The following is a 114,743-nucleotide window of genomic DNA, read 5'->3' on the forward strand; positions in this document are numbered from 1 at the left end:
TCGTCGCGTTCGTCGCGCGGCAGAACCCGTGGGCCGTGATTCCCGTCGCGATCCTGTTCGGCGGCTTCGGCGCGGCGGGCAGCCTGCTGCAGCGGCGCATGGACGTGCCCGACGCGTCGGTGATGGTGCTGCAGGGCTTCGCGTTCCTGCTGATCCTCGCGAGCGAGGCGCTCCGTGGCCGTTCGTGGTTCCCGAAGCGGCCTGTCGTGCCCAAGGTGGCGCCCAACACCGTGATCAAGGCCAACGCATGACCGCCGACCTCGTCTTCAATGTCTTGATCGCCGTGCTCGGCGGCGCGATCCGGGTGGGCACGCCGTTCCTGATGGTGAGCCTCGGCGAGTGCCTCACCGAAAAGGCCGGGCGCATCAACCTGGGCCTCGAAGGGGTGCTGGTGCTGTCGGCCATGGCCGGCTTCGGCGGTGCGTACCTCACCGGCAACGTGTGGGCCGGCGTGCTGATCGCCGGCTGCAGCGGTGCGCTGCTCGCGCTGCTGCACGGGCTCGTGTGTTCGCTGCCGCGCGTGAATGACGTGGCCACCGGCATCGCGCTGATGCTGCTCGGCAGCGGCCTCGCGTTCTACCTCGGCAAGCCGCTGATCCAGCCGCAGGCGCCGCAGATCCCGCCGCTGCCGCTCGGCGACTGGAGTTCGTCCGCCCAGGTGCGCTCGGCGCTGCAGGTCAACGCGCTGTTCCCGATCGGCGTGGCCATCGCCGCGCTGATGGCGTGGGGCTTCCGCTCGACCCGCATCGGCCTCGTGCTGCGCATGGCGGGCGACTCCACCGACGCCACGCGGGCGCTCGGGTATTCCGTCAACACGATCCGCACGGCCGCCACGGTGGCCGGCGGGTTCATCGCGGGGCTGGGCGGCGCCTCGCTGTCGCTGTACTACCCCGGCAGCTGGAACGAGGGCCTGTCGAGTGGGCAGGGCCTGATCGCGGTGGCCCTCGTGATCTTCGCGCGCTGGAACCCGTGGCGCTGCCTGTGGGCCGCGCTGCTGTTCGGCGGCGCCGGTGCACTCGGACCGGCGCTGCAGTCGGTCGGGATCAGCAGCGGCTACTACCTTTTCAATGCGGTGCCGTACGTGCTGACGCTGGCGATCCTGGTGTGGACCTGCTCCCCCTCGCGCAGCGTCAAGGGCATGCCGGCCGAACTGGGCGTGACACGGTGACAAGGAGCAGTGCATGAGTGGCCTCGGGGGATTGAACAAGTCGAAGCAGGGCGTGGTGGTGGGCCTCGTGCAGCTGCAGCTGCCGTCGGTGAAGACGAAGGCCGACCTCACGGCGCAGACGGCGCGCGTGTGCGAACTCGTGGGCAAGGCCCGGCGCAACCAGGGCACGATGGACCTCGTCGTGTTCCCCGAGTACGCGCTGCACGGCCTGTCGATGGACACTTCGCCGGAGATCATGTGCGCGCTCGACGGCCCCGAGGTGACCGCGCTGCGCGACGCCTGCCGCGAGTACCGCATCTGGGGCTGTTTCTCGATCATGGAGGCGAACCCGCACGGCAACCCGTACAACAGCGGTCTGATCGTCGACGACACCGGCCACATCCGCCTGTACTACCGCAAGCTGCACCCATGGGTGCCGGTGGAGCCGTGGGAGCCCGGCAACGTGGGCGTGCCGGTGTGCGACGGCCCGAACGGCAGCAAGCTCGCGCTGATCATCTGCCACGACGGCATGTTCCCCGAGATGGCGCGCGAGGCCGCCTACAAGGGCGCCGAGATCATCCTGCGCACCGCCGGCTACACCGCGCCCATCCGCCACGCGTGGAAGGTGACGAACCAGGCCAACGCGTTCTGCAACCTCGCGTACACCGCCAGCGTGTGCCTGTGCGGCAGCGACGGCACCTTCGACTCGATGGGCGAGGGCATGTTCTGCAGCTTCGACGGCACCGTGATGGTCGAGGGCGGCGGCCGACCCGACGAGATCATCACGTGCGAGCTGCGGCCCGACCTCGTGCGCGAGGCTCGCCAGGGCTGGGGCGTCGAGAACAACATCTACCAGCTCTACCACCGCGGCTACGTCGCCGTGAAAGGTGGCGCCCAGGACTGCCCGTACACCTTCATGAAGGACATGGCCGCCGGCCGCTACCGCCTGCCATGGTCCGTCGACGTGACCGACGGCACCTCGTGCGGCTTCGATGCGCCCACGCGCGCGTACGCCGGTCCGCAGGCCCACCCCCTCGTCCCCGACTCGCGCAAGGCCGACTGACATGGAACGCTACATCGCCGCCGAACCGTACCGCTGGCCGTTCGACGGCCGGATGTCCCCGCAGGACACGGCCCTGGTCATCATCGACATGCAGGTCGACTTCTGCGGCCCGGGAGGGTACGTCGACAAGATGGGCTACGACATCTCGCTGACCCGTGCGCCCATCGAGCCGCTGAAGCGCCTGCTCGCCGCGATGCGCGCGAAGGGCTACCCCGTCATCCACACGCGCGAAGGCCACAAGCCCGACCTCTCGGACCTGCCGGCCAACAAGCGCTGGCGCTCGCGACAGATCGGCACGAACGGCATCGGCATCGGTGACGTGGGGCCGTGCGGCCGCATCCTGACGATCGGCGAGCCGGGCTGGGAGATCATCCCGGAACTGGCCCCGCTGCCCGGCGAACCGGTGATCGACAAACCCGGCAAGGGCTCGTTCTACGCGACCAACTTCGAGTTGGTGCTGAAGACGCTGGGCATCCGCAACCTGATCCTCACCGGCATCACGACGGACGTGTGCGTGCACACGACGATGCGCGACGCGAACGACCGCGGCTACGAATGCCTGATCGTCTCCGACTGCACCGCCGCCACCGACGCGGGCAACCACGCGGCGGCGCTGAAGATGGTGACGATGCAGGGCGGGGTGTTCGGCGCGGTGTCGGATGCCGCCTCGATCATCGAGGGTCTCGCATGACGGCCCCGCTCGACCCGGTGCCGCGCCCCACCGGTGCGCTGGCGCTCGACACGTTCGAGCTGACCAAACGCTTCGGTGCGTTCACCGCGCTCGACGGCGTCTCGCTGCACGTGCGGCCGGGCACGGTGCACGCGCTGCTGGGTGAAAACGGCGCCGGCAAGAGCACGCTGGTGAAGTGTGTGGTGGGCTACCAGCGCGCCGAACACGGCGCCGTGCTGATCGACGGCCGCGAGCGCGACATCTCGACGCCCGTGGTCGCGCGCGAGCTGGGCATCGGCATGGTGTACCAGCACTTCACCGTGGTGCCCGGCATGACCGTGGCCGAGAACCTGCTGCTCGCGCGCGGCAAGCTGCCCGCGGTGATCGACTGGAAGGCGGTGCGTGCCGAACTCACGGCCTTCCTCGCCACCACGCCGTTCCGCCTCGACCTCGACGCCACCCCGCAGGACCTGTCGGCCGGGCAGAAGCAGAAGCTCGAGATCCTGAAGCAGCTGCTGCTGAAGCCGCGCCTGCTGATCCTCGACGAACCCACGTCGGTGCTGACGCCGCAGGAGGCCGACGAGGTGCTGGGCCTGCTGCGCGACCGCGCGCACGCGGGCGAGTGCAGCATCGTGATGATCACGCACAAGTTCCGCGAGGTCAGCGCCTACGCCGACGACGTGAGCGTGTTGCGCAAGGGCCGGCTCGTGGCCGCGCATCGCGTGGCCGAGACCGATCCGCAGCAGCTGGCCGTCGAGATGGTGGGCGGGGCCGACGAGGCCCGCACCGAGTTCGCGCCCCCCGAGCGATCGGGCAAGCCCCGCGGCGCGCCGCGCCTGCGGGTGACGTCGCTCGTGGTCGACGGCGACCGGGGCGAACGGGCCGTCGACGGTCTCGACATCGCGGTGCACGCCGGCGAGATCGTCGGCATCGCCGGCGTGTCCGGCAACGGGCAGCGCGAGTTCGCCGAATCGCTCGTGGGCCAGCGCCGGCGCGTGTCGGGCGAGGTGTGGGTGGGCGAGGAGCGCTTCCGCGCCACCCGCGCCCAGAACCAGCGCCTGAAGGTGCGCAGCCTGCCCGAGGAGCCGCTGCGCAACGCGTGCGTGGGCGAGATGAGCGTGGCCGCGAACATCGGCCTGCGGCGCTTCGACGAGGCGCCGGTGGTGCGCGCGGGCTGGCTGCGCGGCCGCTTCCTGCGCGAGCGCGCCCGCGCGCTGATCCACACCTTCGGCGTCAAGACGCAGGGCGAGCAGGCCCCCATCCGGTCGTTGAGCGGCGGCAACGTGCAGCGCGCGGTGCTGGCGCGTGAGCTGAGCGACGATGCCGACGTGCTGATCGTCTCGAACCCGGTGTTCGGCCTCGACTTCGCTGCCGTCGCCGAGATCCACCAGCGGCTGATGGACGTGCGCAACCGTGGCGGGGCCGTGCTGCTGATCAGCGAGGACCTCGACGAGCTGATGACCCTGTCCGACCGCATCGCCGTGATGAGCGAGGGGCGCGTGGTGCACGAGACCGATGCCGTGACGGCCGACCGCAACGCGCTGGGCGCGTTCATGGGTGGCACGGCGCATTGAACAACGACTGGAACGACCCGATGATCACGATCCCCGCGCAGCCGGACCCCTTCCGCTTCGACCCGCGCCGCACCGCGCTCGTGATGATCGACATGCAGCGCGACTTCATCGAACCCGGCGGCTTCGGCGCCACGCTGGGCAACGACGTGTCGCTGCTGGCGCCCGTGGTGGACGCCGCGGCCGCCCTCGTGGCGTGGTGCCGCGCGTTGGGCATCTGGGTCATCCACACGAAGGAATGCCACCGCCCCGACCTGTCGGACTGCCCGCCCGCCAAGCTGCGCCGTGGCAAGCCGTCGCTGCGCATCGGCGACCCGGGTGTGATGGGCCGCATCCTGATCGACGGGGAACCGGGCGCGGACTTCGTGCCGGCGCTGGCCCCCGCACCAGGGGACCTCGTGATCGCGAAACCGGGCAAGGGCGCCTTCTACGCGACGGTGCTGGAGGACGAGTTGAAGGCCCGCCACATCACGCACCTGATCTTCGGTGGCGTGACCACCGAGGTGTGCGTGCAGACGACGATGCGCGAGGCCAACGATCGGGGCTTCGAGTGCGCGATCGTCGAGGAGGCCACGGGCTCCTACTTCCCCGAGTTCAAGGACTCGGCGTTGGCGATGATCCGGGCGCAGGGCGGCATCGTGGGGTGGACGATGAAGCTGGCGGACATGCCGTGACGGCGGTCACCCCGGCAGACGCCGGGGCCCACCGTCACGCCGGTGCGTCACGGCCGCAGTGGATCCCGGCGTTCGCCGGGATGACCGCGCTCCCGGGCGGTCACTTGTAGTACCCGACCGCACACACCTGGTCACCCACCTTGGTGACGTAGCTCACCTTCGGCGACGGCGCCGAAGCGCCCGGCTTCGGCCACACGTATTCCACCTCGCTGATCTCGCCTTCCTTGGCCGAGTCGTACAGGCGCGTGCCGACGGGTTCGCCGTCGCTGCCCTTCAGGTCCTTCATGCTCTTGCCCGTGAGCGTGGGGTGGGCGGTGAACGTGCCGTCGGCGCCGCCGCAGAACGGGTACAGGTCGCGGTCGCGGAAGCCGTTCTCGCCCTTGGTGAACTGGCTGAGGGCCTTGGCCTTGTCGGCCTTCAGGGCGACGACGGCCTTCTGGAGCATCGACTTCGCCTCGGCGGCGGAGCCCTGTGCCGCCGCGAAGGCGGCACTGGAACCCAGCGTGACGGCGGCGGCGGCAAATGCGGAAACCATCCAGGTATTCTTCATGGGATATTCCTTGTCTCGATTTATTGATAGGGATTCGGCAGCCGTGTTTCGGAAATGATCGTGTCGGGAAATTTCCTTTGAATTCAGTGACTTGCAGGCTCGTGACCCTCACCGAACGGCGCTGCGGATCCTACGGGTGAAACTCGCGCTGCGGCGCAGCATTTGCCCTGGGAAACAACTGAAACCCTGCGACACCAAACCCCGTCCGCTAGGGGTTGTCATTCCCCGATGAGGGACTTGGCCACAGGCATGCGGCATGATCGGCCGCATCCGACAACCGACCCGGGAGCACCCCACGATGGCCTCAGGCTGGAATGCCGTCACCGACACGCTGGTGGCCGAGTTCTCCGACATCCCCGACCTCGAAGGGCTCACGCGCCTCGTGGTGCGGCTGCTGCTGGCCGCGTTGCTGGGGGCGCTGCTGGGCTACGAGCGCGGGCAGAAGGGCAAGTCGGCGGGCGTGCGCACGCACATGCTCGTGGCGAGTGGCTCGGCGCTGTTCGTGCTGGTGCCGTTCCAGTCCGGCGTGCAGCCGGCCGACATGACCCGGGTGATCCAGGGCCTCGTGGCCGGCATCGGTTTCCTCGGTGCAGGCACGATCTGGAAGGGCGACAGCACGTCGCACGTGAAGGGACTCACCACGGCGGCCGGCATCTGGTTCACCGCGGCGATCGGCGTGGCGGCCGGGCTCGGGCGCGAGGTGACCGCCATCCTGGCGACGCTGCTCGCGCTGTTCATCCTGTTCCTGCTGCCGCTGATCTTCCCGAACCTCGAGCGCCCGTCGGAGAACGGGTCGACGCACGAACCCTAGGCGGTCTTGCGCCGCAGGGCCTTGAGCAGCTGGTCCCGCTCTGCGCCCTCGCTCGCGTGTTCGGCGAGCATCTGGAAGAACTGTTCCTGCGTGGGCGCCTTGGCCGAGGCCTTCTTGACCACGATGGCCGCGATGGGGCCGATGTGGCTCGTGAGCACCTTCAAGCCGTGGGCCACGTCGTCCGGGGCCACGGGCTGGCCCTGCGTGCCGCCCACGGTGGCGGGCTTCGGGGTGGGCGTGGGGCCCGTGCGCACGGTGGCTCCGCCGGTGGAGGCGTGCGTGCGCTGCACACCCGACGTGGCGATCTTCGTCAGGAAGGTCTGCCGGTCGCGTTCGTCGGGCAGGTGGGTGGTGAGGGCGCTGGTCAGCGCGTTCAGGTCGCCCGCGGTCTTGGCGGCCATGCGCACCAGCACCTTGGCGACCGGGCCGACGAAACCGGCGAGGGTCTGCTCGACGCGGGCCAGCTCGTCGGCGTTCCAGCCGGGCGGCACGGTGGCGGAATGCAGCGCCGGCACGGGCATCGTGGCCATCTCGCCGGACGACGGGCTGCCGGCGTAGGCCGACGAGGCCTGGCCGTGCACGACGATGACCGTGGTCTGCGCCTCGGCCTCGGGAATGGCCTGCACGCGCTTCTCGAGCGCGGAGCGGAACTGCGCGGCGCTCTCGAAGCGGGCGAGCTTGTCCTTCGCGAGGGCCTTGGCGACGATGGTGTCGTAGAACACCGGCCGCATCGTGCCGAGCATCTGGCTGGGCGGCGTGGGGTCCTTGTGGAGGATCTGGTACATCACCGATTCGACCGACCCGCGGAAGGGCTGCTCGCCGGCGAGCATGCGGTACAGCAGCACGCCGGCGGCGAAGAGGTCGACGCGGTGGTCCACCTGGTCGCCGCGGTACTGCTCGGGCGCCATGTAGCCCGGCGTGCCGATGGTGGAGGTGACCTGGGTCAGCGCCACCGACTCGATGCGCGCGATGCCGAAGTCGGTGATCTTCAGCTGGCCGGTGGAGGTGATCAGGATGTTGGCGGGCTTGATGTCGCGGTGCCACACGCCATGGTGGTGGGCGACGTCCAGCGCGGCCAGCAGCTGGTCCATGATGCGCAGCACGTCGGGCTCGGGCAGCACCGGGTTCGCATCGAGGATCTGCGACAGCGTGCGGCCCTGCACCAGCTCCATCGCGATGAAGGCGGTGTTGTCGTCCTCGCCGTATTCGTAGATGGCGACGATGCCGGGGTGCAGCAGGCGGCCCACGGCCTGGGCTTCGTTGCGGAAGCGTGCCGTGGCCGAGGTGCCCGACGGGTCGTCGCCGATCAGCTGCTTGTGGATCGTCTTGATGGCCACCGGCCGCTGGATGATCGGGTCGTAGCCCTTGTAGACGACGCCCATGGCCCCTTCGCCGAGCACGCCGGTGATCGGGTACTTGCCGAGTTTTTCGGGGTGTTTCATCGACGCCGTCTAGCCAGGGGGTTGTGCCAAGGATCAGGTGTCCAGCATTTTCATCGCATGGACGAGGCTCTTGCGCATGCGGGCGAACGATTCGGACAACACGCCAATTTCATCACGCGAGCGTGCCTTGAACTCGGGGGCGTCGAGTTCGCCCAGGCTCACGCGGTCGGCGAGCTTCGACAGGTGGCTCACCGGCCGGATCACGAGCTGCCACAGCATCAGGTTGAGCGCCACGCCGATGGCGAGGAACACCGCGGCCAGCAGGCCCATCACCACGACGAAGGCGCGGTCGGCGCGCTGCAGCGGCACGGACATCGGCACGGACACCACCTGCGCGCCGAGCGGCTCGTTGAGCACCCAGCCGAAGCCGTTGGCCGGGCCGTACTTCTCGACCAGTGGGGCCGGGGCGGCGTCCACCGTGCTGTGGCAGCGCAGGCAGTTCGGGTTCGTCAGCTTGATGGGGCGGGCGATGTAGAGCGAGCGGCCGGACGGCGTGTCGCGCTGGCCGATGAACTCGGTGCGCTCCGGGTCCTGCTTGAACTGCATGATCACGTCCTCTTCCCAGTCCTGGGCGCGGTCGCGCGGGTTCGTGGGGTTCAGCATGGCCGCCTTGTACGCGTACTCGGGGTGGGCCTTGCGCAGCGCGTTGAGCACCTCGGTGGACGAGTAGGCCGGCACCGACTGCGGCAGGAACGTGTACTTCATCTGCGTCTCGAGCAGCGGGGCCACCTGGTTGGCCGTGTACGAGCTGACGGCCATCGCGTTTTCCATCAGCAGCCGGGCGCGGTCGAGCACTTCCTCGTGGGCGCCGTCCTGCAGCAGCTTGCGCGCGATGGTGCCGGACGCGGCCAGGCCGAGCACGAACACGAGCAGGAACACCAGGTTGAATTTGAGGAGCAGTTTCATGGGGCTTGGGCGGCTGGCAGGCGATGGAGGAGCGGCAGTCAGCGGACTGCCGATGCTGGCGGCTTGGGACGGTACTTCTCGGGGAACAGCGTGCGGTCCCACTCGGGGTGGGCGGCCATGTCGGCGACGAGGCCGGCACGGATGTCGGGCCGCTTGGCGAGGGTGCGCCAGCGGGTCACGAAGAGGGGGCGCAGCACCGGCTCGGCGTCGATCCACGGCTGCAGGTCGGCATAGGACGGTTCGGCCGCGGGCTTCGGGGCCGTGTCGCGGCCCTTGAACATGTCGAGGCGCGCGGGCAGCGTGTCGAGGAAGGCCTTCGGCAGCGACTGGATGAAGGCGCCGGTGGGCCGGCCCGTGACCTGCGCCTTCGCGTTGCCGGTGCGGGCGTAGAACTGGCCGGCCTTGAGCGTCAGCGGCTGCTGCGGCTTGAAGTCCTGGCGCTCGACGACGGTGGCGGCGCCCGATTCGGTGAACAGCGCCGTCTGCTCGCCCGATGTGGACAGCACGACGCCCTTGGCCACGGCCGAGAGTTCGAGCGACGGGGCGGCGAGCACGGTGTCACCGGCGGGGAAGGTGGACGGCACGGTGAGCTTGACCGCACCGGTGAGCAGGTAGATCTGGGGCGTGGACTTGCCCGCCTTCGGCGACAGCATCAGCCGGGTGTCCGGCGCCAGGTCGGCGACGATGCCGTTGGCGAACTCGAGGCGCACGAAACGGCCCTTCGCGCCGGTGTGCACGATGTCGTCCTTCTGCAGGCGCACGCCTTCGGCGAGGCCGAACGCCGCCGTGTCGCGGAGCAGCGCCGCATCACCGTCGACGATGGTGACGGTCGCAACGGGCGACGCGGCGAACACCACGCCGGGCAGGGCCGCGAGCGCCAGGGCGCGCAGCGCAAGTTTCCACATCGAGTTCTCCAGGAGACGTGTCGTACCGGGTGGAGCGCGGGCTCCTGGGGACGCGGCAGGGCGCGACTTTCCGGCGAAGTCGGTGAAGCATATCGCCGCGCGGGTGAAATATCGATGGCCGAAGGTCACCGGAGGCGGGCGGAAACGGTTCCTCTCCGTGACACATCGCACGGTTCCCGCCATGCTGTCGTTACCGGACCCGGCCGATGCGGCGGCTCAGAGGGTGCCCTCGGCCGGACGGGCGCTGTGCAGCTTGTGGATGGTGATCTTGCGCACCTCGGCCTTGCTGGCCTCGATGTGGGTGCGCAGCAGCAGTTTCGCGGGGTCGGCGCGGCGGGCGAGCACGGCCTTCAGCACCTTCGCGTGTTCGTCATAGGTGGCGGCGATGCGGGGGGGCTGCGTGAAGTCGAGCCGGCGCACGATGCGGATGCCGTCGGTCACGTCGGCATGCACCCGGGCCATCTCGGCGTTGCCGGCCGCGCGCACCAGTGCGGCGTGGAAGGCCTCGTCGAGGGTGGCGACCTCGGTGGTGTCGGTCAGGCGGTCGCGTTCGGGCACCAGCCACACGGCCTTCAGCTCGGACAGGTCGGGCATCGGGTCGGCGGCGCAGAGCCGGTCGATGGCGCTGCATTCGAGCACCACGCGCAGGTCGTACAGGTCTTCCAGCTTGCGGAAGTCGAACGGGGCCACGCTCCAGCCGCTGCGGAACGCCACCTTCACGTACGACTCGAGTTCGAGGCGGAACAGCGCCTCGCGCACCGGCGTGCGCGACATGCCCAGCCGTTCGGCCATGTCGCTTTCGGTGAAACCCTCGCCGGGCAGCAGCACGAAGTCGAAGATGGCGGTCTTGATGCGGCGGTACGCCACCTCGGACCGGGTGAGGTCGCGAGGATTGGGTTCGGGCGGACGCTTGGCCTGGACCGGCGGTTTCATCCCATCAAGCTTACATGCGCGGAGACCACGCGCCAGCCCTCCGGCGTGCGTACCCACGCTTGCGACTGCCGGCCGATGCGCGTGGAGCCCGCGCGTTCGAACTCGACGTTGGCCATCGCGAAGTCGGTGCCGTAGGTGGTGATCTGCCGGCGCAGCAGCGTGCGCTCGAGGCCGGCCGACGGCCGCCCGGCGCGGAAGGCCTGGATGGCCTCGTAGCCGTAGAGGTTCTCGCCCACGCCGTAGCGCAGCGTGTGGGGGCTGTTCCAGAAGAGTTCGTCGAGCACGGCGACGTCGTTGGTGACGAGGGCGGTCTCGTAGCGGTCGAAGGCGGCGTTGACCTCGGCCAGCACCTGGGGATCGTTGATGGGTTGCATCGGGAGAAGAGGGAATTCAGAAGGTGGCGATGGGCGAATGGGCGAGGCCGCTGGCCTCGAGCACGCGGGCCGCGCGCAGGGCGAGGTCCTCGCGCCACGGGGCGGCGATCACCTGCACGCCCATCGGCAGGCCGCGCACACCCTCGGGCCACAGGGGCGCCGCGACGACGGGGCAGCCGGCGAAGGAGATGGGTTGGGTCAGCAGGCCCATCGACGGCCGCGCGGGCAGCCAGCGGCCGTTCAGTTCGAACTGCTCGGCACCGATGGGCGTGGCCGGCACCGGCGTGGCGGGGGCCAGCAGCACGTCCCAGTCGCGGAAGAGGTCCAGCACCTCGTCGCGGTAGCGGCGGCGGAAGCGCTGCGCCCGCACGTACCACTCGGCGGGCTGCAGCGCGCCCGCGATGAAGCGGTCGACCGACAGCGGCTCGAATTCGGCGGCGCGGTCGCGCAGCTGGGGCAGGTGCAGTGCGCCGCCTTCGCTCGCGCTCACCACGAAGGCGGCGACGCGGGCGAGCGCGGCGTCCGGCCAGGTCACGCCTGGCGTGGCACCCAGCACGCGCGCGGCGTCCTGCACGGCGCGCATCGCGAGCGGGCCCGCGTTGTCCTCGAAGTAGCCGCCCAGCACGCCGATGCGCAGGTCCTGCACGCCGGCGTCGAGGTGGCCGAAGGTGCTCTGCACGTGGCGCGCATGGCAGGCCGGGTCTTCCGGATCGGGGCCCTGCAGCGCGTCGTACGTGGCCGAGAGGTCCTCCACCGTGCGGGTGAACGGGCCCAGGTGGTCGAGGCTCGCGACGAACGGGAAGCTGCCGCGTCGCGAGAGGCGCCCGAACGTGGGCTTCAGGCCCCACACGCCGCACAGCGACGAGGGCACGCGGATGGAGCCGTTGGTGTCCGATCCGAGGGACATGGGCACCTGGCCCGCGGCCACGGCCGCGCCGCAGCCGCCCGACGAGCCGCCCGCGATGCGGCGCAGGTCGCGCGGGTTGTGGCACGCGCCGTAGTGGCTGTTCTCGGTGGTGAAGCCGTAGGCGAACTCGTCCATGTTGAGCGCGCCCACCAGCACGGCACCGGCCGCCTTCAGCCGCTGCACCAGCACCGCGTCGGCGGAGGCCGGCGGTTCGCCGTTGCGCACCCGGCTGCCGGCGCGGGTGGTGACACCCTCCACGTCGAACAGGTTCTTCACGGCGTAGGGCATGCCGGCCAGCGGCGGCATGGGTTCGCCGCGCGCGCGCCGGGTGTCGATGGCCTTCGCCTCGCGCAGCGCGCGCTCGAAGGTGCCGTCGGTGAAGGCGTTGACGCGGGCGTCCGTCACCTCGATGCGGGCGATGCAGTGTTCCAGGGCTTCCTCGGCCAGCATCGCACCCGAATGGATGCCGCGCACGATGTCGAGTCCGGTCTGCATGTCGATGGTCCGTCCGAGGGTCATGAGTCCGATCCGGGAGGGAACGGTGCCGGCTTGTAGATCTCGGCCGGTTCCACGTCGACGTCCAGCGGCAGGGCCTGAAGGTCGGCCACCATGTGGCGCGTGCGCTCGAGGTGCACGGCCACGCGGGCGATGCGCTCCTCGTCGAGCGGCAGGTTCAGGAATCGCGCCGAGGCCCGGACATAGTCCAGGGTCTCGGGCGGGGGCAGGTCGGGCATCGCGGGTCCTCGTTCTCGTACCGGGGTCATCGGCGCGCCCTTCATCGGCGAACTTCCCGCTGGAAGATCTCCAGGCTCTTCTTCTTCGCCGCGATGAACGCGGGTTCGGACAGCGTGGACACCGTTCTGGGGCGCGCATCCTCGTAGTGCAAGATCTCTGCCACCTTCGTGGGGCGCTTGGTCAGCAGGAGCACCTGGTCGGCGAGGTACACGGCCTCCTCCAGATCGTGCGAAACCAGCACCATCGTGGTGCCGGTCTGCATGAACACCTCCTGCAGCTTCTCGCGGATGAACAGAGTCATCTCGAAGTCGAGCGCCGAGAACGGTTCGTCGAGGAACAGCACCTCGGGCCCGGGGGCCAGCGCCCGCATGATCGACGCGGTCTGCTGCTGGCCGCCCGACAGCTCGTACGGGTAGCGGTTCAGGTCGAACTTGACGTCGAAGGACGCCACCAGCTCGGCCATGCGCCGGTCCACCTCGGCCTTGGAGCGGCCCTCCAGCTTGAGCGGGTAGGCGATGTTGTCGATGGTGCGCATCCACGGGAACATCGCCTCGCGGTAGTTCTGGAACACGTAGCCGATCTTCGTGTCCTTCAGCGACTTGCCGTCGAACAGGATCTCGCCCGCGTCGATCGGGATCAGGCCGGAGATCATGTTGATCAGCGTCGACTTGCCGCAGCCGTTCGGCCCGAACACCGAGACGATCTTGCCCTTCGGGATGTCGAGGTCGAAGTTCTCGTAGAGCGGCCAGCCGGCGAAGTACTTCGTCAGGCCGCGGATGGTGATGTGCGTGCCGGCGGGGCCGGGCACGAAGGGGCGTTGCGGCACGTCGGCCACGACGGGGGCGTTGAGCACTTCCATGGCTGCTTACCTTCCGCTCCAGTGGACGATGCGCCGTTCGATCACGAGGAACAGCACGTTGAGGGCGTAGCCGAGTGCGCCGGCCGACAGGATGGCCGCGTACATGCTCTTCACGTTGAGCACCTGCTGCGCGTCGATGATGCGGTGGCCGAGGCCGTTGTCGGAGCCGATGAACATCTCGGCCACGATGACGATCACGAGGGCCATCGACACCGCCGAGCGCAGGCCCACGAAGGTGGCCTGCAGGCTTTCCCAGATCAGCACGTCCTTGAAGATCTGCCAGTTCGACGCGCCCATCACCTTGGCCGCCATCACCCGCTGCTTGCGCGCGTTCATCACGCCGTAGGCGCTGTTGAAGACGACGATCAGCAGCGCGCCGAAGGCCGCGATGGCGATCTTGTTGATGTCGGTCACGCCGAAGATCAGCAGGAACAGCGGGATCAGCGCCGACGACGGCGTGGAGCGGAAGAAGTCGATCAGGAACTCCACGCTGCGGTACGCGCGTTCGTTGCTGCCGAGCACCACCCCGAGCGGCACGCCGACGATCGCCGCGAACGCGAAGGCCTGCAGCGTGCGGCTGACCGTGACGAGGAAGTCGGTCAGCAGCGGGCCGCCGGCCATGCCGGTGACCAGCGCCTCGAGCGTGGCCAGCGGGGCCGGCAGCAGGATGGCCTTGATGAAGCCGGCCCGCACGACGAGGTCCCAGATCACGAACAGCACGAGCGGCCCGATGACCGGGAGGAACTTCGACCAGGCGATGCGCTTCGGCGCCACCGAGGCGGTGGACGCGGGCGGCGTCCAGGGGAGGGGAGTGCTCTCGGCCATGGCGTTCAGCCCTTGTAGAGGAGGGGTTCGACCAGCAGGCGCTTCTCGAAGATGCCCTTGTCCGAGAACAGGTCGTAGAACTTCTGGAAGTACGCGATGTCGCTCGCCTTGAACTCGTTGTGGAGCATGTACGAGGACATCGGCACCTCGGCGGTGAGCGGGCCGTCGATGGCGGTGTAGCCCTTGAGGAACGGGCGGGCCTCGTCCGGCTTCGTGCGCACGAGCTCCACGCCGCGCGTGTAGGCGGCGATGTACTTCTTCGCGACGTCCGGGTTCTTCTTGATGAACTCGGTCGTGAGGCTGGCCGCGCCGCCGTGCCACGGCGCCATCGGGTCGCCGAGGATGTACTTCGCGACCACACCCACCTCGAGCGTGCGGGTGGTGCCGTTCAGGCGCCCCACCGTGCCGCTCGGTTCGAGGGAGTACACCGCGTCGACCTGGCCGGCCGCGAGCGCGGCGACGTGCTGGCCGATGGGGAGTTCGGTCACGCTCATCGCGCCGGCGCCGGCGCGTTCCAGCATCGTCTTCGCGAGCGTGACGTTCTGGATCCCGGGACCCGACGCCACCCGCTTGCCCTTCAGCTCGGCGATGGACTTGATGGGGCTGTCCTTCGCGACGAGGAACTCGTCGAGCACGTACTTCGCGTTCGTCGGGTTCGTGCAGAAGATCTTCAGCAGGCCCGGCTGGGCGAGTTCGCCGATGGCGAGCGCGGCGGACGCGGTGCCGTTGGCGCTGCCCTCGGCGCGGCCCGCCAGCATGGCCTCCATCACCTGCTGTGCGCTCGCGAACTTGAGCGGCTCGACGTCGAGACCCGCCTCCTTGAAGTAGCCCTTTTCGATGGCGGCGAAGAACGGCAGCCCCGAGGCCACCGGCCAGAAGCCGATGCGGATCTTCGGATTGCCCTGGGCGCGCACGAGGGCGGGGGCGGCGAGGGCGCCGACACCGGCCGCGGTGGCGGCGAGCAGTTGGCGGCGGCGGGTGGAGATCGTGTCGGTCATGCGCGGGTCCTGCGGGCGGGTGGGGTGGAAGGGAGAGAAGCGATCAACGGGAAGCGAGGTAGGCGCGCCAGCCGCCGAAGCGGCTGATGTCGGTGGCGCCGGCCAGGGCGTGGGCTTCGGAGACGAAGCCGTGCACCCAGCGGCCGCCATCGAGCTGCACGCTGCCCAGGCCGAGCGGCGGGGGAATCAACGCAAGGAACGAGCCGACCTGGTCCATCGGCATGTCCCACACCTCGACGGCGATGGCGGTGCCGCCGTCGGTCACGCGCTGCAGCCCGGGCTTGGGCGGCACGGTGCCGGGGAGGGCGTACAGGCGGTAGTCGGGTGTGGTGAAGGTGGCTTCGACGAAGGTCGCCCCCCGTTCGGTCAGCTGCCCGTTGAGCGGCAGGCCGGTCAGGTGCGCGCCCACCACGACGAGCGGCAGGCCGGGTGTCGCCGCGGGGCGGCGTGCCGGCGCGGCCGGCGGCAGCGGGTGGCCGACGGCACCCAGGTCGAGTGCGAGGCTGCGCTGCCAGTCGTCGCCGAAGCGGGCGAGCGCCGCGTCGGCGTTCGCGGGGGCGATGAAGGTCACGCCGAAGGGCAGGCCCGCGGGCGTGAACGCGAACGGCATGGCGAGCGCGCACCAGCCCAGCAGGTTCACGAAGTTGGTGTACGTGCCGAGCACCGCGTTGGCGCCGATCGGGTCGGCGGCGAGGTCGGCCATGCCGGGATGGCCCGGCGCGGTGGGGGTCATCAGCAGGTCCACGCCGGTCCACGTGGTGGCGGTGGCCTGCCGCGCGGCTTGCAGCGTGTAGAGGCCGCGGAAGGTGTCGGTGGCCGAGAACGCGGTGGCCCCTTCGATCACCCGACGCACGGCGGGGTCGAAGGCGTCGGGGTTCGCGGCGAGTTCGGCCTGCACCGCGGCGTGGCGCTCGGCCACCCAGGGGCCGCCGTACAGCAGCTCGGCGGTGCGGTGCAGGGGCGAGAAGTCGATCGGCACCACGGTGTGGCCCAGCGCCTTCAGGTGGGCGATGGCTTCCTCGAAGCGCGCGGCGTAGGCCGGGTCGCCCGTGAACACCGGCGCGGCGGGGACGCCCACGCGCAGCGCGGCACCGAAGCGGGCCGGCCCCGGTTCGAAGCGGCTGTAGCTGTCCAGTGCGTCGGGGCCTTCCATGACGGCCAGCACCTCGGCGGCGTCGTCCGCCGTCAGCGCGAACACCGAGACACAGTCGATCGAGCGGCACGCCGGGATCACGCCCCCGGTGCCCACGCGGCCGGGCGTGGGCTTCAGGCCCACGATGTGGTTGAAGCCGGCAGGCACGCGGCCCGAGCCGGCCGTGTCCGTGCCGAGCGAAAACGGCACCTGGCCCGTGGCCACCACGTAGGCGGAGCCGGAGCTCGAGCCGCCGCTGACCCTCGATGCATCGAACGCGTTGGGCACAGCGCCGAACGGCGAGCGGGTGCCGACGAGGCCGGTGGCGAACTGGTCGAGGTTGGTCTTGCCGATGGGAAGGGCACCGGCGTCGGCGAGCCGCTGCACGGTCGTGGCGTGGGTGGTGGCGGGGGCCGGGTCCCAGCCGCGGTAGGCCGCGGTGGTGGGCAGGCCGGCGACGTCGATGTTGTCCTTGACGGCGAACGGCACGCCGAAGAGGGGCAGTCGGTCGAGCAGTGCGGAACCTTCGGCGGCGAGGCGGGTGTCGCACGCGTCGGCGAGGGCGAACAGCTCGTCGTCGCACTTGCGGGAGATCCAGGCCTGCGGGGCGCCGTCGCGGCTGGCCGCGAGCGCGCGGGCCATGAGCGTCCGCACGGTGATGGTGCCGGTGCGCAGGGCTTGGCGGATCTCGGGAAGGGTTCTGGGTTCGTGACTCATCGGGGTGCCCTGAATGTGTGCGTGCATTCTTGTATGCAAGACGACATGCAGATTGCGTGCCACCGGACGGAATGCCCGACGTGCTGTCAGCCGAGTCCTACACGGGATGGGCACGGCCACCGACGGCCCGAAGGCATCGCGCCCGCTGCCCGGGTCGCGCGGCCGTTCGTATCGTTCGTCACCCACTTCCTGAACCGGAGCCGCCATGCCACTTGTCGCCCCGAACCTCGAGTCCGCCCCGATCCCTCCCGCCGTGCTGGCGCGAGGTGCCTCGCGATCCGCGGGCGATGCCGACAGCGATCGGCAGTTCGTGGCGATGCTGAGGTCCTTCCGGGAAACGGGCGGCCTGGCGCGTGGCGACGAGGTGGCCGAACTGCTCGCGCAGCGTGGCAGCGGCGACGTCTCGCGGCTGGCGCGCTGGATCGTGTCGCGCGAGGCCATCGGCTTCGACTGGCGCGGCGAGGTGTGGGTGCCGCTGTTCCAGTTCGAACTGGGTTCGATGACGCTGCGGCCCGAGGCCCGCCAGGTGGCGGCCGAACTGCACGCCGTGTGCGACCCCTGGGCGCTGGCCGAATGGTTCTCGACGCCCAACGTGTGGCTCGGCGAACGCACCCCGGCCGACGCGCTGCTGACCGACCTGCCCACGGTGCTCGAGGCCGCGCGGGCCGACCGCTTCGCCCTCGCGGGCTGACCGTCCCGCGCGCCGGACGGGCGCGTACAACAAATGAAACAAGGCGGCCGCTCCCGGAAACCCCGGTGAAACCCCCTGTCGGGACACTGCTTCGTCGACGAAGACGTTCCGAACAACAGAAGGGGAAACCGCCATGACCATCCGTTCGTCCCTCCGCCCTCGCGCGTGCGCGTGAGCACGGAGCCCTCGATGGGTCTCGAGTTCGTCCGGGAGGACGCCGGAGGTGCCGGTGCGCCGCCGGCCGCGCGCCGTCCTGCCCCGTTCCGCCAGCACCTCGCCCATTGCCGCACCGCCGACGGCGTGCGCATCGCCCACGCGGTCGCCGGCCACGGCCCGGCGCTGGTGAAGGCGTCGAACGGTCTCAGCCACCTCGACCTCGACGCCGCCAGCGCAATCTGGGGCCACACCATCGCCGAGCTGTCGAGCGACCACATGCTCGTGCGCCACGACCGGCGGGGCTGCGGCCTTTCGGCCTGGGACGTGACCGCGCCCACACTCGCCGACTGGGTCACCGATCTCGAGGCGGTGGTCGAGGCCCACGGCCTGGAGCGCTTCGCGATGCTCGGGATCTCCGATGGCGCCGCCGTGGCGCTCGCGTTCGCCGCGCGCCATCCACAGCGAGTGAGCCGCCTCGTGCTCCATGGCGCGTGGGTGCGTCCGGGCGTGCGTTCGCCATGGATGGCGGAGACGGACGGCCTGGCCGACCTGCGCGAGGCCGCGACGTCCGCACCGATGGCCGAACGCATGCGCAAGATCGAGGACGCGATCGACCTGGCCGCGTTGCTCGACCGCGTGCGCTGCCCCACGCTGCTGCTGCACGCGGCGGGCGATCCCGAGGTGCCGCTCGCCGAGGCCGAATGGCTGGTCTCGCACCTGTTCGATGCCAGGCTCGTGCCGCTCGGCAGCTCGCACCACCTGCCGCAGGCGAGCGAAGCCGCCTGGCCGCAGTGGCTGCGCGAGGTGCGCGGCTTCCTGCCCCACGAACCCGACGCGTCCTCGCCGCTCGCGACGCTCACCGAGCGCGAGACCGCGGTGGTGGACCTGCTGACCCAGGGCCGCGACAACACCGCCATCGCCCAGGCGCTCGGCCTCGGCATGAAGACCGTGCGCAACCACGTCAGCAACATCTACCGCAAGCTGGGCACGGGCAACCGCGAACGCACCGCGCTGCTGGCCTACGACGCGGGCCTCGGCCGCACGTTCCGGCCCGGGCCCCAAGGGTGAGGTACAAACGCGGACCATGTCCGACGAGTACCAGATCGAAGTCCCCCCGTCCTTCTACGCGCTCTACACCGATGCGCGCCAGCGGCTGACGGAACCCCTGCGCGTCGTGCGCGACCGCTACGAGGCCTGCGAGGACCTCGCCAACCACCTCGTCGACCACGCCCGCACGCTGCTGTTCCAGCTGGGCGTGACCGAGGACGACGTGCTCGAGCGCTGCCTGCGCGGCCTCGACACCCCGGAGTCCGGCGTCAGCGGTCCGGAGGCGCGCTGGGTGGTTCATCGCCTGGCCGAGCTGCTGGGCTGGCCGTTCCTGCCGGACCCCCCGCCCGCACCGGACGCGGAGGGTTGAGCCCGAAGAGAGAGGCGCGTGTCACCGAAACGCGCGAAGATCACGGTCTGAATTCCCCCGGAGCCCCCTCGTGTCGCTGCTGCTCGACCTGATCACCCAATACGGTGTGCTGTTCGTCTTCGGTTGCGTGCTGGTGGAGCAGGCCGGCGTGCCGGTGCCCGCCTACCCCGTGTTCCTCGTGGCCGGGGCCGCCGCGGCCCGGGGCGAACAGTCCATCGTCGCGCTGGTGGCCACCGCCGTGTTCGCCTGCCTGATCGCCGACGGGCTCTGGTACGCGGCGGGCAAGCGCTTCGGCACGCAGGTGCTGCGCGGCCTGTGCAAGCTGTCGCTGTCCCAGGACGGCTGCGTGCGCCAGACCGAATCCATCTTCGCGCGCTTCGGCGCGCCGTCGCTCGTGGTGGCGAAGTTCGTGCCGGGTTTCGCGAGCGTGGCCACGGCGATGGCCGGGTCCACCGGCGTGCGCCGCGTGCCGTTCATCGTGTTCGACGGCATCGGCGCGGCGCTGTGGTCCGGCGTCGGGCTCGCGCTCGGCTGGCTGTTCGCCAGCGCCATCGAGGACGTGATGACGGTGCTGGGCGAGATGGGCCGGTGGGGGCTGGTGCTGGTCGCCGTCTTCCTCGCCGCCTTCATCGCGTCGAAGGCCTGGCGCCGCCATCAGTTCCACGCCCAGCTGCGCATGGACCGCATCTCGGTCGAGACCCTGTCCGACATGCTTGCGAAGGGCGAGACCCCGCTCGTCGTCGACGTGCGCTCGGCCATCACGCGCAACGACGGACGCATCCCGGGAGCCATCGTCTTCAACCACGATGCCTGGCCGGAGAACCTGCGGGCCCCCGCGGACGACTCGATGGTGATCGTCTACTGCGCCTGCCCGAACGAGGCCTCGGCCGCGCTGGTGGCGCGCAAGCTGATGGAGCGCGGCTTCAAGCGCGTGCGCCCGCTGCAGGGGGGGATCGACGCGTGGCGCGCCGCGGGCCTGGCCATCGAGGCCGAAGCGGGGCCATGAACCTGCACGACGTTCCCTCGCCGCGGGTGGCCGAGCTGGCCGGGCTGCTGCATCGCCGGGCGCCTGCCGACGGCACCTTCGCCACGGAGGTGCCGCGCCTCTCGGTGATCCGCCAGTCGTTCTCGGGCGACGAGATGACCCATGCCGTGCACCAGCCGGCGCTGTGCATCGTCGCGCAGGGGGCCAAGCGCGTGCTGCTGCGCGACGAGGTGTACTCGTACGACGCGTCGCGCTACCTCGTGATTTCCGCCGACCTGCCCGTGAGCGGCCACGTCACGGATGCGACCGCGGCCGAGCCGTACCTGTGCTTCCGCGTGGACTTCGATCCGGCCGAGGTGTCGGCGGTGGTGATGGCGATGCCGCAGACGCCGTCCCGGCGCCCGCCGGCGACCGCCCGCGGCCTGTTCACGAGCCCGGCCACCGACGGCATGCTCGACGCGGCGATCCGGCTGATGCGCCTGCTCGACACGCCCGACGACATCCCGATGCTGGCGCCGCTCGCCATGCAGGAGCTGGTGTACCGCCTGCTGCGCGGCGAGCAGGGCGGTCGCCTCGCCGAGATCGCGCGGGTGGGCAGCCATGCGCACCGCATCGCCAAGGTGATTCAGTCGCTCAAGGCCCGGTTCGCCGAACCGCTGCGCATCGACGACCTCGCGCGCGACGTCCACATGAGCCCGTCGTCGCTGCACCACCACTTCCGCGCGGTGACGTCGATGAGTCCGCTGCAGTTCCAGAAGCAGCTGCGCCTGCAGGAAGCGCGCCGGCTGCTGCTGTCCTCCGGCGCGGACGTGGCGAGCGCCGGGCACCGGGTGGGCTACGAGAGCCCGTCCCAGTTCAGCCGCGAGTACAGCCGGCTGTTCGGCGTGGCGCCGTCGCGCGACGCCCGGCACTGAGCCTCAGAACTGCCCGTCCACCGACTGCGACAGCGCCCGGTCGGCGGTCAGCTCGCGCTGGCGCTTCTCGACGGCGGTGCTGGCGATCTCCACCGCGTCGGACCCCGCGAGGAAGTGCACCGGCGGCTGCTCGCGCGCCACCAGGCTCAGCACGGCCGCGGCCAGGCGCACCGGGTCGCCCGGCTGCTCGCCGTTGTACTGCGAGTACGACCGCTCGGTCGACACCCCGTCCGGCGTGTCGCGGGTGCCGTAGCGCACCGAGCTGCCGTCGAGGAAGTCGGTGCGGATGAACCCCGGCTCGACCACCGTGACGGCGATGCCCGCCGGGGCCAGCTCCAGCGCGAGCGACTCCGAGAACCCGGTCACCGCGAACTTGGTGGCGCAGTACACCGACGAGCCTTCGAAGCCGGTCACGCCGCCGATCGAGGACACGTTGACGACGTGGCCCGATCGCCGCGCCCGCATCCCGGGCAGCGCCGCGCGGGTGACGTGCATCAGCCCGAAGACATTGGTGGTGAACTGCGCCTCGATGTCGGCCGCGGCGAGCGTCTCGAACGCACCGAGCAGGCCGTAGCCCGCGTTGTTGACCAGCACGTCGATGCGGCCGAAACGTTCGAACGCCGCGGCCACGGCGGCTTCGGCCTGCGCCTCGTCGGCCACGTCGAGGGCCAGCGGCAGCACCGTGTCGCCGAACTCGCGGTACACCTGCTGCAGCGGCTCCAGACTCCGCCCCGTCGCGACGACCGTGTGGCCGGCCGCGAGCGCGGCCCGTGCGATCTCGGCGCCGATGCCGCGTGCCGCCCCCGTGATGAACCAGACCTTTCCGTTGTCCATGTGCATTGTTCCTTGTCGATGGATGCCGCGTCGTCGCGGCGGAAGGCCATCGTAGGAACGGGGGGCCGGGCGCGGATGCCGGATCCGCCGGGGGATCTGCCTGTTCCTGCAGCCAGGGGAGGGCCGGACGAACGAAGGGGGCACCCGCCTTCGCGGGTGCCCCCTTCTTCACGCTTCAGCCGGTCAGAGGCGCGACGGCGTGGCGCCGTTGGCCACCGCTTCATCGACGCTGCGCGTGACGAGACCCTGCGCCGTGGCGGCCGGGTTCACCTCGTTCCACTGCACGGTGCGGCCGGCGCGGGCCATGCGGTCCTTGTAGCTGGTGATGGCTTCGTCCACGCTGCGGGGCGCCACGTCGGCGGAGACCGGCGCCGGGGCCACGTCGCCCCACTGCACGGTGCGGCCGGCGCGCTGGGCGCGTTCCACATAGGCCTGCTGGCGGGCGGCTTCGTTGGCCGGCACGGTGTCGAAGGTCGGGGCGGCGGCCACTTCATCGTAGCGCGGGGTGCGGCCGATCAGGGCCATGCGCTCGGCGTGTTCCGCGCGGGCGGCGACGGTCGAGGCGTCCGGCTGGGCCGCCAGGGCGGGCACGGCGGTGAGGAAGGCGCTCAACGACGCGATGGCGACGGTGGCGGTGAAGAGGGCGGTGCGGTTCAGCTTGCTCATCGTGTGCTCCTGGGGGTTGTTCCTGCGCGTTGGCATGGAACGAACTTTAGGGTTTACCCCGATCCGGATAAAGACGGTTTCCCGGAACACGTTGTTGCACGGAAGAGAGCCAATGGCCGCATCGGCCGTCACCCTGCTGAAAATCGGGGCCCGAGGCCGGCCGTCGCCCTCCGGCCACCACGGCGCGGAGGGCGACGGAGCCGGCGATCCCGGTCATCGGTGGGGTCGTCCGCCACCGGAAGGCTGCAAAACGGGTCGTCGGTGGGGGAAGGCATCGGAACGGGGTGCCGCGCAGGTCGGTGAACGGCGGGTTTCGGCGGCGATTCGGGACCTTCTTCACGGTTCGAAGGGGGTGAATCAAGAAATGCGCCATCCCCTGTTTCTAACCCAACACTTTCAGAGCCCATTGCAAGTCGTTGATTTTGCGGATCAAGTGTTTCAAAGACGTTTGTAAGTTCTTGATTTCATTGATTTTTTCTTACAAATCGCGTTGACGTGGGGGAAACCGTCAGATAAAGTGCCTGAAAGTGCACTTTAGTGGGTCTCCGTGGCAAATTTTAGGTTTCAGGGACAGTCAGCGTTGACGCTGGACGCCAAGGGACGGATTACCGTTCCCGCGCGCCAGCGCGATGTGCTGCTCGCCGAAGCCGGCCCGCAACTCACCATCACGAAGGGCACCGGCGGCTGCCTGTTCGTCTTTCCCCGCCCCGTGTGGAACACCTTCCGCGACAAGCTGATGGACCTGCCCATGAAGGCCGACGGCTGGAAGCGCGTGTTCATGGGCAGCGCCATGGACGTCGACATCGACGCCTCCTCCCGCGTGCTGATCTCGCCCGAGCTCCGCGCCGCCGCCAACCTGACCAAGGACGTCGTGCTCATCGGCATGGGTTCGCGGCTGGAGTTGTGGAACGCTGCCGCCTACGCTGAACAGGAAGCGAAGGTCCTCGAATCCGAGATGCCCGACGCGCTGGAAGACTTCACGGGCTGAACGCTCCATGGCCCCCGCCGATCCGCTCATCCACCACACCGTCCTTCTCGAGGAAGCGGTGAACGCCCTCGTCACGCGTCCCGACGGCATCTATGTCGACGGCACGTTCGGGCGCGGCGGCCACTCGCGGCTGCTGCTGTCACGGCTCGGGCCGGGAGGTCGCCTGCTGGCGATCGACCGGGACCTCGATGCGGTGGCGGCGGCGGGTGCGGGTACCACGCGGGTCGATGACCCGCGTTTTTCCATTCATCACGCCCCGTTCGCCCGCATGGCCGACGTCGTCGCCAGCGCCGGTGTGGAACGTGTCGACGGCATCCTGCTCGACATCGGGGTCTCGTCCCCGCAGATCGACAACCCCGAACGCGGTTTCAGCTTCCGTTTCGACGGGCCGCTGGACATGCGCATGGACACGTCGCGGGGCGAAAGCGCCGCGGATTTCCTGGCCCGCGCCGATGAGCGCCAGATCGCGGAGGTGATAAAAAACTATGGGGAAGAACGGTTTGCTGTTTCGGTTGCAAAGGCGATTGTTGCTCGGCGCGAAGGCGGGAGTCCTGTTCGCACCACCACAGACCTTTCCAACCTCGTGGCTGGTGCGGTCAAGACCCGAGAAGCGGGCCAGAACCCTGCAACGCGCACATTTCAAGCTCTTCGGATTTTCGTCAACGCCGAGCTTGAGGAGCTCGAACAGGGACTGAACGCCGCGATGAACCTGCTGGCGCCCGGCGGGCGCCTGGTCGTCATCAGCTTCCACTCGCTCGAAGACCGCATCGTCAAGACCTTCATCGCGAACGAGAGCAAATCGGTCTACGACCGCCGCGCCCCGTTCGCCGAACCCAAGCCCAGCCGCCTGAAGGCGCTGGGCCGGGTGAAGCCGTCCGAGGCCGAGGTGGACGCCAACCCGCGTTCCCGCTCGGCCGTGATGCGCGTGGCCGAACGCACCGACGTCGGGGTGGCGCCATGACGCGGCTGAACCTCGTGCTGCTCGTCGCGCTCATTGGCAGCTGCCTGTACCTCGTGCGGGTGTCGTACGACGCGCGCCGCCTCTACACGGCGCTCGACATCGCCCAGAGCGACGCGCGCAAGCTCGACATCGAGCACGAGCGGCTCAAGTCCGAGAAGCAGTCGCAGGCCACGCCGCTGCGCGTGGAGCGGGTCGCGCGCGACAAGCTCGCGATGCGCACGGCCACGCCGGCCGTCACCGAATACGTCACGTACGCCGCGGTGCCGGCCTCGGGGGTGTCGCGATGAGCCGCGGCAACACCACGTCCCGCCAGGCGCAGCCGAGCGTGCGCAGCGTCATGTACACGACGAGCCCGCTGCTCGCCTCGAAGACGCCGCCGTGGCGCTCGCGTTTCCTGGTCGGCCTCGTGGGCCTCGGCTTCGTCGCGCTCGTGGGCCGCGCGGCCTACGTGCAGATCATCAACAACGACTTCTTCCTGAAGCAGGGCGAGATGCGGTATGCGGCCACGCTGCCGCTCGCCGCCAGCCGCGGGCGCATCATCGACCGCAACGGGCAGCTGCTGGCCGCCAGCGTGCCGTCGAAGTCGCTGGCCGTGCTGCCGAAGGCGTTCTCGGCCGACCGCGACCAGCGCCGCCAGCTCGCGAAGCTGCTGGGCATGACCGTGTCCGAGCTGGAAGGCCGCCTCGACGACAACCCGAACTACGTCTGGCTGCGCCGCAACCTCGACGAGCAGGTCGCGAAGGACGTGATGGCGCTCGGCATCAAGGGCCTGTCGATGCAGTCGGAGTTCCGCCGCGACTACCCGTACAGCGAGGCCGCCGCGCACATCGTCGGCTTCACCAACAGCGAGGAGCGCGGCCAGGAAGGCATCGAGCTCGCGTTCCAGGACGAGCTGCAGGGCCGCAAGGGCTCGCGCCGCGTCGTGCGCAACCGCCTGGGCGGGGTCGTGGAAGACATGGTCGAGCCGGTGGCCCCGGTGGACGGCCGCGACATCGAGTTGTCGATCGACGCCACGTTCCAGTCCTTCGCGTACCAGCGCATCCGCGACGCCGTGGTGATGCACAAGGCCAAGGCGGGCAGCGTGGTGATGCTCGACGCCCAGACCGGCCAGGTGCTGGCGCTGGCGAACTACCCGAGCTACCAGCCCGACGACCGCCGCAACCTCACCGGCGCGCAGCTGCGCAACCGGGCGGTGACCGACGTGTTCGAACCCGGCTCCACGATGAAGCCGTTCACGGTGGCGCTGGCCATGGACACCGGCCGCATCAACCGCAACACCGTGATCCAGACGGCCCCGGGCCGCATGACGATCCACGGCTCCACCATCTCCGACTCGCACGCGCACGGCAACCTGACGGTGGCCGAGGTGATCCAGAAGTCCAGCAACATCGGCACCGCGAAGATCGCGCTGACGATGCAGCCGCGCGAGATGTGGGAGATCTTCACGCAGGCCGGCTTCGGCCAGCGCCCTCAGGTGCAGTTCCCCGGCGTGGTGACGGGCCGCCTGCGTCCGTACAAGACGTGGCGCCCCATCGAGCAAGCCACCATGAGCTACGGCTACGGCCTGTCGGCGAGCCTGCTGCAGATCGCGCGGTCGTACACCGTGTTCGCCCACGACGGCGAGATCCTGCCCATCTCGCTGCTGAAGAACCCCGACATCGGCCCGGACGGCCGCGTGCCCGGCGTGCGCGTGATCTCGAAGGACACCGCCGCGCAGATGCGCGAGATGCTGCAGACCGCGGCCGCACCGGGTGGCACCGCGCCGAAGGCGCAGGTGCTCGGCTACTCGGTCGGCGGCAAGTCCGGCACGGCGCACAAGCAGGAAGGCAAGGGCTACGCCGAGAAGAAGTACCGCTCGTGGTTCGTGGGCCTGTCGCCCATCAAGAACCCGCGCATCATCGTCGCGGTGATGGTCGACGAACCCTCCGACGGCAAGTACTTCGGCGGCGACGTGGCCGCGCCGGTGTTCAGCGAGGTCGTCGGCAAGACGCTGCGTTCGATGGGCGTGCAGCCCGACCTGGACGTGCGGCCGCAGATCGTCGCGCAGACGCTGCCGGCCGTGGAGGAGAGCTTCTGATGACGAGCCTCACCCTGCTCCGCGACCTCGATGCCACCGTGGCCTGGCTGCGCGACCGCGGCGCGCTGGCACTGGCCACCGACAGCCGCCGCGTGCAGCGCGGCGACGCGTTCATCGCGTGGCCCGGCTACGGCGTCGATGCCCGCCAGTTCGTGCCGTCCGCACTGAAAAACGGTGCCGTGGCGTGCCTCGTCGAGGCGGACGGCGCCGATGCGTTCGCGCTCGATGGCGCCGTGTGCGCCGCGGTACCCGACCTGAAGTCCGTCACCGGCGAACTGGCCCACCGCTTCCATGGCCGGCCCAGCGAACACCTGGAAGTGTTCGCGGTGACCGGCACCAACGGCAAGACCTCCTGCGCGTGGTGGGTGGCCCAGGCGATGAGCCTGCTCGGCCGCCGCTGCGGGGTCATCGGCACGCTGGGCGTCGGCGAACCGCCGTCGGCCGCGGCGCCCCAGGCCGTGGTGGTCTCCACCGGCCTCACCACGCCGGACCCGGTGACGCTGCAGGCGTCGTTCCGCCGCTTCGTCGACGCCGGCTTCGAGGCCTGCGCGATGGAGGCGTCGTCCATCGGCATCGTCGAGCAGCGCCTCGCCGGCGCCCGCATCGACGTCGCGATGTTCACGAACTTCACGCGCGACCACCTCGACTTCCACGGCGGCATGGCTGCGTACTGGGAAGCGAAGGCGCGCCTGTTCGCCTGGCCGGGGCTGCGCGCGGCGGTCATCAACGTCGACGACGAGCAGGGCGCCACGCTCGCGCGCCAGCTCGACGACCGCGGCCTCGACCTGTGGACCTTCAGCGCGCAGGCGCACCACGCGGCGCGGCTGCAGGCGCGCCACATCCACTACCAGGCCGGCGGCCTGTCGTTCACGCTGAACGAAGGTCCCCACACGGTGGCCGTGCACACGGGCCTGATCGGCGACTACAACGCGGCGAACGTGCTGGCCGTGATCGGTGCGTTGCGCGCGGCTGGCGTGCCGCTCGCCGACGCGGCCGCGGTGTGCGCATCGCTGACGCCGGTGCCGGGCCGCATGCAGCGGGTGCCGGGCGACGACGGCCCCGAGGTGGTGGTCGACTACGCCCACACGCCCGACGCGCTCGAGAAGGCCATCGGCGCGCTGCGCCCGCTGGCCGAGGCCCGCGGCGGCCAGCTGTGGACCGTGTTCGGCTGCGGCGGCGACCGCGACGCCACCAAGCGTCCGCTGATGGGCGCCATCGCCGCTGAACGATCCGACCACGTCGTGGTCACGAGCGACAACCCGCGCAGCGAGAACCCGGCCGAGATCCTGCGGCAGATCGCTGCCGGCATGGGCGCGCAGGCCCCGGTCATGCTGATCGAGGACCGCCGCGCCGCCATCGCCCACGCCGTGAACGGCGCGAAGGCCCACGACGTCGTGCTGGTGGCCGGGAAGGGCCACGAGGCCGAGCAGGAGATCGCCGGCGTGAAGCACCCGTTCTCCGACGTGGCCGAGGCGCAGGCCGCACTGGCCCGGAGGGCCGCACGATGATGATGACACTCGCCCAGGCGCACGCGCTGCTGCCCGGTTCCACCCTCGTCGGTGACGGCGCGGTGGCGCTCGCCCGCGTGCACTCCGACACCCGCACGCTGCAGGCGGGCGACTTCTTCGTCGCACTGCGCGGCGAACGGTTCGACGCGAACGACTTCCTCGCGCAGGCCAAGGCCGCCGGCGCCGTCGCGGCGCTGGCCGAACGCGGGCTCGCCGAGGCGGGCCTGCCGGGCCTGCTCGTGCCCGACAGCAAGCGCGCCCTCGGCGAACTCGCGAAGGCGTGGCGTGCGCAGAAGCACCTGCCGCTCGTGGCCGTCACCGGCAGCAACGGCAAGACCACCGTCACGCAGATGCTCGCGAGCGTGCTGAAGGCGTGGGTGGGCGAGGGGGCCTTCTCCACCGTCGGCAACTTCAACAACGACATCGGCGTGCCGCTCACGCTGCTGCGCCTGCGCCAGGACACGCTCACGTGGCACCGCGCCGGCGTGGTCGAGCTCGGCATGAACCACCCGGGCGAGATCGCCGGCCTGGCCGAGATGGCCGCGCCCACCGTCGCGCTCGTCAACAACGCGCAGCGCGAGCACCAGGAGTTCATGGCGACGGTCGAGGCCGTGGCCCGCGAGAACGGCACCGTGATCGAGGCCCTGGGCCCGGCGGGGGTCGCGGTCTACCCGGCCGACGACACCTACGCGCCCATCTGGCACGACCTCGCCGGCACCCGCCCGAGCGTCACCTTCGCGCTGCAGGGGCCGGCCGACGTCACGGCGGATGCCGAATGGGTCGACGACCACTGGTCGCTGATGCTGCACACGCCGGCCGGCTTCCACGCCGTGCAGCTGCGCATCGCCGGCCTGCACAACGTCAAGAACGCGCTGGCCGTCACGGCCTGCGCGCTCGCCGCGGGCGCGCCGCTCGACGCCGTCGTGCGCGGCCTCGAGGCCTTCGAGCCGGTCAAGGGCCGCTCGCAGCTCAAGACCGCGGTGCTGCACGGCCAGCCGGTCACGGTGGTCGACGACACGTACAACGCGAACCCCGACTCGGCCCGCGCGGCCGTCGACGTGCTCGCGCAGATGACGGGCCCGCGCTGGCTCGTGCTGGGCGACATGGGTGAAGTGGGCGACCAGGGCCCCGCCTTCCACGAGGAGGTGGGCGCCTATGCGAAGGCGCAGGGGGTCGATCACTTCTGGACGGTGGGCGAGCTGTGCCGCCATGCCGCCGGCGCGTACGCCGGCAGCCGACATTTCGACAGCGTGGCCGACCTGGTCGCCGCATTGCCGCAGGCGCCCGCCGCCCGCGCCGTGCTGGTCAAGGGGTCGCGCTTCATGAAGATGGAACAGGTCGTGGCGGCACTGCTGTCGCCCACGGCCGGTTCTTCCCAGATCCAAGGAAAACCGAATGCTGCTTAGCCTGGCTCAATGGCTGCAGAACACCTACCCCGAACAACTCGGGTTCCTGCGCGTGTTCCAGTACCTCACGTTCCGTGCGGTGCTCGCGGCGATGACGTCGCTGCTGATCGGTCTCGCCATGGGCCCGTGGGTGATCCGCCGCCTGACGGCGCTGAAGATCGGCCAGCCGATCCGTGAATACGGCGTGCAGGAGCACCTCGTGAAGAGTGGCACGCCCACGATGGGGGGCGTGCTGATCCTGCTCGGCATCGCCGTCAGCACGCTGCTGTGGTTCGACTGGAGCAACCGCTTCGTCTGGATCGTGATGCTCGTGACGCTGGGCTTCGGTGCCATCGGCTGGGTCGACGACTGGCGCAAGGTCGTGCACAAGAACCCGGAGGGCATGGCCTCGCGCGAGAAGTACTTCTGGCAGTCGCTGATCGGGCTCGTGGCGGCTCTGTACCTCGCCTTCAGCGTGTCGGAGACGTCGAACCTGCGCGTGCTGGAGCTGTTCCTGCGCTGGGTGCAGAGCGGCTTCTCGAACGACCTGCCGCCGAAGGCCGACCTGATGATCCCGTTCGTCAAGAGCATCAGCTACCCGCTGGGCGTGTTCGGCTTCATCATCCTGACCTACATCGTGATCGTGGGCAGCAGCAACGCGGTCAACCTGACCGACGGCCTCGACGGCCTCGCCATCATGCCGGTCGTGATGGTGGGCTCGGCCCTCGGCGTGTTCGCGTACGTGGTGGGCAGTTCGGTGTACTCGAAGTACCTGCTGTTCCCGTACATCCCGGGCGCCGGCGAACTGCTGATCTTCTGCGCGGCCATGGCCGGTGCGGGCCTGGCGTTCCTGTGGTTCAACACCCACCCCGCGCAGGTGTTCATGGGCGACGTGGGCGCGCTGTCGCTCGGCGGCGCACTGGGCACCATCGCCGTGATCACCCGCCAGGAGATCGTGCTGTCCGTGATGGGCGGCATCTTCGTGGTCGAAGCCCTGTCGGTGATGCTGCAGGTGTCGTGGTTCAAGTTCACGAAGAAGCGCTACGGCACGGGGCGCCGCATCTTCAAGATGGCGCCGCTGCACCACCACTTCGAGAAATCGGGCTGGCGCGAGACCCAGGTGGTCGTGCGCTTCTGGATCATCACCATGCTGCTGTGCCTGGTGGGACTCGCGAGCCTCAAGCTGCGGTAGGACCATGAAGTACCTGAAGGACGTTTCGGTGCTGGTGCTCGGGCTCGGAGATTCCGGGCTCGCGATGGCGCGCTGGTGCGCGCGCTTCGGCGCGGCCGTGACCGTCTGGGATTCGCGCGAGAACCCGCCGCACGCGGCGGCGCTGGCCGAGCAGGTGCCCGAGGCGCGCCGCATCGCCGGCGAGTTCGACGACCGCTCGCTCAACGGCGTGCAGATGGTCTTCAAGAGCCCGGGGCTTGCGCCGAACGACCCGCGCGTCGCGCCGATGCTCGCGCAGGCCCGTGCCACCGGCATCCCGGTCGGCGGCGAACTCGACCTGTTCGCCTCGGCGCTGGCCGACCTGAAGGCCGACCGGCAGTACGCGCCGAAGGTGCTGGCGATCACCGGCACGAACGGCAAGACCACCACCACGTCGATGACGGCGCAGCTCGTCGAGCGCACCGGCCAACGCGTGGCCGTGGCCGGCAACATCGGGCCCACGATGCTCGACACGCTGTCGTCGTTCCTGGACCTGGAGCCGGAACCCGAGGTCGTGGCCGATGAACCCGCGGAAGCGGAAGCCGCGGTCGAGGTGACCGAGGCGGTGGCGGAGGTTCCCGTCGAAGCACCGGCGGAGGTCCCGGCCGACGACGCGCCGGCCGATGCGCCTGTCGACGAAACCGCCGAGGACGCTCCGGACGAGGAGCCCGCCGCGGCCGCCCTGCCGCCGGAAGAGTCCGACGCCGAAGTCACCGGTGGCGGCCCGCCGCCGCACCTGATCCCGCCGCCCCCGCCGGGCCCGGTGTTCGAACACCTGCCCGACGTGTGGGTGCTCGAACTCTCCAGCTTCCAGCTCGACGGCGTGAAGAATTTCGAGCCGTCGGCCGCCGCCGTGCTCAACGTCACGCAGGACCACCTCGATTGGCACGGCTCGATGGACGCCTATGCCGAGGCCAAGGCGCGTTCGTTCGGGCGGGCCGCCGTGATGGTGATCAACCGCGACGATCCGCTGGTGGTCGCGATGATCCCGAAGCCGGTGCCGGGCAAGGGCCGCTTCGCCAAGCCGATCGAACGCGAGGTGGTGCGCTTCGGGCTCGACGCCCCGCAACGCCCGGGCGACTACGGCCTGCTCACGCAGAACGGCATCACGTGGCTCGTGCGCGCCCTCGTCAGCGACGAGCCGCAGGTGCGCCGCAAGCGCGGTGCCGTGGTCGAGGAAGAAGAGCTGGTGATTCAGCGCCTGATGCCGGCCGACGCGCTGCGCGTGCGCGGCCGCCACAACGCGGCCAATGCACTCGCGGCGCTGGCGCTCGCCACCGCGGTGGGCTGCCCCATCGCGCCGATGCTGCATGGCCTGCGCGAGTACACCGGCGAGCCGCACCGCGTGGAGTTCGTCGCGAGCATCGACGGCGTCGAGGCTTACGACGACAGCAAGGGCACGAACGTGGGCGCCACCGTGGCCGCGCTGACCGGCCTCGGGGCCGACAAGGCGCCGTCGCGCCTGGTCGTGATCCTCGGCGGCGACGGCAAGGGCCAGGACTTCACGCCGCTGCGCGACCCGGTGCGCCACCACGCGCGCGCCGTGGCCACCATCGGCCGCGACGCGGCTGACATCGAGGCCGCGCTGCAGGGCACCGACGTCACCGTGCAGCGCCACGAGACGCTGGAGGCCGCCACGCGCTGGGCCTTCGACCGCGCCGTCGAGGGCGACGCCGTGCTGCTGAGCCCGGCCTGCGCGAGCCTCGACATGTTCCGCAACTACGCGCACCGCGCCGAGGTCTTCGTGGCCGAGGTGCAGGCGATCGCGGCCGACCGCGGAGGGTCCCTCGCATGACGACGCTGACCCAGCGGCTCGGACTCGACAAGCTGAAGGAGCGCGTGCAGGCGCTCTTCCAGCGCGACACCAGCGTGCCCATCCGGGACTGGAGCGGCCCGACGGGCCAGCCCGTGCGCCTGCAGAACTTCGACCAGCCGCTCGTGTGGATGGTGGTGGCGCTGCTCGCGCTGGGCGCGGTGATGGTGTATTCGGCGTCCGTCGCGATGCCCGACAACCCGAAGTTCACGCTCTACAAGTCCACGCACTTCCTGACCCGCCACTTCCTGGCGATCGGCATCGCGTTCATCGCCGCGCTGGTGGTGGTGCAGCTGCCGCTCACGCTGTGGGAGAAGTACGCGCCGTGGATCTTCGTGGCCACGCTGCTCGGGCTGATCGCCGTGCTGATCCCGCACGTGGGCCGCGAGGTCAACGGCGCACGCCGCTGGATCCCGCTCGGCATCATGAACTTCCAGCCGTCCGAACTCGCGAAGCTCGCGATGGCCCTCTACGCCGCCGACTACATGGTGCGCAAGATGGAGGTGAAGGAGAACTTCTTCCGCGCGGTGTTCCCGATGGCCATCGCCGTGGGCGTGGTGGGCCTGCTGCTGCTGGCCGAACCCGACATGGGCGCGTTCCTCGTGATCGCGGCCATCGCGATGGGCATCCTGTTCCTCGGCGGCGTGAACGGCCGCATGTTCTTCATCATCACGCTCGTGCTGGTGGGCGCCTTCGTGCTGATGATCTCGACCAGCCCGTGGCGCCGCGAGCGCATCTTCGCGTACCTCGACCCGTGGGACGTGAAGTACACGCTCGGCAAGGCCTACCAGCTGTCGCACTCGCTGATCGCGTTCGGCCGTGGCGAGATCTTCGGCCAGGGCCTGGGCTCGAGCGTCGAGAAGCTGCACTACCTGCCCGAGGCCCACACCGACTTCCTGCTCGCCGTGATCGGCGAGGAACTGGGTTTCGTGGGCGTGGCCTGCGTGATCGTCGCGTTCTTCTGGCTCTCGCGCCGCCTCTTCCACATCGGCCGCCAGGCCATCGCGCTCGACCGCGTGTTCGCGGGCCTGTTCGCGCAGGGCATCGGCATCTGGATGGGTGGCCAGGCCTTCATCAACATGGGCGTGAACCTCGGGCTGCTGCCCACGAAGGGGCTGACGCTGCCGCTGATGAGCTTCGGCGGGTCGGCGATCCTGCTCAACCTCGTCGCGCTCGCCATCGTGGTGCGGGTGGACATCGAGAACCGGCAGATGATGAGAGGGGGCAGGGCATGAGTTCACGCCACCTCGTCATCATGGCCGCCGGCACGGGCGGTCACGTCATTCCCGGCCTCGCCGTCGCGCGCGAGATGCAGCAGCGCGGCTGGACCGTGAGCTGGCTCGGCACCACGCAAGGCATGGAGAACAAGCTCGTGCCGCCGTCGGGCATCCCGATGGACACGATCACGTTCAGCGGCCTGCGCGGCAAGGGCCTCCTGCACACGATGACCGGCGGGCTGCGGATGCTCGCGGCGTTCTGGAGCTGCCTGAAGATCCTGCGCCGCCGCGGCACGTCCGCCGTGCTGGGCATGGGTGGGTACGTCTGCTTCCCCGGCGGGCTGATGGCCTCCCTGATCGGCAAGCCGCTGATGCTCGTCAACGCCGATGCCGCATTGCTGATGAGCAACAAGGCGCTGCTGCCGGTGGCCGACCGCGTGGGCTTCGGCTTCGAGGGCAAGGCCGCCCAGCGCACGAAGGGCGCGCTCGTCACGGGCAACCCGGTGCGGGCCGAGATCGAGGCCATCGCCGAGCCGGCGCAGCGTTTCGCCGGCCGCACCGGCCCGCTGAAACTGCTGGTGGTGGGCGGCAGCCTGGGCGCGCGCGTGTTGAACGACACGGTGCCGCAGGCCCTCGCGCTGCTGGCGCCCGACCAGCGTCCGCGCATCGTCCACCAGACGGGGCAGGCCAACCTCGCCGCGGCCCAGGCCGCGTACGCGTCGATGGGGCTCGACGCCGAGGTGGTGCCCTTCATCGACAACATGGCCGAACGCCTCGCGGCGTGCGACCTCATTCTTTGCCGCGCCGGCGCGGTCACCGTCAGCGAGCTGTGTGCCGCGGGCGTTCCTGGAGTTCTCGTGCCTTTGATCGTCAGCACCACCAGCCACCAGCGCGACAACGCCGAGTGGCTCGCCTCGCATGGCGCCGGTGTCCACCTCCCCCAGGCCGACTTCAGCCCGCGCGCGCTGGCCGACCTGCTGGCCCAGCTCAATCGCGAGGCGCTGCTCGCGATGGCCGGCAAGGCCCGCGCGCTGGCCCGGCCGCACGCCGCCGCGCGCGTGGCCGACGAACTTGAGAAGCTGGTGTCATGAAACACGCCGTCAAACACATCCACTTCGTGGGCATCGGGGGCGCCGGCATGAGCGGCATCGCCGAGATCCTGCACAACCTCGGCTACGCGGTGTCCGGCTCCGACCAGGGTGACAACTCGGTCACGCAGCGCCTCGCGTCGCTCGGCATCAAGGTCTTCGTGGGCCACGACGCGGCGCACATCCAGGGCGCCGAGGCGGTCGTCACGTCCACGGCGGTGAAGGGCGACAACCCCGAGGTGATCGCCGCGCGCGCGAAGCGCGTGCCGGTGGTGCCGCGCGCGGTCATGCTCGCCGAACTGATGCGCCTGAAGCAGGGCATCGCGATCGCCGGCACCCACGGCAAGACCACCACCACGTCGCTCGTGACCAGCGTGCTGGCCGAGGCCGGGCTCGACCCCACGTTCGTGATCGGCGGGCGCCTGAACGCCGCCGGTGCGAACTCGCGCCTCGGCTCGGGCGACTACATCGTCGTGGAAGCCGACGAGTCCGACGCGTCGTTCCTGAACCTGCTGCCGGTGCTGTCGGTCGTGACGAACATCGACGCCGACCACATGGACACGTACGGCCACGACCTGAGCAAGCTCAAGGGCGCGTTCGTCGAGTTCCTGCACCGCATGCCGTTCTACGGTGCGGCGGTGCTGTGCGGCGACGACGCCGGCGTGCGGTCCATCATTCCGATGGTCTCGCGTCCGGTCGTCACCTACGGCTTTGGCGAGGACGTGCAGGTGCGCGCCGTGAACGTGCAGGCGCTCGAGGGCGGCCAGATGCGCTTCACGGTGCAGCGGCGCAACGGCGTGGTGATGCCCGACCTCGAGGTCACGCTGAACTTGCCGGGCGAACACAACGTGCTGAACGCACTGGCCGTGGTGGCGGTGGCCACCGAGCTGGAGCTGCCGGACGGCCCGATCGTCAAGGCCCTCGGCGAGTTCCGCGGCGTGGGCCGCCGCTTCCAGCGCTACGGCGAACAGCCGGCGCGGTCGGGCGGCACGTTCACGCTGATCGACGACTACGGCCACCACCCGGTGGAGATGGCCGCGGTGATCTCGGCGGCGCGCGGCGCGTTCCCGGGCCGCCGCCTCGTGATCGCGTTCCAGCCGCACCGCTACACCCGCACGCGCGACTGCTTCGAGGACTTCGTCAAGGTGATGGGCTCGGCCGACGCCGTGCTGCTGGGCGAGGTGTACGCCGCCGGCGAGGCGCCGGTGGTCGCGGCCGATGGCCGTTCGCTCGCCCGCGCGCTGCGCGTGGCGGGCAAGGTGGACCCGATCTTCGTCGACGACATCGCGCAGATGCCGGCGGCCATCGTGGAACACGCCCGCGACGGCGACGTCGTGATCTCGATGGGGGCCGGCACGATCGGCGCCGTCCCGGGGCAGGTCCTCGAATTGCTGAAGGAGGGGGCATGAGCACCTCGATCGATGTGAAGGCGCTGGGCAAGGTCGCCGTGCTGATGGGCGGTGAATCCGCCGAACGTAACATCTCGCTGATGTCGGGCAACGGCGTGCTGGCCGCGCTGCAGTCGCAGGGCGTGGATGCGCACGCGTTCGATCCCGCGCAGCACGAACTCGGCGAACTGAAGAAGCAGGGCTTCTCGCGTTGCTTCATCGCGCTGCACGGCCGCCACGGCGAGGACGGCACGGTGCAGGGCGCGCTCGAACTGCTCGGCATCCCGTACACCGGCTCCGGCGTGATGGCCTCGAGCATCGCGATGGACAAGGTGATGACCAAGCGGGTGTGGATCGCCGAAGGGCTGCCCACGCCGAAGTATGTTCGCCTCGCGCCCGAGGAACAGGACGCGGCGCGTGTGTCCGCGGTGCCGGGCAGCCTGGGCCTGCCGCTGATCGTCAAGCCGCCGCGCGAGGGTTCGTCCATCGGCGTGACCAAGGTGACGACTGCCACCGAGATGGCCGCGGCGGTGACGCTGTCCGCGAAGTACGACCCCGACGTGCTGTGCGAGGAGTTCATCGACGGCGAGGAAGTCACGTGCCCGGTGTTCGGCGCGGGCCCCACGGCGCGCGCGCTGCCGGTGATCCGCATCGCCGCGCCCGACGGTGCGTACGACTACCAGAACAAGTACTTCACCGACGTCGTGCAGTACCACTGCCCGAGCGGCCTGCCCGCGGCGGAGGAGGCGGAGATCCAGCGCGTCGTGGTGGCGGCGTACCGCACGCTCGGCTGCCGCGGCTGGGGCCGGGCCGACCTGATGATCCGCAAGTCCGACCGCAAGCCGTTCCTGCTCGAGATCAACACGTCGCCGGGGATGACCTCCCATTCGCTCGTGCCGATGTCCGCGAAGGCGGCCGGCATCAGCTACGAACAACTTTGCCTGCAGCTGATCGCGGGCGCCACGCTGGACAGCCGCGCCTGACCGTCCGATGAACCGCCGCGCCAACTTCGCCAACTCCGACGCACGCGCCGACGTGCGCGAGCGGCCGCTCGACGTGCGCCTGATGAACATCACCGCCTCGGTGCTGTTCAGCCTGGCCGCGTTGATCGTGCTCGTCGGGCTGGTGGTGTGGCTGGTGCGGCAACCGATGTTCGACGTGCGGCGCATCCGCGTGGAAGGCGACGTGACACGCAACAGCGTCTCGACGATCCGCGCGAACGCGCTGCCGCGCATCACCGGCAACTACTTCACGCTCGACCTGGGGCAGGGCCAGCGCGCGTTCGAGGCGGTGCCGTGGGTGCGCCACGCGGTCGTGAGCCGGGTGTGGCCCAACCGGCTGAACGTGCTGCTGGAGGAGCACCGCGCCGCGGCGCTGTGGTCGATGGAAGAGGGCAGCGACCAGCTGGTGAACACGTTCGGCGAGGTGTTCCAGGCGAACGTCGGCGACGTCGAGGACGATTCGCTGCCCACGCTGCAGGGCCCGGAGGGCTCGGCGCCGCTCGTGCTGTCGGCCTACCGCCGCCTCAGCCCGGTCTTCGAGCGCATGGACATGAACATGGAGGCGCTGACCCTGAGCGGCCGCGGCTCGTGGCACGCGGTGTTCGACAACGGCGCGGAGGTCGAGCTGGGCCGCGGCACCGAGGACGAACTCGTGGCGCGCAGCGAACGCTTCACCGGCACGGTGGCGCAGGTGATCGCGCGCTACCAGCGCCCGCTGCTGTTCGCGGACCTGCGCCACAACGAAGGGTACGCACTGCGGCTCAAGGGCATCACGACCACGCAGGCCGCCGCGGCGGGTGTGGCGGCAGCAAGAAACTGAGAGAGAACATGGCCAAAGAATACAAAGACCTCGTGGTGGGACTCGACATCGGCACGGCCAAGGTGATGGCCGTGGTGGCCGAAGTCCTGCCCGGCGGCGAGCTGCGCGTGGCCGGCCTCGGCATCGCGGCGGCACACGGCCTCAAGCGCGGCGTGGTGGTCAACATCGACGCGACGGTGCAGTCCATCCAGCAGGCGCTGAAGGAGGCCGAGATGATGGCCGACTGCAAGATCACGCGCGTCTACACCGGCATCACCGGCAGCCACATCCGCGGCCAGAACAGCACGGGCATGGTGATCGTGCGCGACAAGGAGGTCACGCCGGTCGACGTGTCGCGCGTGGTCGAGACCGCCAAGGCCATCAACATCCCGAACGACCAGCGGCTGCTGCTCGTCGAGCCGCAGGAGTTCGTGATCGACGGCCACGAGGTCAAGGAACCCATCGGCATGAGCGGCGGGCGCCTCGAGGTCAAGGTGCACATCGTGACGGGCGCGCAGAGCGCGGCCGAGAACATCATCAAGTGCGTGCGCCGCTGCGGCCTCGAGGTGGACCAGCTCGTGCTGAACCCGAGCGCGTCGAGCCACGCGGTGCTCACCGACGACGAGAAGGACCTGGGTGTCGCGCTCGTCGACATCGGCGCGGGCACCACCGACGTCGCCATCTTCACCGACGGTGCGATCCGCCACACCGCGGTGATCCCGATCGCGGGTGACCTGATCACGAGCGACATCGCGATGGCGCTGCGCACGCCCACGAAGGACGCGGAAGAGATCAAGGTGGAGTACGGCGTGGCCAAGCAGCTGCTGGCCGATCCGTCGGAGCAGCTGGAAGTGCCGGGCCTCGGCGACCGCGCGCCGCGCATGCTCAGCCGCCAGGCGCTGGCCGGTGTGATCGAGCCGCGCGTGGAGGAGATCTTCTCGCTCGTGCACCAGGTGATCCGCGAGAGCGGCTACGAGGAGCTGCTCTCGTCCGGCATCGTGCTGACCGGCGGCGCGGCGGTGATGCCGGGCATGGTCGAACTCGCGGAGGACATCTTCCTGAAGCCGGTGCGCAAGGGCATCCCGACGTACCACGGCGCGCTGCACGACATGGTCGCGAGCCCGCGCTCGGCCACCGTGATGGGCCTGCTCGACGAAGCGCGCCTCGGCCGCTCGCGCGGCATGAAGGCGGCGCAGCAGGCCGGTTCCGTCAAGACATGGTTTGGTCGCCTCAAGGACTGGTTCCTGGGCAACTTCTGAAATCAACCCGGACGTCAACAACATGAGCACGAAGCACGTTTGTGAATGCCTGGGTTGTCACCTGCTGGAGAGCCGGGGGCCGCCAGCAATCCGACGACAGAAGACCGCGGGGTCCGGCTAGCGCCGGCCCGAACACCGCGGCAAGAAGAAACGTGAATACAGACCGACTCGGTCAATGGCAACTGCAACCCCGAATGGAGTGAACAACATGGCAATCGAAATGATCGAAGAATTCGACCTCGGCACGAAGATCAAGGTGATCGGCGTGGGTGGCGGCGGCGGCAACGCGGTCGACCACATGATTTCCCAAGGTGTTCAGGGCGTGGAATTCATCTGCGCGAACACCGACGCGCAGGCGCTCAACCGCTCCACCGCACACCACCTGATCCAGCTGGGCAACACCGGCCTGGGCGCCGGCGCGAAGCCGGAAGCCGGCCGCGCCGCCGGCGAAGAAGCCGTCGACCGCATCCGCGAATCGATCGCCGGCTCGAACATGCTCTTCATCACCGCCGGCATGGGCGGCGGCACGGGCACGGGCGCCGCGCCGGTGATCGCGCGCGTGGCGAAGGAGATGGGCATCCTGACCGTGGGCGTGGTCACGAAGCCGTTCGACTTCGAAGGCAACCGCCGCATGAAGGCCGCCGACGCGGGCCTCGCCGAACTCGAAGCCAACGTCGACTCGCTGATCGTCATCCTGAACGACAAGCTGCTCGACGTGCTGGGCGACGACGTGACGCAGGACCAGGCCTTCGCACACGCCAACGACGTGCTGCGCAACGCCGTGGGCGGCATCAGCGACATCATCCACATCCCGGGCCTGGTGAACGTCGACTTCGAGGACGTGAAGACGGTGATGAGCGAGCCGGGCAAGGCGATGATGGGCACGGCCGTGGCCAGCGGTCCGGACCGCGCCGCCAAGGCCGCCGAAGGCGCCGTGGCCTGCCCGCTGCTGGAAGGCATCGACCTGTCGGGCGCGCGTGGCGTGCTCGTGCTGATCGCCGCCGGTCGCAGCACGTTCAAGCTGAGCGAGTCCCGCAACGCGATGAACTGCATCCGCCGCTACGCCGCCGACGACGCGCACGTGATCTACGGCACCGCCTACGACGAATCGCTGGGCGACCAGCTGCGCGTCACGGTGATCGCCACCGGCCTGAGCCCGGCCAAGCGCCAGCAGGCCCCGATCAGCGTGGTCCACAGCCAGGTCGTGCAGCGCACGGGCACGGACAACCTGCCGGTGCTGAACCAGCCGGTGCACGCCGGCAGCGGCGGCGGTGCCTCGCACGACTACAGCAGCCTGTCGGTGCCGAGCGTGTGGCGCAACGGCCGCACGGCCGCGGCGAAGGTCGATGCGCTGGCCAGCCATGGCATGGACGAGATCGAGATTCCCGCTTTCCTCCGGAAGCAGGCGGACTGATCTTCCTCTCCAAGGGGTCATCCCGGCGAAGGCCGGGACCTTCGGCATGCGCCCAGGGCCCCGGCATCCGCCGGGGTGACGTGTGGTGGGAGTGGGGCGGGTTTTAGTCACCGCCTATTGCAACCGTAGGTACCGCGTTCGGGCGGTGAGCGCACGCTCGCCTTAAAATCATGACCATGCTCGCCCAACGTACCCTCAAATCCATCACCCGCGCGGTTGGCGTGGGGGTGCACGGCGGCCAGCGCGTCGAGCTGACGCTGCGGCCGGCCGCGCCCGACACCGGCATCGTGTTCCGCCGCATCGACCTGCCCGTGCCGGTCGACATCCCCGTGCGCGCGGAAACGGTGTGCGACACGCGCATGGCCACCACCATCTCGCCCGGGGGCGATCCCGGCGCGCCGAAGGTCAACACCATCGAGCACTTGCTGTCGGCCTGCGCCGGCCTGGGTCTCGACAACCTGATCGTCGACATCACCGCCGAGGAAGTGCCCATCCTCGACGGCTCCGCCGCGTCGTTCGTGTTCCTGCTGCAGAGCGCCGGCATCGAACTGCAGAACGCGCCGAAGCGTTTCCTGCGCATCGTCAAGCCGGTGGAGATCCGCGAGGGCGAGGGCCGCAGCCTCAAGTGGGCGCGCCTGTCCCCCTTCAACGGCTACACCCTCACGTTCGAGATCGACTTCGACCACCCGGCCGTCAACCAGACGGGCCAGCAGGTCACGTTCGACATGGGCTCGGGCTTCTACAAGCGCGACATCGCCCGCGCCCGCACGTTCGGCTTCACCAAGGACGTGGAGCTCATGCGCTCGCGCGGGCTGGGCCTCGGCGGCAGCATGGACAACGCCATCGTCGTGGACGACTACCGCGTGCTGAACGCCGGCGGCCTCCGCTACGACGACGAGTTCGTCAAGCACAAGATCCTCGACGCCATCGGCGACCTGCACGTGTGCGGCCACCCGCTGCTGGCGGCTTACACGGCGTTCAAGTCGGGCCACGCCCTCAACAACAAGCTGATGCGCGCCGTGCTGGCCGACCGCAGCGCCTACGAGATCGTGACCTTCGACGACGAACGCGACGCGCCGGCCGGGCTGGCCGCGCTGGCCCCGGCCTGGTGACGGCCCGGCCATGCTGATCGCACGCTGGATCTTCCTGCTGCTGGGGGTGGCGGCCGTCGTCTCTTTTGCGATGTACATTGGCACGGGGCAGGTCCGCTTCCGCCACTACGGTCTGGTCATCGTCAAGTGGGCGGTTTTCGCGGGCCTGGCGTTCTTCGCGGTGCTGATTCTCGAGCGGCTGGCCATCCTGGTCTGACCAAAACAACGACAAACCGTCCTTCAATCGCATGGTCATCTTCAGCTGGGTTGTTCTCGGCCTCGCCGGCTTTCTCCTGCTCTGCAGCGGGGTCAGCTGGGGCGTTTACGTCGCCATCGAGGACTCGGACTGGCGGCGCCTGTCCGTCAAGCTCTTCCGGTTCTCGATGGTGCTGCTGCTGTTGTTCGTCAACGTGCTGATCTACGCCCACATCGTCAGCGGCCTGACCGGCGGCTGACGGGCTGCCGAGGGGCGTCCGGGCAGCGGGCCCGGGGATTGCTTGAAAGGGACATCTCCCATGTCCCGGATCTTTCCCCGAACGCCCATGAACAAGCTGCATCTTTCTTCATCATCGTTCACCCGGCGCTTTTTTGCGCTGATCATGTCGTTCCTGCTGGCCGCCGCGGCCCATGCGCAGATCGACACCCTCCGCGAGTACGTCCTGGGCCCCGGCGACGTCCTGAAGGTCACCGTCTACCAGAATGCCGACCTCACCCTCGAGACCCGTGTGTCCGAGGCCGGCACCATCAGCTACCCGCTGCTCGGGTCGGTGAAGGTGGGTGGCCTGAGCGTCCAGGCTGCCGAGAAGGTCATCGCCGACGGGCTGCTGAAGGGCAACTTCCTGAAGGCGCCCCAGGTCAACATCGCCGTCTCGCAGGTGCGCGGCCACCAGGCCTCGGTGCTGGGCCTCGTCAACAAGCCCGGCCGCTACCCCATCGAACAGGCCGGCCTGAAGCTGAGCGACCTGATCGCGCTGGCCGGCGGCGTGGCCACCGGCGGCAGTGAAACGGTGACATTGGTCGGCACACGCGACGGCAAAGCTTTCCGGCAGGAGGTCGATCTGCCGTCCCTGTTCGGCGGTGCCGCGAAGTCCGACGACCCCATGGTCCTCAACGGCGACGTCATCTACGTGGACCGTGTCCCGTCCTTCTACATCTACGGCGAAGTGATGCGCGGCGGGCAGCTGCGCCTCGAGCGCGGCATGACCGTGATGCAGGCCCTCGCTGCAGGGGGCGGCCTCACGCAGCGGGGCACGCAGAAGGGCATGAAACTGCATCGCAAGGACGCCGACGGCAACGTGAAGATCATCGAGCCGACGATGGACACGCAGCTCAAGCCGAACGACGTGATCTACGTTCGCGAGAGCCTGTTCTGACCCTGGTAGAGAGGGCTTCGGCGCCGTGGCCCGAAGTTTGCAGAAGGGGGCTCAGGAAAAACCCTGAGCCACCCGCCGACCCATCCGGTCGGCCGGGTCCCTGAACCTTCTACCGCCCGAGGTTGCCGATGTCCCCCTCTCTTTCCGTGTTGCCCGTGGTGATGGCCGGCGGCAGCGGCACGCGCCTGTGGCCGCTGTCCCGCGCCGGCTACCCCAAGCAGTTCCTCGTGCTGTCGGGCGACCACAGCCTCTTCCAGCAGGCCGTGGCCCGCCTCGGAGCCCTCGGCGGCCCCGGGATCACCGTGGGCGCCCCGCTGATCGTCGGCAACGACGAACACCGCTTCCTCGTGCTCGACCAGCTCCGCGAGGCGAAGATCACCCCGCAGGCGCTGCTGCTGGAGCCCACCGGGCGCAACACCGCCCCGGCCCTCACGCTCGCGGCCCTGCAGGCCCGCGAGGGCGGCGCCGACCCCGTGCTGGTCGTGAGCCCCGCTGACCAGACCGTCACCGACGGCGACGCCTTCACCGCGGCGCTGCAGCAGGCGATCCGCATCGCCGGCAACGGCGCCATCGCCATCCTGGGAATCCAGCCCGACCGACCCGAGACCGGCTACGGCTACATCCGCAGCACACCCGGCGAGGGCGCCGACATGGTGGCGCAGTTCGTCGAGAAGCCTGACGAGGCCACGGCCCTGCGCTACATCGCCGAAGGCGACTACAGCTGGAACAGCGGCATGTTCGTGCTGAAGGCCTCGGTGTGGCTTGACGCGCTGCGCGCGTTCCGCCCCGACATCCTGCAGGCCACCGAGGCGGCATGGCGCGCCCGGTCCACGGATGCCCCGTTCATCCGACCCGGCAAGGCAGAATTTGCCGCCGTGCCCGCGGAATCCGTCGACTACGCGGTCATGGAGAAGTGCCCGGGCAGTAAATTCGACATTCGCATGGTCAGTCTTGCGGCAGGCTGGAGCGATCTGGGCGCGTGGGACGCCGTGTGGCAAGTCGCCGGCAAGGACGCCGACGGCAACGCCCAGGTGGGCGACGTGATGCTGCAGGACTCGCGCAACACGCTGGTCCACGCCAGCAGCCGCCTCGTGAGCGTGGTGGGCCTCGACGACGTCGTGGTGGTCGAGACCGCCGACGCGGTGATGGTGGCCGACCGCGGCCGCAGCCAGGACGTCAAGAAGATCGTCAGCCAGCTCGGCGCGTGCGAGCGCCACGAGCACACGCTGCACCGCAAGGTCCACCGGCCCTGGGGCTGGTACGACAGCATCGACGCGGGCCCGCGCTTCCAGGTCAAGCGCATCATGGTCAAGCCCGGCGCCACGCTGAGCCTGCAAATGCATCACCACCGCGCCGAACACTGGATCGTGGTCACCGGCACGGCCGAGGTCACCTGCGGCGACAAGAAGGTGCTGCTGACCGAGAACCAGAGCACCTACATCCCGCTCGGCCAGACGCACCGCCTGGCCAATCCGGGCAAGGTGGACCTCGAGATCATCGAGGTCCAGTCCGGCAGCTACCTGGGCGAGGACGACATCGTCCGGTTCGAGGACACCTACGGCCGCACCGGCTGACCGGCCACCACCGCGCAACACCCCCCGCGACACGATCCGCGGTGCCCTCGGAGCACCCCGGGCCGGGCCGCGGCATTCCGAAGATCGAAGGAGAACGCCCTCATGACGAAAGCGATGATTCTGGCCGCGGGCCAGGGAACGCGGGTCCGCCCCCTGACGAAACAGCTGCCGAAGCCGATGATCCCGATCCTCGGCAAGCCGGTGCTCGAGTACATCATCGAGCACCTCGCGCGCTACGGCGTGCGCGACATCATGATCAACGTGGCCCACTGCCACTGGAAGATCGAGAACTACTTCGGCAACGGCCACCGCTGGAACGTCAACATCGGCTACTCGTTCGAAGGCGTGCGCGAGCACGGCGAGATCATCCCGAAGCCCATGGGCTCGGCCGGCGGCATGCGCCGCATCCAGGACCACAGCGGCTTCTTCGACGACACCACCATCGTGCTGTGCGGCGACGCCATCATCGACCTCGACATCCAGGCCGCGGTGTTCGAGCACAAGACGAAGAAGGCGGTGGCGAGCGTGGTGGGCCTCGACGTGCCTCGCGACCAGGTGAACAACTACGGCATCGTCGTCTCGGACAACGACGGCCGCATCACGCGGTTCCAGGAGAAGCCGAAGCCCGAGGACGCGCTGTCCACGCTCGCCAGCACCGGCATCTACCTGTTCGAGCCCCATGCGCTCGAGCTCGTGCCGAAGAACCAGGTGTTCGACATCGGCAGCGAGCTGTTCCCGCTGATGGCGAACCAGGGCCTGCCGTTCTACGTGCAGAAGCGCCACTTCAACTGGATCGACATCGGCCGTGTCACCGACTACTGGGCCGTCTGCATGCGCGTGCTGCGCGGCGAGGTGGCGCAGATGGACATGCCCGGCACCGAGATCCGCCCAGGCGTGTGGGTGGGCCTCAACACGAAGGTCGACTGGGACAAGGTCAAGGTCACGGGGCCCGTGTACATCGGCTCCGGCGTCAGCGTGGAGGATGGCGCCACGATCGAGGGGCCGGCCTGGCTGGGCCACGGCTGCGTGGTGCGCAAGAACGCGCGCCTCACGCGCAGCATCCTGTTCGACTACACGCGACTGTCGGAAGGGGCGGTGTTCGAGGACCTGATCGCCTCGCCGCAGTACGTCGTGGATCGCCATGGGCGGACCACGTATCCGGGTGATGAGGGATCGACCCTGCGCTGGGGGGACGCCCGGGCATAAGGCCCCTCAGTCGGCTGGCGCCTCCTGCCCCCAGGGGGGCGCCGCGGGTCGCCCGGGAGACCCGGGCTCGCGCGTGGCTTGATGTTCGGCCGCGTTTCGCTTGCCGAGGATGGATGTTTCAACGCAACGTCAGCGCGACGTTGCACATCCCGGTGGTCACGTCGTAGGGATACGTCGTGCCGGCATTGTTGTCGCCGTCCACCGAACGCTTCTCGTAGTACACCCCGCACACGAAGCGCAGGTTGCGCAATGCCTCGTACGAGGCGTTGAGGCCCACGGTGGTCAGGCGGTCGCGCGCGGTGGACGTCTGCGTGGCGGTGGCGCCGCCGCCACTCTGCGAGAACGCGTTGTCGAGCTTGCGGCGGCTGTAGCCCAGCGCGCTGTTGACGCTGATCTTCGAGGTCGCGTCCCACGTCGTCTTCCACAGCAGCGAGTCGCGCACCTGGGTGTCGCTCGACTCCGTGATCAGCCCGAGGTCGGAGTCGCTGCGGCCCGCGCCGCTGTCGCGCGCGACCTGGAAGCGCATGCGGGTCTTGCCCGTGAGCGTCCAGTCGTAACCGAGCAGGCCGGTCCAGCCGTGGCTGTCGCGCTGCTCCTGCACCGAGTGGCTTTCCTTCGTGTTGCTGAGGCGAGCGTCGAACCTGCTGTTGCCGGTCGGCACCCACGTGAACGACAGGTCGATGTCGTCTCGCGTGAAGTCGTCGCCCACGGCGCCGGTGCTGCCCGAGACGAACCGCGGGTACGTGCCGTCGGTGCGGCGCACGCCGAGGCGAACGCTCCACAGGTCGCTGGGGGCCAGCCGGATGCCGAGGTTGACGGCGCCCTGGCGCACGTCGCGGTTCGTGAACTGGTCGAGCGAGTGGGTCGACTGTTCGAACGAGTAGCCGCCTTCGAGGGTCCAGGTGGTGACGAGGCCCACGCGGGCGCGCAACGCGCCGCCGGTCACGTGCAGCACGTCCTTCTCGGTGCTGGCGCCTTCCGCGGAGCTGAGGTCGTACCGGTTCAGGTTCGCGCGGTCGTACAGCATCAGGTCGCCGGACAGCCGCTCGACGGTGGACCCCTCGAGCGTGGCCAGCACGTCGTGGGACGTGTTGTTCAGCTGCTTGTTGTTGACGAAGTTGTTCCAGTTGACCGCGGCCTTCGCGCCGAGGCGCATGCGGCTGAACGGCTGGTCGACGCCGGCGAGCAGGCCGGTCGACGAGATGATGTCCTTCGACTTGCCGAAGGAGTCCGGCACGCGGAACACGTTGGTGTCGGCCGTGAAGCCCTGGCTGATGCCGACGTACCAGGGGCTGGTCTCGGCGGCGGACCAGCCGGGCGTGCTGGCCAGCAAGGCCGCCGCGGCCAGCGGCAGAAGGCGGGGCAGGGGACGTCTCAGGGTCATGGTTGTTGTCGAAAACACCTCAGGACCCTGCGAAAAGCAATCCCCATGCCGTCACCCGTGATGGAACTCACGGTTTCGGGAGGGTCCCGGAAACGCCCTGCACGAACCAGTTCATGCGGGACAGCGTGGCATCGTCCATCGTGCCGCCCGCCTGCCGCTCGCGCCCGGCCTGGTCGACCAGGCGACCGGCAAATGGGTGAAAACGACCGGCAATGATGTCCGCTTCCCGGGCCCGAACCGTCTTGATGACATCGGCCGGTACGGACGGATGGAACGGTGCCAGCGCGAGCAGGCCATCCTTCATGCCGCCCCACACGGGCGTGGCGCGCCAGCTGCCGTCGAGGACGGCGCGGGCCACCCGGGTGTAGTACGCGCCCCACTGCTGCGTGATGGCGGTCAGCTGGGCGTCCGGGGCGAAGCGGCGCATGTCGCTCTGGTAGGCGATCACTTTCACGCCCTTGTCCTGCGCGGCCTGCGCGACGGCCGTGGAGCCGCTGTGGTTGGTCAGCACGTCGGCACCCTGGGCGATCAGCGCGAGGGCGGCCTCGCGTTCGCGCGTGGGGTCGAACCAGGTGTCGAGCCACAGCACCTTCACCTGCGCATCGGGACGGGCGGCGCGCATGCCGAGCGTGAAGGCGTTGATGCCCTGGATCACCTCGGGCACCGGGAAGCCGGCCACGTAGCCCGCGATGCCGGTCTTGCTCGTGCGGCCGGCGACGAGGCCCGCGAGGTAGCGGCCCTCGTAGTAGCGGGCGTTGTAGGTGTTCACGTTCGCCGAGGTGCGGTAGCCGCCGGCGTGTTCGAACGTCGTGCCCGGGAACTCGGACGCGACGCGCAGCGCCGGTTCGAGGTACCCGAAGCTCGTCGCGAAGATCAGCTTGTTGCCCTGCGCGGCGAGGTCGCGCAGCACCCGCTCGGACTCGGCGCCCTCGGGCACGGCCTCGACGATGGTCGTCTTCACGAGCGGCCCCAGGGCCTGCTCCATCGCGCGGCGGCCGAGGTCGTGCTGGTAGGTCCAGCCGGCTTCGCCGACGGGGCTCACGTACACGAAGGCCACCGGCAGCGGGGGCTTGGCAGCGGGGGGTTGGGCGCCGGCGCCGGAAGGCACGACCAGGGACAGCACGGCAGCGGACATCGCGCACAGCTGGACGCTGGCGCGGGCGAGGTTTTTGAACATGGTGTTCCTCTACATGGCCCCGGGGGTTGGACATCGGAAAAAAGAAACGCCTGCGGGGGCACGCAGGCGCTCAGGGGAGAGATTGTCGCAGATCAGGGAATGCGGTCGCCGTAGCGGATGGTCCGCAGCGTCCCTTCCTCGAATTCCAGGATCGTGATGAACTGGCCGCGGCCCGGGCGGTACGCCCAGCTGTCGACGTTGATGCACGGGCGCACGGAGCCGTCGCGCGGGGGCGGCGCGGGGTCGGGCTTGCAGAACGAGTCCCGCACCGCCGGCTCGCCGCACTTGGACAGCACGGACATCTTCGAGTCGCCGGGGTCGGCGAAGTTGTTGCCGCAGCGCAGGTTCTGCGCGAAGGTCGCGCCGCTGGCAAGGCCGAGCGCGAGGGCGAGGGCCGCGTGGGCCGGGGTGAATCGCATGGAGGGCTCCCTGGTCGATGGTGCGGGCCCGTCACCGGGCCGCACGTTGGCTAACGCCCGTGGGAGCCGTTGCGCTGACACCGGTTCCATCGCCGCGCGTCAGACGGCGGCGAAGACCCGGTCGAGTTCGGCGCGCCAGGCCTGCTTGCGCGCCTCGTCGACGAAGCTCGCCTCGAAGCTGTTGGCCGCAAGCTGGTGGGCCTCGCGCGGGCCGAGCTGCGGCAGGGCGGCGAAGGTCTCCAGGAAGTTCTGGTTCATGTAGCCGCCGAAGTAGGCCGGGTCGTCGGAGTTGACGGTGACACACAGGCCGTCGGCCAGCAGCGTGGCGAGGTTGTGGTCGGCCATCGTGCCGTACACGCACAGCTTGACGTTCGACAGCGGGCACACGGTGAGCGGCACCCGCTCCGCGGCCAGGCGCTTCACGAGCGCGGGGTCTTCCACGCAACGCACGCCGTGGTCGATGCGTTCGACCTTCAGCACGTCGAGCGCGGTCGAGATGTAGGCGGCCGGGCCTTCCTCGCCGGCATGGGCCACGAGGTGCAGGCCCAGCTCGCGGCAGCGGGCGAACACGCGCGCGAACTTCTCCGGCGGGTTGCCGCGTTCGCCGCTGTCGAGGCCCACGCCCACGAACTTGTCGCGGTGGGGCAGGGCCTGCTCGAGCGTCTCGAAGGCCGCTTCCTCGCTCAGGTGGCGCAGGAAACACATGATCAGCAGCGCGCTGATGCCCAGCTCGCGCTGTGCCGTCTCGCAGGCGCGCACGAGGCCGTCGATCACGGTGGCGAACGGCACGCCGCGGTCGGTGTGGGTCTGCGGATCGAAGAACAGCTCGGCGTGGACGACGTTGTCGGCCTTGGCGCGTTGGAAGTACGCCATCGCCATGTCGAAGAAGTCTTCCTCCTTCAGCAGCACGCTGGCGCCGGCGTAGTAGATGTCGAGGAAGCTCTGCAGGTCGGTGAACGCGTAGGCCGCGCGCAGTGCCTCCACGCTCGGATACGGCAGGCTCACGCCGTTGCGTTTCGCCAGCGCGAAGATCAGCTCGGGTTCGAGCGACCCCTCGATGTGGATGTGCAGTTCCGCCTTCGGCATGGCCTGCAGCAGGGCGGGCAGGCGGTCGCGGGGGATGGCGTCGAGGTTCGTCGTGTTCATCGAGGCATTCTCCCAGGAGTGTCATCCCGACGAAAGTCGGGACCCACTGCGTGCAAAGGCGCGCAGTGGGCAGGTGGGCCCCGGCGTTCGCCGGGGTGACCATCGGGCTTGCTTACTTCCCGCCCGGCACCTTGCCTTCCACGCCCTTCACGTAGAACGTGATGCCGCTCAGGAACTTGTCGTCGGCGACCTGGTCGGCCTTCAGCACTTCCTTGCCGTCGGCGCCCACGATGGGACCCTTCCAGATCGAGAAGGTGCCGTCTTTCAGGCCGGCCTTGACGGTCTCGACCTTGGTCTTGATCTCGGCGGGCACCTTGTCGGAGATGGACACGATGTCGATCGCGCCTTCCTTCACGCCCCACCACACACCGCCGGTGGACCAGGTGCCTTCCAGCGCGTCCTTCGTGGCCTTGATGTAGTACGGGGCCCAGTTGATCACGGCGGAGGCGAGGTGCGCCTGCGGGCCGTAGGCGGTCATGTCGCTGTCCCAGCCGAACGCGAACTTGCCCTTGCTCTCGGCCGTCTTCAGCACGGCGTTGGAGTCGGTGTTCTGCATCAGCACGTCGGCGCCGCCGTTGATCAGCGACGTGGCCGCTTCCGATTCTTTCGGCGGGTTCAGCCATTCGTTGACCCAGACCACCTTGGTCTTGATCTTCGGGTTGACGCTCTGCGCGCCCAGCGTGAACGAGTTGATGTTGCGGATCACCTCGGGGATGGGCACCGAGCCCACCACGCCCAGCGTGTTCGACTTCGTCATGGCGCCGGCGATGATGCCGGCCATGTAGGCGCCTTCATACGTGCGGCTGTCGTACGTGCGCACGTTGTCGGCGGTCTTGAAGCCGGTGGCGTGCTCGAACTTCACGTCCTTCAGCTCGGGGGCCACCTTCAGGATGGGCTCCATGTAGCCGAAGGTGGTGCCGAAGACCAGCTTGGCGCCCTGGCCGGCCTGGTCGCGGAAGACACGCTCGGCGTCCGCGCCCTCGGGCACGTTCTCGACGTAGTTCGTGCTGATCTTGTCGCCGAATTCCTTCTCGAGGGCCTTGCGGGCGTTGTCGTGCGCGAAGGTCCAGCCGCCGTCGCCGATGGAGCCCACGTAGACGAAGGAGATCTTCAGCGGATCGGCCTTCGGGGCCGGTGCCGCGGCGGACGCGGGTTCGGCCGGCGCCGGTGCGGGCGCCGGCTCTTCCTTCTTGCCGCAGCCGACGAGCGCGGCGGTGGCGGCGAGGGTGGACCACCCTGCGATGGACAGCAGGGTACGTTTCGAAAGTTGGGTCATCTTCTTCTCCAGGAAATAAGCGAACGCGGGCGAACGGAAGTCTAGCGAAGGGGTCGGGTCAGGACCCCGGTGAAAACGGCTTGCCGAGCGATGCCGGCATGTTGACGCGGATCCACGCGGCGTTGCGCGAGATCAGCACCAGCACGACGATGGTCGCGAGGTACGGCAGCATGCTGAGGATCTGGCTGGGCACGTCCACGCCTTCGCCCTGCAGGTGGAACTGCAGCATCGTCACGCCACCGAACAGGTACGCACCGAGCAATACCCGTGCCGGACGCCATGTCGCGAACGTGGTCAAGGCCAGCGCGATCCAGCCCTTGCCGGCCACCATGCCCTCGACCCACAGCGGCGTGTAGACCACCGAGATGTAGGCGCCGGAGAGGCCGCACAGCGCCCCGCCGGCCATCACCGCGGCGAGGCGGATGCGTCGCACCGGGTAGCCGAGCGCGTGCGCCGATTCGGGCGACTCGCCCACCGCACGCAGCACCAGGCCCGCGCGCGAGCGGTACAGGAACCAGGCGAGGGCGATCGTCAGCGCGATGGCGACGTAGACGAGCGGGTGCTGGCGGAACAGCGCGGGGCCGACGAACTCGAGGTGCGACAGGCCGGCGTAGTTCCACTCGGGGCGCGCCGGCAGCGTCTCCTTGGTGTAGCGGAGGCCCATGAACGCCGAGAAGCCCGTGCCGAACAGGCTCAGCGCGAGGCCGGTGGCGTACTGGTTCGTGTTGAGCCAGATCACCAGCACGCCGAAGGCCGCGGCGAGGAGGGCGCCCGCGCCCATGCCGGCGGCGAACGCGATCCAGTCGTTGCCGGTGTGCACCGCGGTGGCGAAGCCGGCGAGCGCGGCGACGAGCATCATGCCCTCGGCGCCGAGGTTCAGGATGCCGGCCCGTTCGTTGATCAGCAGCCCGAGCGCCGCGAACGCGAGCACCGTGCCGGCGCTGAGCGTGGTGGCGATGAGCAGGGGAAGTGCGTCCATCGAGACCATCATGCGGCTCCCGTGGCGTGGGCGGGCGCGCGGCTTCGCCAGCGCACGCGGTAGGCGATCAGCGTGTCGCAGGCGAGCAGCGTGAACAGCAGCAGGCCCTGGAACACGCCGGTGAGCGACTTGGGCAGGCCCATGCGCGTCTGGGCGAGTTCGCCGCCGATGTAGAACATGCTCATCAGGATCGCCGAGAACACCATGCCCACCGGGTGCAGGCGCCCGACGAACGCGACGATGATGGCCGCGAAGCCGTAGCCGGCGGGGATGTACGGCGTGAGCTGCCCCTGCGGGCCGGCCACGTCCAGCGCGCCCGCGAAGCCGGCCATGCCGCCGGAGATCAGCAGCGCCATCCACAGCGCCTTGCGCGACGAGAAGCCGGCGTAGCGCGCCGCCGCGGGCGCGAGGCCCCCCACCTGCAGCTGGAAGCCCGCGTAGGTGCGGAACAGGAACACCCACAGCACCCCCACCGACAGCAACGCGATGACCGAGCCGATGTTCACGCGGAGCCCGTCGAACAGCTTGGGCACCTGCGTGCCGGCGGCGAAGCGGATGGTCTGCGGGAAGTTGTAGCCGGCCGGGTCCTTCCACGGGCCGTAGACGAAGTAGCCGAGCAGCAGCGTGGCCACGTAGACGAGCATCAGGCTGACCAGGATCTCGCTCGCGTTGGCCTTGTCGCGCAGGAACGCGACGATGGCGGCCCACGCCATGCCGCCCAGCACCCCCGCGGCCAGCACGGGGATCACGAACCAGCGGCCCGTGTCGGCGTCCGCGAACATCGCGACCCCGCCGGCCGCGACCGCGCCGACGATGAACTGCCCCTCGGCGCCGATGTTCCAGACGTTCGCCCGGAAGCACACCGCGAGGCCCAGCGCGATCAGCAGCAGCGGCGTGGCCTTGAGCGCGAGTTCGGAGAGCGCGTACCCGTTCTTCAGCGGCTCGACGAAGAAGATCTGCAGTGCACGGACGGGGTCCTTGCCGAGCAGCATGAACATCGCGATGCCGATCAGCATCGTGATCGCGAGCGCCATCACCGGCGACGCGAAGGACATCACCCGGCTCGGGGCCGGCCGGGGTTCAAGTTGGAGCATGGGAGACATTCCGGGTGGGGTCGTTCGTGCCGTGGCCGTCCCACAGGCCAGACATCCATTCGCCGATCTGGGCGCGGGTGGCCTCGCGCGTGGGGATCGAGGCCGACAGCCGGCCCTTCGCGATCACCATCAGGCGGTCGGACACCTCGAAGAGTTCGTCCAGCTCCTCGCTGACGACGAGCACCGCGCAGCCGCCGTCGCGCAGCGCGAGCAGGCTCGCGCGGATCTGCGCGGCCGCGCCCACGTCGACGCCCCAGGTGGGTTGCGAGACGATCAGCAGCTTCGGGCGCGCGTCGATCTCGCGGCCCACGATGAACTTCTGCAGGTTGCCGCCCGACAGGCTCTTGGCCGGCGATGCGGGGCCGCCCGCCTTCACGTTGAAGCCCTGGATCAGCTGCTTCGCGAGCGAGACGACGGCGCCCGTGTCGATCCAGCCGCGCGGGCTGACCGCATGGGTGCGCGTGAGCAGCGTGTTCTGCGAGAGCGCGAGGCTTGGCACCGCGCCGCGGCCCAGCCGTTCCTCGGGCACGAAGTGCAGGCCCGCCTCGCGGCGCTGGCGCGGGGTCTTCTGGCCGATGGCCTTGCCGAAGAGCCGCACCGATTCCTCGGGCGCGCGCGGGTCCTCGCCGGACAGCGCGGCCATCAGCTCCTGCTGGCCGTTGCCCGAGACGCCCGCGATGCCGACGATCTCGCCCTCGGCCACCTGCAGCCAGATGTTGTCGAGCGTGGTGCCGAACTGGTCGAGCTTCGGCAGCGAGAGCCCCTTGACCTGCAGCACGGTGCCGCCCGGCGACGATTCGCGGTGGCGCAACGCGGGCGGCTCGGCGCCGATCATCATGCGCGACAGGCTCGCGTTGGTCTCCTGCGTGGGGTCGACCTCGCCCGTGACCTTCCCACCGCGCAGCACGGTGCAGTGGTGGCACAGCGACCGGATCTCGTCGAGCTTGTGGCTGATGTAGAGGATGCTGCAGCCCTCGCTCGCGAGCTGGCGCAGCACGACGAACAGCTTCTCGACGGCCTGCGGCGTGAGCACCGAGGTGGGCTCGTCGAGGATCAGCAGCTGCGGCTTCGTCATCAGCGCGCGCACGATCTCGACGCGCTGGCGTTCGCCGACCGATAGCGTGTGCACGGGCCGGCTCGGGGCCACGTCGAGGCCGTAGGCCGCCGCCACCTCGACGATGCGCGCCGTCACCTGCTTGAGCGAGAGGCTCTTGTCGAGGCCCAGCCACACGTTCTCGGCGACGGTCAGCGTGTCGAACAGGCTGAAGTGCTGGAACACCATGCTGATGCCCAGCGCCCGCGCCTCGTGGGGGTTCCGGATGTCCACCACCTCGCCGTTCCAGCGGATGACGCCCTCGTCGGGGCGCACGGCGCCGTAGATCATCTTCATCAGCGTGGACTTGCCCGCGCCGTTCTCGCCCAGCACGGCGTGGATCTCGCCCGGCTTCACGCGCAGCGAGACGCGGTCGTTCGCCTTGACGGCGGGGTACTGCTTGCTGATGTCCTGCAGTTCGAGTCTCAGCATGGGGAAACGGCGCCTCTCTGGTGGCGGGGAACGCCGGCCACGTAGGCGGCGGCGAGGTTTCGTTCGTCCGACAGCGTCATCCAGGCGAACACCTTCTCGTGCAGCGCGATGGCGACCTCGTGTCGGCGCTGCGCAACCGGGCCGGCGGCCCAGTCCCACACGCACACGTCGGCCACGCCGCCGGCCTCGAGCGAGCCGATCTCGTCGCCGAGCCCGAGGCCCAGCGCGGCGCCGCGCGTGGCGGCATGCAGCGCGGTCCACGCGGACAGGCGTTCCCCGGCCATCGCCTGCACCTTGTAGGCATCGGCCAGGTTGCGCTGGATCGACAGCGAGGTGCCGCCGCCCACGTCGGAGGCGACGGCCACCGGAATGCCGGCCGCCTCCGCCGCGCGCCAGCCGAACAGGCCGCTGCCGAGGAACAGGTTGGAGGACGGGCTGTGGGCGATGAGCGCCTGGTGGTCGTGCAGCAGCGCGCGGTCGGTGTCGTCGAGCCAGATGCCGTGGGCGAACACGCCGCGTGCGTTCATCAGGCCGGCACGGGCGTACACGTCGAGGTAGCTGCGGGCTTCGGGGAACAGCTGCGCGACCCACTTCACCTCGTCGACGTTTTCGGCGACATGGGTCTGCATGTAGAGCCCCGGGCGCGACGTGCACAGCCGTCCCGCCATCGCCAGCTGCTCCGGCGTGCTGGTGGGCGCGAAGCGCACGGTGACCGCGTACGCGAGGCGGTCGACGCCGTGCCAGCGGTCGATCAGGTCGGTGCAGTCGCGTTCGGCCTGCTCGACGTCGTCGCGCAGGCCGTCGGGCGCGTGGCGGTCCATCAGCACCTTGCCGGTGATCAGGCGCATGCCGCGGGCCCGCGCCGCTTCGAAGAGTTTGTCGGCGCTGACCTTGTGGACGGTGGCGAACACCACCGCGCTGGTGGTGCCGTGGGTGATCAGGGCGTCGAGGAAGCGGGCCGCGCCGGCCTCGGCCTCGGCGGGGTCGGCGTAGCGGCGCTCGGCCGGGAAGGTGTAGGTGTCGAGCCAGTCGAGCAGGGCCGTGCCGTGGCTCGCGATCACATCGAGCTGCGGGCTGTGCACGTGGGTGTCGATGAACCCCGGGAGGATCAGGTGCCCCCGGTGGTCGGCCACGGACCAGGACGGGTCGAGCGGCTCGGCCGCCGGCCGGGCGCCGACGATGCGGCCGCCTTCGACGAGCAGGTGGTGGTCCGGGCGGTAACGCACCGCGGTGGACGCGGTGTCACCCCAGACGGGTGCGGCCGTGAAGTCGAGCAGGTCGCCGCGCAGCGCCTGTCGGGGGGGAGGGGAAACGGCCATGTTCAGGCGAGTGTGTACAGCAGGGGTTCAGTCAGGGTCGGCATGGCGCATGCTTGTTCCATGCCAGCCTCCAGAGGTGGTGTGTTGTATTCCTCACCTGGTGTCTTAAGATTTGTGGGAAGGTCGGCTCCAACGGGCACCATCCGCACATCGTATACACACCCGCCCTGGAGGTGGATACCGGTCCCCCCGCATTTTCTCGTGTTCCGACCCTGCCGCATGACGTCCCAACCCATCCGCTTCTTCCACCGTGGCCAGATCGTCCAGGTGACGGACGCCCATCCGACCCGTTCCGTGCTCGACTGGCTGCGCGAGGATGCCCATTGTCAGGGCACGAAGGAGGGCTGCAACGAGGGCGACTGCGGCGCGTGCACCGTCGTGGTGGGTGAACTCGACCATGACACGCTGAAGTTGCTGACCGTCAACGCCTGCATCCAGTTCGTCCCCACGCTCGACGGCAAGGCGCTGTTCACGGTCGAGGACCTGAAACGCCTGGGGGGCGGGGCGCTGCACCCCACCCAGCAGGCGCTGGTCGAGTGCCACGGGTCGCAGTGCGGCTTCTGCACGCCGGGGTTCGCGATGTCGCTGTGGTCCACCTACGAGCGCCACCAGGCCTGCGGCACTCGGCCCACGCGCCAGGGGCTGGCCGACGACCTGTCCGGGAACCTGTGCCGCTGCACCGGCTACCGCCCCATCCTCGACGCCGGCGAGCGCATGTTCGAGCTGCCGGCCGTGCGCCTGGACGAGGCGCCGGTGGTGGCCGCGCTGAAGTCGCTCGCGAACGTCGGCGTGCTCGACTACGCCGCACCCAACCCGCAGGCGGAGGGGCGGGTGGACCGGTTCCATGCCCCCACGACGGTGGGCGCGCTCGCGGCGCTGCTGGCATCGCGCCCCGACGCGCGCATCCTCGCCGGCAACACCGACGTCGGCCTGTGGGTCAACAAGCAGTTCCGGGACGTGGGCGACCTCGTCTGGATCGGACGGGTGCCCGAACTGAAGCGCCTGGAGGCCACGGCCGAGGGGCTGTACATCGGCGCGGGCGTGTCGCTGGAGGACGCTTGGCGTGCGCTGGTCGAGCGTCACCCCGCGCTGACCGACGTGTGGCTGCGCTTCGCCTCGCCGCCGATCCGCCACGCGGGGACGATGGGCGGCAACGTCGCCAACGGCTCGCCGATCGGCGATTCGCCACCCGTGCTGATGGCACTGGATGCGGCCATCGAGCTGCGCCTCGGCGACCGCGTGCGCCGGATGCCCCTCACCGACTTCTACCTCGGCTACCTGAAGAACGCGCTGGAGCCCGGCGAGTTCGTGCAGGGCCTCGTCGTGCCCCACACGCACGCCCAGGTGCGCGCCTACAAGGTCAGCAAGCGGTACGACTCCGACATCTCGGCGCTGTGCGCGGGACTCGCCATCCGTCTGGAAGGCGGCGTGGTTTCGAACGTGCGCATCGCCTTCGGCGGCATGGCGGCCGTGGTCAAGCGCGCCGCCGCGGCCGAAGCGGCGGTGCTGGGCCAGCCCTGGACCGAGGCCACCGTGCAGGCCGCGCAGGCGGCACTCGCCACCGACTTCACCCCGATGACCGACCTGCGGGCCAGCAGCACGTACCGCATGACCGTCGCGCAGAACCTGCTGAAGCGCTGGTGGCTCGAGACCCGCGAGGACGAGCCTCTGGCGTCCACCGCGACCAGCGTGTTCGCGTCGATGGAACGGGAAGGGGCCTGACATGAACAAGCCCGTCGACTCCTTCATCCGGCAGGCGCAGGGCGTGCGCGTCGGCGTGAGCCGCGCCCACGAATCGGCCCACCTCCACGTGGCCGGCGAGGCGCCGTACACCGACGACATCCCCGAACTGGCCGGCACGCTGCACGCGGCGCTGGGCCTCTCGCCCGTGGCCCGCGGCCGGCTCGTCGGCATGGACCTCGACCCGATCCGCGCGATGCCCGGCGTGGTGGCCGTGATCGCGGCGGCCGATTTGCCCGGGGTCAACGAGTGCGGGGCCCTCGAACACGACGACCCCATCCTCGCCGAGGGCGAGGTGCGTTACGTGGGCCAGCCCGTCTTCGCCGTGATCGCCCGCACCCGCGACGCCGCCCGCCGCGCGGCGGCCCGGGCGAAGGACGTGCTGACGATCGAACCGCTGCCGCCGGTGCTGACGCCGCAGGAGGCCCATGCGCTCGGCCAGTACGTGGTGCCGCCGTCGCACCTGAAGCGCACCAGCCATCCGGGCGGTGTCGCCGGTGCCATCGCCGGCGCGAAGCACCGGCTCAAGGACACGCTGTTCGTCGGCGGCCAGGAGCAGTTCTACCTCGAGGGCCAGATCAGCTACGCCATCGCCCAGGAGGACGGCGGCATGCTGGTGCACTGCTCCACGCAGCACCCGAGCGAGATGCAGCACCTGATCGCCCACGTGCTGAACCTGTCGTCGAACCAGGTGCAGGTGCAGTGCCGGCGCATGGGCGGGGGCTTCGGCGGCAAGGAGTCGCAGTCGGCGGTGTTCGCGTGCATCGCGGCCATCGCGTCGCGCCAGCTCGGTCGCCCGGTGAAGCTTCGCCCCGACCGCGACGACGACTTCCTCGTCACCGGCCGGCGCCACTGCTTCCACTACGAGTACGAGGTGGGCTTCGACGACGACGGGCGCATCGTCGGCAGCGAGATCACGATGGTGTCCCGCGCCGGCCATTCGGCCGACCTGTCGGCGCCGGTGATGACCCGCGCGCTGTGCCACTTCGACAATGCCTACTGGCTGCCCGATGTCGCCATCCACGGGTACTCCGGCAAGACCAACACGCAGTCGAACACCGCGTTCCGCGGCTTCGGCGGCCCGCAGGGGGCCATCGCCATCGAGTACATCCTCGATACGGTGGCGCGCAAGCTCGGCAAGGACCCGCTCGACGTGCGCCGCGCCAACTTCTACGGTGTGGACGAGCGCAACGTCACGCCGTACGGCCAGCTCGTCGAAGACAACCAGATCGCGCCGCTGGTGGCGCAGCTGGAAGCCTCGAGCGACTACCGCGCGCGCCGCGACGCGGTGGCCGCGTACAACGCGTCGAGCCCCGTGCTCAAACGCGGCCTCGCGCTCACGCCGGTCAAGTTCGGCATCTCGTTCAACGTCGTCCACCTGAACCAGGCCGGCGCACTCGTGCACATCTACGGCGATGGGTCCATCCTTGTGAACCACGGCGGCACCGAGATGGGCCAGGGGCTCAACACGAAGGTGGCCCAGGTCGTCGCGCACGAGCTGGGCGTGAACTTCGAGCGGGTGCGCGTGACCGGCACCGACACGCAGAAGGTCGCGAACACCTCGGCCACCGCCGCGTCCACCGGGGCCGACCTGAACGGCAAGGCGGCGCAGGATGCGGCGCACCAGCTGCGCGAGCGCCTCACGGCCTTCCTCGTCGAGAAGCACGGCCCCGTCGACGTGCGCTTCGCCGACGACACCGTGTGGGTGGGGGCGCAGTCGATGAGCTTCGTCGAGGTCGTGAAGCAAGCCTACTTCGCGCGCGTCCAGCTGTGGTCCGACGGCTTCTACGCCACGCCGGGCCTGCACTGGAACCGCGAGACGATGCAGGGCAAGCCGTTCTACTACTTCGCGTACGGTGCCGCCGTGAGCGAGGTGGTGGTGGACACGCTGACGGGCGAGTGGAAGCTGCTGCGCGCCGACGTGCTGCACGACGTGGGCCGTTCGCTGAACCCGGCCATCGACATCGGCCAGGTGGAAGGCGCGTTCATCCAGGGCATGGGCTGGCTCACCACCGAGGAGCTGGTGTGGCTGCCGGCCGACTCACCGCGCGCCGGGCTGCTGGCCACGCACGCGCCCAGCACGTACAAGATCCCGACGGCCAACGACTGCCCGCCTGTCTTCGACGTGCGCCTCTACGACGCCGACAACGCGGCCGAGACGGTGCACCGCAGCAAGGCCGTGGGCGAGCCGCCGCTTCTGCTGCCGTTCTCGGTGTTCTTCGCGATCCGCGACGCCGTCTCCGCGGCCGGCGGCCACCGGGTCGACCCGCCGCTGCAGGCGCCCGCCACGCCGGAGGCCATCCTCACGGCGCTGGCCGCGGTGCAGGCGGCATGCTGAAGGACGACGCGGCCCGCTGGGTCGCCGACGGGCGGCCCGCGGTGCTCGTGTCGGTGGCCGACGCGAAGGGTTCGGTGCCGCGCGATGCGGGCACGCGCATGGCGGTCAGCGCCGACGCGTGCCTCGGCACCGTCGGGGGTGGCCACCTCGAATGGCAGGCCATCGCCACCGCCCGCGAGATGCTGGCGGCGGGGCGGGTCGTGCCGCACACCGTCGAACAGGCGCTCGGGCCGTCGCTCGGGCAATGCTGCGGTGGGGTGGTGACGCTGGCGTTCGCTCCCCTCGACGAAGCGGCACTCGCGGCCTGGACGCCGCAGCCGCGTTTCCACCTGCAGCTCTATGGCGCGGGCCACGTGGGCCGCGCCGTGGCCCGGTTGCTGGCCACGCTCGACGTGACGGTCGACTGGATCGACGAGCGTGAGGACGAGTTCCCGGCCGAGGCCGGCCCCGCGCACATCCGCCGCATCGCGGTCGACGCCGTGGAGGCCGAGGTGGCCCAGGCGCCGCCGGGCGCGTTCTACCTCGTGCTCACCCATCGCCACGACCTCGACGAACGCATCGCCGAGGCGATCCTGCGGCGCGGGGACTTCGCGTTCTTCGGGCTGATCGGGTCGAGGACGAAGCGGCAGAAGTTCATCCACCGCTTCGAACAGCGGGGTGTCTCGGCCGAGGCCATCGGGCGCATGACGTGCCCGATCGGCATCGAGGGGATCACCGGCAAGGAGCCGGAGGTGATTGCAGTGGGGGTGGTGGCGCAGTTGCTGCGGCAGCCGCCCCACTGATGTCATCCCGGCGCAGGCCGGGACCCTGTGCGTTCAACGGGGCGCCGTGGGTCCCGGCCTGCGCCGGGATGACGAGAGTGGGAAAAGCCGCGCGGCCTCCAGCAACACCAGCACCCCCACACTCCACCCGAACAGCGGCATCGCCCACCCCAATGCCGCGACCGCCACCCACAGCCACACCGGCGCCTGCCGAACCTGTGTCACCCCGAGCGGCGGTGCCGCGACACGCCCCTTCGGCCGCCGCTTCCACCACATCACGAGCCCCGACACCACCGAGAACACCGCCGCCAGCGCCGCGAACGCGAGCAGCGCCTGGTTCCACACGCCGAACTCCCCGCGGTGGAACGGGATGCCCACGCCGGTGGCCTGGGCGAGCAGCGGCTGTTCGTCCCAGCCCGACGAGAAGAGGGTCGCGCCGCTGCGGGCGTCGAGGGCCAACGTGAAGCGCTGGGTGGGCTGCGACCGGTCGAAGTTCTCGGCGCGCCAGACACCGGTCGGGCCCTTCGGCGCAGTGATCGACATCGCGATGTCGGGCGCCTGCTCGCGGGCACGCTCCCACACGGCCTGCCAGCTCTGGAGCGGCGCATCACCCGGTGCGGACATCAGGTCCTTCGGCACCTTGGTCGATTCCTGCCCCAGCGCCTGCTGCATCGCCCGGAACCGCTCGCCGCTGTGGCGCGACCAGGTCAGCCCCGTCACGAGCACGACGGCCAGCACGAGGCCGAGGGCGATGGCGACGGTGGCGTGCCAGTCGCGCCAGGTCGCACGGCCGTGGCCGCCGCGCGGGATCAACGCCTTCCATCCGCGGCCCCCGTCGGCCTGCGAACGCGGCCACCACAGCACGAGCCCGCTCGCGAACAGCACCAGCATCCAGCTGGCCCCGAGCTCCAGCACCCAGCGCCAGCCGTCGCCCTGCAGGGCGCTCGAATGCAGCTTCTTCGCCCACGTCTTGAAGCGCTGCATCTCCGCCAGCTGGCCGATCACCTCGCCCGTGCCCGGATCGACGTAGACGATGCGGCCGGTGGGCAGGCCGTGGTCATGGCCGCCACCCGCATCGGCGTGGTGGGCGTGGGGCGCGGTGACGTAGGCCTGGGTGGTGTCCCCGGGTCGGTGGGCCGGCACGACGAAGCGCAGCGTGCTGCCGGGCGCGTCGGCGAGTGCGACGGCCACCTGGTTGTCGAGCGGGAGGGCCGGCGTGGTGACCGGCACGCGGTCGAGGTGGCCGTGGCGCCAGCCTTCGATCTGCGGGCTGAAGACGTACAGCAGGCCCGTGAGGGCGGCGAACAGCACGATGGGCGCGCCGATGAGGCCGGCCCAGAAGTGGAGCCGCCAGAGGATGCGGTGCAGCGCCGCGCGGCGGGCGGCGGAGGGGGAGGTGTCCATGACGAGGTTCCTGACGGCCGGGCGCGAAAGCACGGCCAGGTGAAACGACCCGCGGCCCATGAGGCGGCGGGGAGGTCGGCGAAGTCAGGAAACCCGCGGCGGCGCGCGAGGCTGCGCGGCGGCCCACGCGAACGGCGTGCGCGGGGCGGAGAGGAAACGCTCGGGCGGGCCGGCGTGAAGCATGGAGAGCGCCGGCACCGACAGGGGCACCGGCGGCATGGCGAACTGGTCCGCGTGCAGCGAGCAGTACGGGCAGTGTTCGAGCAGGGGGCCGGCCGGGGAGGTCGATTCGTCGGACGACGCGTCGACCTTCACCCGCTTGGCGCCGAGCGCCGTGCAGACCTCGACCCAGGTGCTGTCACCCGCGCGGGACTGCAGGGCATGCGAGACCCCGGGCGCGAGCGCCCCCACGAGGATCGCGAAACACGCGATCCACGAGACGAGGCGGCGGATGGAGCGGCCCGGGTGCATGAGATGAACCGCTCCGTCGCCGTCGGGCGATCAGCCCGTGTTCCGCAACCCGGCCGCCACCCCGTTGATGGAGATGTGGATGCCGCGCTGCACGCGCTCGTTCTGCGGGTCGCCTTCCACGCGCTGGCGGTGCCGGCGCATCAGTTCGACCTGCAGGTGGTTCAGCGGGTCGAGGTACGGGAAGCGGTGCTCGATGGAGCGGGCGAGCGACGGGTTCGACTGCAGGCGGCGCGCCTCGCCGGTGATCAGAGAGAGCGCGTCGTTCGTGCGCTGCCACTCGGCCTCGATGGCCGTGAAGATGCGCTTGCCGAGCTTCTTGTCCTCCACCAGTTCGGCGTAGCGTGCCGCGATGGCGAGGTCGCTCTTCGCGATCACCATGTCGAGGTTCGACAGCAGCGTGCGGAAGAACGGCCACTGCTTGTGCATGCGGCGCAGCACGGTCAGGCCTTCCTTGCGCTGGGCCTCGTCCTTGCCGAGGAACTTCTCGACGGCGGAGCCGAAGCCGCACCAGCCCGGCAGCGCCACGCGGCACTGGCCCCAGCTGAAGCCCCACGGGATGGCCCGCAGGTCCTCGATGGCGCGCGTGGCCTTGCGCGAGGCCGGGCGCGAGCCGATGTTGAGTTCGGCGATCTCGCGGATGGGCGTGGCCGAGAAGAAGTAGTCGGTGAAGCCGGGGGTCTCGTACACGAGCTTGCGGTACGCCGCCATGCTGGCGTCGCTCAGCTGCGCGGCCACTTCCAGGAAGCGCTTGGGCGCGTCCTGCGTGGGGTGCAGCAGCGTGGCCTCCAGCGTGGCCGCCACCAGCGTCTCGAGGTTGCGGCGTCCGATCTCGGGGTTCGCGTACTTCGAGTTGATCACCTCGCCCTGTTCGGTGAGGCGGATCTGGCCGTTCACGGTGCCCGGGGGCTGCGCGAGGATGGCCTGGTAGCTCGGGCCGCCGCCGCGGCCCACGGTGCCGCCGCGGCCGTGGAACAGGCGCAGCGTGATGCCGTGCTGCGCGCGCAGCGACGTGAACAGCTCCACGAGGGCGATCTCGGCGCGGTACAGCTCCCAGTTGCTCGTGAAGAAGCCGCCGTCCTTGTTGCTGTCGCTGTAGCCCAGCATGATGTCCTGCTCCTTGCCGGAGCGCTTGATCATCGCGGCGATGCCGGGCAGGGCGTAGTAGGCCTGCATGATGGGTGCGGCGTTGCGCAGGTCGCCGATGGTCTCGAACAGCGGCGACACGATCAGGTCGGCCACGGCGCCGTCGTCCAGCGTGCCGCGCACCAGGCCCACTTCCTTCTGCAGCAGCAGCACTTCCAGCAGGTCGCTCACGTCTTCCGTGTGCGAGATGATGTAGTGGCGCAGCGACTCGCGGCCGTACTTCTGGAGCATCACCTTCGCGGTCTCGAAGATGGCCAGTTCGTCGACCGTGTGCTCGCTGTACGGCGCGGCGTGCACGCGCAGCGGACGCGCGTCGTGCAGCAGGGCCACGAGCAGGTTGCGGCGGGCGGTTTCGTCGAGGGCGCTGTAGTCGTCCTCGAGCTTGGCCACCTTCAGCAGCTCCGCCACCACGGCCTCGTGCTTGTCGGAACTCTGGCGCAGGTCCACCGTGGCGAGGTGGAAGCCGAACACCTGCACGGCACGGATCAGCGGGCGCAGGCGCGGGCCGATCAGCGCGGCGCCGTGGTGCTTCTGCAGCGAGGCTTCCACGGTGTTGAGGTCGGCCAGGAACTCGTCGCTCGACGCGTACGGGTTCTGCGGGGCCACGGCATGGCGCAGGGCCTCGGTGCCGGTCAGTTCCTGCAGCGTGGCGGCCAGGCGGGCGTACACGCCGATCAGCGCGCGGCGGTAGGGTTCGTCCTCGCGGTGCGCGTTGGCGTCGGGCGAACGGTCGGCCAGCGCCTGCATCTCGGGGCTGATCGAGTTCAGGAACAGCGACAGCGACAGCTCGGCGCCCAGCTCGTGCACCTCGGTCAGGTAGAAGCGCAGCGCGGTCTCGCTCTGGCGGCGCAGCGCCATCTTCAGCGTCTCGGCGCTGACGTTCGGGTTGCCGTCGCGGTCGCCGCCGATCCAGTTGCCCATGCGGAAGAACGTGCCCAGGTCGTGGCCGGGCAGGGCTTCCTCGATCTCGCCGTACAGGCGGGGGATCTGGCGCAGGAACGTGGACTGGTAGTAGCTCAGCGCGTTCTCGATCTCGTCGGCCACGGTGAGCTTGGTGTAGCGCAGCATGCGCGTCTGCCACAGCTGCGTGACGCGGGCGCGCATCAGCAGTTCGTTGTTCGCGGCGTCGCGTTCGGTGGTGAGGGTGTCGCGCACCTGCAGCAGCTCGGCGATGGCCCGCTCGGCGTCGAGGATGCTCTTGCGCTGCACCTCGGTGGGGTGGGCGGTGAGCACCGGCGAGATGAACGCGTTGCGCAGCACCTTGGCCACGTCGTTCGCACGCACGTCGGCCTGGCCCAGGCGCTCGAAGGTCATCGCGATGGAGCCTTCCTGGAGGTGGCCCTGCTGCTCGTGGTGGTCGCGGCGGCGCACGTGGTGGCGGTCTTCCGCGATGTTGGCCAGGTGCGAGAAGTAGCTGAACGCCCGGATCACGCTGACCGTCTGGTCGCCGGTGAGGTTCTTCAGCAGGCGGTCCAGCGCACGGCCGGCCTGCACGTCGCTCTTGAGGCGGTACGCCACGGAGAGTTGCCGGACCCGCTCGACCAGTTCGAAGGCGGCCTTGCCTTCCTGTTCCCGGATCACTTCACCCAGGATGCGGCCCAGGAGCCGGATGTCCTCGATCAGAGGACCGTTCTTGTCAGGGGTATCGACTTTCGAGCGGGATGCCATGGCTTTCCTTGTGAGAGAGAACGCGATTTTAGGTGGATGCATCCAGAAAATTGAGCGAGTTCGCGCGCCTGATAGCATTTCGAGATGCCCGACGCCACCCCCACCCTCCTGATCGCCACCCGCGAGAGCCGCCTCGCGCTGTGGCAGGCCGAACACGTGCGCGACCTGCTGCGGCAGCGGCTGGGCCACGAGGTGGGGCTGCTCGGCATGACCACCCGGGGCGACCAGATCCTCGACCGCACCCTCTCGAAGGTGGGCGGCAAGGGCCTGTTCGTGAAGGAACTCGAGACGGCGCTGGAGGAGGGCCGGGCCCACCTCGCGGTGCATTCGCTGAAGGACGTCCCGATGGACCTGCCCGACGGCTTCGACCTCGCCTGCGTGCTGGAGCGCGAGGATCCGCGCGACGCGCTGGTCTCCAATCGGTACGCCACGCTGGCCGAGCTGCCCGAGGGCGCGAAGGTCGGCACGTCCAGCCTGCGCCGCGTGGTGCAGCTTCGGGCGATGCGCCCCGACCTCGTCATCGAACCGGTGCGCGGCAACCTCGACACCCGGCTGCGCAAGCTCGACGAGGGCCAGTTCGACGCCATCGTGCTCGCGGCCGCCGGCCTGAAGCGCCTGGGCCTCGCGAGCCGCATCCGCTCGGTCTTCGAGGCCGGCGAGATGATCCCGTGCGCGGGGCAGGGCGCCCTCGGCATCGAGGTGCGCTCCGACGCCACCACGCTGCGCGGGCAGCTCGCCACCCTCACGCACCGGCCCACGTGGCTGGCCGTCCACGCCGAGCGGGCCGTGTCCCGTGCGCTGGGCGGCAGCTGCAGCATGCCACTCGCGGCCCACGCCATCTGGGTGGGCGACACGCTGCGGGTCGACGTGGCCCTCGGCGACCCCGAGGCCACCGACCGGCCGTTGCTGCGGGCCACCGTCGAGGGGGGCGTGGCCGATGAGGCCGCGGCCACCGCGCTCGGCACCACCGCGGCCCAGCGCCTGCGCGACCAGGGCGCGGCCGGGTACCTGCCGGCGGCCTGACCGATGCGTGTGCTGGTCACCCGGCCCGCCGGCCAGGCCGGTGAATGGGTCGAGGGACTGCGGGCCGCAGGGCTGGACGCCGTCGCGCTCCCGCTGATCGGCATCGGCCCGCCCGAGGACCTCGCCGCGGTCCGTGAGGCCTGGGCGCGCCTGCCCGGCCACGCGATGGCGATGTTCGTGAGCCCCAACGCCGCCGATCACTTCTTCGCGGCCCGGCCCGCGGGTGCGAACTGGCCGGCCGGGGTGCTGGCGGCGTCGCCCGGTCCGGGCACCACGGCCACCTTGAAACGCCTGGGCGTGCCGTCCGGCGCCATCGCCGAACCGGCCGCGGACGCGCCGCAGTTCGATTCGGAGGCCCTGTGGGCGGTGATCGGGCCGTCGCGTTCCTGGGCGGATACGGACGTGCTGATCGTGCGCGGCGAGAGCGGGCGCGACTGGCTCGCGGCCCGGTTGGCCGGGCAGGGCGCCCGGGTGGGCTACGTGGCCGCGTACCGGCGGGCCGCGCCGGTGCTGGACATTCCGGAGAAGCAGGTGCTCGCCACTGCGCTGGCCGATCCTGCTGCCCACCTGTGGTTCTTCAGCAGTTCCGAGGCCATCGACCACCTCGAGGCGCTGGCGCCGGGCACGGACTGGCGGGCGGCCCGGGCGGTGGCCACCCACCCGCGCATCGCCGAACGCGCCCGCCGGCTCGGGGTCGGCGAGGTGACGGAAGCCCGACCCGCGATGCCGGCCGTGGTCGGATGCATACAATCCCTCGCGTGAACGAAACCCCACTGCCACAGGACCCCCCGTCGGCCGAGCCGGCGCTGGTGTCCCCCGCCCCACAGCTGGCCCCGGCCCCGCGCCGCAACGTCGGCCTGCTGGTCGTGCTGATCGTGTTCGCGCTGGCGCTCGTCGCGAGCCTCGCGATCTCGGTCACGTCGCAGCGCCGCGTGCGGGTCGTCGAACAGGAACTGGCCCGCCGCCAGCAGGACACGCAGGGCGTGGCCACCGAGGCCCGCATGATGGCCAAGCAGTCGCAGGACACCGCGCGCGAGAGCGCCGCGAAGGTCGCGCTGCTCGAGGCGCGCCTCGCCGAGGTGGCCTTGCAGCGCACGCAGCTCGAGGAGCTGATCCAGTCGCTGTCCCGCTCGCGTGACGAGAACCTCGTGGTCGACATCGAGGCCGGCCTGCGGGTCGCGCTGCAGCAGTCGGCCATCACCGGCAGCGCCGAACCGCTGGTCGCCGCGCTCAAGCAGGCCGACGAACGCCTGGGCCGCTACAGCCAGCCGCGCCTCGACGGCGTGCGCCGCGCCATCGCGCACGACCTCGACAAGGTGAAGGCTGTCGGCGTGGCCGACATCGCGGCCCTCACGATCCGCCTCGACGAGGCGGTGCGCCTGGTCGACGAGCTGCCGCTGCTGTCGCAGGCGCCGCCGCGTCGCGAGGCGGTCCGTGCGTCCGCGAAGGCAACCCCGGCCGCGCCGGCCGCCAGCGGCCCGGCCTCGTGGTGGCAGTCGGTCACCGCCGGCTGGCAGCAGGGCCTCGACATCGTCTGGGACGAAGTGCGTTCGCTCGTGCGTGTCACCCGCATCGAACACCCCGAGGCCGCGCTGCTCGCCCCCGAGCAGGCCTTCTTCCTGCGCGAGAACGTCAAGCTGCGCCTGCTCAACGCGCGGCTGGCGCTGCTCAGCCGCCAGTTCGACACCACCCAGGCCGACCTGCAGGCCGTGCAGGTGATGCTCGACCGCTACTTCGACAAGTCGTCGCGGCGCACGGGCGTGGCCATCGAGCTCGTGCGGCAGGTGGGCGCTGGCGCGCGGAACGTGGCGCTGCCGCGGCCGGACGGCACCTTCGCCGCGCTGACCGCCGCGGCCGCGGGCCGCTGACCGGAGAGGCCCGCCGATGCGCTTCGTCGTCTGGTTCATCCTCCTCTTCATCGTGGCCGTGGTGGCGGCGAGCACGCTCGGGCCCAACGACGGCCTCGTCTCGTTCTACTGGGGCCACCAGCGCACCGACGTGTCGCTGAACCTGTTCCTCCTCGCGCTGATCGGCACGTGTTTCGTGCTCGTGAGCGCCATCCAGGCCATCAACGCCCTCGTGGGCCTGCCGCGGCGTGCGCACGAGTGGCGCGTGGCCCGGCGCGACCGCACCGCGCAGGCCGCATTGCGCGAGGCGCTCGCGCAGTACTTCGGCGGACGCTACAGCCGCGCGCACAAGGCGGCGCAGCGTGCCCTGGTCATCCAGGCCGAAACGCCCGACCTCGTGCAGGACAACGAATTCACCGTGCTGGGCCACCTGCTCGCGGCGGGCAGCCTGCACAAGCTGCAGGACCGCACGCGCCGCGATGAGGCCCTGGGCGCCGCGCTGGAACTGTCGAGCCGCAGCAGCCTCGCGCGGCCGGCCGAGGAGGGTGCCCGCCTGCTCGCCGCGGAATGGGCGCTCGACGACCGCGATGCGGGCCGGGCGCTGGAGTTGCTGGCCGAGCTGCCGCCGGGCGTGTCCCGCCGCACGCACGCGCTGCGCCTCAAGCTGCAGGCCACGCGCCTCGCGCACCAGCCGCACGAGGCGTTGAAGACCGCCCGCCTGCTCGCGAAACACCAGGGCTTCTCGAAGGGCGCGGCCCTCGGCCTGCTGCGCGCCCTTGCATTCGAATCGCTCGAAGGCGCCCGCGATGCCGACCAGGTGCGCCGCGTGTGGTTCGCACTGGAGCCGGCCGACCGCCGCGACCCGCTCGTGGCCGCCCGCGCCGCCGTGCGCCTCGCCGCCTACGACCAGGCCACCGAAGCGCGCAGCTGGCTGCGCCCGTTCTGGGACCGCCTGCCCGAACTCGCGGTGGACGAACGCGCGGCCGTGGCCGACGCGCTGGTCCACGCCCTGGACGGCATCGGCCCCGACTGGCTCCCGCGATTCGAGGTCGCCGTGAAGGCCCACCCGCGCGAAGCCGCCGTGGCCTTCGCCGTGGGCTGCGCCTGGGCCGAGCGCGGCCTGTGGGGCAAGGCGCGCCAATTGCTCGAACAAGCCACCAAGGCCAACGACCTGCCGAACGCCGCCCGACGTCACGCCTGGCTGCTGCTCGCGCGCCTGGCGGAGGAGCAGTCGGACACGGAGCGTGCGAACGACTGCTACAAAATCGCCGCCGGGCTTGCCTGACAGACGAAAACGTGTGTATACTTCGAGGCTTCGCGGCTGTAGCTCAGCTGGATAGAGTACTTGGCTACGAACCAAGGGGTCGTGGGTTCGATTCCTGCCAGCCGCACCAGAACTTACTGTTCTAGATCAACGGGTTAGCTCCTCACAGGGCTAGCCCGTTGTTCTTTGTGTGGGGGACTTTTGGGGGACTGAGGTTCCCCGCTGTTCCCGCCTCAGCGTCGCCAGGCTCTTGTTCCAGCGGCCCGTGTCTTCGCTGATCTTCTCCATTGCCGTGTGCAGCTCCACCACCTGCGCCACGCTGTAGTGCTGGGTCATGGATTGCTTCGAATGCCACAGGACGTCGGCAATCGTGCTTTCCGGCACTCCCATCTCTCGCAGCCTCATCCCGACCGTGTGCCTCAGGTCATGGACATGCAGGTCGCCCAGGCCGGCCTTCTTTCGTGCCGTTTGCCATGCGGTGTTGTTCATCATCTGGATCGGCCGGTATGCCATGGCCGGCGCTTCGTCCAGGTTCCTCACCCGTTCTCTGCGCCACACGAAGACGTACTCCTCGTGCATCCCTCTGACGGACTCGATGACCGATTGAGCCACCGAGTTGCACACCACGATCCGACTCTGGCGACGTCCTTTCACGTGCGACCTGGGAACCTCGAAGACCGAGATGCCCAGTTCCGGGATCCGTAGCTCCCAGCTCCACTGCAGGTTGCACACCACGTCGTCCCGCACGCCGGTGTTCAGGGTGAACAGCGCCATGCGAGAGAGATGCGGTGGCAGAGCCTCCAGCAGGATCCGTTGCTCCATCCACGTGATCGGCTGCGGTTCACGCTGATGCCCGATGAGGGGCAGCATCGTGATCGACGGCGCGTGCTCCAGCCACGTCAGCCCCGAGTCGTCCCGCCAGCTCTTCGCGCACAAGTTCAGGATGTGCCGGGTCAGACCCAACCCCAGGTTCACTGTCTTGTGCATGCGACCCGCTTCGAGGCGGGTTGCGACGTAGCCGGCGAGCGTTCCGTCATGGATCTTGCGGAGGTCCAGCTGCCCGATGTGCGGCATCAGCGACTTGAGCAGATATGTCTCGGTCTCGATGGACGGCTTGTCCTCGTTCGCGAGCAGGTACCGCGTCGCCGCTTGCTCGAAGGTTCGAGCGGGACGCTCCCCGTGGAGAACGATCGCCCGCAGCGCCTCGAGCTGCTTGATCAGCCAGCCTTCCGCTTCTTCATGACTCTGGAAACCGCGCTGGCGAAGTCGATTTCCTTCATACCACTTGTCGACCTGCCACGATCCATCGTTCGCGGCGTAGACGCCGCTTGTTTTTCGACCCATTGAATAACTCCTTTCTCGACGGGCCGTTCGTTCCGAGGGGCATTCTGGGACGTGGTTGTGTGCCTGTCATCAGGTTGACGTTGGAGCGCCACACCGGTGGCCTCTGCTTTGAATCGATCGAAGAGTCGATCGAGGTCTTCGCGATCAAAGATCACGCAGGCTCCTTGTCTCAGCGACACAAGGAGCGGTCGCCATCGCGCATCGAACGTGCGACGTTTGACGCCTGTGTAGGCGATGGCTTCCGAGTAGGTCAGGCCGCGCTTCATGACGAGCCTCTGCAGCGCGGGCCATTGGAGAGCGGCCCCGTAGGGCCGCGGGACTTGAGCAACGGTGGCATGTGAGATTTCCCAATCGACCAATGGGTCGTGACAGGGGATGACTCACACGCGTGTGTATTCGGGGCTGCGGATCAAGCCGAGGTCACGTTCGGTCCGCAGTTTCCGAGCTTGAGTGAAGGTGGCCGCCGGCATCGCGCCAAGGCAAAGGCGCATCGGTTCAGCTGTTGGGAATGTGCGCACTCATGTCACGCCCGGTGCCTGCCAGATGCTGCCGGGCGAAACAGCCGTCGGCTCATGTTCAGTCCGTGCGCGGCTGCGATTTCGATCACAGCCTGATTCGATTCGCCGGTAATCACCCAGCCATCGGCTCCTAGAAGAACTCGTGTATCGAAGTCGCCAGACGATGATTTCGTTCGCACCACCAGGCACCGAACAGGCATGAAGTCAGTGCCTTCGGGCGCCAGTTGAACCGGCAGCTTGCGGCAGCGGTCCGCGCTGCAGTAGCGGTCCTTCCAACCTTGCCGGGGAAGTTTCGCATCAGCAAACTTTCGATAGATGTTGTCTGCGCCCATGTCGTCCGGATGCATCGTTTGCGCCCTCTTGATCCTGGACTGCACGTACGGCCAGAGGTTGTTGTCCTGGACGAAGAGGCTCCGGACCTCTCGGGATTGCCAAAGGAGCCGGCAGATCAAGTCGATCTCATGGTCGAGATCGAGTGTGCGGCCTCCAGGTTCGGAAGGCTGGGGGTCGACGTCCTTGGGTTGTCGGATGAAGGTTCGAGACCTGGGTGTGTCGGCAGTGTGCTTCATGGCGATTCACGGGATGGCGGGTTTGAAGATTGGTGTGCGAAGCGATCGGGCATCGCATGCGAGATGCGCCGCCGGCACGGCGCAAGGGCCCATGTGCGAGCGAGAACTCCGATTGCGCTCGTTGGCGAATCGGCACAGGGGGGCTGGCGGATCTGGGGACGGGAGTTGGACCATGCTGCCTGAATCGAACTGTCGGATCGATGGAGGAGCCTCAGGGAGCGGCTCCGGCACGACGGCGTCGTGCCCAACCCCGTGATCGGGGGCTGGCTTGGCATGGTGGCGCGAATGTAAAGGCTTCGGAGATTCCGTGCAAGAGCGGCGGTGAACTCCGCGCCCACCGCTGGGCACCATTACGTGCGGATGTTGTGCATGCCCTCGGTACAGCGGCATTCGCTGCGCCTCTCTCGTTCAACCGAAACAAGTGGAGAATCGTTTTGCCGATGCGGACGTGAACGCGAAGTTCGCCATGACTGAAGCGCGCCGGATCCACGAACTCGGGCATTTGATCGCCGCCTTCGGTACAGCGCACCTGTCCTGCCTTGCCCTAGGCACACAGACCGTGGGTGTTGTTGCCCGGCCAGACTTTCCAGCTTCTACATCGACTCTTCAACGAAGAACCGCGGTTGCCTGACCCGTGCAGGTATCCGTTCGGTGATCGCTCCCTCATCGACATCCTCCCCTCTCTTCGGGCGAAGTTCGGCGGGGTGTCTGTCGATGTGGTCGATGCGGCGACTGGAAACGGGGGGGCCGAGGAAGTTCAGGTCGTCGCAGCGCTCAATCCAGTCCGGTCTGAGGTGTGGCGCCGGGCGGTCGTGATGAAAGGCCAGCCCTCGGGCCTTGGTCCGCATTCGCGAAGAGATGAAGGCGGCTGTCGAAGCCGAATGGCCAATGCAGAGTTGCGCCCCCATGTCAAAGGCGTGCCCTTCTGTGATGATCGGACTCCACTCCGCGGCGCAACTTGTCGGCAATGAAGTCCCTGTCCAATGGAGCGATCCTTCGGACTCTGACATGGGTGGGGTGGCCGTCAGGTGCCTCCTGCTCATGACCACGCAGCGCTGCGGTGATCTCGTCGAACAATTCTCACCTCACTCGATGCCGACTGTCGGCGGCAAGCTTCATGCAAGAACTCGAAACCTCAACGGACGTTCAAATGCTGGACGCACTTCCCATCTGGCCCGATGGCGCGTTGGGGCCGGGGGGCGCGACCCAAGCGGAGATTCAACATCAGTTTGGCGATTCGGCCTCCAACCTCGTCGTCCGGAACGTCACCCGCCCCACGATCACCCCGTTCCTGCCCGAGCCGTCCAAGGCAACGGGCGCTGCTGTGGTCATCGCACCGGGTGGCGGCTTCATGATGTTGAGCGTGAACAGCGAAGGGACCGACGTGGCTCGCTGGCTGGCAAGTCGAGGGGTGGCGGCGTTCGTTCTGAAGTATCGACTCCAGTCGACGCCGGCAAACAGCATCGCGTTTCGCCTGCACCTGGTCGCAGCGCTGACAGGACTTTCGAGGTTCAAGGGGTCGGAACTCGCTCAGCGGCTGCTGTCAGACAACGAGGCTGCGCTCGAGGATGCGAAGCAGGCCGTTCGGCTGATACGGGAGAGAGCCGCTCAATGGAGGATCGACCCGACGAGGGTGGGTGCTCTCGGCTTCTCCGCGGGCGCCTTCGCCGTGTCTGCAGCTCTGTTCGCCGACGACCGGTCGGCCCGTCCCGATTTTGCTGGACTGATCTACGGCGGCACGGTTCCGGAGGGGGCCGTCCCGTCCAAGGAGACATCGCCTTGCTTCGTCGCCGTGTCGAACGACGACGGCTTGCTCTTCGAGACCTCGTGGGATCTTGCGCTCCGGCTGCGATCCGCTGGCGTGCCGCTTGAGTTCCACCTGTATCGGCGTGGAGGGCACGGCTATGGCGTGAATGTCCAAGGCATGTCTTCTGATCACTGGATCGACCAGTTCTACTGGTGGCTGCAGGATCTCGGCGTTCAGAGAAACTAGCTTGATGCCGGCCTCACCTTTGATGCGAGGCCGAATGTCAGCTTCACCGTGTCACGAAGGGCTGGCTGCTTCGCGCGACAGGGTCGCAACCAGCAGCCTTCGCATGCGAACCTCCTTTTCGCGGGGGCTCCCATCAGGTCAACGGATCACTGCTCCTGGCAGGTGAAGTTGACAGCGTCCTTGGTAGAACCTGTGCCGTTGTAGACGGCTGTCTTGGGCCAGGGACACAACGGGCGAGTGGCGACAGGTGTCGTGCTCAACGCGCTGCGTTGTGTGGCGATGACGCGCTCGGGCGCTTGCCCACGTTCCACCCAGGCTTCCAGGTGCGGCACCATGTCGAAGACGTTCGGCGAGTTGCCCCCGCTGCAATGCTGCATGCCGGGCACCATGAAGAGACGAGCGTTGTCCGTGATCGTGTTGCCGACGATGGCACTGGCACGTTCATAGTGACGAACCGTGTTGCCTGCGGGGATCAGCGTGTCGTTCCAGCCGTGGTACATGATCAGCTTGCCGCCCCGACGGACGAATGCACCGATGTCAGGGTTGTCCGAGTCCACGGTCGGCTCGAGGAGCGCACGTGAATAGGGGTAGTCACGTTCGAGGAAGAAGCTGCCGCGAGTCCAGGCGGGATCTCCGTAGACCATCCAGCGGTAGTACTCCTCCCCGAGGCTGGTCTGGAGGCCGGTCCCCCATTGGAAGCCTTCGCTCCCACGCGCAAGGCCGGGGATGAGTTGCTCGCCACTGGCAAGCTTGGGGCCTTCGTACACCTTGCGAACCACGGCGATCTCATTCGTGGTCAGGCATGATGTGGTGTTGAACGTGCCGCATTGAAGGACTGCCGGGTCTAAGCGGCACTTCTGCGGATTCTCGAGGACACCATCCTGGACACCGTCCAGCGTGTCGCACGCCGCCAGCACGGCCTTGTTGAGTGCCGCCATCTTGAACGACAAGGCGGGCGTTCCCGCCACCAGCTGATCGTTCCACAGCAACTGTGATGCGGTCTCGCCCGCGGACATCGCCGGTGCTCCGGCGATCACGCCGTCGTAGTCTGCGGGATAGCGGCTGACCGCCATCATGGCTTCGCGACCGCCACCGGAGCAGCCTTGGAAGTACGCTTGTCTGGCGGGGCTCTGGTAGTAGGCGCCGATCACCTGTTTGGCCGTGACTGCGACGAGGTGGTTCGCGCGGTGACCCATGTCGATGACTTTCTCGGGCTGGTTGTACGCCCACTGCGCACTGGAACTGGTCGGATGTCCCAGGTCGCTGGTCGCGGACGCGTAGCCCTGGCCCAGGGTCTGGTTCAGCGACGTGTTGATGGTGGGCCCTCCCAGGCCGCCGGAGAACCCTCCGCCGCCGTGCGTGAACAGCTTCTGGTTCCACGTCTCCGGCAGCCACACCTCGACGTTGATGTCCGAGCTCTGCGTCGGACGCAGCTTCAGGGTCGCACGGCAGAAGTTGGTTGCGACCGTGATCACGGACAGGCCGCTCATGATGATCTGGCCTTTGGTGAATCGCTGGGCGGCAGCCACGACCCCGGTGTCCACCTGCATGCCGACCAACGCGGTGCAGGTTGCCGCGTTCGGTGGGGTCTGTGCGAAGGCGCCTGCGCACGCCAGGCTTCCTGCGGCGATGACGCCGCCCAATGACGTGACCTTCAAGCGTCCTCTCGTTGCAATGTTCATCTTCGATCTCCTTCCACTTCAGTTGGCGCAGGACTGCGGATGTCCGTGGGCCATCCCAGGACGATGCGCGATGGGTGCGCCGTTGAACCCACGCAGCAGCTTGGTTGCGGTGAGATGCCGAAGCGTTCGCGTCCAGCGGTGAACTCTTCCGCCCTGAACGGGGCGCACGCCACTCGATGACCAGTGGCCATCGCTCGAAACGGGCTCAAGCGAAGGCAGGAGGCGGGGAGATGAGCGGCGTGATCGCTGCGTCAGGTTTGCGAACGGAGCGTGGAGGACGACCCGAGCGCGAAGCTCGCGCGGAGTCGTCCATGACCTGTCGTTCGCCTCACCGGCGGGGCGGCATGTGCAGCAAGGGCACACGCCGTCCACCAGGCGTCAGGGATTGCGGCAGGTGTAGCTTGCCGCAGTGGTGGTCGAGCCGGTGCCGTTGTAGACGGCGACCTGAGGCCACGGACACAGCGGATGCGTGGTCGTGCTGAACAGCGCCTGGGTCGTGTTGATGACCTGAGTCGGTGCCTGTCCCTGCTCCACCCACTTCTCCAGATGCGGGACCATGTCGAAGCCCGCCTGGCAGTGCTGGGCACCCGGCACCATGAACAGTCGAGCGCTGTTTGAGAGCGTCGAACCAAGAAGCGCCTGGGCCTTCTCGTAGTACCGGACCGAGTTCGCGCTCGGAATCATCTGGTCGGCCCAGCCGTGCCACATGATCAGCTTGCCACCGCGCTGGATGAACGCGCTGATGTTGGGATCACCCGAGTCCGAGATCGGTTCCACCCGCGCGCGGGACTGGGCCACGTCCGTGTCGAGGTAGAAGTTGCTCGGTGTCCAGCCGGAGTTGTTGTAGACCATCCACTTGTAGTACTCCGGGCCACCGCCCAGGTAGTTCAGGATGTAGGCCATGAGCCAGCCACCTTCGCTGCCCTTCGCCAGCCCGGGGATCAGCAGCTCGCCGTTGGTGAGCTTCGGGCCCTCGTACAGCTTGCGCATCGCCGCGATCTCGGCATTGTTCAGGCACGAGTTCGTATCGAAGAGCGAGCACTTCATGACCACCGGGTCGAACGTGCACTTCTGCGGGTTCTCGAGGATGCCGTCCTGGACGCCATCGTTCTTGTCGCACGCTTTCTTGACCGCCGCGGTGATGGCGGAGAACTTGTTGGCCAGGTTCGGCGCCGACTCGCGGATCTGGGCCGTCCAGACATGCTGCGACATGAGTTCGCCCCAGTCCATGGCGGGTGCACCGGCGATGACGCCGTCGTAGTCGCCCGGGTAGCGGCTGACCGACATCAGCGCTTCGCGGCCGCCACCGGAGCAGCCCTGGAAGTAGGCCCGCTGCACGGGGGCCTGGTAGTAGGCGTTCATCACCTGCTTGGACGTGACGGCGGAGAGGTGTCCCGCGCGATGGCCCCAGTCGATGATCTTCTCGGGCTGGCCGCCCGCCCATTCGGCGGTGGTGCTCGCGGTGTGCCCCAGGTCGCTCGTGGCCGATGCGTAGCCCTTGCCGGCGCTCGTGTTCATGAGCGTGGCGCTTTGCCCCAGGCCACCCGACAGGCCGCCGCCGCCGTAGCCGAACATCTTTCCGTTCCAGGTCTCGGGCAGCCAGACTTCCACGTTGATGAGCGAACTGGCGGTGGGCTTGAGTTGCAGCTTCACGCGGCACAGGTTCGCCGTCGCCGTGACGGTGGCATCGCCGCCGAACAGGCTGCCCGCACCACCGCTGGTGCTCGGTGCGATGGACGCGCCTTTGGCGAATCGCTCGCTGGCGGTGACCACGCCGGTGTCGACCTGCAAGCCGACGAGTGCCGTGCAGTTGGCCGGCCCCGGCGCGGTCTGTGCGCTGGCCGGTACGGCGATGCCTCCTGCGATGGCGAGACCGGTCACGGTGCCGAGAAGCCGATGGCGTGACAAGGGGAAGAATGAACGTCGCGAGGAGCGAGATTGCATAGGTTGTCTCCGGTGTACTTGAAATCAGTTTCTTGGTCGAATCAGATGGGCCGTGTGCGCCTCAGGATCACGGACAAGACAGCTGTGTATTGAATCAGCCATCTCGTGGAGAGACTGTTCTCCGCTCAACAGTCGTGGTAGGGGCATACCCACAGACTGTTGACGACGGAGACATGGATCGGAGGAACGAGAGGCATGCGACGTGAGTTGGGAGCTCGTCCACCAGCACTGAAGTGAATCGAGGGGCCGACACAGGTCTGCACGCCGCTTGACAGTCCCCACCAAGGCGGTGTTCGCGAGCGTGTGATGTGGCTTTGCCTGTCAAGGGTGAGACAGCGAAACGGGCAAACCCTATGCGGCGAGCGATTTCGCGAACCCTAAACTTTTCGGTGCAATGGTGTATGTCCAACGTGGTTCGAGAAAAGAGGGAGGCATGTCGGACTCGTGCCGTCACGAGCAACCGGCTGCCCTCCTCCAGGATCGCGCAGGCTGCACCGTCCACGACGCGGCGCTCAACGCACGGCGTGTTCACGCGGTCGGGAGCACCCGGATCGTTGTTGATCTTCTTGATCTCTGGAGACATGGGCCATGCCGAAGCGCACACGATCGAAACCATCTGAAGAATCCGGCCCGACCGCTGCGCCTGTGAAAGGCGCAGCCCTCGATGCGTCGACGTCTCGAGAGCAATGGGTGGGGCTTCGTCGTCGCCCGCTCCTGATGGCCGCTGGCGCCGCGACGCTCCTGGGAGGTGTGTCCCCGCGCGTGCGCGCGTCCTCAGGTGAAATCGTGGTGGGACAGAGCATCCACTTGTCCGGTCCGCTCGCGCCCACGGTGACTGGCGTTCTGAAGGGGCAGGAGGTCGCGTTGAACGCGGTCAATGCCCGTGGCGGCATCAACGGTCGCAAGGTCAGACTGATCACCCTCGACGACGCGTACGACGCGACGCGATGTGTGGCGAACTGCATGAAGCTCATCGAGCAGGAGCGTGTCACCACGCTGTTCGCACCGGGCTCCACGGCCAATGCGGTCGCGTTGCTTCCGATCCTGCTCAAGGAGCGGGTGCCGTTGATCGGAACCTACAGTGGCGCCCCCGTCGTGCGCACGAAACATCATCCCTACTTCTTCACCACGACCGCGAGCTACCAGGATGAAGTCGTGCAGATGCTGCGCAACTTGATGATGCTGCAGCGTGGAGAGGTCGGCCTTGTCTATCAGAACAACCCGTTCGGGCAACTCATGCTTCCGGTGGTGGAGGCTGCCGCGAAGGAAGCCGGTGCCACGCTGGTGGCCAAGGTGCCCCTCGACATCAACGGCGCCGACGCCGCCGCCGCTGCCGAGCGGATGGCGGCGCAGCGCCCCCGGGCGGTTCTGCTCATGGCTTTCGGTCCGTCGATGGTGTCGTTCGTGAAGGCGGCCAAATCGCAGCTGGGTGTGCCGATCTACTGCACCTCGGTGTCCAACTCGCAGCCGCTGATCCAGGCACTCGGCGACGACGCACGAGGCCTCGCTTTCACGCAGGTCGTGCCCTACCCGTGGCGGGCGACGACCCCGTTGGTGCGTGAGTTCCACAAGGCGATGGAGTCCGCCAACCAGCCCGTCGGATATGACTCGTTCCTGGGCTACCTCAACACGCGGGTTCTTCTCGAAGGTCTGCGGCGCGCAGGCAGTCAGCCGACGCGGGATTCGGTGGTGGCCGGCATGGAGGGCATGAGCCGTGTGGACCTCGGTGGCTACACGGTGGACTACTCTCCGACGAACCATCACGGGTCGAAGTTCGTGGAGATCACCATCGTCGGACCGGGTGGTCGCTTCATGAAGTGACGACTGGCGCACGGCCGCACCAGGGCGTCTCCGGGCGCTCGATCGGTTCCGCTAGACTAGCTGGATGAACGACGTCGCCACGACCCGCGCGGTGCCTCGAAAGGAGTCGGGTCGCCCCATGCTGACCCCGGAGACCTGGATCTCCGCCGCCATCGAGCGATTGATGCTGTATGGGGTGGACTCCATCCGGGTGGACGTGCTCGCGAAAGAGATGTCGGTCACGCGCGGGAGCTTCTATTGGCACTTCAAGGACCGGGATGAACTTCTTCGACGCGTCCTGAAGGCGTGGCAGGACGGTGCCACCGAAGCGCTGATCGCGAAGTTCGAGGAACAGCACCACGAAGAGCCCTTGCTGCTCGTCAAGGACCTTCTGTCGCTGCCGTTTCGGGGGCGGGCCGCGAAACGTGCGGCCAGCATCGAGTTGGCCATCCGGGCCTGGGCGCGGAGCGACGAGACGGCGCGCCAAGCCGTCGAGGACGTGGATTCCCGGCGCATCGCCTACATCGCACAGGTCTTTTCCGCGCTGGGCTTCGGCATCAAGGACGCACGCTCCCGCGCCTTTGCACTCTACGCCTACACGGTGACGGAGTCCCTGCTGACCGGGCAAGGCAGCGAGGCCCAGAGCACCGAGCGCAGCGCGTTCATGGAGAAGATGCTCCTGTCCGTGCCCAAGTGAGGCGGCGGGGGCGTTGCGCGGGAAGCCTGACGCAGGCGCGACGCTTCATCGAGGCTCACCCGCGAGAGCCCCTTCCGGCATGTCTGCTCCAGCGCGGCGCGATGCGACGCCCGACCCGGGACTTTCTCTGAGGCATTCGGCCCGATGCCTTGCCGGGAAGGTGCACGCCCCTGGTGACACTTCGGTGAATTAGCTGCGCTAATGAAGGACCCCTCGCTGACTTGATGGTGCCGTGCCGACTGCGTCGCGACAATGCGCACCTCCTCACGACGCGGTCCGCTGGTTCCGGTGACGGCCGTGCATAGAAAGGCGTAGCGATGAAGCGGTCTTCCGTAGCCCTCGCGGACCTGTTGCAGGACACCCCGTGGTTTCGCGTGCTCACGACGGACGAGCAGGCGCGTGTCAGCGCGGACATCTGCGAGCGTTGGTATTCGGCCGGCAGCGTGGTGGCACACAAAGGTGAGGCCGCCCAGTCCTGGATCGGGGTCGCCGATGGCCTGCTGAAGGTGAGTTCCGTCCTGGCCAGCGGGAAGGTCGTGATGTTCGCCGGAGTGCCCAGCGGATGCTGGGTGGGGGAAGGCTCGGTGCTGAAGCGCGAGGTCCGCAGGTACGACGTCGTTGCGTTGCGAGAGTGCCGTGTCCTGCACCTCCCCGCGTCGACGTTCCGGGCGCTCCACGAGTCGAGCCTGGCGTTCAACCAGATGCTCGTCGGAAGGCTCAACTCTCGCCTTTCCCTGTACGTGGGCATGCGCGAGATCGACCGGATGTCGGATCCGGTGGCGCGTGTCGCGCGGTACATCGCGACGTTCTTCGATCCGGTCCCGTACCCACATGCCGATGCCTCGGTGCACCTTGCGCAGTCGGAACTGGCCGAGCTGGCGGGGCTTTCCCGAACCACGATCAGCCTCGCGTTGCGCCGCCTCGAGCTCGAAGGTCTGCTGACGACGCAATACGGGAGGATCCTGGTGCACGACCTTCCAGCGCTGAAGTGGTACGAGGCGGATGAGGGCCGCCAGCCGTTGCGGCGCGGCGCGGGTTCGCCAGCCGTGGCCGTCGGGTGACCCCGTCAGGTGCATGTGGGTTTGTCCCATACAGAACTGTCCGGCGCTGAACAGTGAGTGCGAGTCAAAGCTGATGCAATTCATCGGCTTGGCGGGGCCCTGGCAATCGATGCCGTTCGCCCAACTGCCAACGCTGATCCTTTGAATCAGGAGCGATGATGTATCAGAACTTGATCCGAGTTCCCCGGACCCATCGAGGTCCGATGTGCAAGGCTGGTGCGATGAGCATGCTGGTCCTTGCGAGCCTGTTGAGCACGGCCGCCGGAGCGCAGACCTTGCCCGGACCGGCAACGTGCACGGGCCTCGTCGGCCTGCAGGTCGACACCGGCGTGGTCACCGCCAGCGAGCGATTCGCCAAAGGCGCGTCCATCGCACCGAGCACCAGCGGTGGTGCGGGCAGCCTGTTCGGCGGCGATGCCACCGTCACGGCGACGGCGAACCTGTGCCGCGTGAAGCTGCAACTCAAGCCCACCGCCAGTTCGCTCATCAACGTGGAAGTCTGGCTGCCCGAGACCTGGAACGGAAAGATGTTCGGCTACGGCGGCGGCGGCCTGTCGGGTGGCCTGGGGCAAAGCGCCACGCTCATGAACACGAGCGCCGGCAAGGGCTACGCATCGGCCACGAGCGACCTGGGGCACACCGCGAGCACCACCGCCGAATGGGCGGGCGGCCAGCCCGAGAAGATCATCGACTGGGGCCATCGCGCGGGACACCTCTCCGCCGTCACGTCCAAGCAGGTGATGAACGCCTACTACCAGGCCCCCGTGCAGCGGGCCTACTTCCAGGGCTGCTCCGGTGGCGGCCGCGAAGCGCTGATGTCGGTCAGCCGCTACCCGGGCGACTACGACGGCGTCATCGCCGGTGCACCCGCCATGGACTGGGGCGAACTCATGTCGCAGCATGTCTGGACGGCCCAGATCCGCGAGTCGGCGCCGAACCTGGCCAACAAGTTCTCCGCCATCACCGCGGCGGTCAAGAAAGCGTGCGACAAGAACGATGGCGTCCAGGACGGCATCCTCGAGAACCCGCAGAAGTGCACGTTCGACCCGGTGGTCATGAAGTGCTCGCTCTTCGATACGAACTCGTGCCTGAACAATGCCGAGATCGCGGCGATGCGCAAGCTGTACGAGGGCCCGAAGCTCACCAACGGCGAGCTGCTGATCCCCGGGCTGGCGAAGGGCAGCGAAGGTGGCTGGCTCATGGCCTACATCCTGAACTACCTGGGCGGTGGCCCGGAGTACTACAAGTGGATGGTCTACAACAACTCCGGCTGGACACCGAGCAACTTCTACCTCGACACGGACGTGGCCCAGTCCCGCGCGCGGGTGGAACCGATCTCGGACTCGGGTGATCCCAACATCAGCGCGTTCATCCAGCGCGGTGGCAAGCTGATCATGTGGCACGGCTGGGCCGACCAGATGATTCCGAGCGCGAACTCGGTCCGGTACTACGAGAAGGCCCAGGCGCTTCTTGGTTCGACGCTCTCAAACAGCGCTCGACTGTTCATGGTGCCGGGTGCCCAGCACTGCCAGGCGGGCTTCGACATGGTCCCGCATCTGGAGAAGTGGGTGGAGCAGGGACAGGCACCGACTCAGGTCATCAACACGACCCAGGCGCTGTTCAGCACGACCACGCATCCGCTGTGTCCGTGGCCTCAGGTTGCCGCCTACAACGGCAGCGGTTCGACGACCAGTGCGGCGAGCTACACCTGCAGAGAGCAGCCGTAAACCATTAAGGGTGGCCCGATGCGGTTACGACATTCGCGTCTGGTCACCTAGCGCAAATTTGACGGCGGCAGAGGCTTGCTCTGCTACCCCCGCGGGTCGGAAGCGGATCTGTCCAGGATCGGCTGCTGTGCGCTGCTTGCATTTCTGGGCGCTTTCGCTAAAACGGAAGGTGACGCCGGCAACGGCGTACCGGGGCGTACGACGGCGAGCATCCCGACCTGGCCCGTGCGGTGGTCCTTGCGGAAGCGGCGGGTCTCGCGGTCTTCGACCAGCACATGGGCGGCGCCCACGGTGCCGCGCAGCGCGCGCAGCAACGCGTCGGCCGTGCTCATCGCTCGCGCACCAGCAGGGCGCCGGTGATGTCGGACACCTTCGCCACGCTGGTGAGTGTCATCGCCACGCGCATCTCCTTCTCGAGCAGCTCAAGCAGGTGCTTCACGCCGGCCTGGCCCGCGACGGCCAGCGCGTAAATGTATGCGCGGCCGATCATCGTGGCGTCGGCGCCTAGCGCCAGCGCCCGCACCACGTCGAGGCCGTTGCGGATGCCCGAGTCGGCGAGGATCTTGATCTGGCCCTTCACCGCGTCGGCGATGGCCGGCAGCGCGCGGGCCGACGACAGCACGCCGTCGAGCTGGCGGCCGCCGTGGTTCGACACGATGATGCCGTCGGCGCCGAAACGCACCGCGTCGCGCGCATCGTCCGGGTCGAGGATGCCCTTGATCACCATCGGGCCCGTCCAGAAGTCGCGGATCCATTCGAGGTCGCGCCACGAGATGGATGGGTCGAAGTTGGCGCCGAGCCAGCCCATGTAGTCGGCGAGACCCGTGGGTTTGCCGAGGTAGGCCGAGATGTTGCCGAGGTCGTGCGGGCGTCCGAGCAGGCCCACGTCGAGGGACCAGCGTGGGTGCATCATCGCCTGCCAGTAGCGGCGCAACGGGGCGTTCGGGCCGCTCATGCCCGAATGCGCATCGCGGTAGCGGGCGCCGGGCACCGGCATGTCCACCGTGAAGACGAGCGTGGAGCAGCCCGCGGCCTGCGCGCGCTCCAGGGCGTTCTTCATGAAGCCGCGGTCCTTCAGCACGTACAGCTGGAACCACATCGGACGCTTGAGTTTCGGGGCCACCTCCTCGATCGGACACACCGACACGCTCGACATCGTGAACGGAATGCCGTGCGCATCGGCGGCCTGCGACGACTGCACCTCGCCGCGGCGGGCGTACATGCCGCCGAGGCCCACGGGCGCGAGCGCCACGGGGATGGAGAACTTCTCGCCGAAGAGCTCGATGCTGGTGTCGAGCCGGCTCATGTCCTTCAGCACACGCTGGCGCAGCGCCACGGCCGCGAAGTCCTCGACGTTGCGGCGCAGCGTCTGCTCGGCGTAGGCGCCGCCGTCGAGGTAGTGGAACAGGAACGGCGGCAGCCGCTTCTGCGCGGCGGTGCGGTAGTCGGCGGAGGAGGAAATGATCATGGTGGGGGTCTCATGCCCGTCGGGGCGGGTCGGTGGGCAGCAGGAGCGATGGCGTGGCGTCCAGCGGCAGGCGGGTGGACCGCTCCCGGCGGGCGCGGTCCTCGTCCATGCGCTGGATGGTGGTGCGCACGTGTTCCAGGTGGTCGCCGATGCAGGCGCGCGCGCGGGTGGGGTCGCCGTCGAGGATGGCCTGCATCAGGTCCTGGTGCTGCGCGGTCAGCACGCGCAGCGTCTCGGGTGCACTGAGGCGGAACATGTCGTGGCGGTTGCGCTCGACGGTGGACAGCACCACGGCGAAGAGGCTCTGCATCGCCTGCACGAGCACCACGTTGTGCGATGCCTCGGCGATCGCGAGGTGGAACTGCGCGTCGGCCCGCGCCGCCAGCTCGGCGTGGCCGCTCTGCTGGTGCTGCATCATCACGTCGAAGCAGCGCTGGATGCGCTCCTTGTCGGCAGGCGTGGCGCGCTGCGCGGCCAGCCACGCGGTGCTGGTCTCGAGCGCGTGGCGCGTTTCCAGCAAGTCGTAGCGGTAGTGCGGGTCGGCGTCGATCAGGCGCACCAGCGGGCCCATGGCCTCCTGCAGCCATTCGGCCGGCGCCGTGCTCTGCACGTAGGTGCCGTCGCCCACCCGACTCACGAGGGCCCGCTGGCTGCTCAGCTTCTGGATGGCCTCGCGCAGCGAGTTGCGCGACACTCCCAGATCGGCTGCCAGCTGGCGCTCGGCGGGCAGCCGCTCGCCGGCCTGAAGGCCACGGGCCTGCACGAGGGCCAGCAGCTTTTCAACGACGTGATCGACGAGGCGCATGGGAACTTCCGGCCGAAGAGTCAATGACCCAGGGTCTTCCACGGCAAGACGTAGGCATGCAACGTCGTCAGCGCGCCGATGATCGCCGCGAACAGGCGTACCGTGTAGTTGTGGCGAAACGACTCCGGCGTATGGACGTCGAGATCCCACTTTCTCCATGAGGAACCGGCCGAAATCCCTGGCATTTCTCTCTCCCTGGGCGACGCTCTGCTTGGGCTCTGGATCTTCATTGGATTCCTTCCGGTTTGGAGAGCTGCCCGCTAGGGCTGTTCTTGGTCACAGCACTTCCGGGCCTACTCCGGTCAATCACCACTACTGCAGTTTGGAGCAACGAAGAGCGAACGCGGGCATGCCCATCGGCGAGGTTCACTGGCTTGAGGTTAGCCCGGAAGCCTCCGCCATCGACTTCGCGCAAGAAACTTCGATGCCTGTGGCTTTGACGGTGAGCCAGCCGTCACGCTCGAAACGCTTGAGCGCGACGTTCACACGTTGGCGGCTTGCTCCGAGCATGTTGGCGAGGTCCTGCTGGTTCAGGTACGGAGCGATTCGGACGCCACCTTCGCACGGTATGCCGAACCGCTTCACGAGCATCTGGATCTGGCGGGCGACCCGTTGTTCCGCCGTCAGCGACACGCGCTCGGTGAACATGTCGAAAACCCGGCGGGCGTTGCTGTGGCTCAGCTTCGCCAGCACCACGGTCAGGCAGGGCTCACGAGCAGCAAGTGTGCGAAGGCGATCCAGAGGGACGGCCAGTAACGTCACCGGCGTGCAGGTTTCACCGTCGTTGATCAGGCGTCGCTCGGACTCATCCTCGAGGTGGGGGAGGCTGCCGAACCAGTCCCCTGCGACGGCCAGCGACAGGACCACCTGGCGTCCGTTGATCGTGTTGGCGAGGAGCTTGACGACGCCTTGGGCCACGCCGAACCATTCGTCCGCCGCCGCCAGACTCCGAGTCATCCGCGCGCCAGCACCGAGGCGCCGAACCGATCCGGCCGCCAGCATTGACTGCGCGACCCTGCCGGGAAGGCCCTGGCACAACCGCGACTCGAGCAGAGACCGCTCTTCTGCGCCACTCAGTACCGTCTCGGGCCTTCGTCGAACGCTCCAGGTTGCTTCCTCCAGGACGGGAGGCTTGCTTTCAGTCCACGTCATGGTGAATCAATGCAGCATCGATCGTCATGAGAACTGGTGTCGCCCACTTCCAACGGAATGTGTTCGTCCGCGCCATGTCACTGAAGCCGTGGTGTTCACGGGTACCTCTACCTCCAGACCCTTGGCGTCCCAACCGACGGACACCGTGCCATGGACCGTTTCGTGCCGTGCCCTGCACCAAGCCAGCGGCGAATCGTCCGGCGGCACAACCTGGAAGTGATCGAATCCTGCCTCGCCACTTCGCAGTCCAGCGAGATTGCGGAACATCCAGTCGCCCACGCATCCGAATGCGTAGTGATCGAAGCTGGTGAGCTTGGGGGCACCGTGCTCGTCGATGGCCTTCCAGCTTTCCCAGATGGCGGTCGCCCCTTTGTCCACTGCGTAGAGCCAGGACGGTGCCTTTGCCTGCCACAGCAGTTCGTAAGCGAGGTCCCTTCTGCCGATCTTGGTCAGGACGTCGAGGAAATAGGGTGTCGCAACGAAACCTGTGTCCAGACAACCTCCGTTGGCTTCCAGCAAGTCGACGAGCTTGGTGGCGTAGCGTGTGGTGTGTTCAGGTGGCACGAGGTCGAAGGCGAACGCGAGGACATAGGCTCCCATCAGCTGCCATGGCAGTTCGTCGTTAGCCATGAACGCGCGTTGAATGGCGTCCTTCATGCGTGCAGCATGACCCCGGTAGTGCGCTGCGTCGGCCTGTCGATCGAGGGTTTGGGCCACTTCACCCATCAACCGTACCGAGAGATAGCCGAAGAAGGGGGCCACGTAGGCGGCAGAGATCTTCGGGATCTGCCAGTTCGGCCCACCCGGCTGCTCCTGGCTCGGAATGAGCCATTCACCGAAGTGGAAGCCGGTGTTCCACAGGTACTGATCGATGGCTGGATCCAAACCAGCGGCTCCACGACGCTCGCGCGCGGTGCGGATGACGTAGTCGGCCCAGCGCTTCATGGTGTCGTAGTGGTCGTTGAGGACCAGCCGGTTTCCTGTCAGACGGTGCATGGTGTGCGGCACCATCACCGCTGCGTCGCTCCAGCCTGCGATTCCGGTGATTTGCGTGTCACCGAATTCCTTGCCCACCCCCAGCGAGAGGCGTTCGTACAGCGTGGTGAAAGGAACAGTCATTGGCACCACGCCGTCGTCGGCCTGCGCCGCTGCCAGGTTCCGCAGCCAGGAATCCAGAAATGGCGTGACGTCCTCGTTCAGAAGGGCGGTGGCGGCGTAGATCTGGATGTCACCCGTGAAGCCCGCCTTCTCCCGCGTCGGACAGTCGGTCGGGACGGACATCATGTTGTTGCGCTGGGACCAGCGAATGTTCTCGTACAAGCGGTTCAATCGGCCGTCCGAACAGCTGAAGCTTCCCGCGTCTGCTTTCTCGGTCGTCAGCGGGATCGCGACGAAGTCCCGCTCGCGGAGTTGGTTCAGCCCGGTAACCCGGATGTACCGGAAACCGTGGAAGCTGAACCGGGTCTCGTAGTCGCGAGCCACGCCGTCGGACACATAGACGTCCTTCTGGTCGGCGATCATCGAGTTGAAGTAGTTGCCGTGCTCGTCGGTCACCTCGAAGTACTCGAAGGTGACCTCCGTGTCGCGCGGCACGTCGATGCGGATGCGCGCCTTGCCGGCGATGATCTGTCCGAAGTCGACGATGACCTCTCCGCGCGGTGATACGTAGATCTGCTGGACAGCCAGTGATCCGAAGGGGCGGACCGGAGCCATGGGCTGTGCCGCCAGCTGGGCGTAGCCGTAGTCGGGCAGCCGAACGGGCTGCGGTGTCCCGAACGGTTGCCGGGCGTCGAACAGTTCGCCGCGGAAAATGTCTGATGACAGCACCGGGCCGGTCGCGCATCCCGTGTCTTCACCGGACGCGACGATTACGGAGGTGCCGTTGGCCAGATGGATCTCGAGCTGGAAGAGCACGGCCGGCGCGCCGTGGTAGTCCTGCATGACGGGGCGGCCGTGGGGGCACAAATACCAGCCATCGCCGACGTAGAGCGTCAACTGGTTGCCGCCGCGGCGTAGCAGGCGAGTGACATCGTAGGTCTGGTAGTAGAGGATGCTTCCGTAGGCGGTGTGCTCCGGCGCGAACTCGCGGTCGTCGAGACGCTCTCCGTTGAGCTGCGGCAGGTACGTTCCATAGGCGGTTGCGTACAGGCGCGCATGAACGACGTCGCCCGGAACGTCGAAGTCGCGGGAGAAGAGCACCGCGGGCGGCTGGGTGCCCCACGCCCAGGCTTCCGGAACGGCGCGTTCGATGGAACTCTCCGCCCAGGCAGCAACCCAGTCGCCGGGGTGCATGAGCGCGGTCTCGAACGACGAATGGGCTGATGCTTTCTGGCCATGGCTGTCTCGGACCGACAGCGTCCATTGGTAACGAGTGCGACTGCGAAGCGGCGCACCTTCGTAGCGGACGAAGGCTTGTTGCCGGCTGGCGACTTCGCCCGAGTCCCATGCCACCTGATCCCCGTCGGTCACCGTGATGCGGTAGCTGACTTGGAGCGTGTTCGGCGTCCTGCAGTGCAAGACCCAGGAAAAGTCGGGCGCGCGGTCGATGCCAAGGGGCGCATCGGCGCGTCCCGTGGCAAGGCGGTCGAGGCTCAGCATGGCTTGCGGATCTCGTAGGAACCAGGCCCGAGCACGAGTACCTCCCCGTGCCATGTGTGTAGGTCCGCCTCGGCGCCTTGGGGAACGGTGCACTCGATCACGATGTCGGCGTCATTTCGACGCCAGCCGCAGGTGACTTGGCCATGGCGCGTTTCAAGGGTCGCCCGCGCCCAGTCGAGTCCAGGGCCGGGCGTGGGTTGAAGATGGATGCGCTGGTAGCCAGGCTGGGCCGGTCGGATGCCGGCGACCGCCTTGTAAAGCCAGTCCACCACGGCACCCAGGGCGTAGTGGTTGAAGCTGGTCATCTCACCTGGATTCACAGTGCCGTCCGGCAACAGCGAGTCCCAGCGTTCCCAGATCGTTGTCGCTCCCATTTTCACGGCGTACAGCCACGAGGGATTGTCGGTCTGCAGGACGAGCCGATAGGCCTCCTCCACGAACCCGTGCGTCGACAGGGCCCAGGTGACGTACGGTGTTCCTGCGAAGCCGGTGCTGACGTGGTAACCGCTCTCGCGGACGAGTTCCGCAAGGCGCGCCGCTGCAGCACGGGATTGTTCCGGATCGAGCAAGCCGAAATGGATGGCGAGCGCATAGACGGCCTGAGCATCCGAACGCAGACGTCCGTCGGGCTGAAGGTAGTGTTGCTGGAAGGCCGTGCGGGTGCGCGCGGCGATGTGCCTCCATCGGCGTGCATCGTCGGGCTTGCCGAGTTGCTCGGCGGCCAGCGCGGCGAAGCTCAGCGTGCGATACAGGCAGGCGGTCGCGATGACCCCCGGATCGGACTTTGAGGCGAGCGGCTTGTCCGGCGGCGCCGTGGGATCGAGCCAGTCACCGAATTGGAAACCCTTGTCCCAGAGGCCCGTGTCGGAAACCCTTGGCAGCACGGATTCCAGATGGCCAACGACGGCGGGATAGTGCTCGGCGAGTCTCGCAGCATCTCCGTAGGCCCACCACAACGCCTCCGGTACCCATGCGGCGGCATCGGCCCAGATGGCCGTGGGCCCGAGGATGTGGGCGTAGTTCTTGAGGGCCGCCTTGGAGGCGAACTTGAACAGGTTCGGCACCACGAACGGCACGTAGCCGGCCTCCTGGAGTTCGACCTTGAGGTCAAGCAACCATCCGTGGAGCACATCGGCCACGTCGAACTGAAAGGCCGCCGAAGATGCGTAGACCGCCAGGTCTCCCGTCCAACCCATGCGCTCGTCCCGCTGCGGGCAATCGGTCGGCAGGTCGAGAAAATTGCCCTTCTGGCCCCACACCGAGTTCTCGACCAGGCGGTTGATCAGCGGATTCGAGCACTCGAAGTGGCCCGTCCGGCGCATCTGTGAATGCACGACCACCGCCTCGACGTTCTCTGCAGAGAGGGGGCCAGGGTGTCCGGTCACCTCGGCGTAGCGGAAACCGTGGAACGTGAACGTCGGCTCGAACAGATCGTCTTCACCGCTCAGAACGAAGGTGTCCGTGGCTCGAGCGCTCCGAAGCGGTCGCACGGCCAACGCGTCGCCCTCGAGAACTTCCGCGTGACGAACGACGATTCGGCCGCCAGCGCTTCCCCGGGCGCGCAACCGGACCCAGCCGACGAGGTTCTGCCCGAAGTCGATGATGAATCGCTTGTCGTCCGGCACCGTGATGGAGATGGGATGGACGACTTCGTGCCGCAGGACAGGAGGTTTGACCTGCGCCACGAGCGTGGAGCGATCAAACTCCACGATGCAGGTGGTTAGCGGCTTTCCGCTCAGGCTCTTGTCGATGACTTGGCCGTGATAGATGCTGTTCTCGCCGACTTGACTGGTTTCTGCCGTCCACGACGCATCGGTAGCCACGAACTGCACCGCGCCTGATGCGTAGACGATCTCCAGTTCCGCGATGAATCCGATGTGGCTGGCGTAGTCGATGTCCATTGCCGTGAATCCCAACCGGCTCCGCCACCATCCGTTGCCGATCAGGGCCTCGAGCCGGCAGCCTTGGCGGACGAACTCGGTGACGTCGTAGGCCTGCACCTGCAGCCGCGAGTCGAATGCGGTCCAGCCGGGTGCCAGGACGCGCTCGCTCACGGGTTGCCCGTCGATGCGCACCTCGTAGGCGCCATGCGCGGTGGCGTGAAGGGTCGCCTTTTTGATGGCCTCGGCGCTGTTCAAGTCGAGTCGGGTCGAGAGGACGAAGGAGGGAGCGTTGCCGGCGACGGTCACCATGCGCGCACGTGTAAGGAGCCGGGGCTCGATGAATGGTTTCGAAGTCTGGTCCTGCATGATGTGTCGTGTCGGCCTTGGATGGGGTGCGCGTTGCGGAGCGAATGGCAGTGCCGCGGGGGGCGTTTCCGCGCTGGTGAAGGCGGCCCCTCAGCGGAAGGGGACGTTGAGCATCGCGGTGGCCTGTCTGGCCAGGCCGTCCGCGACGTCGATGGAACGGTTTCTCAGCCAGAGCGTCTGCAGGCCGAGCGTGGCCGAAAGAAACAGCGTCGCTGCGGACTCCGGCGTCTGCTTCTTGTCGAGCTGGCCCGCGGCCTTGATGGCCTTGAAGGCCCTCACGAGGATGTCGTTGGCGCGCTGGTAGCGGTCCTTGAAATACTCGTGTGCCGGATGCTCGGGAGACGAGGCCTCGGCGGCCAGCGTCGTTTCGAGGTCGACCAGCATGGGGTTCCCCACGTTGCGCCGCGTGGATTCGATCCACGCATGGAGGACCTCGATGCCGACGGGTTTCGTGGTGCGGGCGAGGCTCAACGCCGCCTCGTCTCGCCACTCGAGCACGGCCATGAGCAAGTCCACCTTGGTCGCGAAATGATGGCGGATGCCCGCGTGCGTCATGCCGACGCGAACGGCGATGTCCCGCAGCGAGCCTTCGCGGAAGCCCGACTCCGAGAACGTGGCGGCAGCGCCGGCGATGATTTCAAGGCGCCGTTGCGCCGTCTTCGCGTACAACCCGCGAGGACCTCTGGCGGTGGCAGTCGTGACGTCGGAGTCTGGGGATTTGCTCACGGTGGTTCCCGGTGTGTGCGCGAGGTCCGGAAATTCTAGGTGGGTCAGCATGGCCTGCCGTTCGTGTGCGGGTCGGGGGTTGTGGATCAATACCAGTCGTTCCGCATCAGGCGGCAGACGGATTCACGTTCGGTCACGACGCCGAGCCAGGCGCCGATCTTCGGCAACTCGAAGCGGAAGAAGTAGCGTGCGCAGGATCGTTTGCCTCCGATGAACTCGGGGGACAGATCGGCGGCGTTTTCTTCGACGCAGCAGAGCACATCCAGCCAGATCCATGCGAGGACCACATGCCCGACCGCCTGGAGGTACGGCGTGGCGTTGGCCAGGGTCTCGTCCGGCTCGCCTGTGCTCCAGCTCGCGCGCGTGGCCCCCCGAAGCTGACCTGCCGCGTGCGCCAGGTCTGCGGAATGGCCGCGCAGGCCGGGGTGATCGAGGGCGCGCACCGCTGTCCGCTCCATGTGGTCCAGTAGCACGGTCAGGCAGTCACCGTCATCCATCAGGACCTTGTCTCCGAGGAGTTCCAGTCCGTGGGCGCCGTGGGTTCCGTGGTGGATCATGTTCAGGCGGTTGTCGCGCCAATGCTGCTCGACCGGAAACTCCCGCGTGTACCCGGCGCTGCCGAACACCTGGATCGCGAGGCTGTTGGCCTCGAGGCACCATTCGCCGGGCCAGCTTTTCGCAACGGGAACGAGGACTTCGAGCAGCGCCCTGGCCTCACGCGCCGTCGCGGGTGCCCCGGTGCCCACGTCATCGATGAGACGGGCGCAGCGCAGTTGCAGCGCGAGAGCCCCTTCGGAATAGGCCTTCTGAGCCAGAAGCATTCGCTTCACGTCGGCCAGTTCGATGAGGGGGACCTGAGGCGTCCAATCGGGTCTTCCCGGGGCTCGCGCGTGGAGGCCCTGGCACGCGACCCGGGCGTAGGCCAGGCTGGCCTCGAACCCCGCCATGCCGAGCATCGCCGCGGCAAGGCCCGCGCCGATTCGGGCCTCGCGCAGCATCTGGGAGACGTATGCGAGGCCGTGGCCGGCTTCTCCCACCAGGTAACCCACGGCGCCCGGCTTGCCGTGCGGAAGGTGTCGTCCGTCACCGAGGTGAAGTCGGGCCGTCGTCGTGCCGCGCCAGCCGCACTTGTGGGCAAGGCCGTCGAGCACGACGTCGTTCCGCTCTCCCGACGGTTGTCCGTCGGGGCCGATCAACTTCTTCGGGACGACGAACAGGGAGACGTCCTTCGCCCCAGGTCCGGTTCGCCCGTCCGCGCCGGGGATCTTGGCCAGCACGAGGTGGACGATGTTGTCGTTGAGCTCGTGGTCTCCCGCACAGACCCAGGTCTTGAGTCCGAGCAGGCGATGACGCGCGCCGAGCGGATCCGCCCCGTGGCCATCTCCGTCCGGCCACGCGCGGGTTTCGATGTCGCCCCAACCGGCGTCGGCCTGTGGTTCACCAAGGCAGAGGGTGCCGGCGAACTTGCCGGTGAGCAGATGAGTCGAGAAGGCCAGCTTTTGCCGAGCGCTGCCATGGGCCGTGATCACACGGGCGACGCCGGCCGTGGAGGGGCCGGTGCAGAGCCCGACGGAGCCCTTCAGGAAGAAGGCGTTGCCTGCGGTCTCGACGACGAAGGGGAGCTGCATGCCACCGTCTTCGTAGTCCTGGGACGCCGCGAGGAGCCCGGATGCGGCGTATGCGTCCCAGGCTTCCCGGGTCGCCTCGGGATGGACCATCGAGTCGCCCTCGATGCGTGGCTCTTCGGCGTCGACCAGGCGGTTGAAGGGCCGGAATTTCTCCCGGGCGATCTGCTCGCACGTGTCCAGTGCCTGGCCGAAGCTCCCCAGGGAATGCTCGGAGAACCGGCTCCGGTCCACCAGCTCGGGGATCCCGAGCCAGTACAGCAGGAGGAAGTCGACCGTCTCACGCATCGGACGACGTTCCCCTGCCGCCGGCGCAGGACTCGATCACCACGTCAGCGGACGCGATGTCCGCGTCGTTCGTGGTCGTGCTGAGAAACGCCATCCGGACGGCGTACTTGTACTCTGCCAGCGTGCGCTGCCTCACTTGCGATTCGTAGGTCCGGCGAATCAGGGCCACGCCGCCTTCGAGCGCCCCTCGCCCATGAGCCACCAGCGTGACCGGAATGCCGGCGTCGAGGAAGCTCATGGCGATTCGCGCGCCGGCTTCATCGGCACCGACAATGGCGACGCTGCGCAGGTGGGTTGGAGGCCAGTTCATGCGATCCGCCCATGCCGATCACTGCGCGTCGCTGGTGCGGCGCTTCAGCATCTCGTCCTTGAGCTCGCGGCGCAGGACCTTGCCCACTGGGCTCTTGGGCAGCTCGGCGCGAAGCTCGATCGTCCGGGGGCGCTTGTAGCCCGTCAGCTGGGCTTCGCAGAACGCACGGACGTCGTCCACGTGCAGGGAAGCGTCGCGCGGCACCACGAAGAGCTGCACGGACTCGCCGGTCTGCGAATCCGGGACGCCGATCACCGCGCACTCCGCGACGCCGGGCATCGAAGACACCACCGCCTCCACCTCGTTCGGGTAGACGTTGAATCCGCTGACGAGGACCATGTCCTTCTTCCGATCGACGATGCGGACGTAGCCACGTTCATCCATCGTGCCCACGTCGCCGGTCTTGAAGAAGCCATCGGGGGTCATGGCGGCGGCGGACTCGTCGGGTCGGCCCCAGTAGCCGGACATCAGCTGCGGTCCCCGGACGACGATCTCGCCGGCTTCTCCGGCCTTCAGACGCTGACCGTCATCACCCACGATGCGGATCTCCGCGCCGGGGAACGGGAGGCCCACGGTGCCGGTGAAGGTGTCGGAGTCGGCTCGGTTGCACGTGATCGCCGCCGTCGTCTCGGACAGCCCGTAGCCTTCCACGATGGGGCAGCCCGTGAGGGTCAGCCACCGCTCCGCCACGCTCGGCATCACCGCGGTGCCTCCACCGACGCTGACGCACAGCTCGCTGAAATCCAGGCTGGCGAAGTCCGGGTGCGCGGCCAGGCCGTTGAACAGCGTGTTGACCGCCGGGAAGACGTGCAGCTTGTGCGGCCGCAGAAGCGCCAGGGTCTGGGCCATGTCCCGTGCGTTCGGAATCAGCAGCACCTGCGCACCGGTGCGCATGCCGAGAAGGGCGCAGGTGGTGAACGCGAAGACGTGGTACAGCGGCAAGGCACAGACAATGTTCAGCTGTCCGGTGATGGTGCGGCGCTGCCAGCCAGTCTGGAGCCAGGACTCCGCGCCGAGGACGTTGGCCAGCAGGGCGCGATGTGACAGGCTGGCGCCCTTGCTGACGCCCGTCGTGCCACCCGTGTACTGGAGGACGGCGATGTCTTCAGGTGCGAGGGTGGGACGCTGGAACGCCTGCGCCGATCCTTGCGCCAGCGCCAGGTCGAATGCGATGGCGCCCGGCCCGTCCGCGATGGCCGAGGATTCGGGACCCGGCGACAGCCGGTCCGCTGGATTGGCCAGCACGACGGTCTCGATGCCCAGTCCCTTCAGCATCGTCTGCAGTGCGTCACCCATCCCCTGGAAGATCGGCGCGAAGATGACAAGGGCACGGGCACCGCTGTCACGCAGCTGGTGTTCGAGTTCTCGCGGGGTGTACAACGGGTTGACGTTGACGGCGATCAGCCCGGCCCTCAGTGTGCCGGCGGCGGCCACCGGGTAGTGAAGCAGGTTCGGCAACATGATCGCCACGCGGTCGTTCCGAACCAGGCCGCGGGCCTGAAGGTAGGACGCGAATGCCAGCGAGCAGCGGTCCAGTGCCGAGTAGCTCAGGGACTGGGGGCCCAGGCGGTACGCGACGGCGTCGCCATACAGCGCGAAGCTCTCTTCCATCAGCGAGACGACGCTGGGATATTCACTGGTGTCGACGTCGTGAGGCACCCCGGCGGGGTACTCGGCAAGCCACGGGCGGTCGTTCATTCGAATCTCCAGGGTTCCATTCAGACGTTCTCATGGTGGCGAAGGTGCCGATCAGGGTGTGATCGGACATCCACCGCCACCCGGCGCCCTTCTGCCGTCGACGCAACGCGCGGCATGGCTCGAAATCCCAAGTGGAAACCCTAGGTTTGCACCAATCACCGGCGCAGGCGCGTTGCGTCGCGCGCATGCGTATTAGCTTGGCTACTGCCCTCGACGACGCGCACATGCCGTGGACTTCGACGCGGATTTCACGGTGGCGGCGTTGAAAAAAATTCCGCCTTGACTCAAAATTCGTCCAGTTGGAAAGTTTTCGGATGTAGCTCGAGGAGACACGATGCGAAACTTCACTTTGCGCTCGCTGCGCATCTTTGAGGCCGTCGCTTCGGCATGCAGCTTCTCCCGGGGATCGGAACTCGTGGGCATCACCCAGTCGGCTGCGTCGCAGCAGATCCGGACACTCGAGGAAGAGCTGGGGACGCGCCTGTTCGACACGGTGGGGCGTCCGATTCAACTGACCCCTGCGGGACGCGCGCTGCTGGGCCACGCGCGATTGATCCTCGCGCAGATCAACGTCGCGTCCGACGCCCTGGCATCGTTGGAGGGGGAGTTCCGCGGCCAGCTGCACATCGGTGTCGTGTCACCGGCGTACTACTTCGTGCCCCGGCTCATCAAGGCGTTTCGAGCCCGCTACGCGGAGGTGCGGGTCAAGCTCAGCCTGGGCAAGCGCGACGCGCTGCTGCAGAAGCTGGCGGGGCATGAGATCGATCTGATGATCGGTGGATTCCCATCGGCCGAGACCGAAGTCGAGGCAGAGACGTTCGCCCGGAACCCGCACTGCCTGATCGCACCGGTGACGCATCGACTGGCCAGGCGCGATGATCTCTTCTGGCAGGACCTTCGTGACGAAACCATGATCTTCCGCGAGGCGGGCTCCACGACACGCAACTTCTACGAACACCTGCTGCAGACCCAGGGCATCGACGTCAAGGCGAGGCTGGAGTTCGAGGGCAACGAGACGGTCAAGCAGGCGGTGATGGCCGGCCTCGGCATCAGCTTCCTGTCCGCGCATGCGTTCCAGCTGGAACTCGAGGCCGGCAAGCTGGCCGTGCTGAAGGTCGGTGGCACGCCGAAGTGGTTGGACTGGTGCGTGCTCAGTCGTCGGAACGAAGCCGCGCCGGCAATCCGGCAGGCCTTCAAGGACTTTCTCATGTCGGAGGGCCTGGCCTATGCGGCTTGCCAGTTCCAGTCGCCGGAAACGACGCCTCGGCGCCTGGAGCCCGTTGCTCAGTCCGCTCAAGGAACCAAGCGGGTCGAGGCGCCGCTCACGCGCAGCCCCGTGGCCGCATGACGCCGCATGGCGCGGTCGTCCGGTCTCTGCGCTGGCAGATCCCGGGCCGACCGACAGTCGGCCTCACAGGATCGGAGCGACCCGTCCCCTCAGCAGGTGCGCGTCGTCCGGGACCGCGACGGGGCGGACGAGTGGTGGCGTCAGGCGCGCATCGGTCCAGTGAGCGAGGACGTACCCTCCGCGCGCCGTGCCCTCGACGAGGTCGTTGCTCGCGTGGACGTCACCTTGCATCGCCGCCAGCAGTTCCAGGTAGACCTCGTTGCTGGCCAGAGGGCCATCGACGGTCAGCGGCCCCACGGCGCCCAGTGCCTGCACGCAGTTCATCGTTTCGTGAGCGGCGTACATCGCGGCCAGGGTCGCACGCTCCCTCGCATCGAAGCGGTCCACGAGGCCTTCGGCAGAGATGGATTGGCCATCGGCCATCCGCACGCGCTGGCCGCCCCGCTCGATCGACACGCCATCGGCGATGAGCTGACGCAGTACATGGCGATCGGCCAGGCGCGGGTCCGCACCGGCGCACAGTCTCTCGATGTCGCGACCTCCCATGAAGCGGCCGGTGGGGACCGCCTCGCCTCGCACCGAGACGTTGGCCAGGAAGTCCCCTTTTCCGTCGAGGGCGGACAGAGAGGCGCTCGAGGCCATTACCACCACCCAGGTGCCGCTGGACACCAAGGTCATGCGGGGCCAGCTGCGAAGGTAACGCGCCAGGCAGGCATTGCTGTCGTGTGCGCCGCAGAGGATGCGAACGCCCGATGGCAATCCCAGGGAACTGGCGAGTTCGGGCCGGACGAATCCGAGGGTGTCCCATGCGTGGCGCATGGGCGCGAATCGACGGTCCCACCCTTCGCGTCGGGCCAGCGCGGACCAGCCGCCTTCACGCGGCTTCCACAGCAGGGTGTGGCACCCCAGTGCCGACACCTCGCTGCTCGCCACGCCGCTGAGCCACCAGGCCCAGTACTGCGCGTAGGGCATCCAGTGCGAAACCTTCGACATCCGTCCCGGCAGATGCCGCTGCATCCAGTCGAGTTGCGTGGCGGCGTTCAGTCCGAGCGGGAGGATCGGGCAAAGGGTGGATGCGAACGGATCGACGCGCTCGGCCCAGTCGGCCGGCCGGTCGTTGAAGCCCTCGAACTCGTAGTCCGCCACCGGCACGGCGAGTCCCGACGGGCCGATGCCGGCCAGTGCCGCGCCGTGCGTGATGGGCACGATGCGGCGGACGGACTTTCGCAGGCTCCCGACGCCGGCCAGCGTGTCGGACAGCCACGTCTGCACGCTGCCGGTATCGAGGGCCAGGTACCCGGAGGTTGTTTCGATCGACTGGCTGTCGTACCCCCAGCTCTGCAGGAGCCGGCCTTCGTCGTCGATGACCAGGAGCTTCGTGCGTGTCTTGCCGACATCCAGAACCAGGGTGAGCGCCGCTTCAGACAATCCCGCCTCCACCGCCCTGGCTGGCAGGGCGCTCTGCGGCGACCTTGGCCCGATAGCCACTGGCCCGGTAGCAGCCCAGCAGGTCGATGGCGCCACCTTCCTCGAGGCGTGCCTGCTGCAGCAGGGGCGTGACATCCGTCTCGAAGCCCTTCTTGAGCAGTTGCGCAGCCACCAGCACGTCGTTGCCGTCCTGTGCCGCGTCGAGGGCCACCCGGTCGACCAGCAACGCCTGGGCGTAGCTGCGCTGGACCTGTGCGGCACTGCTCATGAGACTTTCGATGGGATCGGTGACGTTGTGGCTCTGGTCCAGCATGTAGGCCGGATTGAATCCGGTGACCCCTTCATGCGCTGCGGCCACCAGTTCGTTGAAGACGAGGAAGAGGCGGTACGGGGCCACGCTGCCGGCGTCGAGGTCGTCGTCTCCGTACTTGCTGTCATTGAAGTGGAAGCCCGCGAGTTTTCCGGCGGCGATGAGCCGGGCGACGATCAGCTCGATGTTGACGTTCGGGGCGTGATGTCCCAGGTCCACCAGGCATTGCGCCTTGGGGCCGAGGGCGTTCGCCGCGAGATAGCTGGAGCCCCAGTCCTGGATGACGGTCGAGTAGAACGCGGGCTCGCAGATCTTGTGCTCGAGGAACATGCGCCAGTCGTCAGGCAGCGCCTTGTAGATCTGGCTCGCGCTGTCGATGTAGCGGTCGAAGGCACGGCGGAAATGCTGCTGCCCGGGGAAGTTGCTGCCGTCGCCGATCCACACCGTCAGGGCGTTGGAGCCGAGCTGGCGACCTGCTTCGATCACCGCGATGTTGTGCTCTACCGCTTGCGCGCGGGTGCTCGCATCGGTGTGCGTGAGGCTGCCGAACTTGTAGCTGTGGGCCTGGTCCTTCTGGTCCGAGAACGTGTTCGAGTTCATCGCGTCGAAGTACATGCCCTGTGCTTCGGCCTTGCCGCGCAGCTCGCTGTAGTCCGTGCAGTGGTCCCACGGAAGGTGCAGGGAGATGCCCGGGGTGGCGCGGGTCAGCTGGTGGACGACGCCGCAGTCCTGGAGTTTGTCGAACACGTGGCGGGGTTCGCCGCGGCCGGGAAAGCGCGCGAACCGGGTGCCGCCGGTGCCGACCCCCCAGGACGGCAGGGCGACCGCGAACTGCTTGACCTTCGCCTTGATGGCGTCGATGTCGACGCCGCGGCGCGCCAGTTGTCCGCCCAGGTGAGCGTAGTCGCTCTTCTGCTGTTCGAGGAGGGGCGCGTTGCTGGCCGCGATGGTGTCGACCGAGATGATGCTCATGGTGTGGATCCTGACCTGCTCAGCGCGTGAACGCCGCGAGGTTGCCCGCGTCCACGTTGACGATGTTGCCCGTGCTCTTGGAAGAGAGTTCCGACGCGAAGAAGTAGGTCGCCTCGGCGATGTCCTCGGCGAACACGCTGCGCTTGAGCATCGAGCGGTCCCGGTAGAAGGCTTCGAGGTCGCCTTCCTCGATCTTGTTGGCGGCGGCGCGCTCTTCGCTCCATTTGCCGGTCCAGATCTTCGAGCCGCGGATCACGGCGTCGGGATTGACCACGTTGGAGCGGATGCCGAACGGCGCACCCTCCAGCGCGATGTTGCGGCTCAGCTGGATCTCCGCGGCCTTGGCCGCGCAGTAGGCCGTGGCCTGGTTGCTGGCGACCATGCCGTTCTTGCTGGCCACGATGACGATGCTGCCTCCGAGACCCTTGGCCTTCATCTGCTTGAACGCTTCGCGGCACACGAGGAAGTAGCCGGTGGCGAGGATGCTCTGGTTGCGGTTCCAGAGCGCGAGAGAAGTTTCTTCCAGGGGGGCGGCCGACGCGATGCCGGCGTTGCTCACCACCACATCGACACCACCGTACTGCGCTGCGGCGTAGTCGAATGCGGCGATCACGCTGGCCTCGTCCGTGACGTCCGTGACGACCCCGCGGATGTGGTCCGCGCCGTACTTCTTCGCCATCGCGGCGACGGCGGTCTCGAGCGACGCCTGGTCGATGTCCGAGAGCACCACGCATGCGCCTTCGGCCAGCATGCGGTGCGAGATGGCCTGGCCGATCCCGCCGGCGCCACCCGTGACCAGGGCCACCTTGCCGACCATGGGTTTCGGGCGCGGCATCCGCTGGAGCTTCGCCTCTTCCAGTAGCCAGTACTCGATGTCGAACGCCTCCTGCTCGGGCAGCCCGATGTACTTGTCGACGGCGTTGGCTTCGCGCATGACGTTGATGGCGTTGACATAGAACTCGCCGGCGATGCGCGCCGTGGCCTTGTCCTTGGCGATCGTCACCATGCCGATGCGCGGAAGCAGGATGACCACCGGGTTCGGATCGCGCAGCGCGGGGCTGTTCGCACGCTTGCAGCGTTCGTAGTAGGCCGTGTAGTCGGCGCGATACGCCGCGAGCAGCTGTTCGATCGTCTTCGTGAGTTCGTCACCCGATTGGCTGTAGACCGCTTCGGAGATCACCAGGGGCCGGATCTTGGTGCGCAGGAAGTGATCCGGGCAGGACGTGCCGAGCGCGGCGAGCGCCAGGAGATCCTTCGAGTTCACGAACTCGAGCACCTCGGCCGACGTGTTCACATGGGCGAGCATGGGGTTCGCCTGGGACGCCAGGCCGCGCAGGACCGGCAGCACTTTCGCGAGCACCGCGTCGCGCTGCGGGGCCGCCAGATTGTCGAACTGGGCACCACCGAAGGCGATGGCGCCGCGCTTCTCGCGCTCCTGTTCGAGCCAGCTCTGCGCGCGGGCGATGAGGTCCACCGTGTTCTCATAGCAGGACTTGGCGGTGTCGCCCCAGCTGAACAGCCCGTGGCCGGCCAGGACGATGCCCCGGAGGCCGGGGTGTGCTTCGTTGTAGGCGGCCAGGCGCTGCCCGAGCTCGTAACCCGGTCGCAGCCACGGCATCCAGCCGACCTGGCCCTCGAAGACCTTCCTGGTGATCTCTTCCGAGTTCTCCATGGCCGCGATCGCGATGACCGCATCGGGGTGCATGTGGTCCACATGGGCGTAGGGCAGCGACGAATGCAGCGGCGTGTCGATCGACGCGGCGCGGGGGTTCAGGTTGAACGTGCAGTGGGGCAGGTAGGCCACCATCTCGTCCTCGTGCTCGAGGCCGCGGTAGAGCGCCTTGAGGTCACGGAGCTTGTGCATGTAGAGCGTCGAGAAGCCATCGAGCTTCATCGACCCCAGGTCACCGCCGGACCCCTTCACCCACAGCACTTCGGCCTGCATCCCGGTCAGCGGGTCGCGTTGCATGACCTTGGCGGAGGTGTTGCCGCCACCGTAGTTGGTGATGCGCAGGTCGGAGCCCAGCAGGTTCGATCGGTATTGCAGGAGCTGCGGCTCGTCGAAGCCGGCTACGAACTGGTCGTCCCAGCTGGGGAAGGGTTTGCTCATCGTCATGATGTTTCGGTTCTCGGCACATCGAGGCACGACTGGCCCCGTCTTGAGACGAAACTGTAGGGGCGCACCTCCGGCATCACAACGCCGTCGCGCTGGGGGACATGATTAGCAAACCTAATGCGGGTCGACCGGGGTGGAGGAACTGTGCCTTCCCTCGCGCCTGAGGCTGCAGTGCGTCAGGGTGGACTGGCCGCCCAGGGGGGCTGAACCGCTCGCAAACCCCGAAGTTCTTGTTGGATCGCCCGGGGAATCGGCAGCCTCGGCTTCAGGGGCCTTCCGCCGTCACCCTGCATTCGGCGATGCGTGCTCCCTCGGCCAGGATGAAATCCTGAAGCGCGCGGCGGGCGGCCGGTTCTTCGGCTTCGCGGCGGGTCAGGACACACCAGTCGAGCCATTTCGGAAGGCCGATGACGTCGAGCACCGCGAGCTTGCCCATCTGGAGTTCGAGCTGGAACACGTGGGCGGACAGGAAGCTGATGCCGAGTCCGGCCATCACGGCCTGCTTCACGGCTTCGTTGCCTTCGAGTTCGAGGTTGAGGTTGACCTGCAGGCCCTGGACCTGAAGCAGGTGTTCCAGGAAACGGCGGGTGCCGGAATCGGCTTCCCTGGCGATGAAGGGTTCGTCGCGCAACTCTGCCCATTCGATGTTCCGCCGGCTCGCCATCGGGTGGTCGATCGACGCGACCAGGCAGTGAGGGTGTCGTGCGAACACTTCCGCCTGCACGTCGGTTTCCGAGGACGGGTAGCCGCTGATGACCAGATCGAGCTGGTGTGCGCTCAGCATCGCGAGAAGGTCGTCCCGTTGTCCGAGGTTGATCTTCGCCCCCATCTCCGGGTACTCCTTCCGGAAGGCCGCGATGATGGCGGGCAGGAAGTAGTTCGCCGGAGACACGGCCCCGATCTGCAACTGGCCGCGGAACTGCCCGTCGAGGGAGTTCAACGAGTCCATCGCCACGTTGACCTGGGACAGCACCAGCCGCGCGTGCCGCAGGAGCTCCCGGCCCGCGTCGGTCAGACGGATCGGGCGCGCCTGGGTGTCGAACAGCTTGACCTTGACTTCGTCTTCGAGCGCGCGGATCTGCTGGGAGACGGCGGACTGGGTCATGCCCAGCATCTCGGCGGCACGCGAGAAGCTGCTCGTCGAGGCCGCGGCATCGAAGATGCGCAGGCTGCGAAGCGTGAGATCACGCATGGCATGGCTCCTCGTGCGTCTTCGTCGGAGGGCTGGGCGGGGCGGAACGGGGCGCGTGCACGGGCGGCTCAATCAGGCGATACGTTCCGGGAATGGTAGCGCGTCGGGGACCGTTCAGCGTGCCTGCTCGCGGTTCGGCGCTGGCGGTCCCGCCTGTCTGGCGCTGCGCTCGAACGCGAGGAGGCGGCCGAACTCGAACATCGCCAGGCCGAGCAGCCCGACGCCGTTCGCGAGGTACAGGAACAGCTCGGTGAAGAACTCCGCACCGATCTCCGTCCGCTCAGGTGCAAGCCATTGCATCAACGGCGGCGCGATCCATCCCACGGCGGCCGTCACCGCGCCGCCATGGAGAAGCAAGGCCCCCAGCCAGCGGACCGCGCGTGCGACTCCACCCGTCCGCGGTGACGCCAGTGCCCTGCCGTCGCGCACGACCGATCCGATTCGGTAGATGCCGAGCAAGACGAAGATCGCGGGGCCGATCGAAGGCACGAGCCCCAGCCCGACCCCGCCCACCACCAGGCCGAGCCATCCGGCCTCCGCCCGGCCATGGGGCAGTACCGCGGCGATGAGCACGATGACATAGGCGGCGCGAAGCGTGATGGATGGCTGCTGGTTCACGTCTTGTCAGTTCCTGGGTGGCGCGGCCTTGCACCGGAAGCTGCTGGCCGACCGCTTGGACCCCTTGCCGTCGTAGTGGGCGGTCTGCGGCCAGGGGCAGAGGGGGCGGGTGAAGCCCGTTCCCTCGGGAGAATCCGCCTTGGTGGCCACGAGGTGCCCCGGAGGTTGGCCTTCCTCCACCCATTTCTCGAGTGCCGGCTGCAGGTCGAACTCTGTCGCACCGGGGCCGCCAGCGCAGTGACCCATGCCGGGGACCATGTACAGGCGCACGCTCTTCTCCGCCGAAGGACCGAGCGTCTTGCGCACCTCGTCGACGTAGCCGATGGTTTCGGCGGCCGAGATGACCGGGTCGTCCCACCCTTGATAGATGATCAGCTTGCCGCCGCGCCGCGTGAAGGCGCCGACGTCGGCGCTGGTTGCGTTGACGACGGGCGCGATCTTCCGCAGTGCGAGGGGGTAGTCGCGGTCCAGCTGAAAACTCTCGACGTTCCAGGCCGGGTCGTCGAAGACCATCCACCGGTAGAACTCCTGACCGTAGGCCCGGGTCTGCGGGGTCGTGATCCACGCGGACCAGTTGTCCTTCAAGCCTTCGCTGCCCAGTGCGGGGCCCGTCATGACCGATTGACCACTGCTCAGGCGCGGCCCGTCGTAGACCTTGCGAAGGGCCGAGACCTCGGCGCCCGTGAGGCAGGTCGACGATGCCTCGCCTCGGCATTTCAGCTCGGCAGGGTCGAAGCGACAGGCCTGGGGGTTCTCGAGAAGCCCGTCCGTCACACCGTCGAGCGCATCGCACTTGCGCATGATGGCGCGATGCACCAGCCCGAGCTTGTCGTCGAGCTGGGGCGCGCCGCCGGGTCCGAGCACGGCGTCGTAGTTCCAGATCAGTTTGGTGAGGATCTCGAGATAGCGCCTGGCGGGTGCGCCGACGATCACGCCGTCGTAGTCGGAGGGATACCGTGTGACCTCCATGAGTCCCTCTCGGCCACCGTTGGAGCAGCCGAGGAAGTAGGCATGCGTGCTGGGGCGGCCATAGCGCGCCGCGATCACTTCCTTGGCCACGACGGCAGCCAGGTGGTTGCCGCGATGGCCGAAGTCGATCACCTTCTCGGGCTGCTTGTGGACCCATGGTGCCAGGCCTGGCACGGCCTTGTGCCCGACGTCCGTCTGCACGGCGGCATACCCCTGGACCACGGCCCGGTTGAGCGTGGCGGCTCCGCCCGGGGACAGGCCGCCATCGAAGCCGGCGCCTCCGAATCCCTGCATCCTGCCGTTCCAGGTCTCCGGCATCCACACCTCGACCTTGATGTCCGAGCCCGCCACGGGTTGCAGGCGGACCCGGGCCCGGCACATGTCGGCCGCGGCAGTGGCTCCTTCGGTCTCTCCTCCCTTGATCACTTCGCCTGCCGAGAAACGTTCGGCCCCTTCGACGGTGCCTGCCTCGACCTTGAGGCCGCCCAGCGCAGTGCAGGCGTCAGGCGTCGGGGCACCGATGGCGCACGAGGCCCCTGCGACGAGGCTTGCGCAGATGATCAGCGTCCGGATTCCCGGCTTTGCCATCATGGTGCCGTCGCCTTCTCGGACTTCGCTTCCATGAAGCCTTCCGACTTGAGCCAGGCGCCGAGGGCCTCGGGCCAGCGGCCGACGGGGAGCGATGGCAGTCGCATGCCGAAACCGTGGCCGCCCTTGGCGTAGATGTGCAGCTCGGACGGGCGTCCGACGGCCTGCCACTGCTGGAACAGCTTGACGCTGCCACCGGCGGGGACCGTGCTGTCGTCCTGCGCGTGAACCAGGAACAGGGGCGGGGCGTCGGCCGCGGGTTGGGTGTCGATCACCGGCATGCCGTAGGCCGACACCGCGAAGTTGGGCCGTGCCTTGGCGTCCGCCTGCAGGACCACCCCCAGGGTCGTGATGGCGCCTGCGGAAAATCCCATCATGCCGACGCGGGTCGGGTCGATGCCGTACTTGCCGGCCATGCCGCGCACCAGCTTCAGCGCCTGGGTGGCGTCGGCCACCGCGAGCACCCGTCCCGGCTCCATCATGCGCAGCATGCCGTCCATGTCCCGCGGCGGGGCCTGGCCCGGCGCCAGGTCCAGGTGCCCCACGCGGTACTTCAGTACGAAGCCGGTGATGCCGCGGTCCGCAAGCCAGCGGGCCGGCTCGAGACCTTCGAGATCCCATGCCAGACCGCCGAAGCCGCCGCCCGGCAGGACCACGACCGCCGCGCCATTCGCCTTGCCCGGAGCGGGACGCACGACGGTGATCGTCGGCTCGTTGACGTTCGTCTTCACGAGGGTCTTGCCTGCGCCCGGCAGATTCACCTCGGTCTGTGTCTCGACCATCACCTTGTGCTCGGTGCCCGGTGCGGCGCCTGGCCATAGATTGAGTACCTCGTAGCCGACGAGCGATGTGACCATGTCCATGTGTGAGGGTTCCTGTTGCGACAAAGCGAAGTTGCAGCGCCGGGTGTCTCGACTTCTCGGGTCGAACCGGACAACTGCGTTCCAGGAATCATGCCGAAGCAGGCCTGTGGGCTGTAGCGGAGGATTCCCACCGCATGACCGTGGTGCTCGGCCTCGTCTGGGAGGAACGCTTCCCCGCGAGGTCAGGGTAAACGCGTGACGCGTCCTCTGAAGGTGGTGCGACGTCGCCTGCACGGACCCAATTCGTGGCGTTGATATCGATGCGCGAGCGCCGCCGTGAGGCGGTCGTCGAGCGTTGCATGTCGCTTCATCGAGCCCGCTGCGAGATCGGATTGTCGACCTTTCGAACGGCATAAGTGTCGCTAATGCGATGGCGGTCATCAGCTCTCTAGGGGCCCTGCACATGCAGGACTGCATGAACTCGGCGATGCCGCCACATTGCGTCGGTGGAAACCCGGCACGAATGCGCGAGGGTGGTTTGCGTGGGGGTGACGCGCCTCGTGGCGAGTCTCCGTGAATCTCCGCTGCGGCCGACAATCATGCTTAAACCATGATTGCACCAGGGCTTGATGAGTTCCGACCGCGGGGTCGGCCAGTGAGCCTCCTCTGCCTGACGCAGTCACCATCATCATTGGAGTCAATGTGACGACCAAACGTACCACCAGTTTGCCCCTCGCCGCGGGCCTCGCACTCAGCGCGATCACGCAGGCCGTGCTTGCCCAGGCCGTGACGCCCGCGCCCAGCGCGCCCGCCGTCGTGCCGGCTCCGGAGAGCGCCGCCTCGAGTCCCGAATCGTCCGTCGCGCCGGCCGCGGCTGCGCCTGCCGCGAAGCGCGCGGCGCCGTCGACGCAGCTCGATGCCGTGGTGATCGTCGCCAACAAGCGTGAGGAACGTCTGCAGGAAGTTCCCGCGTCCGCGGCCGTCGTGCAACCTCAGCAGCTCGACCAGCAGCGCGTCGTGTCGGTCGAGGACCTGCAGCGTGCGGTCCCGACCATGCAGGGGAGCGGGAACGGCCTGAGCATTCGCGGCTACGGTGCCACGTCGTTCTCTCCGACGGCCGAGGGCGCCGTGGGCGTCGTCGTCGATGGCGTGTCGATGGGCGGCTCTTCGGAGACGCCTCCGAACCTGTTCGACGTCGAACGTGTCGAAGTGCTCGAAGGCTCGCAAGGCACGCTGTTCGGCAAGAACGCATCGGCGGGCGTGGTGAACATCGTGACGGTCGCTCCGAACATGAAGAGCTTCGGCGGTGTCGCCCGCATCGAGGGTCGCACTCGCAGCAGCGGTGGCGCCCAGTTCGCGCTCAACGTTCCCGCCAGCGAGCAACTCGCCTTCCGCATCTCCGGCGGCCTGGTCCAGGATCCGCGCGTCGTGCACAACATCCCCGATGATTCGTGGGACGGAACCCAGCGTCAGAACGCCCGTGCGCGCATGCGCTGGCTGCCGACGACCGACGTGCGGGTCGACCTGAGCGTCGACAACTCGGTGAACAAGATCAAGGGCGGCACGCCGACTGTCTTCTACAAGACGACCCCTGGATCGCCCCTGACCGCAGCGCTGGCCGCGTGCGGTGTGACCGTCGGCGAGGAAAACACGCAAGGCTGCGCGAGCGAAGGCTACAAACGGAAGGACGAGAGCCGCGGCGCGTCCGGGCAGGTCGACTGGTTCCTGGGCGACTACACGCTGACGTCGATCACGGCGATTCGCCGAGCGTCGACCGAAACCACGTCCAATGAACTGGACGGCATCAACGTGCCGGTTCCGAGTGCAACGCAGGCCCCTCTCTTCAAGGACTTCAAGAACACGAGCCAGGAGTTCCGCGTGGCCTCGCCGGACTTCGAGGCGGGCAACTTCGTGCTCGGCGCGTTCTACTACAACCAGGACATCGACGGCGGATCCGAGCGGAAGATCGTGGTGCCGCCGGGGCTCACCCTGGGGGATACCAAGCAGCAGACCGGCAGCACGCGCAGCCTCGCACTCTTCGGGCAAGGGCTCTACCGTGCGACTCAGGATCTGTCCTTCACGCTCGGGGCGCGTCTCGGGCATGAACGCGTGTCCACGACCGCTTCCGGCGCGCTGCTGCCCGGCGCCATCGCGCCGGTCATCGCCGCCAACCTGAACCCGGTGAATGCCGAGCTGACGGACACCTACTACTCGTACAAGACGGGTGCGCAGTACCAGCTGACCAAGGACAACATGGTGTACGCGCTGTACACCCGGGGCTACAAGGGTCCGGCCATCAACGACGTGATTCCGTCGCCCGATACCCCGGTCATCGTGCAGCCGGAAATCCCGAAGACCTGGGAACTGGGCCTCAAGAACCAGTTCCTGAACGGGCGGGTCGGTCTGAACTTCACGGCGTATCACACCAAGGCCGAGAACTACCAGACCACCGTTCTGGACCCGATCACGCTCAGCTTCGTCTCCGGCAATGCCCCGTCGGCCACCTTCAAGGGCGGTTCGGTGAGCTTCTATGGTCGCGTCACCCCGGACCTGATGCTCAACGGTGGCCTGTCGCGCATGACGACGGAGACCGAGCGCGCCTCCATCGGTGCAACCGGTTCCGAGCCGACCATCCGGGCCACCCTGGCTGCCACGTACGGCTTCTGGGTTTCGGACTTCCGCGCATCGGTCGGGACGGACGTGACGTACGAGGACCGTCCGGCGGACGATCCGTCGGCGCCGCTCTCCTGGGCGCACAAGGCCACGATCGTCGGCGCGCAGGCCGGCTTCCGCTCGCCGGACGGCAACTGGGGGCTGACGCTCAACGTTCGGAACCTCTTCAACAAGTTCGACCCCGCCGGTCGCAGCGGCTACTTCCTGGGGCAGTTCGTCGGGGACACCGGCGCTGCATTCCAGACCTTCAAGCCGGAATCGCTCCGCGTGATCGGTCTGACCCTGGACGCGAAGTTCTGACGCCGGACTCGCTGTAGGTGCCGATGCGGATCGGCACCGCCCTGGGCCCGCCTGCCTGTGCAGCCGGGCCCAGACCATTGAAGATCCCGAAAGCCGCAGATCCGTCCGTGACGGATCTGCGGTTCGCATCAAGTGGAAGTTCGGAGAAGGGGATCGCTCGTGACCAAGAACGCAGCAACGCGTCGACCCGGAAAGCGGTGGACCGTGTGGCGAGTACTACGTTGGATTGCAGGAGTTTTGATGTCACTGCTGGTTGCATCGGCCCTGGCGCTTGCCGGGCTGTCATCGTTCCGCGAATGGACCGCCACGAAGATGCTGACGGACCCCATCGTGAGAGAGCGTCTGGCGAGCGTTCCGACGAGGACCGAGCCGGCGGACGTCGAGAAGCTCATGGTGCGCATGCGCGACGGCGTGGAGTTGAGCACGCAGGTCTTTCTGCCGAAGGGCCAGGGTCCATGGCCGGTGATCGTGGTTCGGGATCCCTACAGCTTCAGCCACTACCTCTCCTGCAAGGTGTTCGTGCGGTATGGCTACGGCTGTGTCTACCAGGAGGTGCGGGGACGGGGACCGTCGCAGGGCACCTGGTACCCCTTCATTGACGAACGCAAGGACGGACTCGACCTGCTGGCCTGGGTGCTCAAGCAGCCGTGGCAGAACGGGCGGATCGCCCTCCAGGGGGGCTCCTACGTGGGTGCCGTCCAGTGGGCGGTAGCGGGAGACCTGCCACCGGAAGTGAAGACGTTCGTGCCCACGGTCGCGCATGGCGACGTCTACGAACTCGCCTATCGCAACGGCATGTTCAACGAAGGCATCGCGGGCGTCTGGTTGCACAGCCAGGGGCGCTCGCTGCTGGGCACCGTGACGGCGGGTTCGAAGTGGGCCAAGAACGTCGCCGGCAAGTTCCCGGCGCAAGGGGTGGATGCCGGCGAGTTCCCGCTCGGGTGGGCGGCGTACCAGGACTGGATCAGGCATCCCGACAAGGACGATGCCTACTGGCAGTCCCCGGAGTACGTGGCGCTGCGCGAGGCGCATCGCAAGGTGCAGGTGCCCGTCATGATGATCGGCTACGCGAACGACTTCTTCCTTCCCGGCATGCTCCGCACCTACGAAGAGCTGCCGACGCGTGACAAGAGCGTGCTCATCGTCGGGCCGGGGAATCACGGCGGCCAGGCGGACCCGGAGGTCCAGGGCAGCTACACCCAGGACTACGCGGACACGCTCGCCTGGTTCGATCATCACCTCCGCGGTGAGCCGCTGCCCGAACGGCTGCGCCCTGGCGTCAACGTCTTCGTCCACGGCGCGAACACCTGGCGGCATGCCGAGCGGTGGCCCGCGCCGAAGGCGCCGCTCTTGCTGAACCTCGACCAGCTGGCGGGTGCCCAGCCGTGTGATGGCGGTTCGCTCTCCGACGACACGCCCGCGGCCGGGCAGACGGTGTCCTACGTCTACGATCCTCGCCACCCGGTCCCCACCCGCGGAGGCGCGTTCGTGCTGTTGAGTGATTCCGTGGAGGCGCAGCGCAACGACCTGTGCGAACGAGAGGACGTCCTGTCGTTCGCCTCGGCATCGTTCGACGCGGAAACCCTCCTCGATGGGCCGATCCGGATCCGGTTGCGCGTCTCGAGCGACGCGCCGGACACCTCGTTCACCGTGAAGCTCTCCGAGCATTTCGCCGATGGTCGCGTCTACAACATCCGCGACGACATCAGCAGCCTGAGCATGCGCAATGGCGCGCAGCATCGCGTGGCGTACGTGCCCGGTGAGCCGGTCGAGGTGACGTTCGATCTGACGCCGATCCTGTGGCAGATGAAGAAGGGGTCACGGCTGCGCCTGGACGTGTCCTCGTCGAGTGCGCCGGCCTTCTTCCCTCATCCCAACCGGAGCGGCCTGTGGAGCGAAGTCGCTGACCCCGTGGTCGCGCGGCAAGTGCTGCTGGGCGGGACGGTCGAACTTCCCGTCAAGTGATCGCATCGTCGCCGGGACGTGTCGGCACGCATCACGGCTGCTGGACGCAGGTGAAGTTGTCCGCGTCCCGCGTGGATCCCTGGCCGTTGTACCTCGCGGCCTGAGGCCAGGGGCACAGAGGATGGGTGGCAGCCCTCGTGCCGACCCATGACGACGTGCGGGTGGCGAGAATGACCCGTTGCGGCGCCTGGCCCCGTTCCACCCAGTCCTCCAACGCCTGAAGCATGTCCGCGCCCTCGCCGCAATGAGGCATGCCTGGCGCCATGAAGAGGCGGACGCTGTCATCGGTGCGAGGCCCGAGTTTGTTTCGGACGGTCTCGTGATAGCGAACCGTGTTGTGGGCGGAGATCAGGGTGTCCGCCCATCCGTGGTAGAGGATCAGCTTGCCGCCACGTTGGACGAATGCGTCGATGTCGCCGCTGCTGGAGTCCGTGATGTGTCCGGTGCGGCTTCGGGCGAGGGGGTAGTCCCGGTCCAGATCGAATCGGGTGGCGTCCCAGCGGGGATCGCCGTGCACCAGCCAGCGGTAGTACTCGGGCCCTCCGATGCTGGTCATGATGGAGGACATCACCCATCCCGCGCCCTCGCTGCCCAAGGCCGGGCCCGCGATGAGGTGCTCCCCCGTCGCCAGGCGAGGACCGTCGTACAGCTTTCGCAACGCAGACAGTTCCGCCGCGTTCAGGCAGGCGGCCGTGTCGAAGACCTTGCATCGCAGGACGGCCGGGTCGAAGCGGCACTGCGTCGGGTTCTCCAGCACGCCGTCGTCCACGCCGTCCAGCCGGTCGCAGGCCTGCAGCACGGCCTGGTGGACGGCGGGCAGCTTGGTGTGCAGCGTCGGTGCGGTCGCGAGGATCTGCGAGTTCCAGATCATCTGCGCCATGATCTCTCCGAAGTTCATGGCGGGCGAGCCGGCGATCACGCCGTCGTAGTCTTCGGGATATCGGCTCACTTCCATCAGCGCCTCCCGCCCACCGCCGGAGCAGCCTTGGAAGTAGGCGTGTCGCACAGGTGCCTTGTAGAAGATCTCGATGAGCTGCTTCACCGCAAACGCGATCTCGTGGTTGGCGCGATGACCGAAATCGTCGACCTTGTCGGGCTGGCGATGGGCCCACCGCGCCGTTGCGCTCACGGCGTGACCGAGGTCGCTCGTCGCGGTGGCATACCCTTGCGCACTGCTCGCGTTCATGAGCCCTTCGCTCTGGGCGATGCCGCCGCTGAATCCGCCGCCACCGTAGCTGAGCAGCTTGCCGTTCCAGGTGTACGGCAACCAGGCTTCGGCCCGGATGTCCGAGTTCGGCGTCGGTCGCAAACGCAGTTGCACGCGGCACAGGGATGTGGATGCCTTCGCGCTCATCACGCCGCCGAGGGCCTGGCCCTTCTCCAGGCTCTCCGCGCCATGGATCTGCCCGGTCCCCACCGTTCGCCCCACGAGTGACGCACAGGCTTCGGCCGGAGGCTCGACTTGGGCGCCCGCCGCAGCGGGCATCAAGGCCAGGAGGGACGCCAGCGCTCCCCATTTGACCCACGGGTGTTGTTCTGCCAATCGCATGGTGCTCGGATGTTCAAGTCGCGGTCAGCCCGCATCGGCATGTTGCCGCCGGGCGCGCCGGCGGGCGACGGGAGCTTCACCACGGCCACGGCGCTGAGCCGACACTTGGAGGGGCGGCCGGGACGGGGCGTGCTCGGGTGCAAACCCCAGCGTCCGGTTCGCGTCCCGCATGGAGGAAGGACGGCTGCGGTGCGGGCAACACCGCCGCGGACAGGGCGGAGCTCGTGCCTCAAGTAGTCGTCCTTTTGAATGGCATTAGCTGCACGTTGATCGACGGCGTTTCGCCAGGGGAATGCCCGCCGTGACACAGACGGGCATGCACAGTCCCCAGAGAAACCCGGAACCGGCCAACCGGAAGGCGCTCCGGTCGGGGGGCGCCAGCGATCGGAGGGGCCCGTGAAGCCCCCCTGTTTCAGAGTCGTGCCACCGTCGAACAATGACGGATCGTGTTTCCATCGAGCCGGCTGTCGGAGTGAAAGTGAAGAATCCGTGTTGTGGTGTGCTGTTCGCCCTTTCCCTGGTCGTGCTGTCGGGATGTGCCCGCTCCGTTGAACCGGATGCGGCCGCCGTCGCATGTTCCGCGCTCACGGGGAAGGTGTTGAGCCATGGCATCGTCAAGCAGGCGACGCCCGTGACGGCGGGGCAGTCCATGTCGCTGGCAGGCGTCGACGACAAGGTCGTCGCGCCGTTCGGCTTCTGCCGCATCGAGGCGACCCTCCGGTCGGAGCCCGGGTCCGAGATCCAGTCGCTGTACTGGCTGCCCATGAAGCCGTCCTGGAACGGCAAGTTCGTCGGACTGGGCAACGGGGGGTTCGGCGGCGTGATCCAGGAGGCACACATGTTCCCGGCATTGCGTCAGGGCTTCGCCGTGGCCGCCACGGACATGGGGCATCCCGCGAGCTTCCCCCAGAATTTGGCGCCGATGAACGGCAAATGGGCCTACCAGCAACCGGTCAAGGTGCTGGATTGGGCTTACCGCGCGAACCATTTGACCGCGGCGACCGGCAAGGAACTCATCGACGCCCACTTCGGCCAGAAGCCCAAGCGTTCGTATTTCCACGGCTGCTCGGATGGTGGCCGCGAAGCGCTGATGCAGGCGGGTCGCTATCCCGACGACTATGACGGCATCATCGCCGGTGCGCCTGCCGCGGCGTTCACCGACTTGATGGCACACGCCCAATGGAACAACCGCCAGGCGGTCCCCACGCAGCTGACCGAAGAGAAGCTCGACCGGCTGCATGCCGAGGTGCTCGATCGTTGCGACGCACTGGACGGGGCCAAGGACGGTCTTCTGGAGAGCCCGTCTGCGTGCCGGTTCGATCCCGAAGTGCTGTCGTGCAAGCCGGGGGACGACCCGAAGCGCTGCCTCACTGGTGCCGAGGTCGAAGCCGTGCGAGCCACCTACAGGGGCCCGCGCACCGCGGACGGTCAGCAACTCTCCGCGGG

Annotated in this window: 98 protein-coding genes and 1 tRNA gene (2 of these 99 only partly in view); 50 read left to right on the forward strand and 49 right to left on the reverse strand. The window is 68.4% G+C overall.

The features are described 5' to 3' along the window. The 6 genes in view from A4W93_RS06095 to A4W93_RS06120 are tightly spaced (at most 20 nt apart) and all read left to right on the forward strand, a layout consistent with a single transcriptional unit that may run on beyond the window. On the forward strand, positions 1-251 hold the 3' portion of the coding sequence (locus tag A4W93_RS06095) for an ABC transporter permease (protein ID WP_085749767.1). 844 nt of this gene lie to the left of the window's left edge; only the last 251 of its 1,095 coding nucleotides appear in the window; its start codon lies beyond the left edge, outside the window; its stop codon occupies positions 249-251. Further along, the gene (locus A4W93_RS06100) at positions 248-1,168 is read left to right on the forward strand and encodes an ABC transporter permease (protein ID WP_085749768.1); all 921 of its coding nucleotides are present in this window, start codon (positions 248-250) and stop codon (positions 1,166-1,168) included. The genes A4W93_RS06095 and A4W93_RS06100 overlap by 4 nt, the downstream gene beginning before the upstream one ends. Before the next feature lie 13 nt (positions 1,169-1,181). After that, on the forward strand, positions 1,182-2,210 hold the full coding sequence (locus tag A4W93_RS06105) for a formamidase (RefSeq protein ID WP_085749769.1): 1,029 nt from the start codon (positions 1,182-1,184) through the stop codon (positions 2,208-2,210). 1 nt (position 2,211) lies between these two features. Further along, entirely contained in the window at positions 2,212-2,901 is a 690-nt protein-coding gene (gene biuH / locus A4W93_RS06110) for a biuret amidohydrolase (RefSeq protein WP_085749770.1), read from the forward strand. Continuing rightward, positions 2,898-4,454: an ABC transporter ATP-binding protein gene (locus A4W93_RS06115; protein WP_085749771.1), complete on the forward strand. Its 1,557-nt coding sequence runs from the start codon at positions 2,898-2,900 to the stop codon at positions 4,452-4,454. The genes biuH and A4W93_RS06115 overlap by 4 nt, the downstream gene beginning before the upstream one ends. Positions 4,455-4,474: 20 nt before the next feature. Then, a complete protein-coding gene (locus tag A4W93_RS06120; RefSeq protein WP_085749772.1) occupies positions 4,475-5,125 on the forward strand; it encodes a cysteine hydrolase family protein in 651 nt (216 codons plus the stop codon). Positions 5,126-5,225: 100 nt separating this feature from the next. On the opposite strand, the gene A4W93_RS06125 is transcribed toward A4W93_RS06120, so the two are convergent. Continuing rightward, positions 5,226-5,660, reverse strand: a complete 435-nt coding sequence (locus A4W93_RS06125) for a cache domain-containing protein (RefSeq protein ID WP_099960033.1) — start codon at positions 5,658-5,660, stop codon at positions 5,226-5,228. Positions 5,661-5,973: 313 nt separating this feature from the next. Here A4W93_RS06125 and A4W93_RS06130 point away from each other — a divergent pair, with 313 nt between their 5' ends. Then, a complete protein-coding gene (locus A4W93_RS06130; protein WP_085754054.1) occupies positions 5,974-6,486 on the forward strand; it encodes an MgtC/SapB family protein in 513 nt (170 codons plus the stop codon). On the opposite strand, the gene A4W93_RS06135 is transcribed toward A4W93_RS06130, so the two are convergent. From A4W93_RS06135 to atzF, 11 genes are all read right to left on the reverse strand, one after another. Further along, entirely contained in the window at positions 6,483-7,928 is a 1,446-nt protein-coding gene (locus tag A4W93_RS06135; RefSeq protein WP_085749774.1) for a serine/threonine-protein kinase, read from the reverse strand. The genes A4W93_RS06130 and A4W93_RS06135 overlap by 4 nt on opposite strands. 33 nt (positions 7,929-7,961) lie before the next feature. Next, on the reverse strand, positions 7,962-8,834 hold the full coding sequence (locus A4W93_RS06140; RefSeq protein ID WP_085749775.1) for a Tll0287-like domain-containing protein: 873 nt from the start codon (positions 8,832-8,834) through the stop codon (positions 7,962-7,964). 38 nt (positions 8,835-8,872) lie between these two features. After that, complete coding sequence (locus A4W93_RS06145) at positions 8,873-9,739, reverse strand: FecR family protein (RefSeq protein ID WP_085749776.1); 867 nt, start codon at positions 9,737-9,739, stop codon at positions 8,873-8,875. 216 nt (positions 9,740-9,955) lie between these two features. Beyond that, positions 9,956-10,672, reverse strand: a complete 717-nt coding sequence (locus A4W93_RS06150) for a GntR family transcriptional regulator (RefSeq protein ID WP_085749777.1) — start codon at positions 10,670-10,672, stop codon at positions 9,956-9,958. Then, the gene (gene hpxZ / locus A4W93_RS06155) at positions 10,669-11,046 is read right to left on the reverse strand and encodes an oxalurate catabolism protein HpxZ (protein ID WP_085749778.1); all 378 of its coding nucleotides are present in this window, start codon (positions 11,044-11,046) and stop codon (positions 10,669-10,671) included. Before hpxZ ends, A4W93_RS06150 begins: the two co-directional genes overlap by 4 nt. Before the next feature lie 16 nt (positions 11,047-11,062). Beyond that, complete coding sequence (locus tag A4W93_RS06160) at positions 11,063-12,472, reverse strand: AtzE family amidohydrolase (protein WP_237357708.1); 1,410 nt, start codon at positions 12,470-12,472, stop codon at positions 11,063-11,065. Beyond that, a complete protein-coding gene (locus A4W93_RS06165; RefSeq protein ID WP_085749779.1) occupies positions 12,469-12,687 on the reverse strand; it encodes a DUF4089 domain-containing protein in 219 nt (72 codons plus the stop codon). The genes A4W93_RS06160 and A4W93_RS06165 overlap by 4 nt, the downstream gene beginning before the upstream one ends. A gap of 41 nt (positions 12,688-12,728) precedes the next feature. Next, positions 12,729-13,547 (reverse strand): ABC transporter ATP-binding protein, encoded by an 819-nt coding sequence (locus tag A4W93_RS06170; RefSeq protein ID WP_085749780.1) that lies wholly within the window; start codon positions 13,545-13,547, stop codon positions 12,729-12,731. Positions 13,548-13,553: 6 nt separating this feature from the next. After that, positions 13,554-14,372 (reverse strand): ABC transporter permease, encoded by an 819-nt coding sequence (locus tag A4W93_RS06175; protein ID WP_085749781.1) that lies wholly within the window; start codon positions 14,370-14,372, stop codon positions 13,554-13,556. A gap of 5 nt (positions 14,373-14,377) precedes the next feature. Then, positions 14,378-15,370, reverse strand: coding sequence for an ABC transporter substrate-binding protein (locus A4W93_RS06180; protein WP_085749782.1), 993 nt, complete (start codon positions 15,368-15,370; stop codon positions 14,378-14,380). A 43-nt stretch (positions 15,371-15,413) separates the two neighbouring features. Continuing rightward, positions 15,414-17,219, reverse strand: a complete 1,806-nt coding sequence (gene atzF / locus A4W93_RS06185; RefSeq protein ID WP_085749783.1) for an allophanate hydrolase — start codon at positions 17,217-17,219, stop codon at positions 15,414-15,416. Between the two features lie 205 nt (positions 17,220-17,424). Between atzF and A4W93_RS06190 the strand changes: the two genes are divergently transcribed. From A4W93_RS06190 to A4W93_RS06210, 5 genes are all read left to right on the forward strand, one after another. Beyond that, entirely contained in the window at positions 17,425-17,910 is a 486-nt protein-coding gene (locus A4W93_RS06190) for a hypothetical protein (protein ID WP_085749784.1), read from the forward strand. Positions 17,911-18,099: 189 nt separating this feature from the next. After that, positions 18,100-19,134, forward strand: a complete 1,035-nt coding sequence (locus tag A4W93_RS06195; protein WP_085749785.1) for an alpha/beta fold hydrolase — start codon at positions 18,100-18,102, stop codon at positions 19,132-19,134. 16 nt (positions 19,135-19,150) lie between these two features. Continuing rightward, positions 19,151-19,483 (forward strand): hypothetical protein, encoded by a 333-nt coding sequence (locus A4W93_RS06200; RefSeq protein ID WP_085749786.1) that lies wholly within the window; start codon positions 19,151-19,153, stop codon positions 19,481-19,483. Between the two features lie 70 nt (positions 19,484-19,553). Beyond that, positions 19,554-20,489, forward strand: coding sequence for a DedA family protein/thiosulfate sulfurtransferase GlpE (locus A4W93_RS06205; RefSeq protein ID WP_085749787.1), 936 nt, complete (start codon positions 19,554-19,556; stop codon positions 20,487-20,489). Then, positions 20,486-21,382, forward strand: a complete 897-nt coding sequence (locus A4W93_RS06210) for an AraC family transcriptional regulator (RefSeq protein WP_085749788.1) — start codon at positions 20,486-20,488, stop codon at positions 21,380-21,382. The genes A4W93_RS06205 and A4W93_RS06210 overlap by 4 nt, the downstream gene beginning before the upstream one ends. 3 nt (positions 21,383-21,385) lie before the next feature. Here the strand turns inward: A4W93_RS06210 and A4W93_RS06215 are convergent, their stop codons facing one another. Both A4W93_RS06215 and A4W93_RS06220 read right to left on the reverse strand, forming a co-directional pair. Next, positions 21,386-22,216, reverse strand: a complete 831-nt coding sequence (locus A4W93_RS06215; RefSeq protein ID WP_099959865.1) for an SDR family NAD(P)-dependent oxidoreductase — start codon at positions 22,214-22,216, stop codon at positions 21,386-21,388. Positions 22,217-22,399: 183 nt separating this feature from the next. Next, entirely contained in the window at positions 22,400-22,882 is a 483-nt protein-coding gene (locus tag A4W93_RS06220) for a hypothetical protein (protein ID WP_085749790.1), read from the reverse strand. 547 nt (positions 22,883-23,429) lie between these two features. On the opposite strand from A4W93_RS06220, the gene mraZ reads away from it, so the two are divergent. From mraZ to A4W93_RS06325, 21 genes are all read left to right on the forward strand, one after another. Continuing rightward, positions 23,430-23,870 (forward strand): division/cell wall cluster transcriptional repressor MraZ, encoded by a 441-nt coding sequence (mraZ, locus tag A4W93_RS06225; protein ID WP_085749791.1) that lies wholly within the window; start codon positions 23,430-23,432, stop codon positions 23,868-23,870. 7 nt (positions 23,871-23,877) lie between these two features. After that, positions 23,878-24,831: a 16S rRNA (cytosine(1402)-N(4))-methyltransferase RsmH gene (gene rsmH, locus A4W93_RS06230; protein WP_085749792.1), complete on the forward strand. Its 954-nt coding sequence runs from the start codon at positions 23,878-23,880 to the stop codon at positions 24,829-24,831. Then, the gene (gene ftsL, locus A4W93_RS06235; protein WP_085749793.1) at positions 24,828-25,118 is read left to right on the forward strand and encodes a cell division protein FtsL; all 291 of its coding nucleotides are present in this window, start codon (positions 24,828-24,830) and stop codon (positions 25,116-25,118) included. Before rsmH ends, ftsL begins: the two co-directional genes overlap by 4 nt. Beyond that, on the forward strand, positions 25,115-26,908 hold the full coding sequence (locus tag A4W93_RS06240; RefSeq protein ID WP_085749794.1) for a peptidoglycan D,D-transpeptidase FtsI family protein: 1,794 nt from the start codon (positions 25,115-25,117) through the stop codon (positions 26,906-26,908). The genes ftsL and A4W93_RS06240 overlap by 4 nt, the downstream gene beginning before the upstream one ends. Then, on the forward strand, positions 26,908-28,416 hold the full coding sequence (locus A4W93_RS30190) for a UDP-N-acetylmuramoyl-L-alanyl-D-glutamate--2,6-diaminopimelate ligase (protein WP_085749795.1): 1,509 nt from the start codon (positions 26,908-26,910) through the stop codon (positions 28,414-28,416). Before A4W93_RS06240 ends, A4W93_RS30190 begins: the two co-directional genes overlap by 1 nt. Beyond that, complete coding sequence (locus A4W93_RS30195) at positions 28,416-29,822, forward strand: UDP-N-acetylmuramoyl-tripeptide--D-alanyl-D-alanine ligase (RefSeq protein WP_085754056.1); 1,407 nt, start codon at positions 28,416-28,418, stop codon at positions 29,820-29,822. Before A4W93_RS30190 ends, A4W93_RS30195 begins: the two co-directional genes overlap by 1 nt. Then, positions 29,812-30,993 (forward strand): phospho-N-acetylmuramoyl-pentapeptide-transferase, encoded by a 1,182-nt coding sequence (gene mraY / locus A4W93_RS06255; RefSeq protein ID WP_085749796.1) that lies wholly within the window; start codon positions 29,812-29,814, stop codon positions 30,991-30,993. Before A4W93_RS30195 ends, mraY begins: the two co-directional genes overlap by 11 nt. Positions 30,994-30,997: 4 nt before the next feature. Beyond that, complete coding sequence (gene murD, locus A4W93_RS06260; RefSeq protein WP_085749797.1) at positions 30,998-32,806, forward strand: UDP-N-acetylmuramoyl-L-alanine--D-glutamate ligase; 1,809 nt, start codon at positions 30,998-31,000, stop codon at positions 32,804-32,806. Continuing rightward, entirely contained in the window at positions 32,803-34,059 is a 1,257-nt protein-coding gene (gene ftsW, locus A4W93_RS06265) for a putative lipid II flippase FtsW (protein WP_085749798.1), read from the forward strand. The genes murD and ftsW overlap by 4 nt, the downstream gene beginning before the upstream one ends. Beyond that, positions 34,056-35,132: an undecaprenyldiphospho-muramoylpentapeptide beta-N-acetylglucosaminyltransferase gene (gene murG, locus A4W93_RS06270; RefSeq protein WP_085749799.1), complete on the forward strand. Its 1,077-nt coding sequence runs from the start codon at positions 34,056-34,058 to the stop codon at positions 35,130-35,132. Before ftsW ends, murG begins: the two co-directional genes overlap by 4 nt. Beyond that, complete coding sequence (murC, locus tag A4W93_RS06275) at positions 35,129-36,538, forward strand: UDP-N-acetylmuramate--L-alanine ligase (protein WP_085749800.1); 1,410 nt, start codon at positions 35,129-35,131, stop codon at positions 36,536-36,538. Before murG ends, murC begins: the two co-directional genes overlap by 4 nt. Beyond that, the gene (locus A4W93_RS06280) at positions 36,535-37,500 is read left to right on the forward strand and encodes a D-alanine--D-alanine ligase (protein WP_085749801.1); all 966 of its coding nucleotides are present in this window, start codon (positions 36,535-36,537) and stop codon (positions 37,498-37,500) included. The genes murC and A4W93_RS06280 overlap by 4 nt, the downstream gene beginning before the upstream one ends. A gap of 7 nt (positions 37,501-37,507) precedes the next feature. Then, positions 37,508-38,338 carry a cell division protein FtsQ/DivIB gene (locus A4W93_RS06285; RefSeq protein ID WP_085749802.1) on the forward strand — a complete coding sequence of 277 codons (831 nt, stop codon included), beginning with the start codon at positions 37,508-37,510 and terminating at the stop codon, positions 38,336-38,338. Between the two features lie 8 nt (positions 38,339-38,346). Next, complete coding sequence (gene ftsA, locus A4W93_RS06290) at positions 38,347-39,576, forward strand: cell division protein FtsA (RefSeq protein ID WP_085749803.1); 1,230 nt, start codon at positions 38,347-38,349, stop codon at positions 39,574-39,576. A 208-nt stretch (positions 39,577-39,784) separates the two neighbouring features. Further along, positions 39,785-40,990: a cell division protein FtsZ gene (gene ftsZ, locus A4W93_RS06295; protein ID WP_085749804.1), complete on the forward strand. Its 1,206-nt coding sequence runs from the start codon at positions 39,785-39,787 to the stop codon at positions 40,988-40,990. Between the two features lie 176 nt (positions 40,991-41,166). Further along, positions 41,167-42,102 (forward strand): UDP-3-O-acyl-N-acetylglucosamine deacetylase, encoded by a 936-nt coding sequence (gene lpxC / locus A4W93_RS06300; protein ID WP_085754057.1) that lies wholly within the window; start codon positions 41,167-41,169, stop codon positions 42,100-42,102. Positions 42,103-42,112: 10 nt separating this feature from the next. Further along, positions 42,113-42,298 carry a hypothetical protein gene (locus A4W93_RS06305; protein ID WP_085749805.1) on the forward strand — a complete coding sequence of 62 codons (186 nt, stop codon included), beginning with the start codon at positions 42,113-42,115 and terminating at the stop codon, positions 42,296-42,298. Between the two features lie 31 nt (positions 42,299-42,329). After that, positions 42,330-42,536: a hypothetical protein gene (locus tag A4W93_RS06310; RefSeq protein ID WP_085749806.1), complete on the forward strand. Its 207-nt coding sequence runs from the start codon at positions 42,330-42,332 to the stop codon at positions 42,534-42,536. A gap of 87 nt (positions 42,537-42,623) precedes the next feature. Further along, positions 42,624-43,454 carry a polysaccharide export protein EpsE gene (gene epsE, locus A4W93_RS06315; protein ID WP_085749807.1) on the forward strand — a complete coding sequence of 277 codons (831 nt, stop codon included), beginning with the start codon at positions 42,624-42,626 and terminating at the stop codon, positions 43,452-43,454. Positions 43,455-43,582: 128 nt separating this feature from the next. Then, positions 43,583-45,028 carry a mannose-1-phosphate guanylyltransferase/mannose-6-phosphate isomerase gene (locus tag A4W93_RS06320; RefSeq protein WP_169726509.1) on the forward strand — a complete coding sequence of 482 codons (1,446 nt, stop codon included), beginning with the start codon at positions 43,583-43,585 and terminating at the stop codon, positions 45,026-45,028. Positions 45,029-45,130: 102 nt separating this feature from the next. Next, the gene (locus A4W93_RS06325) at positions 45,131-46,234 is read left to right on the forward strand and encodes a nucleotidyltransferase family protein (protein WP_085749808.1); all 1,104 of its coding nucleotides are present in this window, start codon (positions 45,131-45,133) and stop codon (positions 46,232-46,234) included. A gap of 118 nt (positions 46,235-46,352) precedes the next feature. Here the strand turns inward: A4W93_RS06325 and A4W93_RS06330 are convergent, their stop codons facing one another. From A4W93_RS06330 to guaD, 9 genes are all read right to left on the reverse strand, one after another. Next, positions 46,353-47,618, reverse strand: a complete 1,266-nt coding sequence (locus A4W93_RS06330; RefSeq protein WP_085749809.1) for a porin family protein — start codon at positions 47,616-47,618, stop codon at positions 46,353-46,355. 67 nt (positions 47,619-47,685) lie between these two features. Beyond that, positions 47,686-48,795: a BMP family ABC transporter substrate-binding protein gene (locus A4W93_RS06335; RefSeq protein WP_085749810.1), complete on the reverse strand. Its 1,110-nt coding sequence runs from the start codon at positions 48,793-48,795 to the stop codon at positions 47,686-47,688. Positions 48,796-48,887: 92 nt separating this feature from the next. Beyond that, entirely contained in the window at positions 48,888-49,214 is a 327-nt protein-coding gene (locus tag A4W93_RS06340) for a DUF2845 domain-containing protein (RefSeq protein ID WP_157782121.1), read from the reverse strand. A gap of 99 nt (positions 49,215-49,313) precedes the next feature. Further along, positions 49,314-50,360 (reverse strand): adenosine deaminase, encoded by a 1,047-nt coding sequence (locus tag A4W93_RS06345; protein ID WP_085749812.1) that lies wholly within the window; start codon positions 50,358-50,360, stop codon positions 49,314-49,316. A 112-nt stretch (positions 50,361-50,472) separates the two neighbouring features. Continuing rightward, positions 50,473-51,636 (reverse strand): BMP family ABC transporter substrate-binding protein, encoded by a 1,164-nt coding sequence (locus tag A4W93_RS06350; RefSeq protein ID WP_085749813.1) that lies wholly within the window; start codon positions 51,634-51,636, stop codon positions 50,473-50,475. Positions 51,637-51,694: 58 nt separating this feature from the next. Further along, a complete protein-coding gene (locus tag A4W93_RS06355; protein WP_085749814.1) occupies positions 51,695-52,615 on the reverse strand; it encodes an ABC transporter permease in 921 nt (306 codons plus the stop codon). 8 nt (positions 52,616-52,623) lie between these two features. Next, entirely contained in the window at positions 52,624-53,709 is a 1,086-nt protein-coding gene (locus tag A4W93_RS06360; protein ID WP_085749815.1) for an ABC transporter permease, read from the reverse strand. Continuing rightward, positions 53,696-55,234, reverse strand: a complete 1,539-nt coding sequence (locus tag A4W93_RS06365) for an ABC transporter ATP-binding protein (RefSeq protein WP_085749816.1) — start codon at positions 55,232-55,234, stop codon at positions 53,696-53,698. Before A4W93_RS06365 ends, A4W93_RS06360 begins: the two co-directional genes overlap by 14 nt. After that, positions 55,228-56,553: a guanine deaminase gene (guaD, locus tag A4W93_RS06370; RefSeq protein ID WP_085749817.1), complete on the reverse strand. Its 1,326-nt coding sequence runs from the start codon at positions 56,551-56,553 to the stop codon at positions 55,228-55,230. Before guaD ends, A4W93_RS06365 begins: the two co-directional genes overlap by 7 nt. Positions 56,554-56,772: 219 nt before the next feature. Here guaD and xdhA point away from each other — a divergent pair, with 219 nt between their 5' ends. From xdhA to xdhC, 3 genes are read left to right on the forward strand one after another with little or no spacing between them, the layout of a single operon-like run. Next, positions 56,773-58,275, forward strand: coding sequence for a xanthine dehydrogenase small subunit (xdhA, locus tag A4W93_RS06375; RefSeq protein WP_085749818.1), 1,503 nt, complete (start codon positions 56,773-56,775; stop codon positions 58,273-58,275). A gap of 1 nt (position 58,276) precedes the next feature. Further along, positions 58,277-60,631 (forward strand): xanthine dehydrogenase molybdopterin binding subunit, encoded by a 2,355-nt coding sequence (gene xdhB / locus A4W93_RS06380; protein WP_085749819.1) that lies wholly within the window; start codon positions 58,277-58,279, stop codon positions 60,629-60,631. Further along, complete coding sequence (xdhC, locus tag A4W93_RS06385; protein ID WP_085749820.1) at positions 60,625-61,413, forward strand: xanthine dehydrogenase accessory protein XdhC; 789 nt, start codon at positions 60,625-60,627, stop codon at positions 61,411-61,413. Before xdhB ends, xdhC begins: the two co-directional genes overlap by 7 nt. 33 nt (positions 61,414-61,446) lie before the next feature. Here xdhC and A4W93_RS06390 read toward each other — a convergent pair whose 3' ends face one another. The 3 genes from A4W93_RS06390 to ppc form a co-directional block, all read right to left on the reverse strand. Next, positions 61,447-62,796: a PepSY-associated TM helix domain-containing protein gene (locus A4W93_RS06390; protein WP_157782122.1), complete on the reverse strand. Its 1,350-nt coding sequence runs from the start codon at positions 62,794-62,796 to the stop codon at positions 61,447-61,449. 84 nt (positions 62,797-62,880) lie between these two features. Then, on the reverse strand, positions 62,881-63,267 hold the full coding sequence (locus A4W93_RS06395) for a DUF2946 domain-containing protein (protein WP_085749822.1): 387 nt from the start codon (positions 63,265-63,267) through the stop codon (positions 62,881-62,883). Positions 63,268-63,297: 30 nt separating this feature from the next. Then, a complete protein-coding gene (gene ppc, locus A4W93_RS06400; RefSeq protein WP_099959866.1) occupies positions 63,298-66,078 on the reverse strand; it encodes a phosphoenolpyruvate carboxylase in 2,781 nt (926 codons plus the stop codon). A gap of 84 nt (positions 66,079-66,162) precedes the next feature. Between ppc and hemC the strand changes: the two genes are divergently transcribed. From hemC to A4W93_RS06425, 5 genes are all read left to right on the forward strand, one after another. Next, the gene (gene hemC, locus A4W93_RS06405; RefSeq protein WP_085749824.1) at positions 66,163-67,101 is read left to right on the forward strand and encodes a hydroxymethylbilane synthase; all 939 of its coding nucleotides are present in this window, start codon (positions 66,163-66,165) and stop codon (positions 67,099-67,101) included. A gap of 3 nt (positions 67,102-67,104) precedes the next feature. Beyond that, a complete protein-coding gene (locus A4W93_RS06410) occupies positions 67,105-67,863 on the forward strand; it encodes a uroporphyrinogen-III synthase (protein WP_085749825.1) in 759 nt (252 codons plus the stop codon). Continuing rightward, positions 67,860-68,969: a uroporphyrinogen-III C-methyltransferase gene (locus A4W93_RS06415; RefSeq protein ID WP_237357710.1), complete on the forward strand. Its 1,110-nt coding sequence runs from the start codon at positions 67,860-67,862 to the stop codon at positions 68,967-68,969. Before A4W93_RS06410 ends, A4W93_RS06415 begins: the two co-directional genes overlap by 4 nt. A gap of 16 nt (positions 68,970-68,985) precedes the next feature. Next, entirely contained in the window at positions 68,986-70,233 is a 1,248-nt protein-coding gene (locus A4W93_RS06420; RefSeq protein ID WP_085749827.1) for a heme biosynthesis HemY N-terminal domain-containing protein, read from the forward strand. A 32-nt stretch (positions 70,234-70,265) separates the two neighbouring features. Further along, positions 70,266-70,342, forward strand: a tRNA-Arg gene (locus tag A4W93_RS06425). Positions 70,343-70,383: 41 nt separating this feature from the next. Here the strand turns inward: A4W93_RS06425 and A4W93_RS06430 are convergent. Together A4W93_RS06430 and A4W93_RS29510 are read right to left on the reverse strand one after the other, a co-directional pair. Then, positions 70,384-71,556, reverse strand: a complete 1,173-nt coding sequence (locus A4W93_RS06430) for a tyrosine-type recombinase/integrase (protein ID WP_085749828.1) — start codon at positions 71,554-71,556, stop codon at positions 70,384-70,386. Positions 71,557-72,079: 523 nt separating this feature from the next. Next, positions 72,080-72,643: a hypothetical protein gene (locus A4W93_RS29510; protein WP_157131597.1), complete on the reverse strand. Its 564-nt coding sequence runs from the start codon at positions 72,641-72,643 to the stop codon at positions 72,080-72,082. 1,117 nt (positions 72,644-73,760) lie between these two features. Between A4W93_RS29510 and A4W93_RS06435 the strand changes: the two genes are divergently transcribed. Beyond that, positions 73,761-74,636 carry an alpha/beta hydrolase gene (locus tag A4W93_RS06435; protein WP_157131598.1) on the forward strand — a complete coding sequence of 292 codons (876 nt, stop codon included), beginning with the start codon at positions 73,761-73,763 and terminating at the stop codon, positions 74,634-74,636. Between the two features lie 146 nt (positions 74,637-74,782). Here the strand turns inward: A4W93_RS06435 and A4W93_RS06440 are convergent, their stop codons facing one another. Together A4W93_RS06440 and A4W93_RS06445 are read right to left on the reverse strand one after the other, a co-directional pair. Then, positions 74,783-76,318 carry a tannase/feruloyl esterase family alpha/beta hydrolase gene (locus tag A4W93_RS06440; protein WP_085749830.1) on the reverse strand — a complete coding sequence of 512 codons (1,536 nt, stop codon included), beginning with the start codon at positions 76,316-76,318 and terminating at the stop codon, positions 74,783-74,785. A 378-nt stretch (positions 76,319-76,696) separates the two neighbouring features. After that, the gene (locus A4W93_RS06445; RefSeq protein ID WP_157782123.1) at positions 76,697-78,199 is read right to left on the reverse strand and encodes a tannase/feruloyl esterase family alpha/beta hydrolase; all 1,503 of its coding nucleotides are present in this window, start codon (positions 78,197-78,199) and stop codon (positions 76,697-76,699) included. A 651-nt stretch (positions 78,200-78,850) separates the two neighbouring features. Between A4W93_RS06445 and A4W93_RS06450 the strand changes: the two genes are divergently transcribed. From A4W93_RS06450 to A4W93_RS06465, 4 genes are all read left to right on the forward strand, one after another. After that, positions 78,851-80,083: an ABC transporter substrate-binding protein gene (locus tag A4W93_RS06450; protein WP_237357711.1), complete on the forward strand. Its 1,233-nt coding sequence runs from the start codon at positions 78,851-78,853 to the stop codon at positions 80,081-80,083. Between the two features lie 64 nt (positions 80,084-80,147). Continuing rightward, the gene (locus A4W93_RS06455; protein ID WP_085749833.1) at positions 80,148-80,759 is read left to right on the forward strand and encodes a TetR/AcrR family transcriptional regulator; all 612 of its coding nucleotides are present in this window, start codon (positions 80,148-80,150) and stop codon (positions 80,757-80,759) included. A 317-nt stretch (positions 80,760-81,076) separates the two neighbouring features. Next, positions 81,077-81,820, forward strand: a complete 744-nt coding sequence (locus A4W93_RS06460; protein ID WP_085749834.1) for a Crp/Fnr family transcriptional regulator — start codon at positions 81,077-81,079, stop codon at positions 81,818-81,820. A gap of 221 nt (positions 81,821-82,041) precedes the next feature. Further along, on the forward strand, positions 82,042-83,547 hold the full coding sequence (locus A4W93_RS06465) for a tannase/feruloyl esterase family alpha/beta hydrolase (protein ID WP_157782124.1): 1,506 nt from the start codon (positions 82,042-82,044) through the stop codon (positions 83,545-83,547). An 83-nt stretch (positions 83,548-83,630) separates the two neighbouring features. On the opposite strand, the gene A4W93_RS29515 is transcribed toward A4W93_RS06465, so the two are convergent. From A4W93_RS29515 to A4W93_RS06515, 11 genes are all read right to left on the reverse strand, one after another. Beyond that, complete coding sequence (locus A4W93_RS29515) at positions 83,631-83,879, reverse strand: hypothetical protein (RefSeq protein WP_157131599.1); 249 nt, start codon at positions 83,877-83,879, stop codon at positions 83,631-83,633. Beyond that, positions 83,876-85,015, reverse strand: coding sequence for an FMN-dependent L-lactate dehydrogenase LldD (gene lldD / locus A4W93_RS06470; RefSeq protein WP_085749836.1), 1,140 nt, complete (start codon positions 85,013-85,015; stop codon positions 83,876-83,878). The genes A4W93_RS29515 and lldD overlap by 4 nt, the downstream gene beginning before the upstream one ends. A 10-nt stretch (positions 85,016-85,025) precedes the next feature. After that, positions 85,026-85,820, reverse strand: a complete 795-nt coding sequence (gene lldR / locus A4W93_RS06475) for a transcriptional regulator LldR (protein WP_085749837.1) — start codon at positions 85,818-85,820, stop codon at positions 85,026-85,028. Between the two features lie 20 nt (positions 85,821-85,840). Beyond that, entirely contained in the window at positions 85,841-86,050 is a 210-nt protein-coding gene (locus tag A4W93_RS06480; RefSeq protein WP_085749838.1) for a hypothetical protein, read from the reverse strand. Positions 86,051-86,186: 136 nt separating this feature from the next. Further along, positions 86,187-86,972, reverse strand: a complete 786-nt coding sequence (locus A4W93_RS06485) for a Crp/Fnr family transcriptional regulator (RefSeq protein WP_085749839.1) — start codon at positions 86,970-86,972, stop codon at positions 86,187-86,189. A 24-nt stretch (positions 86,973-86,996) separates the two neighbouring features. Then, positions 86,997-89,570 (reverse strand): family 78 glycoside hydrolase catalytic domain, encoded by a 2,574-nt coding sequence (locus tag A4W93_RS06490; protein ID WP_169726510.1) that lies wholly within the window; start codon positions 89,568-89,570, stop codon positions 86,997-86,999. After that, positions 89,564-91,762 (reverse strand): alpha-L-rhamnosidase, encoded by a 2,199-nt coding sequence (locus A4W93_RS06495; RefSeq protein ID WP_218919186.1) that lies wholly within the window; start codon positions 91,760-91,762, stop codon positions 89,564-89,566. The genes A4W93_RS06490 and A4W93_RS06495 overlap by 7 nt, the downstream gene beginning before the upstream one ends. A gap of 147 nt (positions 91,763-91,909) precedes the next feature. After that, positions 91,910-92,596, reverse strand: a complete 687-nt coding sequence (locus A4W93_RS06500; RefSeq protein ID WP_085749842.1) for a TetR/AcrR family transcriptional regulator — start codon at positions 92,594-92,596, stop codon at positions 91,910-91,912. 35 nt (positions 92,597-92,631) lie between these two features. Continuing rightward, entirely contained in the window at positions 92,632-94,458 is a 1,827-nt protein-coding gene (locus A4W93_RS06505) for an acyl-CoA dehydrogenase family protein (RefSeq protein ID WP_085749843.1), read from the reverse strand. After that, the gene (locus A4W93_RS06510; RefSeq protein ID WP_085749844.1) at positions 94,451-94,768 is read right to left on the reverse strand and encodes a 3-hydroxyacyl-CoA dehydrogenase NAD-binding domain-containing protein; all 318 of its coding nucleotides are present in this window, start codon (positions 94,766-94,768) and stop codon (positions 94,451-94,453) included. Before A4W93_RS06510 ends, A4W93_RS06505 begins: the two co-directional genes overlap by 8 nt. Before the next feature lie 18 nt (positions 94,769-94,786). Beyond that, positions 94,787-96,466 (reverse strand): AMP-binding protein, encoded by a 1,680-nt coding sequence (locus A4W93_RS06515; protein WP_085749845.1) that lies wholly within the window; start codon positions 96,464-96,466, stop codon positions 94,787-94,789. Between the two features lie 334 nt (positions 96,467-96,800). Here A4W93_RS06515 and A4W93_RS06520 point away from each other — a divergent pair, with 334 nt between their 5' ends. After that, positions 96,801-97,814, forward strand: coding sequence for a LysR family transcriptional regulator (locus A4W93_RS06520; RefSeq protein ID WP_085749846.1), 1,014 nt, complete (start codon positions 96,801-96,803; stop codon positions 97,812-97,814). A gap of 63 nt (positions 97,815-97,877) precedes the next feature. Here A4W93_RS06520 and A4W93_RS06525 read toward each other — a convergent pair whose 3' ends face one another. The 7 genes from A4W93_RS06525 to A4W93_RS06555 all read right to left on the reverse strand — a co-directional run bounded on the left by A4W93_RS06525 (position 97,878) and on the right by A4W93_RS06555 (position 106,870). After that, positions 97,878-99,242 carry an FGGY family carbohydrate kinase gene (locus A4W93_RS06525; protein ID WP_085749847.1) on the reverse strand — a complete coding sequence of 455 codons (1,365 nt, stop codon included), beginning with the start codon at positions 99,240-99,242 and terminating at the stop codon, positions 97,878-97,880. Further along, entirely contained in the window at positions 99,235-100,524 is a 1,290-nt protein-coding gene (gene rhaI, locus A4W93_RS06530) for an L-rhamnose catabolism isomerase (protein ID WP_085749848.1), read from the reverse strand. Before rhaI ends, A4W93_RS06525 begins: the two co-directional genes overlap by 8 nt. 19 nt (positions 100,525-100,543) lie before the next feature. Further along, on the reverse strand, positions 100,544-102,640 hold the full coding sequence (locus A4W93_RS06535; RefSeq protein ID WP_085749849.1) for a bifunctional rhamnulose-1-phosphate aldolase/short-chain dehydrogenase: 2,097 nt from the start codon (positions 102,638-102,640) through the stop codon (positions 100,544-100,546). 265 nt (positions 102,641-102,905) lie between these two features. Continuing rightward, a complete protein-coding gene (locus A4W93_RS06540; protein WP_085749850.1) occupies positions 102,906-103,832 on the reverse strand; it encodes a LysR family transcriptional regulator in 927 nt (308 codons plus the stop codon). Positions 103,833-103,946: 114 nt separating this feature from the next. Next, positions 103,947-104,450, reverse strand: a complete 504-nt coding sequence (locus tag A4W93_RS06545) for a hypothetical protein (RefSeq protein ID WP_085749851.1) — start codon at positions 104,448-104,450, stop codon at positions 103,947-103,949. Between the two features lie 6 nt (positions 104,451-104,456). Next, complete coding sequence (locus A4W93_RS06550) at positions 104,457-106,010, reverse strand: tannase/feruloyl esterase family alpha/beta hydrolase (RefSeq protein ID WP_085749852.1); 1,554 nt, start codon at positions 106,008-106,010, stop codon at positions 104,457-104,459. Continuing rightward, complete coding sequence (locus tag A4W93_RS06555) at positions 106,007-106,870, reverse strand: alpha/beta hydrolase (protein ID WP_157782125.1); 864 nt, start codon at positions 106,868-106,870, stop codon at positions 106,007-106,009. Before A4W93_RS06555 ends, A4W93_RS06550 begins: the two co-directional genes overlap by 4 nt. A 642-nt stretch (positions 106,871-107,512) precedes the next feature. On the opposite strand from A4W93_RS06555, the gene A4W93_RS06560 reads away from it, so the two are divergent. After that, on the forward strand, positions 107,513-109,783 hold the full coding sequence (locus A4W93_RS06560) for a TonB-dependent receptor (RefSeq protein ID WP_157782126.1): 2,271 nt from the start codon (positions 107,513-107,515) through the stop codon (positions 109,781-109,783). A 240-nt stretch (positions 109,784-110,023) separates the two neighbouring features. Further along, positions 110,024-111,748, forward strand: a complete 1,725-nt coding sequence (locus tag A4W93_RS06565; protein WP_085749855.1) for a CocE/NonD family hydrolase — start codon at positions 110,024-110,026, stop codon at positions 111,746-111,748. A gap of 31 nt (positions 111,749-111,779) precedes the next feature. On the opposite strand, the gene A4W93_RS06570 is transcribed toward A4W93_RS06565, so the two are convergent. Further along, the gene (locus tag A4W93_RS06570; protein ID WP_085749856.1) at positions 111,780-113,297 is read right to left on the reverse strand and encodes a tannase/feruloyl esterase family alpha/beta hydrolase; all 1,518 of its coding nucleotides are present in this window, start codon (positions 113,295-113,297) and stop codon (positions 111,780-111,782) included. Between the two features lie 472 nt (positions 113,298-113,769). Here A4W93_RS06570 and A4W93_RS06575 point away from each other — a divergent pair, with 472 nt between their 5' ends. Continuing rightward, positions 113,770-114,743: the 5' portion of a tannase/feruloyl esterase family alpha/beta hydrolase gene (locus tag A4W93_RS06575; RefSeq protein WP_169726511.1), read on the forward strand. It continues 646 nt past the right edge of the window; only the first 974 of its 1,620 coding nucleotides appear in the window; it begins with the start codon at positions 113,770-113,772; its stop codon lies beyond the right edge, outside the window.

It is taken from the genome of Piscinibacter gummiphilus (assembly GCF_002116905.1).
Lineage (GTDB): Bacteria > Pseudomonadota > Gammaproteobacteria > Burkholderiales > Burkholderiaceae_C > Rhizobacter > Rhizobacter gummiphilus.

Bases quoted from the DNA above. Each gene is read 5' to 3' on its own strand.
- A4W93_RS06100 (WP_085749768.1), top strand. From the start codon at position 248: ATGACCGCCGACCTCGTCTTCAATGTCTTGATCGCCGTGCTCGGCGGC.
- A4W93_RS06105 (WP_085749769.1), top strand. From the start codon at position 1,182: ATGAGTGGCCTCGGGGGATTGAACAAGTCGAAGCAGGGCGTGGTGGTG.
- biuH (WP_085749770.1), top strand. From the start codon at position 2,212: ATGGAACGCTACATCGCCGCCGAACCGTACCGCTGGCCGTTCGACGGC.
- A4W93_RS06115 (WP_085749771.1), top strand. From the start codon at position 2,898: ATGACGGCCCCGCTCGACCCGGTGCCGCGCCCCACCGGTGCGCTGGCG.
- A4W93_RS06120 (WP_085749772.1), top strand. From the start codon at position 4,475: ATGATCACGATCCCCGCGCAGCCGGACCCCTTCCGCTTCGACCCGCGC.
- A4W93_RS06125 (WP_099960033.1), bottom strand. From the start codon at position 5,660: ATGGTTTCCGCATTTGCCGCCGCCGCCGTCACGCTGGGTTCCAGTGCC.
- A4W93_RS06130 (WP_085754054.1), top strand. From the start codon at position 5,974: ATGGCCTCAGGCTGGAATGCCGTCACCGACACGCTGGTGGCCGAGTTC.
- A4W93_RS06135 (WP_085749774.1), bottom strand. From the start codon at position 7,928: ATGAAACACCCCGAAAAACTCGGCAAGTACCCGATCACCGGCGTGCTC.
- A4W93_RS06140 (WP_085749775.1), bottom strand. From the start codon at position 8,834: ATGAAACTGCTCCTCAAATTCAACCTGGTGTTCCTGCTCGTGTTCGTG.
- A4W93_RS06145 (WP_085749776.1), bottom strand. From the start codon at position 9,739: ATGTGGAAACTTGCGCTGCGCGCCCTGGCGCTCGCGGCCCTGCCCGGC.
- A4W93_RS06150 (WP_085749777.1), bottom strand. From the start codon at position 10,672: ATGAAACCGCCGGTCCAGGCCAAGCGTCCGCCCGAACCCAATCCTCGC.
- hpxZ (WP_085749778.1), bottom strand. From the start codon at position 11,046: ATGCAACCCATCAACGATCCCCAGGTGCTGGCCGAGGTCAACGCCGCC.
- A4W93_RS06160 (WP_237357708.1), bottom strand. From the start codon at position 12,472: ATGACCCTCGGACGGACCATCGACATGCAGACCGGACTCGACATCGTG.
- A4W93_RS06165 (WP_085749779.1), bottom strand. From the start codon at position 12,687: ATGCCCGACCTGCCCCCGCCCGAGACCCTGGACTATGTCCGGGCCTCG.
- A4W93_RS06170 (WP_085749780.1), bottom strand. From the start codon at position 13,547: ATGGAAGTGCTCAACGCCCCCGTCGTGGCCGACGTGCCGCAACGCCCC.
- A4W93_RS06175 (WP_085749781.1), bottom strand. From the start codon at position 14,372: ATGGCCGAGAGCACTCCCCTCCCCTGGACGCCGCCCGCGTCCACCGCC.
- A4W93_RS06180 (WP_085749782.1), bottom strand. From the start codon at position 15,370: ATGACCGACACGATCTCCACCCGCCGCCGCCAACTGCTCGCCGCCACC.
- atzF (WP_085749783.1), bottom strand. From the start codon at position 17,219: ATGAGTCACGAACCCAGAACCCTTCCCGAGATCCGCCAAGCCCTGCGC.
- A4W93_RS06190 (WP_085749784.1), top strand. From the start codon at position 17,425: ATGCCACTTGTCGCCCCGAACCTCGAGTCCGCCCCGATCCCTCCCGCC.
- A4W93_RS06195 (WP_085749785.1), top strand. From the start codon at position 18,100: ATGGGTCTCGAGTTCGTCCGGGAGGACGCCGGAGGTGCCGGTGCGCCG.
- A4W93_RS06200 (WP_085749786.1), top strand. From the start codon at position 19,151: ATGTCCGACGAGTACCAGATCGAAGTCCCCCCGTCCTTCTACGCGCTC.
- A4W93_RS06210 (WP_085749788.1), top strand. From the start codon at position 20,486: ATGAACCTGCACGACGTTCCCTCGCCGCGGGTGGCCGAGCTGGCCGGG.
- A4W93_RS06215 (WP_099959865.1), bottom strand. From the start codon at position 22,216: ATGGACAACGGAAAGGTCTGGTTCATCACGGGGGCGGCACGCGGCATC.
- A4W93_RS06220 (WP_085749790.1), bottom strand. From the start codon at position 22,882: ATGAGCAAGCTGAACCGCACCGCCCTCTTCACCGCCACCGTCGCCATC.
- rsmH (WP_085749792.1), top strand. From the start codon at position 23,878: ATGGCCCCCGCCGATCCGCTCATCCACCACACCGTCCTTCTCGAGGAA.
- ftsL (WP_085749793.1), top strand. From the start codon at position 24,828: ATGACGCGGCTGAACCTCGTGCTGCTCGTCGCGCTCATTGGCAGCTGC.
- A4W93_RS06240 (WP_085749794.1), top strand. From the start codon at position 25,115: ATGAGCCGCGGCAACACCACGTCCCGCCAGGCGCAGCCGAGCGTGCGC.
- A4W93_RS30190 (WP_085749795.1), top strand. From the start codon at position 26,908: ATGACGAGCCTCACCCTGCTCCGCGACCTCGATGCCACCGTGGCCTGG.
- A4W93_RS30195 (WP_085754056.1), top strand. From the start codon at position 28,416: ATGATGACACTCGCCCAGGCGCACGCGCTGCTGCCCGGTTCCACCCTC.
- mraY (WP_085749796.1), top strand. From the start codon at position 29,812: ATGCTGCTTAGCCTGGCTCAATGGCTGCAGAACACCTACCCCGAACAA.
- murD (WP_085749797.1), top strand. From the start codon at position 30,998: ATGAAGTACCTGAAGGACGTTTCGGTGCTGGTGCTCGGGCTCGGAGAT.
- ftsW (WP_085749798.1), top strand. From the start codon at position 32,803: ATGACGACGCTGACCCAGCGGCTCGGACTCGACAAGCTGAAGGAGCGC.
- murG (WP_085749799.1), top strand. From the start codon at position 34,056: ATGAGTTCACGCCACCTCGTCATCATGGCCGCCGGCACGGGCGGTCAC.
- murC (WP_085749800.1), top strand. From the start codon at position 35,129: ATGAAACACGCCGTCAAACACATCCACTTCGTGGGCATCGGGGGCGCC.
- A4W93_RS06280 (WP_085749801.1), top strand. From the start codon at position 36,535: ATGAGCACCTCGATCGATGTGAAGGCGCTGGGCAAGGTCGCCGTGCTG.
- A4W93_RS06285 (WP_085749802.1), top strand. From the start codon at position 37,508: ATGAACCGCCGCGCCAACTTCGCCAACTCCGACGCACGCGCCGACGTG.
- ftsA (WP_085749803.1), top strand. From the start codon at position 38,347: ATGGCCAAAGAATACAAAGACCTCGTGGTGGGACTCGACATCGGCACG.
- ftsZ (WP_085749804.1), top strand. From the start codon at position 39,785: ATGGCAATCGAAATGATCGAAGAATTCGACCTCGGCACGAAGATCAAG.
- lpxC (WP_085754057.1), top strand. From the start codon at position 41,167: ATGCTCGCCCAACGTACCCTCAAATCCATCACCCGCGCGGTTGGCGTG.
- A4W93_RS06305 (WP_085749805.1), top strand. From the start codon at position 42,113: ATGCTGATCGCACGCTGGATCTTCCTGCTGCTGGGGGTGGCGGCCGTC.
- A4W93_RS06310 (WP_085749806.1), top strand. From the start codon at position 42,330: ATGGTCATCTTCAGCTGGGTTGTTCTCGGCCTCGCCGGCTTTCTCCTG.
- epsE (WP_085749807.1), top strand. From the start codon at position 42,624: ATGAACAAGCTGCATCTTTCTTCATCATCGTTCACCCGGCGCTTTTTT.
- A4W93_RS06320 (WP_169726509.1), top strand. From the start codon at position 43,583: ATGTCCCCCTCTCTTTCCGTGTTGCCCGTGGTGATGGCCGGCGGCAGC.
- A4W93_RS06325 (WP_085749808.1), top strand. From the start codon at position 45,131: ATGACGAAAGCGATGATTCTGGCCGCGGGCCAGGGAACGCGGGTCCGC.
- A4W93_RS06330 (WP_085749809.1), bottom strand. From the start codon at position 47,618: ATGACCCTGAGACGTCCCCTGCCCCGCCTTCTGCCGCTGGCCGCGGCG.
- A4W93_RS06335 (WP_085749810.1), bottom strand. From the start codon at position 48,795: ATGTTCAAAAACCTCGCCCGCGCCAGCGTCCAGCTGTGCGCGATGTCC.
- A4W93_RS06340 (WP_157782121.1), bottom strand. From the start codon at position 49,214: ATGCGATTCACCCCGGCCCACGCGGCCCTCGCCCTCGCGCTCGGCCTT.
- A4W93_RS06345 (WP_085749812.1), bottom strand. From the start codon at position 50,360: ATGAACACGACGAACCTCGACGCCATCCCCCGCGACCGCCTGCCCGCC.
- A4W93_RS06350 (WP_085749813.1), bottom strand. From the start codon at position 51,636: ATGACCCAACTTTCGAAACGTACCCTGCTGTCCATCGCAGGGTGGTCC.
- A4W93_RS06355 (WP_085749814.1), bottom strand. From the start codon at position 52,615: ATGGACGCACTTCCCCTGCTCATCGCCACCACGCTCAGCGCCGGCACG.
- A4W93_RS06360 (WP_085749815.1), bottom strand. From the start codon at position 53,709: ATGCTCCAACTTGAACCCCGGCCGGCCCCGAGCCGGGTGATGTCCTTC.
- A4W93_RS06365 (WP_085749816.1), bottom strand. From the start codon at position 55,234: ATGCTGAGACTCGAACTGCAGGACATCAGCAAGCAGTACCCCGCCGTC.
- guaD (WP_085749817.1), bottom strand. From the start codon at position 56,553: ATGGCCGTTTCCCCTCCCCCCCGACAGGCGCTGCGCGGCGACCTGCTC.
- xdhA (WP_085749818.1), top strand. From the start codon at position 56,773: ATGACGTCCCAACCCATCCGCTTCTTCCACCGTGGCCAGATCGTCCAG.
- xdhB (WP_085749819.1), top strand. From the start codon at position 58,277: ATGAACAAGCCCGTCGACTCCTTCATCCGGCAGGCGCAGGGCGTGCGC.
- xdhC (WP_085749820.1), top strand. From the start codon at position 60,625: ATGCTGAAGGACGACGCGGCCCGCTGGGTCGCCGACGGGCGGCCCGCG.
- A4W93_RS06390 (WP_157782122.1), bottom strand. From the start codon at position 62,796: ATGGACACCTCCCCCTCCGCCGCCCGCCGCGCGGCGCTGCACCGCATC.
- A4W93_RS06395 (WP_085749822.1), bottom strand. From the start codon at position 63,267: ATGCACCCGGGCCGCTCCATCCGCCGCCTCGTCTCGTGGATCGCGTGT.
- ppc (WP_099959866.1), bottom strand. From the start codon at position 66,078: ATGGCATCCCGCTCGAAAGTCGATACCCCTGACAAGAACGGTCCTCTG.
- hemC (WP_085749824.1), top strand. From the start codon at position 66,163: ATGCCCGACGCCACCCCCACCCTCCTGATCGCCACCCGCGAGAGCCGC.
- A4W93_RS06410 (WP_085749825.1), top strand. From the start codon at position 67,105: ATGCGTGTGCTGGTCACCCGGCCCGCCGGCCAGGCCGGTGAATGGGTC.
- A4W93_RS06420 (WP_085749827.1), top strand. From the start codon at position 68,986: ATGCGCTTCGTCGTCTGGTTCATCCTCCTCTTCATCGTGGCCGTGGTG.
- A4W93_RS06430 (WP_085749828.1), bottom strand. From the start codon at position 71,556: ATGGGTCGAAAAACAAGCGGCGTCTACGCCGCGAACGATGGATCGTGG.
- A4W93_RS29510 (WP_157131597.1), bottom strand. From the start codon at position 72,643: ATGAAGCACACTGCCGACACACCCAGGTCTCGAACCTTCATCCGACAA.
- A4W93_RS06435 (WP_157131598.1), top strand. From the start codon at position 73,761: ATGCAAGAACTCGAAACCTCAACGGACGTTCAAATGCTGGACGCACTT.
- A4W93_RS06440 (WP_085749830.1), bottom strand. From the start codon at position 76,318: ATGAACATTGCAACGAGAGGACGCTTGAAGGTCACGTCATTGGGCGGC.
- A4W93_RS06450 (WP_237357711.1), top strand. From the start codon at position 78,851: ATGCCGAAGCGCACACGATCGAAACCATCTGAAGAATCCGGCCCGACC.
- A4W93_RS06455 (WP_085749833.1), top strand. From the start codon at position 80,148: ATGAACGACGTCGCCACGACCCGCGCGGTGCCTCGAAAGGAGTCGGGT.
- A4W93_RS06460 (WP_085749834.1), top strand. From the start codon at position 81,077: ATGAAGCGGTCTTCCGTAGCCCTCGCGGACCTGTTGCAGGACACCCCG.
- A4W93_RS06465 (WP_157782124.1), top strand. From the start codon at position 82,042: ATGAGCATGCTGGTCCTTGCGAGCCTGTTGAGCACGGCCGCCGGAGCG.
- A4W93_RS29515 (WP_157131599.1), bottom strand. From the start codon at position 83,879: ATGAGCACGGCCGACGCGTTGCTGCGCGCGCTGCGCGGCACCGTGGGC.
- lldD (WP_085749836.1), bottom strand. From the start codon at position 85,015: ATGATCATTTCCTCCTCCGCCGACTACCGCACCGCCGCGCAGAAGCGG.
- lldR (WP_085749837.1), bottom strand. From the start codon at position 85,820: ATGCGCCTCGTCGATCACGTCGTTGAAAAGCTGCTGGCCCTCGTGCAG.
- A4W93_RS06480 (WP_085749838.1), bottom strand. From the start codon at position 86,050: ATGAAGATCCAGAGCCCAAGCAGAGCGTCGCCCAGGGAGAGAGAAATG.
- A4W93_RS06485 (WP_085749839.1), bottom strand. From the start codon at position 86,972: ATGACGTGGACTGAAAGCAAGCCTCCCGTCCTGGAGGAAGCAACCTGG.
- A4W93_RS06490 (WP_169726510.1), bottom strand. From the start codon at position 89,570: ATGCTGAGCCTCGACCGCCTTGCCACGGGACGCGCCGATGCGCCCCTT.
- A4W93_RS06495 (WP_218919186.1), bottom strand. From the start codon at position 91,762: ATGGTGACCGTCGCCGGCAACGCTCCCTCCTTCGTCCTCTCGACCCGA.
- A4W93_RS06500 (WP_085749842.1), bottom strand. From the start codon at position 92,596: ATGCTGACCCACCTAGAATTTCCGGACCTCGCGCACACACCGGGAACC.
- A4W93_RS06505 (WP_085749843.1), bottom strand. From the start codon at position 94,458: ATGCGTGAGACGGTCGACTTCCTCCTGCTGTACTGGCTCGGGATCCCC.
- A4W93_RS06510 (WP_085749844.1), bottom strand. From the start codon at position 94,768: ATGAACTGGCCTCCAACCCACCTGCGCAGCGTCGCCATTGTCGGTGCC.
- A4W93_RS06515 (WP_085749845.1), bottom strand. From the start codon at position 96,466: ATGAACGACCGCCCGTGGCTTGCCGAGTACCCCGCCGGGGTGCCTCAC.
- A4W93_RS06520 (WP_085749846.1), top strand. From the start codon at position 96,801: ATGCGAAACTTCACTTTGCGCTCGCTGCGCATCTTTGAGGCCGTCGCT.
- rhaI (WP_085749848.1), bottom strand. From the start codon at position 100,524: ATGAGCATCATCTCGGTCGACACCATCGCGGCCAGCAACGCGCCCCTC.
- A4W93_RS06535 (WP_085749849.1), bottom strand. From the start codon at position 102,640: ATGACGATGAGCAAACCCTTCCCCAGCTGGGACGACCAGTTCGTAGCC.
- A4W93_RS06540 (WP_085749850.1), bottom strand. From the start codon at position 103,832: ATGCGTGATCTCACGCTTCGCAGCCTGCGCATCTTCGATGCCGCGGCC.
- A4W93_RS06550 (WP_085749852.1), bottom strand. From the start codon at position 106,010: ATGATGGCAAAGCCGGGAATCCGGACGCTGATCATCTGCGCAAGCCTC.
- A4W93_RS06555 (WP_157782125.1), bottom strand. From the start codon at position 106,870: ATGGACATGGTCACATCGCTCGTCGGCTACGAGGTACTCAATCTATGG.
- A4W93_RS06565 (WP_085749855.1), top strand. From the start codon at position 110,024: ATGTCACTGCTGGTTGCATCGGCCCTGGCGCTTGCCGGGCTGTCATCG.
- A4W93_RS06570 (WP_085749856.1), bottom strand. From the start codon at position 113,297: ATGCGATTGGCAGAACAACACCCGTGGGTCAAATGGGGAGCGCTGGCG.